The organism is Ensifer sp. ENS08 (genome assembly GCF_014852195.1).
GTDB classification, from domain to species: Bacteria; Pseudomonadota; Alphaproteobacteria; order Rhizobiales; family Rhizobiaceae; genus Ensifer; species Ensifer adhaerens.
The window spans coordinates 223041-335501 of record NZ_JACVBF010000006.1 but is presented as its reverse complement, the minus strand read 5'-3'; the positions used below and the strand labels follow the sequence as shown (position 1 = coordinate 335501).

113 protein-coding genes (2 of these 113 running past the window's edge) are annotated in these 112461 nt (G+C 63.3%); 58 read left to right on the top strand and 55 right to left on the bottom strand.

What is annotated here, in order from left to right; genetic code table 11:
• From IB272_RS16950 to IB272_RS16940, 3 genes are all read left to right on the top strand, one after another.
• Positions 1–1712 carry the 3' portion of a marine proteobacterial sortase target protein gene (locus tag IB272_RS16950; RefSeq protein WP_246810372.1) on the top strand. 616 nt of this gene lie to the left of the window's left edge, so 1712 of the gene's 2328 nt are visible here — the last part of the coding sequence; the start codon falls outside the window, past its left edge; its stop codon occupies positions 1710–1712.
• Complete coding sequence (locus tag IB272_RS16945) at positions 1684–2370, top strand: class GN sortase (protein WP_060581777.1); 687 nt, start codon at positions 1684–1686, stop codon at positions 2368–2370. Before IB272_RS16950 ends, IB272_RS16945 begins: the two co-directional genes overlap by 29 nt.
• Positions 2371–2454: 84 nt before the next feature.
• Positions 2455–3642 (top strand): PQQ-dependent sugar dehydrogenase, encoded by a 1188-nt coding sequence (locus tag IB272_RS16940; RefSeq protein WP_060518693.1) that lies wholly within the window; start codon positions 2455–2457, stop codon positions 3640–3642.
• 18 nt (positions 3643–3660) lie between these two features.
• Here the strand turns inward: IB272_RS16940 and IB272_RS16935 are convergent, their stop codons facing one another.
• Positions 3661–4092: a hypothetical protein gene (locus tag IB272_RS16935; protein WP_060518695.1), complete on the bottom strand. Its 432-nt coding sequence runs from the start codon at positions 4090–4092 to the stop codon at positions 3661–3663.
• 172 nt (positions 4093–4264) lie between these two features.
• On the opposite strand from IB272_RS16935, the gene IB272_RS16930 reads away from it, so the two are divergent.
• On the top strand, positions 4265–5161 hold the full coding sequence (locus tag IB272_RS16930) for a DMT family transporter (protein ID WP_060581776.1): 897 nt from the start codon (positions 4265–4267) through the stop codon (positions 5159–5161).
• A 198-nt stretch (positions 5162–5359) separates the two neighbouring features.
• Here the strand turns inward: IB272_RS16930 and IB272_RS16925 are convergent, their stop codons facing one another.
• On the bottom strand, positions 5360–5632 hold the full coding sequence (locus IB272_RS16925) for a hypothetical protein (RefSeq protein WP_127889314.1): 273 nt from the start codon (positions 5630–5632) through the stop codon (positions 5360–5362).
• A 207-nt stretch (positions 5633–5839) separates the two neighbouring features.
• On the opposite strand from IB272_RS16925, the gene IB272_RS16920 reads away from it, so the two are divergent.
• Complete coding sequence (locus IB272_RS16920) at positions 5840–6055, top strand: cold-shock protein (RefSeq protein WP_034788690.1); 216 nt, start codon at positions 5840–5842, stop codon at positions 6053–6055.
• A gap of 144 nt (positions 6056–6199) precedes the next feature.
• On the top strand, positions 6200–6646 hold the full coding sequence (locus IB272_RS16915) for a BA14K family protein (RefSeq protein WP_034788692.1): 447 nt from the start codon (positions 6200–6202) through the stop codon (positions 6644–6646).
• Positions 6647–6722: 76 nt separating this feature from the next.
• Here the strand turns inward: IB272_RS16915 and IB272_RS16910 are convergent, their stop codons facing one another.
• A complete protein-coding gene (locus tag IB272_RS16910) occupies positions 6723–7364 on the bottom strand; it encodes an MBL fold metallo-hydrolase (protein ID WP_060581775.1) in 642 nt (213 codons plus the stop codon).
• A 172-nt stretch (positions 7365–7536) separates the two neighbouring features.
• The gene (locus tag IB272_RS16905; RefSeq protein ID WP_192444574.1) at positions 7537–7704 is read right to left on the bottom strand and encodes a hypothetical protein; all 168 of its coding nucleotides are present in this window, start codon (positions 7702–7704) and stop codon (positions 7537–7539) included.
• A 149-nt stretch (positions 7705–7853) separates the two neighbouring features.
• Between IB272_RS16905 and IB272_RS16900 the strand changes: the two genes are divergently transcribed.
• Both IB272_RS16900 and IB272_RS16895 read left to right on the top strand, forming a co-directional pair.
• A complete protein-coding gene (locus IB272_RS16900) occupies positions 7854–8477 on the top strand; it encodes a DUF1236 domain-containing protein (RefSeq protein WP_060581773.1) in 624 nt (207 codons plus the stop codon).
• 321 nt (positions 8478–8798) lie between these two features.
• Entirely contained in the window at positions 8799–9065 is a 267-nt protein-coding gene (locus tag IB272_RS16895) for a hypothetical protein (RefSeq protein ID WP_034788698.1), read from the top strand.
• 79 nt (positions 9066–9144) lie between these two features.
• Here IB272_RS16895 and IB272_RS16890 read toward each other — a convergent pair whose 3' ends face one another.
• Positions 9145–10035 carry a branched-chain amino acid aminotransferase gene (locus IB272_RS16890; protein WP_034788707.1) on the bottom strand — a complete coding sequence of 297 codons (891 nt, stop codon included), beginning with the start codon at positions 10033–10035 and terminating at the stop codon, positions 9145–9147.
• A gap of 268 nt (positions 10036–10303) precedes the next feature.
• Between IB272_RS16890 and IB272_RS16885 the strand changes: the two genes are divergently transcribed.
• Genes IB272_RS16885 through IB272_RS16870 form a run of 4 tightly spaced genes read left to right on the top strand, consistent with a single transcriptional unit; the run spans position 10304 to position 13504 of the window.
• Entirely contained in the window at positions 10304–10783 is a 480-nt protein-coding gene (locus tag IB272_RS16885) for a MarR family transcriptional regulator (RefSeq protein WP_034788710.1), read from the top strand.
• A 45-nt stretch (positions 10784–10828) separates the two neighbouring features.
• Positions 10829–11530 (top strand): response regulator transcription factor, encoded by a 702-nt coding sequence (locus tag IB272_RS16880; RefSeq protein ID WP_043618070.1) that lies wholly within the window; start codon positions 10829–10831, stop codon positions 11528–11530.
• Positions 11531–11562: 32 nt separating this feature from the next.
• Complete coding sequence (locus IB272_RS16875; protein WP_034788716.1) at positions 11563–12945, top strand: ATP-binding protein; 1383 nt, start codon at positions 11563–11565, stop codon at positions 12943–12945.
• A 55-nt stretch (positions 12946–13000) separates the two neighbouring features.
• A complete protein-coding gene (locus IB272_RS16870; protein ID WP_060581772.1) occupies positions 13001–13504 on the top strand; it encodes a tetratricopeptide repeat protein in 504 nt (167 codons plus the stop codon).
• 5 nt (positions 13505–13509) lie between these two features.
• Here the strand turns inward: IB272_RS16870 and IB272_RS16865 are convergent, their stop codons facing one another.
• The 6 genes from IB272_RS16865 to IB272_RS16840 form a co-directional block, all read right to left on the bottom strand.
• Complete coding sequence (locus IB272_RS16865; RefSeq protein ID WP_034788722.1) at positions 13510–14073, bottom strand: protein-tyrosine phosphatase family protein; 564 nt, start codon at positions 14071–14073, stop codon at positions 13510–13512.
• A gap of 5 nt (positions 14074–14078) precedes the next feature.
• A complete protein-coding gene (locus IB272_RS16860; protein ID WP_034789031.1) occupies positions 14079–14420 on the bottom strand; it encodes a tRNA-binding protein in 342 nt (113 codons plus the stop codon).
• Between the two features lie 38 nt (positions 14421–14458).
• On the bottom strand, positions 14459–15418 hold the full coding sequence (locus IB272_RS16855) for a LysR family transcriptional regulator (RefSeq protein WP_060581770.1): 960 nt from the start codon (positions 15416–15418) through the stop codon (positions 14459–14461).
• A gap of 351 nt (positions 15419–15769) precedes the next feature.
• The gene (proC, locus tag IB272_RS16850; protein ID WP_060581766.1) at positions 15770–16588 is read right to left on the bottom strand and encodes a pyrroline-5-carboxylate reductase; all 819 of its coding nucleotides are present in this window, start codon (positions 16586–16588) and stop codon (positions 15770–15772) included.
• Positions 16589–16590: 2 nt separating this feature from the next.
• A complete protein-coding gene (locus IB272_RS16845) occupies positions 16591–17091 on the bottom strand; it encodes a YbjN domain-containing protein (RefSeq protein ID WP_034788736.1) in 501 nt (166 codons plus the stop codon).
• A 447-nt stretch (positions 17092–17538) separates the two neighbouring features.
• Positions 17539–17799 carry an accessory factor UbiK family protein gene (locus IB272_RS16840; protein ID WP_060581807.1) on the bottom strand — a complete coding sequence of 87 codons (261 nt, stop codon included), beginning with the start codon at positions 17797–17799 and terminating at the stop codon, positions 17539–17541.
• Between the two features lie 216 nt (positions 17800–18015).
• Here IB272_RS16840 and lgt point away from each other — a divergent pair, with 216 nt between their 5' ends.
• The 6 genes from lgt to IB272_RS16810 all read left to right on the top strand — a co-directional run bounded on the left by lgt (position 18016) and on the right by IB272_RS16810 (position 24185).
• Entirely contained in the window at positions 18016–18852 is an 837-nt protein-coding gene (lgt, locus tag IB272_RS16835) for a prolipoprotein diacylglyceryl transferase (protein ID WP_034788738.1), read from the top strand.
• 61 nt (positions 18853–18913) lie between these two features.
• The gene (locus IB272_RS16830) at positions 18914–20017 is read left to right on the top strand and encodes a class I SAM-dependent methyltransferase (RefSeq protein WP_034789036.1); all 1104 of its coding nucleotides are present in this window, start codon (positions 18914–18916) and stop codon (positions 20015–20017) included.
• Positions 20018–20168: 151 nt separating this feature from the next.
• Entirely contained in the window at positions 20169–20963 is a 795-nt protein-coding gene (gene pgeF / locus IB272_RS16825) for a peptidoglycan editing factor PgeF (protein ID WP_034788741.1), read from the top strand.
• Position 20964: 1 nt separating this feature from the next.
• Positions 20965–22116, top strand: coding sequence for a Xaa-Pro peptidase family protein (locus tag IB272_RS16820; protein ID WP_060581764.1), 1152 nt, complete (start codon positions 20965–20967; stop codon positions 22114–22116).
• An 89-nt stretch (positions 22117–22205) separates the two neighbouring features.
• A complete protein-coding gene (locus tag IB272_RS16815) occupies positions 22206–23045 on the top strand; it encodes a hypothetical protein (RefSeq protein WP_060581762.1) in 840 nt (279 codons plus the stop codon).
• Positions 23046–23252: 207 nt separating this feature from the next.
• Positions 23253–24185 (top strand): ribose-phosphate pyrophosphokinase, encoded by a 933-nt coding sequence (locus IB272_RS16810; protein WP_034788749.1) that lies wholly within the window; start codon positions 23253–23255, stop codon positions 24183–24185.
• Between the two features lie 72 nt (positions 24186–24257).
• On the opposite strand, the gene IB272_RS16805 is transcribed toward IB272_RS16810, so the two are convergent.
• The gene (locus tag IB272_RS16805; RefSeq protein ID WP_113136102.1) at positions 24258–25286 is read right to left on the bottom strand and encodes an aldo/keto reductase; all 1029 of its coding nucleotides are present in this window, start codon (positions 25284–25286) and stop codon (positions 24258–24260) included.
• A gap of 117 nt (positions 25287–25403) precedes the next feature.
• On the opposite strand from IB272_RS16805, the gene IB272_RS16800 reads away from it, so the two are divergent.
• Entirely contained in the window at positions 25404–26309 is a 906-nt protein-coding gene (locus IB272_RS16800) for a LysR family transcriptional regulator (protein ID WP_060581761.1), read from the top strand.
• Between the two features lie 9 nt (positions 26310–26318).
• Here the strand turns inward: IB272_RS16800 and IB272_RS16795 are convergent, their stop codons facing one another.
• The 3 genes from IB272_RS16795 to IB272_RS16785 form a co-directional block, all read right to left on the bottom strand.
• Positions 26319–26717, bottom strand: coding sequence for a DUF779 domain-containing protein (locus tag IB272_RS16795; RefSeq protein ID WP_060581759.1), 399 nt, complete (start codon positions 26715–26717; stop codon positions 26319–26321).
• Between the two features lie 157 nt (positions 26718–26874).
• Positions 26875–28383, bottom strand: coding sequence for an aldehyde dehydrogenase (gene adh, locus IB272_RS16790; protein WP_034788758.1), 1509 nt, complete (start codon positions 28381–28383; stop codon positions 26875–26877).
• A 356-nt stretch (positions 28384–28739) separates the two neighbouring features.
• Positions 28740–29696: a helix-turn-helix domain-containing protein gene (locus IB272_RS16785; RefSeq protein WP_034788760.1), complete on the bottom strand. Its 957-nt coding sequence runs from the start codon at positions 29694–29696 to the stop codon at positions 28740–28742.
• Positions 29697–29945: 249 nt separating this feature from the next.
• Here IB272_RS16785 and IB272_RS16780 point away from each other — a divergent pair, with 249 nt between their 5' ends.
• The 6 genes from IB272_RS16780 to IB272_RS16755 all read left to right on the top strand — a co-directional run bounded on the left by IB272_RS16780 (position 29946) and on the right by IB272_RS16755 (position 37223).
• Positions 29946–31127, top strand: a complete 1182-nt coding sequence (locus IB272_RS16780) for a benzoate/H(+) symporter BenE family transporter (protein WP_060581757.1) — start codon at positions 29946–29948, stop codon at positions 31125–31127.
• Positions 31128–31281: 154 nt separating this feature from the next.
• Positions 31282–31890, top strand: coding sequence for a 50S ribosomal protein L25/general stress protein Ctc (locus IB272_RS16775; protein WP_034788765.1), 609 nt, complete (start codon positions 31282–31284; stop codon positions 31888–31890).
• A gap of 259 nt (positions 31891–32149) precedes the next feature.
• A complete protein-coding gene (locus IB272_RS16770; protein WP_060581755.1) occupies positions 32150–34534 on the top strand; it encodes an EAL domain-containing protein in 2385 nt (794 codons plus the stop codon).
• A 116-nt stretch (positions 34535–34650) separates the two neighbouring features.
• A complete protein-coding gene (locus IB272_RS16765; protein WP_034788770.1) occupies positions 34651–35385 on the top strand; it encodes a transporter substrate-binding domain-containing protein in 735 nt (244 codons plus the stop codon).
• 67 nt (positions 35386–35452) lie between these two features.
• On the top strand, positions 35453–36172 hold the full coding sequence (gene pth / locus IB272_RS16760) for an aminoacyl-tRNA hydrolase (protein WP_034789041.1): 720 nt from the start codon (positions 35453–35455) through the stop codon (positions 36170–36172).
• A gap of 58 nt (positions 36173–36230) precedes the next feature.
• Entirely contained in the window at positions 36231–37223 is a 993-nt protein-coding gene (locus tag IB272_RS16755) for a hypothetical protein (RefSeq protein WP_060581753.1), read from the top strand.
• A gap of 35 nt (positions 37224–37258) precedes the next feature.
• Here IB272_RS16755 and IB272_RS16750 read toward each other — a convergent pair whose 3' ends face one another.
• A complete protein-coding gene (locus tag IB272_RS16750; protein ID WP_246810368.1) occupies positions 37259–37888 on the bottom strand; it encodes a TetR/AcrR family transcriptional regulator in 630 nt (209 codons plus the stop codon).
• 119 nt (positions 37889–38007) lie between these two features.
• On the opposite strand from IB272_RS16750, the gene IB272_RS16745 reads away from it, so the two are divergent.
• Together IB272_RS16745 and IB272_RS16740 are read left to right on the top strand one after the other, a co-directional pair.
• Entirely contained in the window at positions 38008–38568 is a 561-nt protein-coding gene (locus IB272_RS16745; RefSeq protein WP_246810367.1) for a hypothetical protein, read from the top strand.
• Positions 38552–38854, top strand: a complete 303-nt coding sequence (locus IB272_RS16740; protein WP_060581749.1) for a hypothetical protein — start codon at positions 38552–38554, stop codon at positions 38852–38854. The genes IB272_RS16745 and IB272_RS16740 overlap by 17 nt, the downstream gene beginning before the upstream one ends.
• A gap of 58 nt (positions 38855–38912) precedes the next feature.
• Here the strand turns inward: IB272_RS16740 and clpS are convergent, their stop codons facing one another.
• A complete protein-coding gene (gene clpS, locus IB272_RS16735) occupies positions 38913–39224 on the bottom strand; it encodes an ATP-dependent Clp protease adapter ClpS (RefSeq protein WP_034788786.1) in 312 nt (103 codons plus the stop codon).
• Positions 39225–39375: 151 nt separating this feature from the next.
• A complete protein-coding gene (locus IB272_RS16730) occupies positions 39376–39942 on the bottom strand; it encodes a hypothetical protein (RefSeq protein ID WP_060581748.1) in 567 nt (188 codons plus the stop codon).
• A 189-nt stretch (positions 39943–40131) separates the two neighbouring features.
• Here IB272_RS16730 and ychF point away from each other — a divergent pair, with 189 nt between their 5' ends.
• Positions 40132–41235, top strand: coding sequence for a redox-regulated ATPase YchF (gene ychF / locus IB272_RS16725; RefSeq protein ID WP_034788804.1), 1104 nt, complete (start codon positions 40132–40134; stop codon positions 41233–41235).
• A 59-nt stretch (positions 41236–41294) separates the two neighbouring features.
• Here the strand turns inward: ychF and IB272_RS16720 are convergent, their stop codons facing one another.
• Positions 41295–42401, bottom strand: coding sequence for a hypothetical protein (locus tag IB272_RS16720; protein ID WP_348646791.1), 1107 nt, complete (start codon positions 42399–42401; stop codon positions 41295–41297).
• A gap of 187 nt (positions 42402–42588) precedes the next feature.
• On the opposite strand from IB272_RS16720, the gene IB272_RS16715 reads away from it, so the two are divergent.
• The 3 genes from IB272_RS16715 to IB272_RS16705 all read left to right on the top strand — a co-directional run bounded on the left by IB272_RS16715 (position 42589) and on the right by IB272_RS16705 (position 43862).
• Complete coding sequence (locus IB272_RS16715) at positions 42589–43041, top strand: MaoC family dehydratase (RefSeq protein WP_060518721.1); 453 nt, start codon at positions 42589–42591, stop codon at positions 43039–43041.
• Positions 43041–43511 (top strand): MaoC family dehydratase, encoded by a 471-nt coding sequence (locus tag IB272_RS16710; RefSeq protein WP_113136094.1) that lies wholly within the window; start codon positions 43041–43043, stop codon positions 43509–43511. The genes IB272_RS16715 and IB272_RS16710 overlap by 1 nt, the downstream gene beginning before the upstream one ends.
• A 138-nt stretch (positions 43512–43649) precedes the next feature.
• On the top strand, positions 43650–43862 hold the full coding sequence (locus IB272_RS16705) for a hypothetical protein (RefSeq protein ID WP_060518722.1): 213 nt from the start codon (positions 43650–43652) through the stop codon (positions 43860–43862).
• 46 nt (positions 43863–43908) lie between these two features.
• Here IB272_RS16705 and IB272_RS16700 read toward each other — a convergent pair whose 3' ends face one another.
• Positions 43909–44454 (bottom strand): adenine phosphoribosyltransferase, encoded by a 546-nt coding sequence (locus tag IB272_RS16700; RefSeq protein ID WP_034788812.1) that lies wholly within the window; start codon positions 44452–44454, stop codon positions 43909–43911.
• A gap of 194 nt (positions 44455–44648) precedes the next feature.
• Here IB272_RS16700 and IB272_RS16695 point away from each other — a divergent pair, with 194 nt between their 5' ends.
• A complete protein-coding gene (locus IB272_RS16695) occupies positions 44649–44834 on the top strand; it encodes a DUF1059 domain-containing protein (protein ID WP_034788815.1) in 186 nt (61 codons plus the stop codon).
• 45 nt (positions 44835–44879) lie between these two features.
• On the opposite strand, the gene IB272_RS16690 is transcribed toward IB272_RS16695, so the two are convergent.
• The 3 genes from IB272_RS16690 to IB272_RS16680 are packed head-to-tail and all read right to left on the bottom strand — an operon-like array spanning position 44880 to position 47388.
• Positions 44880–46139, bottom strand: a complete 1260-nt coding sequence (locus tag IB272_RS16690; protein WP_060581746.1) for a CCA tRNA nucleotidyltransferase — start codon at positions 46137–46139, stop codon at positions 44880–44882.
• Positions 46136–46768, bottom strand: coding sequence for a CoA pyrophosphatase (locus tag IB272_RS16685; RefSeq protein WP_034788821.1), 633 nt, complete (start codon positions 46766–46768; stop codon positions 46136–46138). The genes IB272_RS16690 and IB272_RS16685 overlap by 4 nt, the downstream gene beginning before the upstream one ends.
• A complete protein-coding gene (locus tag IB272_RS16680) occupies positions 46765–47388 on the bottom strand; it encodes a DUF1285 domain-containing protein (RefSeq protein ID WP_034788824.1) in 624 nt (207 codons plus the stop codon). The genes IB272_RS16685 and IB272_RS16680 overlap by 4 nt, the downstream gene beginning before the upstream one ends.
• 273 nt (positions 47389–47661) lie before the next feature.
• On the opposite strand from IB272_RS16680, the gene IB272_RS16675 reads away from it, so the two are divergent.
• Genes IB272_RS16675 through IB272_RS16650 form a run of 6 tightly spaced genes read left to right on the top strand, consistent with a single transcriptional unit; the run spans position 47662 to position 55409 of the window.
• Positions 47662–48675: a MoxR family ATPase gene (locus IB272_RS16675; RefSeq protein ID WP_060581744.1), complete on the top strand. Its 1014-nt coding sequence runs from the start codon at positions 47662–47664 to the stop codon at positions 48673–48675.
• A gap of 3 nt (positions 48676–48678) precedes the next feature.
• Positions 48679–49599: a DUF58 domain-containing protein gene (locus tag IB272_RS16670; RefSeq protein ID WP_034788827.1), complete on the top strand. Its 921-nt coding sequence runs from the start codon at positions 48679–48681 to the stop codon at positions 49597–49599.
• On the top strand, positions 49596–52424 hold the full coding sequence (locus IB272_RS16665; protein WP_192444572.1) for a DUF4159 domain-containing protein: 2829 nt from the start codon (positions 49596–49598) through the stop codon (positions 52422–52424). The genes IB272_RS16670 and IB272_RS16665 overlap by 4 nt, the downstream gene beginning before the upstream one ends.
• A 10-nt stretch (positions 52425–52434) precedes the next feature.
• The gene (locus IB272_RS16660) at positions 52435–54504 is read left to right on the top strand and encodes a hypothetical protein (protein WP_089045009.1); all 2070 of its coding nucleotides are present in this window, start codon (positions 52435–52437) and stop codon (positions 54502–54504) included.
• Positions 54501–54980, top strand: coding sequence for a GNAT family N-acetyltransferase (locus IB272_RS16655; protein WP_162733068.1), 480 nt, complete (start codon positions 54501–54503; stop codon positions 54978–54980). Before IB272_RS16660 ends, IB272_RS16655 begins: the two co-directional genes overlap by 4 nt.
• A gap of 6 nt (positions 54981–54986) precedes the next feature.
• Positions 54987–55409, top strand: coding sequence for a GNAT family N-acetyltransferase (locus IB272_RS16650; RefSeq protein WP_060581739.1), 423 nt, complete (start codon positions 54987–54989; stop codon positions 55407–55409).
• A 9-nt stretch (positions 55410–55418) separates the two neighbouring features.
• On the opposite strand, the gene IB272_RS16645 is transcribed toward IB272_RS16650, so the two are convergent.
• Positions 55419–55964 carry an N-acetyltransferase gene (locus tag IB272_RS16645; RefSeq protein ID WP_192444570.1) on the bottom strand — a complete coding sequence of 182 codons (546 nt, stop codon included), beginning with the start codon at positions 55962–55964 and terminating at the stop codon, positions 55419–55421.
• A gap of 260 nt (positions 55965–56224) precedes the next feature.
• Here IB272_RS16645 and IB272_RS16640 point away from each other — a divergent pair, with 260 nt between their 5' ends.
• Complete coding sequence (locus tag IB272_RS16640; protein WP_060581738.1) at positions 56225–57202, top strand: glutathione S-transferase family protein; 978 nt, start codon at positions 56225–56227, stop codon at positions 57200–57202.
• A gap of 26 nt (positions 57203–57228) precedes the next feature.
• Here IB272_RS16640 and IB272_RS16635 read toward each other — a convergent pair whose 3' ends face one another.
• Positions 57229–57696: an NUDIX domain-containing protein gene (locus tag IB272_RS16635; RefSeq protein ID WP_060581736.1), complete on the bottom strand. Its 468-nt coding sequence runs from the start codon at positions 57694–57696 to the stop codon at positions 57229–57231.
• Positions 57697–57806: 110 nt separating this feature from the next.
• Here IB272_RS16635 and IB272_RS16630 point away from each other — a divergent pair, with 110 nt between their 5' ends.
• Both IB272_RS16630 and IB272_RS16625 read left to right on the top strand, forming a co-directional pair.
• The gene (locus tag IB272_RS16630; protein ID WP_034788848.1) at positions 57807–58709 is read left to right on the top strand and encodes a metallophosphoesterase; all 903 of its coding nucleotides are present in this window, start codon (positions 57807–57809) and stop codon (positions 58707–58709) included.
• A gap of 183 nt (positions 58710–58892) precedes the next feature.
• Positions 58893–59441: a tetratricopeptide repeat protein gene (locus tag IB272_RS16625; protein WP_082566327.1), complete on the top strand. Its 549-nt coding sequence runs from the start codon at positions 58893–58895 to the stop codon at positions 59439–59441.
• Positions 59442–59513: 72 nt separating this feature from the next.
• Here the strand turns inward: IB272_RS16625 and IB272_RS16620 are convergent, their stop codons facing one another.
• Positions 59514–60533, bottom strand: coding sequence for a DUF3313 domain-containing protein (locus IB272_RS16620; protein WP_113136097.1), 1020 nt, complete (start codon positions 60531–60533; stop codon positions 59514–59516).
• Between the two features lie 285 nt (positions 60534–60818).
• Between IB272_RS16620 and IB272_RS16615 the strand changes: the two genes are divergently transcribed.
• Together IB272_RS16615 and IB272_RS16610 are read left to right on the top strand one after the other, a co-directional pair.
• Positions 60819–61337, top strand: a complete 519-nt coding sequence (locus IB272_RS16615) for an RNA polymerase sigma factor (RefSeq protein ID WP_034788854.1) — start codon at positions 60819–60821, stop codon at positions 61335–61337.
• Between the two features lie 3 nt (positions 61338–61340).
• Complete coding sequence (locus tag IB272_RS16610; RefSeq protein WP_060581732.1) at positions 61341–62168, top strand: anti-sigma factor; 828 nt, start codon at positions 61341–61343, stop codon at positions 62166–62168.
• Between the two features lie 84 nt (positions 62169–62252).
• Here IB272_RS16610 and leuA read toward each other — a convergent pair whose 3' ends face one another.
• Both leuA and IB272_RS16600 read right to left on the bottom strand, forming a co-directional pair.
• Positions 62253–63962: a 2-isopropylmalate synthase gene (gene leuA / locus IB272_RS16605; protein WP_060518745.1), complete on the bottom strand. Its 1710-nt coding sequence runs from the start codon at positions 63960–63962 to the stop codon at positions 62253–62255.
• A 409-nt stretch (positions 63963–64371) separates the two neighbouring features.
• A complete protein-coding gene (locus IB272_RS16600; protein WP_034788862.1) occupies positions 64372–64956 on the bottom strand; it encodes an ATP-dependent Clp protease proteolytic subunit in 585 nt (194 codons plus the stop codon).
• A 239-nt stretch (positions 64957–65195) separates the two neighbouring features.
• On the opposite strand from IB272_RS16600, the gene IB272_RS16595 reads away from it, so the two are divergent.
• Positions 65196–65774 carry a HupE/UreJ family protein gene (locus IB272_RS16595; RefSeq protein WP_060518747.1) on the top strand — a complete coding sequence of 193 codons (579 nt, stop codon included), beginning with the start codon at positions 65196–65198 and terminating at the stop codon, positions 65772–65774.
• A gap of 12 nt (positions 65775–65786) precedes the next feature.
• Positions 65787–66308, top strand: coding sequence for a hypothetical protein (locus tag IB272_RS16590; protein ID WP_060581731.1), 522 nt, complete (start codon positions 65787–65789; stop codon positions 66306–66308).
• A 17-nt stretch (positions 66309–66325) separates the two neighbouring features.
• On the opposite strand, the gene queF is transcribed toward IB272_RS16590, so the two are convergent.
• The 3 genes from queF to IB272_RS16575 form a co-directional block, all read right to left on the bottom strand.
• A complete protein-coding gene (gene queF / locus IB272_RS16585; RefSeq protein WP_034788869.1) occupies positions 66326–66790 on the bottom strand; it encodes a preQ(1) synthase in 465 nt (154 codons plus the stop codon).
• Between the two features lie 144 nt (positions 66791–66934).
• Positions 66935–67861, bottom strand: coding sequence for a cation diffusion facilitator family transporter (locus IB272_RS16580; protein ID WP_060581729.1), 927 nt, complete (start codon positions 67859–67861; stop codon positions 66935–66937).
• A 117-nt stretch (positions 67862–67978) separates the two neighbouring features.
• Positions 67979–69553: an MFS transporter gene (locus tag IB272_RS16575; protein ID WP_060581728.1), complete on the bottom strand. Its 1575-nt coding sequence runs from the start codon at positions 69551–69553 to the stop codon at positions 67979–67981.
• Positions 69554–69732: 179 nt separating this feature from the next.
• On the opposite strand from IB272_RS16575, the gene IB272_RS16570 reads away from it, so the two are divergent.
• Positions 69733–70659, top strand: coding sequence for a LysR substrate-binding domain-containing protein (locus IB272_RS16570; protein ID WP_060581726.1), 927 nt, complete (start codon positions 69733–69735; stop codon positions 70657–70659).
• Between the two features lie 85 nt (positions 70660–70744).
• Here the strand turns inward: IB272_RS16570 and IB272_RS16565 are convergent, their stop codons facing one another.
• From IB272_RS16565 to IB272_RS16555, 3 genes are all read right to left on the bottom strand, one after another.
• Positions 70745–72934, bottom strand: a complete 2190-nt coding sequence (locus tag IB272_RS16565; RefSeq protein WP_060518756.1) for an anthranilate synthase — start codon at positions 72932–72934, stop codon at positions 70745–70747.
• Positions 72935–73045: 111 nt separating this feature from the next.
• Positions 73046–73090 (bottom strand): trpE operon leader peptide TrpLE, encoded by a 45-nt coding sequence (gene trpLE / locus IB272_RS16560; protein ID WP_178385070.1) that lies wholly within the window; start codon positions 73088–73090, stop codon positions 73046–73048.
• Between the two features lie 124 nt (positions 73091–73214).
• On the bottom strand, positions 73215–75317 hold the full coding sequence (locus IB272_RS16555; RefSeq protein ID WP_034788880.1) for a TonB-dependent hemoglobin/transferrin/lactoferrin family receptor: 2103 nt from the start codon (positions 75315–75317) through the stop codon (positions 73215–73217).
• Positions 75318–75613: 296 nt separating this feature from the next.
• Here IB272_RS16555 and IB272_RS16550 point away from each other — a divergent pair, with 296 nt between their 5' ends.
• Positions 75614–76522 (top strand): extensin family protein, encoded by a 909-nt coding sequence (locus IB272_RS16550; protein ID WP_060581724.1) that lies wholly within the window; start codon positions 75614–75616, stop codon positions 76520–76522.
• Positions 76523–76549: 27 nt separating this feature from the next.
• On the opposite strand, the gene IB272_RS16545 is transcribed toward IB272_RS16550, so the two are convergent.
• Positions 76550–77002 carry a thioesterase domain-containing protein gene (locus IB272_RS16545; protein WP_060581723.1) on the bottom strand — a complete coding sequence of 151 codons (453 nt, stop codon included), beginning with the start codon at positions 77000–77002 and terminating at the stop codon, positions 76550–76552.
• Positions 77003–77211: 209 nt separating this feature from the next.
• Here IB272_RS16545 and IB272_RS16540 point away from each other — a divergent pair, with 209 nt between their 5' ends.
• Positions 77212–77721, top strand: a complete 510-nt coding sequence (locus IB272_RS16540) for a DUF1993 domain-containing protein (RefSeq protein WP_060581721.1) — start codon at positions 77212–77214, stop codon at positions 77719–77721.
• Between the two features lie 85 nt (positions 77722–77806).
• Here IB272_RS16540 and IB272_RS16535 read toward each other — a convergent pair whose 3' ends face one another.
• The 8 genes from IB272_RS16535 to IB272_RS16500 all read right to left on the bottom strand — a co-directional run bounded on the left by IB272_RS16535 (position 77807) and on the right by IB272_RS16500 (position 87694).
• A complete protein-coding gene (locus IB272_RS16535) occupies positions 77807–79486 on the bottom strand; it encodes a formate--tetrahydrofolate ligase (RefSeq protein ID WP_034788903.1) in 1680 nt (559 codons plus the stop codon).
• 166 nt (positions 79487–79652) lie between these two features.
• Entirely contained in the window at positions 79653–80879 is a 1227-nt protein-coding gene (locus IB272_RS16530; protein ID WP_060581719.1) for a DUF2333 family protein, read from the bottom strand.
• A gap of 3 nt (positions 80880–80882) precedes the next feature.
• Complete coding sequence (locus tag IB272_RS16525) at positions 80883–82172, bottom strand: DUF6638 family protein (RefSeq protein ID WP_060581717.1); 1290 nt, start codon at positions 82170–82172, stop codon at positions 80883–80885.
• A 19-nt stretch (positions 82173–82191) separates the two neighbouring features.
• Entirely contained in the window at positions 82192–84108 is a 1917-nt protein-coding gene (locus IB272_RS16520) for an AAA family ATPase (protein WP_060581715.1), read from the bottom strand.
• A gap of 2 nt (positions 84109–84110) precedes the next feature.
• Positions 84111–85259: a hypothetical protein gene (locus IB272_RS16515; protein ID WP_060581714.1), complete on the bottom strand. Its 1149-nt coding sequence runs from the start codon at positions 85257–85259 to the stop codon at positions 84111–84113.
• Between the two features lie 58 nt (positions 85260–85317).
• Complete coding sequence (locus tag IB272_RS16510) at positions 85318–86406, bottom strand: hypothetical protein (RefSeq protein WP_060606673.1); 1089 nt, start codon at positions 86404–86406, stop codon at positions 85318–85320.
• Positions 86407–86627: 221 nt separating this feature from the next.
• Positions 86628–87029: a cytochrome c family protein gene (locus IB272_RS16505; RefSeq protein ID WP_082566328.1), complete on the bottom strand. Its 402-nt coding sequence runs from the start codon at positions 87027–87029 to the stop codon at positions 86628–86630.
• 77 nt (positions 87030–87106) lie between these two features.
• A complete protein-coding gene (locus tag IB272_RS16500) occupies positions 87107–87694 on the bottom strand; it encodes a thymidine kinase (protein ID WP_034788924.1) in 588 nt (195 codons plus the stop codon).
• A 249-nt stretch (positions 87695–87943) separates the two neighbouring features.
• Between IB272_RS16500 and IB272_RS16495 the strand changes: the two genes are divergently transcribed.
• The 6 genes from IB272_RS16495 (at position 87944) to IB272_RS16470 (ending at position 93403) form a co-directional block, all read left to right on the top strand.
• Positions 87944–88900 (top strand): choline ABC transporter substrate-binding protein, encoded by a 957-nt coding sequence (locus tag IB272_RS16495; RefSeq protein ID WP_034788927.1) that lies wholly within the window; start codon positions 87944–87946, stop codon positions 88898–88900.
• A gap of 82 nt (positions 88901–88982) precedes the next feature.
• The gene (choW, locus tag IB272_RS16490; protein WP_034788930.1) at positions 88983–89828 is read left to right on the top strand and encodes a choline ABC transporter permease subunit; all 846 of its coding nucleotides are present in this window, start codon (positions 88983–88985) and stop codon (positions 89826–89828) included.
• Complete coding sequence (choV, locus tag IB272_RS16485; RefSeq protein ID WP_034788932.1) at positions 89825–90874, top strand: choline ABC transporter ATP-binding protein; 1050 nt, start codon at positions 89825–89827, stop codon at positions 90872–90874. Before choW ends, choV begins: the two co-directional genes overlap by 4 nt.
• A 93-nt stretch (positions 90875–90967) precedes the next feature.
• The gene (locus IB272_RS16480) at positions 90968–91711 is read left to right on the top strand and encodes a HugZ family protein (protein ID WP_060518950.1); all 744 of its coding nucleotides are present in this window, start codon (positions 90968–90970) and stop codon (positions 91709–91711) included.
• Between the two features lie 119 nt (positions 91712–91830).
• Positions 91831–92175, top strand: coding sequence for a metalloregulator ArsR/SmtB family transcription factor (locus tag IB272_RS16475; RefSeq protein ID WP_034788940.1), 345 nt, complete (start codon positions 91831–91833; stop codon positions 92173–92175).
• Positions 92176–92365: 190 nt separating this feature from the next.
• Entirely contained in the window at positions 92366–93403 is a 1038-nt protein-coding gene (locus IB272_RS16470) for a Gfo/Idh/MocA family oxidoreductase (RefSeq protein ID WP_060581712.1), read from the top strand.
• A 44-nt stretch (positions 93404–93447) separates the two neighbouring features.
• Here IB272_RS16470 and IB272_RS16465 read toward each other — a convergent pair whose 3' ends face one another.
• Entirely contained in the window at positions 93448–94536 is a 1089-nt protein-coding gene (locus tag IB272_RS16465; protein ID WP_060581796.1) for a Gfo/Idh/MocA family oxidoreductase, read from the bottom strand.
• Positions 94537–94596: 60 nt separating this feature from the next.
• Positions 94597–96849: a glycoside hydrolase family 9 protein gene (locus tag IB272_RS16460; protein WP_060581711.1), complete on the bottom strand. Its 2253-nt coding sequence runs from the start codon at positions 96847–96849 to the stop codon at positions 94597–94599.
• Between the two features lie 264 nt (positions 96850–97113).
• Between IB272_RS16460 and IB272_RS16455 the strand changes: the two genes are divergently transcribed.
• Positions 97114–98439, top strand: a complete 1326-nt coding sequence (locus tag IB272_RS16455; protein WP_060581709.1) for an aspartate aminotransferase family protein — start codon at positions 97114–97116, stop codon at positions 98437–98439.
• A 133-nt stretch (positions 98440–98572) separates the two neighbouring features.
• Positions 98573–100270: an adenine deaminase gene (ade, locus tag IB272_RS16450; protein ID WP_192444568.1), complete on the top strand. Its 1698-nt coding sequence runs from the start codon at positions 98573–98575 to the stop codon at positions 100268–100270.
• Between the two features lie 13 nt (positions 100271–100283).
• Here the strand turns inward: ade and aac(6') are convergent, their stop codons facing one another.
• Entirely contained in the window at positions 100284–100748 is a 465-nt protein-coding gene (gene aac(6'), locus IB272_RS16445) for an aminoglycoside 6'-N-acetyltransferase (RefSeq protein WP_051659141.1), read from the bottom strand.
• A complete protein-coding gene (locus IB272_RS16440; RefSeq protein ID WP_060581706.1) occupies positions 100748–102379 on the bottom strand; it encodes an alpha-glucosidase family protein in 1632 nt (543 codons plus the stop codon). The genes aac(6') and IB272_RS16440 overlap by 1 nt, the downstream gene beginning before the upstream one ends.
• A gap of 174 nt (positions 102380–102553) precedes the next feature.
• Between IB272_RS16440 and IB272_RS16435 the strand changes: the two genes are divergently transcribed.
• Complete coding sequence (locus IB272_RS16435) at positions 102554–103471, top strand: sugar kinase (protein WP_060581704.1); 918 nt, start codon at positions 102554–102556, stop codon at positions 103469–103471.
• Positions 103472–103543: 72 nt separating this feature from the next.
• Here IB272_RS16435 and der read toward each other — a convergent pair whose 3' ends face one another.
• From der to IB272_RS16415, 4 genes are all read right to left on the bottom strand, one after another.
• Positions 103544–104974 (bottom strand): ribosome biogenesis GTPase Der, encoded by a 1431-nt coding sequence (gene der, locus IB272_RS16430; RefSeq protein ID WP_034788953.1) that lies wholly within the window; start codon positions 104972–104974, stop codon positions 103544–103546.
• A 329-nt stretch (positions 104975–105303) separates the two neighbouring features.
• Positions 105304–105972 carry a tetratricopeptide repeat protein gene (locus IB272_RS16425; RefSeq protein WP_034788954.1) on the bottom strand — a complete coding sequence of 223 codons (669 nt, stop codon included), beginning with the start codon at positions 105970–105972 and terminating at the stop codon, positions 105304–105306.
• A 275-nt stretch (positions 105973–106247) separates the two neighbouring features.
• On the bottom strand, positions 106248–106835 hold the full coding sequence (locus IB272_RS16420; protein WP_060581702.1) for an NnrU family protein: 588 nt from the start codon (positions 106833–106835) through the stop codon (positions 106248–106250).
• A 33-nt stretch (positions 106836–106868) separates the two neighbouring features.
• Positions 106869–107060 carry a hypothetical protein gene (locus IB272_RS16415; protein WP_060581700.1) on the bottom strand — a complete coding sequence of 64 codons (192 nt, stop codon included), beginning with the start codon at positions 107058–107060 and terminating at the stop codon, positions 106869–106871.
• Between IB272_RS16415 and IB272_RS16410 the strand changes: the two genes are divergently transcribed.
• Positions 107059–108066, top strand: coding sequence for a polysaccharide deacetylase (locus IB272_RS16410; RefSeq protein ID WP_083523777.1), 1008 nt, complete (start codon positions 107059–107061; stop codon positions 108064–108066). The genes IB272_RS16415 and IB272_RS16410 overlap by 2 nt on opposite strands.
• Before the next feature lie 21 nt (positions 108067–108087).
• On the opposite strand, the gene sbmA is transcribed toward IB272_RS16410, so the two are convergent.
• From sbmA to IB272_RS16390, 4 genes are all read right to left on the bottom strand, one after another.
• Positions 108088–109347, bottom strand: a complete 1260-nt coding sequence (gene sbmA / locus IB272_RS16405; protein ID WP_060581794.1) for a peptide antibiotic transporter SbmA — start codon at positions 109345–109347, stop codon at positions 108088–108090.
• Positions 109348–109501: 154 nt separating this feature from the next.
• The gene (locus IB272_RS16400) at positions 109502–110701 is read right to left on the bottom strand and encodes an MFS transporter (RefSeq protein WP_167550696.1); all 1200 of its coding nucleotides are present in this window, start codon (positions 110699–110701) and stop codon (positions 109502–109504) included.
• A 214-nt stretch (positions 110702–110915) separates the two neighbouring features.
• A complete protein-coding gene (gene map, locus IB272_RS16395; RefSeq protein ID WP_060581699.1) occupies positions 110916–111665 on the bottom strand; it encodes a type I methionyl aminopeptidase in 750 nt (249 codons plus the stop codon).
• A gap of 101 nt (positions 111666–111766) precedes the next feature.
• Positions 111767–112461, bottom strand: the 3' portion of a protein-coding gene (locus IB272_RS16390) for an LLM class flavin-dependent oxidoreductase (protein WP_060581697.1). 364 nt of this gene lie beyond the right edge of the window; only the last 695 of its 1059 coding nucleotides appear in the window; its start codon lies off the right edge, out of view; the stop codon is at positions 111767–111769.

Sequence of the window (112461 nt, the reverse complement as noted above, 5' to 3'; positions counted from 1 at the left end):
GCTACAACCCGCAGCCGATCGTTCAGACCGTCGATCTCGACAGCCGCACCGGCTATGCCGTCAGCGACCCGGTCCCCGACCGCGAGAAGATCGAAGCGCCGGTCCTCGACCCCAAAGAGAACGCCAGGATCAACCCCGTCACACTGACGGTGAACCTCAAGGCCGGCTTCCCGCTCGGCGAAGTGAAATCAGGCTACCACGACGTCGATATCGCCAATCTTGACGATCTCAGCCGCCGCGTGACTCTGAAGGGCGACAGCGTGCCTGCCGATCGCGACTTCGAGCTCACCTGGAAGGCGATCGAGGGCAAGAGCCCCTATGCCGGCCTGTTCCGCGAAACGGTCGGCGGCAAGACCTATCTGCTCTCGTTTGTCACCCCGCCGGCAGCAGCAAACGAGGCTGACGCCAAGCCGGTCAAGCGCGAGATCGTCTTCGTCATCGACAATTCCGGCTCCATGGCCGGCCCGTCGATGGAGCAAGCCAAGGAGAGCCTGGCGCTCGCGATCTCCAGGCTGAAGCCCGAGGACCGTTTCAACGTCATCCGCTTCGACGACACCATGTCGGTGCACTTTCCCGAGCTGGTCGAAGCGACACCGGACAAGCGGGAGGACGCAATCGCCTATGTGCGCGGCCTGACAGCCGATGGCGGCACCGAGATGCTGCCAGCGCTGGAAGCGGCCCTCCGCACGCAAGGACCGGTACAGCCCGGCGCGCTTCGCCAGGTGGTCTTCCTGACCGACGGCGCGATCGGCAACGAGACGCAGCTTTTCGAGGAGATCCAGAAGAACCGCGGCGAGGCTCGCGTCTTCACCGTCGGCATCGGCTCTGCTCCGAACAGCCACTTCATGACCAAGGCGGCCGAATATGGCCGCGGCACCTTCACGCTGATCGGCTCGGAGAGCGAGGTCGCCGCGCGCATGGGCGAGCTTTTCACCAAGCTCGAGAGCCCCGCAATGACCGATATCGCCGCGAGCTTCGAGGGCGCCTCGGCGAGCGACATCACCCCCAACCCGATGCCCGATCTTTATCGCGGCGAGCCCGTGGTGCTGACGGCCGAACTCGACGGCACCGCACCCGAAGGCAAGCTGCAGATCCTCGGCAAGGCCGGCGACCAGCCCTGGCGGGTGGAGATGGACATCGCCAAGGCCTCGACCGGCGAAGGCATCGCCAAGCTCTGGGCGCACCGCAAGATCGACGACCTCGAGGCGAGCGCGTCGACGATCGCCGACCCGGCGACCCTCGACAAGCGGATCGAGACCGTGGCACTTGCCCACCATCTGGTCTCCCGCGTGACCAGCCTCGTTGCCGTCGACGCGACGCCGTCGCGGCCCGCCAGCGAGAACCTGAGCGAAACGAAGCTGCCGCTCAATCTCCCCGCCGGCTGGGACTTCGGAAAGGTCTTCGGCGAAGCCCCTGTCGAGACTGTCCCCGGCAAAGTCGACGAACGTGACGCCGCGCTCGAAAGCCGAACCAAGCTTGCGATGGTCACGGCCGACCGCATGCTGGCCGCACCGACGGCGCGGGCGGCAGGTCTGCTCGCGGAAGCCAACAACCAGGTCGCCCTGCCGCAGACGGCAACGGAGGCCGACAAGCAGATCCTGATCGGCCTGATGCTGCTCGTCTTCGCTCTGCTTGCCGGCACGACCTTTGTCTACTGGCGGGCGCCGATCGCCGCCGTCGTGCTTGCCGGAGTGCGCCGCCGTGGCCGCTGACAAGGATCAGTCCGAGCCACGGCCGGGCTTTCTCGCCCGCCTCTCGGCGGTCGAAACGATCGTGCTCGCGATCATCTCGCTCATCGCCCTTGCCGGTCTGCTTCTGATCGGCAAGGGCTTCTACATGAAGGCCAAGGCCGAGGTCTCGCAGGTGCTTCTGAAGCGTACCTTCGAGGCGCAGCTGCACGGCAACCCGGATGGCAAGCCCTGGCCCTGGGCCGATTTTCAGACAGCCGCGGAAATCTCGGCGCCACGGATCAACCGCTCGGCGATCGTGCTCCAAGGCGCAAGCGGCGAAGCGCTGGCCTTCGGGCCCGCCTGGTTGACGACGACGCCGCTCCCCGGCGACGAAGGTACCTCGGTCATCGCCGCCCATCGCGACACGCATTTTCGCTGGCTGAAGGACGTCAACCCCGGCGACCTTCTGGTGCTGACCCGCAAGGACGGCCGCCGCTTCCTGTTTAGGGCCGGCGAAAGCCGGGTTGCCCGCTGGGACGAAAGCGGCATCAACGCGTCCGCCAGCGGCCACCATCTGGCGCTCGCCACCTGCTGGCCCTTCGACGCGATCGAGCAGGGACCGATGCGCTACATCGTCGATGCAGAACTCATCGGCGAACAGCGTCCGGTACCGCTGACGACGGGCTCGATCTCGAAATAAACCGCTTTTGATCGGATGTGACTTGAACCGCTCCGTCGATCGCCCCAGCTTGCCTGCTGAACGAGTCGGTGCGGGAGAAACGGAATGCGGCATACGGGCGCTGGAACATCGGGACGGGCGGGCAAACGGTCGCGTGCGGTCGGAATCCTGGCCGTGTCCGTTGCGCTGGCAACGTTTGCTCCTCCGAGCGCCGGGGCACAGGATGCCCGCGAGTTTCCCAGCGAGCACGGTACCGTGCGTGTCGAGACGCTCGCGACCGGGCTTGAACACCCCTGGTCCGTCGAGGCACTCCCCGATGGCGGCCTGATCGTCAGTGAGCGGCCGGGTCGGCTGCGGATCCTGCGCGACGGCAAGCTCTCGAAACCGCTGACGGGCGTGCCCGAGGTCGCCGAGCGTGGCCAGGGCGGCCTGCTCGACATCGCGCTCGATCCCCGTTTTGCAGAAACCCGGACGCTCTACTTGACGATGGCTGCCAACGGCAAAGGCGGCTACGGCACCGTCGTCGTACGGGCAAAACTCGCCGCCGACGGAACCGGGCTTATCGACGTCAAGGAGCTCTTCCGGATGAGCAAGTTTACCGGCAAGGGCCAGCATTTCGGCTCGCGCATCGCAATCGCTCCCGATGGCAGCCTTTTCTTCGGCATCGGCGATCGCGGCGAAGGCGACCGGGCGCAGGACCCGCGCGATCATGCCGGCGCCATCCTGCATATCAATGCCGACGGCAGCGTTCCCGGATCGAACCCTTATGGCGGCGGCACCGGCGGCCTGCCGGAGATCTGGTCGAAGGGCCACCGCAATCCTCAAGGGATCGCCTTCGATCCGAAGGACGGCACGCTTCTGACGGTCGAGCACGGCGCGCGCGGCGGCGACGAGATCAACAATCCGAAGCCCGGCCACAATTACGGCTGGCCCGTCATTACCTACGGCAAGGACTATTCCGGCGCCGAGATCGGCGAAGGCACGGCGAAAGAAGGCCTCGATCAGCCGCTCTTCTATTGGGATCCCTCGATCGCGCCTGGCGCGCTTGCCGTCTATCGCGGCGAGATGTTTCCCGAATGGGATGGCGATCTTCTGGTGGCGGCGCTGAAGTACCAGTTGCTCGCCCGGCTCGAACGCGACGACAGCGGCGCGATCGGCTCCGAGGAGCGGCTGTTCGACGGCGAATTCGGCCGCATCCGTGACGTCGTCGTGGCACCCGACGGCGCCTTGCTGATGGTGACGGACGAGGAAGACGGCGCCGTGCTCAGGGTCTCCAAGGCGGCGACGCAATAGCCGGCGCGCGCCGCATGTTCACGATAGCCGATCGCGAACCTCGCGCCGGAACATGAATTTCAGCCCGGACCAGACGGCATCGACCGCGCAAACCTTCACGTCGACAAGGCCGAGCGGCAGGAAGATTTCACGCAAAACGTCCTCGGTCAGTGTCGTCGGCCGCTTCGACGCCTTCTTTGGCCAGGAGACCCACAGCATGCCGTCCGGCTTCAATCTCGCAGCCAGCTTCGGCGCGAGCTCTTCCAAAACCGATCGCTCCGTTTCGAACACATGCGCATAGTCAATGTCGCGCGCGGCCACGGTGCCGATCTCGGTCTCGCTGGCCCGAAAGCCGGAAAAACCGCTGATCGCATCGAGCCCGGCTGGAACCCGAAGAAGCAGGGCCCGCTGCCCGTCTTTCAGCCCCAGCTTGGGCCCGAGCGGCGTGCCGGAATAGCCGGCATCGCTCATGGTCGCCGATCTCCGATGGGTGATAGGAGCTGAGCCCCCTCCTCGGCGCCCTCTCCCGGCACCGTGTCTCCGGCCGTTTCCATCGACAACAACTCCGCCCAACCGTGGCGACGATGAGCCTTGCCCGGCGAAAACGCAACTGCTAGACGCGCCTGTCCGAGGAGAGAACGACATGCCGCGCATTCAGGCCAATCTGCTGCTTTTGATTTCAGGCGCCATCTGGGGCGCCGGCTTCGTTGCACAGTCGACGGCGATGGATGCGATCAGCCCGCTGTGGTTCATCGCGCTTCGTTTTGCGATCGCGACACTGGTCGCCATGCCCTTGGCCATCATCGAAACGAAACGCGCGGCCGAACCGATCAAGCTGACGACCATGCGCAATTTCATCTTCATCGGCCTGGCGCTCTTTGCCGGCGCCGTGACGCAGCAATTCGGCCTGCTCGACACCAGCGTCACCAATTCCGGCTTCCTCACCGGTCTCTACGTCGTCTTCGTCCCGGTCTTGACGGTGATCTTCTTGCGCCGCAAGCCGCATTGGGTGATCTGGCCGGGGGCGTCGATGGCGCTGTTCGGCATTTTCCTCTTGAGCGGCGGCACGCTGTCGACGCTGACGGGTGGCGACTACCTGACCGTGGTCTGCGCTCTGTTCTGGGCGGTGCAACTGCTGCTCATCGGCCTGTTTGCCCCAAGCAGCGGCCGGCCGATGCTGCTGTCGATGACGCAATTCGCCGTCTGCGCCGTGCTCGGCTTCGCCCTCGCCGTCACGACCGAGCCGCTGAGCTTCGCTGCCATAGAGGGCGCGCTCTTCGAGATCCTCTATGCCGGCATCTTTTCGAGCGGCCTTGCCTTCATTCTTCAGGTCGTCGGGCAGCGCTACACCACGGCGCCGCAGGCTGCGATCTTCCTGTCGAGCGAAGCACTCTTTGCCGCCCTCTTCGGCGTTCTCCTGCTTGGCGAAGTCATCACCCCGATCGGTTATGCCGGCTGCGCCATCATCTTTGCCGCCATGCTGACGGTGGAGATCGTGCCTGAACTGACGAAGGGCCGCCGCGCCGCAGCACCTGCCTGAGGGCTCCTCAAGAAACTATAGGCACGCCACCGCCAAGACGCTGGACTGAGGCTTTACTTGCTGTTGTTCAGGCAATAGGCCCGTTGCTTCGCAACGAAGGCGTAGCTTTGCCCTGCGTTTTCGACCCGGCCCGAGAGCTCTAGATTTTCTGCAAGAAATCTACGTAAGAAACCGCCGACGTGAGAAGCCTCAAACATATCAGGGAGTTGCCGACGGCACGCATCCCAAGCGATTGGCCTGCTTTACGCGCCGCGCACGAGAAATCGGCGAAAACCACTCAATTTTGCAGCAATTGTTTTCAAAAAGCTGTGATTTCAACAGCTTGCGATATATTTTGCGCAGCGCCCCACAAAGCCGCAAATGACCGATTTTTGAGCAATGACAAGACGCAATACCAATCCCGAAAAGTTTTGCTTGCCAATTCAAAATAAACCCATCAATCTTACTTTCGTTCGGGCAATCTGCGAACATGGGAAGATCTTGAAATAAAAGCGGGCCGGAGACGCAAAAACTCCGGGCGGCCAGACCGATGGGAAGCAGTGATGCGGCCCTTCCAATGGCTGGCTGCGGTAACCAGGACCCTTTCCTCAAACGTCGAGAACTGCCTGCCAACGCCCATCCGGGCACATTGCAATGCTACCCGTCCGTCAAACGGGTGGAGAGAAAAGGACCTGACGCATGGCCGAAACTGGCACTGTAAAATTCTTCAACACCGACAAGGGCTTTGGTTTCATCAAGCCTGACAACGGTGGTGCAGATATCTTCGTACACATTTCCGCGGTCCAGGCTTCCGGCCTGACCGGTCTGACGGAAAACCAGAAGGTAAGCTTCGACACCGAACCGGATCGCCGCGGCAAAGGCCCGAAGGCGGTCAACCTGCAGATCGCCGGCTAACGCCGTTATCTGCTGACAGATTCCAGTTGAAGCCCGGCATTCTTGCCGGGTTTTTTTGTTCAGGCTCGGTTCAGTTTGGCCGCGTTAACCTTCCTCCATCATGAAGGCCGGGTTGATCCGGTCCATGCGAAGGATTGAAGCCAAATGAACAAGTTCATCAAAGCCGCCGTTCTCTCGATCGCCGCAGCCGCTATGGTCATCCCGACCTTTGGCGCCGCCGAGGCAGGCGGCAGGCATCACCACAACAATGACGATGCATGGGCAGCTGGTGCAGCAGGTCTCGTTGCCGGCGCTCTGATCGGCGGCGCGATCGCTTCGCAGCCGCGTTACAACGGCGGCTACAACGAGCGCGTCTACATCGATCCGGAACCGGAATACGACTATTACGAGCCGCGTCCGGCCTACCGCCCTCGCCCGGTCTACCAGGCACGCCCTGTCGTCGTCGACAGCTATGGTGGCGGTTACCGCTCGCTCGAGCCCTGGACCCCGTCCTGGTACCGCTACTGCGCGCAGCGTTACCGCTCGTTCAACCCGGATAGCGGCACCTTCCGCGGCTACGACGGTCGCAGCTACTTCTGCACCGCCGGCTAATCAGGTTCGGCGTAAGAATCGAAAAGCCCATGTCTTAATAGAGACATGGGCTTTTTTCGTGAGCGTTTGCGGTGGCTCAGAGCCCGCGCAGATAAGGATTGGTGCGGCGCTCCTCGCCGATCTGACCACCCGGGCCATGTCCGCAGATGAAGCCGACACTATCGCCGAGCGGCAGGATCTTGTCGCGGATCGAATCGAGCAATTGCTGGTGATTGCCGCCGGGCAGGTCGGTGCGGCCGATCGAGCCGTGGAAGAGCACGTCGCCGACATGGGCGAAGTTCTGCGCCCGGTTGAAATAGACGACGTGTCCCGGCGCATGGCCCGGGCAATGCAGGACTTCGAAGACATGGTCGCCGAAGGAGACCGTGTCGCCTTCTTCGAGCCAGCGATCGGGAATGACGTTCTGAACCTTCATCGCCAGACCGAAGCGCTCCGCCTGGCTTTCGAGCCTTTCGAGCAGCGGCAGGTCGTCCTTGTGCGGACCGATGATTTCGAGCCCGAGGGCGTCCTTCAGTTCCTTGGCGCCGCCGGCATGGTCGATATGGCCGTGGGTGATCCAGATCGCCTTCAGCGTGATGCCGTTTTCGCGGATGGTCTGCAGGATGAGATCAACGTCGCCGCCGGGATCGACGATCACGCCTTCCTTGGTCTCGCTGTCGAACAGCACGGTGCAGTTCTGCTCGAAATGGGTAACCGGGATGATGCCCGCCTGTAACATGCGCGTCTGCCTCTCTAGAGCATGTCGCGCAAAAGTGTGGGAGCGGTATTGCGATAACGACATGCGATAAATCCAGAACCTAAAGCGTAGGAAGCGAATCTGGAAGATCGCAACGCGCTCTAGGATCTCGTCATCTTCCTATAGCGGCAATTGGCGACGGTGACAGCGCCAATCAGCGAAGCGAGGCTATTTGCGGTGCAGACAGCTGCTGGGGTGCCGGCCACTGCACGGTGGTCATCAGCAGCGCCGAAATCGCGATCTCCGCGGCGACGACGATCCGAACGACCGGCTTGAGGCTGCGCGCGGCGACGTTGTTCTGATCCGGCTGATCATTCTGCATTTTGTCCCTCTCCCGTTGCCTGTTCTCCTGGCGTGTCCTGCCCTCGGCAACGGCTGGAGAATGTCACAGCGTCACATTTCGTGACGTTCCCGGGGGAACATCCGCGCGCTTGCTGGCGTTTGGCCCTCGTCAATATAAGGAGAAACACGATGGTGAAGCTTACCCGCCCCCTGTTGCGAGCCGCTGCGGCCGCGGGTTTGGTGTTGGCGATCGGTACGCCGTCCGCCTTTGCAGCCATGACCGCGACCACGGTGACGGACCTTAACATCCGCACAGGTCCGGGCCCTCAATATCCGACAGTCGGCCTTGCGACCCGCGGTAGCACCGCGGTTATCGACGGCTGCATCGAAGGCAGCAAGTGGTGCCGCATTGACGTCGGCGGCGTGCGCGGCTGGGTCTATTCCCAGTATCTGACGACGGATCTTGGCGGTTCTGCCGTCGTGGTCCAGGAGCGCCGGGCCGACCTGGCCATTCCTGCCGTCACCTATGAAGTGCAGCCCAATGACCCCGTGATCGTCAGCAGCGGCGACGAATTGATCGGCCCGGTCGAACAGATCGACCCGATCGTGCCGCCGGAGAATGTGCGGACCTACGTCACGTCCAACCCCGGCGAGACCGTCTATCTCGATGGTGAAGTCGTCGTCGGTGCCGAACTGCCGCAGACCGTGGCCGTTCAACGCGTTCCCGACTACAGCTACGACTATGTCAGCATCAACGGCCAGCCCGTTCTGGTCGAGCCGGCAACGCGACGCATCGTCTACGTCTATCGCTAACAATCGAGACCCCCGGCAATCATTCGGTTGCCGGGGGTTCCCGACGTGCCTGCATTACCCTCCCTCGCTCTCCCGACGGCACGAATCATGCGCGGCAAGGTCATTCCCTCCAGCCGCCCCTGCCGCCGGCTTCGTTTTCCCGCTTTGCCTGTAAGAGGTTGCCTCTGCCTAAAATCGAGCCATTTCAATTGGCTACGAAGCGGGCGCCGCAACGTCATTTCACTCAAATTGACAATAATCCGGAATAGGCTTCAACCTATTGATGCCGGCTCATCGGCTTTTAGTGGCGCGTCCACGACGAGCCACGACACGGAGGGATCAATGGAAGCATTAATGCCTATCATTACCCAATTGATCGCGGGGGCCGCCGGCGGGAACGCGGCCAGCGCAGTGTTGAAGCAGCAGGCATTCGGTGTCGTCGCACGGACCATCGTCGGCGCCATTGGAGGCCTTGGCGGCGGGTTCCTCATTCAGATGCTCGGCGGAGAAGCAGCCGCGACCGGTCTCGCCATGCAAGCCATCGGCGGCCTTGTCGGCGGCGGCGTACTGAGCGGAATCGTCGGGCAATTCTTGGGGAAGACCGCCTAACTCTGCGATCATATCCGTAGCAAGACAAAAGGCGGCCCGGGGGCCGCCTTTTCTGCTTTCGAGAGCATTCCGGATGCCGTTACTCGGCTGCCGCGGCAACCGGATAGACTTCCTTCATGTAGTCGTTCATCAGCGTTTCGCAGATCGTCGCCGGCGTGAAGCGGTAAGGACCGATTTCGGAAACCGGCGTCACTTCGGCGGCCGAGCCGGTGAGGAAGCATTCGCTGAAACCGGACAGTTCCTCCGGCATGATCGCCCGCTCGACCACTTCATAGCCGCGGCGCTTGGCAAGCTCGATCACCGTGCGACGGGTGATGCCGTCGAGGAAGCAATCCGGCACCGGCGTGTGGATGACGCCGTCCTTGACGAAGAAGATGTTGGCACCGGTCGCTTCGGCCACGCGGCCGCGGTAATCCAGCATCATCGCGTCCGCATAGCCCTTGGCCTCGGCCGCATGCTTGGAGATGGTGCAGATCATGTAGAGGCCGGCGGCCTTCGACTTCGAAGGTGCCGTCTGCGGATCCGGGCGGCGATATTCTGCGATATCGAGCCGGATGCCCTTGAGCTTTTCGGCCGGGTTGAAATAGCTGCCCCACTGCCAGATGGCGATGGCGACGTTGATGCGGTTGTTCTGCGCCGAAACGCCCATGCTCTCGCTGCCGCGCCAGGCGATCGGCCGCACATAGGCCTCGGAGAAGCCCTGACGCTTCAGAAGCTCGACGCTGGCTGCGTCCAGTTCTTCCACCGAATAAGGGATCTTGAAGCCGAGGATTTCGGCGGACTGATGCAGGCGCTGGTTGTGCTCGGTCAGCTTGAAGATGCGCCCGCCATAGGCGCGCTCGCCCTCAAAGACCGCGCTGGCATAGTGCAGGCCGTGGGTCAGCACGTGAATCTTGGCATCCTTCCACGCGACGAACTCGCCGTTGAACCAGATCTGTCCGTCCAACTGATCAAAAGGAACCGCTGCCATGGTGTCATCCTCCGGCGCATGCGCGCCATTCTTAGTTGATTATCGCCCTGCTTTCAGTCTATCGGCAAACTGATTGAGGGAAAATTCAATTTCGTGATTTTGGATTTGCGATCGGAACGGCACGGCATATCCTTTCAGATGTTGCCAACGCCAAATGTCTCGCTTACCGAGCATGGACGCTAATGCTATGGTAAAAATATGTCAACAAAGCTGACATATTTTTTCGAATGTTTCGCAAGTTGCAATCAGGCTGAAAGGAAATGACCGCGTGGCCGGCCAATCCAAAGAGAACACCCGGTATCTGAACGATGCCGCCGCCGATGACGATACGATCGATTTCGAGATCATCGAGCTGCTCTTCTTCGCCTATCGCGACTTCACCTCCGACCCGGATGCGATCCTGGAAAAGAGCGGCTTCGGACGGGCGCACCACCGCGTCGTCCACTTTGTCGACCGCGAGCCGGGCATGACGGTCGCCGACCTCCTGGACACGCTGAAGATTACCAAGCAGAGCCTTGCCCGGGTGCTGAAGCAACTGATCGACTCCGGGTATATTCGCCAGGAAACCGGCCCTGAAGACCGGCGCCAGCGGATGCTCTACACGACGGAAGAAGGCCAGGCACTGGCGCGTGCGCTTGCCGAGCCACAGTCCCGCCGCATAGCCGATGCATTGGCAAGAACCGGTCCGGGCGCGCGCGAAACGGTCAAGCGCTTTCTCGCCGGGATGAAGAACAACGCCGCAGACTGACGCCCGCCGTAGCGCGGGTCTGACCTGCAACTTGGGAAGCGTGGAATGACGACAAAAGCGACTGTCTCGGACGATGCGGCTCACCTTCTGGTCGTTGACGACGACCGGCGCATCCGCGATCTGCTCAACCGCTACCTGGTCGAACAGGGTTTTCGCGTGACGACCGCGTCCGATGCGGACGAAGCCCGCCGCAAGCTCGTCGGCCTCGACTTCGACCTTCTGATCGTCGACGTGATGATGCCCGGCGAAAGCGGCATTTCGCTCACCCAGAGCCTCAGGCAAATCAAGACCGTGCCGATTCTGATGTTGACGGCGCTGGCGGAATCCAACTCCCGCATCGAGGGTCTCGAGGCCGGCGCCGACGATTATCTGTCGAAGCCCTTCGACCCGCGCGAACTGGTGCTGCGCATCAACAACATCCTGCGCCGCAACCAGCCGGCCCAGGCCCCCAAGGTCGACCAGGTGATCTTCGGTCCCTACACCTTCTCGGTGGTGCGCAAGGAGCTGCGTCGTGGTGCCGATCACATCCGCCTGACGGACCGCGAGCAGGAGATCATGACACTCTTTTCGCAACGTGCCGGCGAAACGATCCCACGCCACGAGTTGATCGGCGACGATGCCGAGGTCGGCGAGCGCACGATCGATGTGCAGATCAACCGCCTGCGCCGCAAGATCGAGGACGACCCGTCCAACCCCGTCTGGCTGCAGACGGTGCGCGGCATCGGCTACCGGCTGAGCGTGGACTGAAATGGCAGCCCTTCCCATGAGCGCGGCAAACCATGGCAAGCTTTGACGGCATAGAGCACGGCGCGTCCGGGGCGAACGACAATGCCTGGAGGCGGTTCACCCGCTGGCTGCGCCGTCGCCTGCCCATGGGGCTTTACGCCCGCTCGCTGCTGATCGTCATCATTCCCATGGTGCTTCTGCAGTCGGTGGTCGCCTTCATCTTCATGGAGCGCCACTGGCAGCTGGTGACGCAGCGTCTGTCGGCCGCCGTCACCGGGGACATTGCCGCGATCGTCGATCTTATCGACACCTTCCCTGCCGACCGCGACATCTCCGAGATCATCCGCATCGCGCGCGATCAGCTCGATCTCAGCATCTCCGTGGACCCGCCCGGCGAACTGCCGCCGCCGCGCCCCAGCCCCTTCTTCGAAATCCTCGACCAGATCCTCGGCGAAGAGATTTCCAACCAGGTCCGCCGCCCCTTCTGGATCGATACGGTCGGCAACTCCAAGCTCGTCGAGATCCGCATCAAGCTCGATGACGGCCGCATCCTGCGCGTCTATGCCCGGCGCAACCAGGCCTATGCTTCCAACACCCACATCTTCCTCGTCTGGATGGTGGCGGCCTCGCTGGTGCTGCTGACGATCGCGGTGCTCTTCCTGCGCGGCCAGATCCGCCCGATCCTGGCCTTGACCAAGGCGGCCGAAAGCTTCGGCAAGGGCCAGAAGATCGACGACTTCGCGCCGCGCGGCGCCGATGAAATCCGCCGCGCCGGCCTCGCCTTCATCCAGATGCGCGAGCGCATCGAACGCCAGATCGAGCAGCGCACCGCGATGCTGACTGGCGTCAGCCACGATCTTCGAACCATCCTCACCCGCTTCAAACTGCAGCTGGCGCTTGCCGGCAACAACCCCGATCTCGAAGGCCTGAACCAGGACGTCGATGACATGCAGAACATGCTGGAGGGCTATCTGGCCTTCGCCCGCAGCGAGGCGGAGGAGGACGTCGGCCAGCTGAAACTCAGCGACCTGATGACCCGGCTCGCCGCTGAAGCCGAGCTGCTCGGCAAGACCCTGACCACATCCATCGAGGGGGAAGACGATATCCGCGTGCGGCCAAACGCCTTCACCCGTCTCGTCGCCAACATCGCCTCGAACGCCTACCGCTACGCCAACACTGTCAAGATCGATGCGCGCCACAGTGCCAAGTGGCTCACCATCACCGTCGACGATGACGGCCCAGGTATTCCCGAACGTTCGCGCGAGGATGTGTTCAAGCCGTTCTTCCGCCTCGACGAAGCCCGCAATCTCGACAGTTCCGGCACCGGCCTCGGGCTGGCGATCGCCCGCGATATCGCCCGCAGCCACGGGGGCAACGTCACGCTTGGCGACAGCCCGCTCGGCGGCCTCAGGGCAACGGTGCGCGTCCCGGCTTGACGTTCCCGCGCGGGCGGGCCACTTCTGGCCACGAATGGGCTAAGGGGAACGGGCCATGGTAGACGCCATCGATTGGGCTGACTGGGAGCGACGGCTGGCCGAACTCTGGGCAACCTTCGACCCGACAGATAGCGACGCCTTTATCGCCCGCATCGATACCCTTGCCGCCGAACTGCCGGCAGGACATGCCATCGGATTGTTCGAAAGAGCCTCGGCGCAGGATTCGACCGGCCATGAGATGAAGGCGGAGCCGCTCTACCGGCAGGCGCTGGAAAACGGTCTTCAGGGAATTCGCCGCCGACGGGCCACCATCCAGCTCGCCAGCACCCTGCGCAATCTCGGCCGCGCCAAAGAAGGTGTCGCCCTGCTTACCGCCGAGCGGGACAAGCCATCGGACGAACTCGACGATGCGGTCGTCGCCTTCCTGGCGCTCTGCCTCGTCGATACCGGCCAGGCGCAACAGGCGGCCGCACTCGCGCTCGGCAGCCTGTCACGGCACCTCCCCCGCTACAACCGCTCACTCAAGCGCTACGCCGAGATGCTGTTGCCGGAGAGTTGAGCCCGTCAGCGCTGGTAGATCGACGTCAGGCCGCGTCGTTCGTTGAAACGGTGCCAGGCGTCGATACGGCGCGGATGACGGGCGCGCATGACATCGAGCGGCGCGAGCAGCCGGCCGCCGCGGCCAAGGGCGGCATCGAGGATTTCGATGATGCGACGGTTCGGCCAGGGCTTGCGGGTGATCGCCAAGAGCGCCCGGAAGGCTTCGTCCTCTCGCCCCGCGCCGAGTTGATGCGCAATCAGACCATAGGCAAAGGCCGTCGAGCGGCTGACGCCGGCATGGCAATGCACGAGAATGCGGCTCTCAGCATGCTCGGCCGCCGGGCGCATCGCCTCGAAAACTTCGAGCACCAGATCCGGGAAATGCTGGGTGGCGGTCGGGTTTTCCTGGTCGCGCATGCGCACGACCCGGTGGCTGGCGTCCGCAATCACGGGCACGTTGGCATCCGGCAATTCGGGATCGAGCAGCGACAGCACATGACTTGCGCGCCAGTCGCGCGCGGCATCGGCGGCGCGCCAAAGGCAGGACACCTTGACGCGCTCGGGGATCACTTCGAAAGCAATGTTCATGGGGATCACATCAATTTCTTGCCGTTGGGGACCGGCCGTTCGGTGGCAGCCAGCACGATCGCACCGGCCTCGTCTGCAAAGCCCAGCGTCAGCACTTCAGAGCGCACAGGTCCGATCTGGCGCGGCGGAAAATTGACAACGCCCAGCACCTGCCGCCCGACGAGATCCTCCGGACGATAATGCACCGTGATTTGCGCTGATGACTTTTTTATGCCGATTTCCGGGCCGAAATCGATTTTCAGCTTGATGGCCGGCTTACGCGCTTCCGGAAACGGTTCGGCCTCGACGATGGTGCCCACGCGAATGTCCACGCGCTCGAAATCAGCAAATTCAATAGTTTCAGCCATCGTCATTCCCTATGTGAAATCTCATCCGAGGAGCTGGATTAAAGCATCGGGCGAGATTTCGGAAGCACGGCGGCCTCGGCGGGCTCCCCGCGAAATCTGGCCTCCTCCCATGGGCGACGCGCGAACTGCTCGGCAAGGAAATCGACGAAAACACGCACGCGTGGCGGCAAGAATCGCCGGTGCGGATAGACGACCGTGATCGGCTCTGCCTCGGCATAGTTGCTGCCGGTCAGAAGCGGCACGAGCAATCCCGCCTTGATATCTCCGCCCACGAGCAGTTCGGAAAGGCGCACGATGCCGATGCCTGCGAGCGCAAGCCGTCGGAGCGCTTCGGTGCTGTTGGCTTCGACGGAGCCACGAACACGGATCGCACGCCGGCCGTTGCCATCCTGAAATTCCCAAACGTTGAGACGGCCGCGGGCGGTGATGGCAAGGCAGACATGCCGCTGCAGGTCGTCAGGCGTTTGCGGCGCGCCGTGCCGCTCGAGATAGGCGGGTGCAGCGCAGATGACGCGACGGTTTGGTGCGAGCCGCCGCGTCACCAGCGTGCTGTCGCTTTGTTCCGCGACCCGCAGCGCAACATCAGCCTCACCGTTCATGAGGTCGACGACCGCGTCGCTGAAATCGAGTTCCAGGTCGATCTCCGGAAACCGTTCGATGAAATCAGGCAGCATGGGAACGATCAGGCGATGACCGAAGGCGCTGGGCAGGCTCACCCGCAGCCGCCCGCGCGGCACCGCCCCCGGTTGGATCGCGACCTCCGCATCTTCCATGTCGCCGAGGATGCGGCGGCTCGATTCCGCATAGGCGCTGCCTTCGCTCGTCAGGCTGATGCTGCGCGTCGATCGCTGCAGCAGGCGCACGCCAAGGCGCGCCTCCAGCCGGCCGACGATCTTGCTGACCGCCGATGGCGTCATGCGCAACCGCCGCGCCGCCGCCGAGAAATCTCCCTCCTCGACGACAGCGAGAAACACCGCCATGGCTTCGTGTCGATCCATCTATCTATTCCATTTCGTCACAGATAAACGGAATTTAACATGGATTATCGCCGCGAGCGACAGGCTGTAGCTTGGACCGGAACTCAGACAGCGAAGCTTGAGGAGTAACGGAAATGGGCAAGCAGCCCAGCAGCAGTCTGCCGATGAGTTATGAGCTGCATTCCTGGGCTCGGCGTCAACGCAGCATTGCGATCGGCGACCTCTGCCGCCGCGCGATCGGCACAATCTGGAGAAGTCTCGTCAATCGCCAGCCAAGCCGCGATCATGGGGCCTGCGCCGGCGCTTCCCCGGCGCGAAACCCTTAGGCCAGGCGCCATGCCGGCCCAACATGGGGCCAGCCGCATTCAATATTCAGCCTGCGAGTTCTTCCGCGCGCCTGCGCGCCGCAGCGATCGCCTTGTCAAACAGCGGCTGCATGCCGTCGTCGGCCATCAGCACGGACAGTGCCGCAGCCGTCGTGCCGCCGGGCGAGGTCACGTTCTGGCGCAGCCGCGCGGCTTCGTCCGGCGACTGGTGCAAAAGTTCGCCAGCCCCAGCGACGGTTTCCCGCGCGAGCCGCATGGCGAGGTCCGCCTCAAGGCCGGCCTTGCGGCCCGCCTCGGCCATGCATTCGACGAGGTAGAAGACATAGGCCGGACCGCTGCCCGAAACGGCGGTGACGGCATCGATCTCGGCTTCGGTGCGGACCCATTCGACCGGACCGCTGACCTTCAGGAGATCATGAACCTGAGCGCGCTGCTGATCGCTGACGCGGGCATTGGCAAAGGCGCCGGTGACACCGCGGCCGATCATGGCCGGGGTATTCGGCATGGCGCGCACGGTCGCCGCGGCACCAAGATGGGCTTCGATGAAGGAAAGCGTCTTGCCGGCAGCAACCGAAACGATGACGGTATCCGGGCCGACGAGAGATTTCAGCGGCGGCAAGACGGCGTCCATCACCTGCGGCTTGACCGCAAGGAAGATCACACCCGCCTGGACACCCAACGGTACCGAGGTCGCATGCGTCACGCCGTTGTCGGAGATCAGCTGCGCCATGGCCGGTGGCGGGCCGGGATCGACGACGAGAACGTTCGCGCCTTTAACGCCGCTCTTCAGCCAGCCCGAAAGCATGGCGCCGCCCATATTGCCGGCGCCGACGAGCACGATGGGACCGGAAGCGGCGTTCGTCATGATCAGGCTTCTCCAACCGTTTCGAACAGGACGGCATCGACGGCGCGCTGCGCGTCCATGCCGGACCAGACGACGAATTGAAACGCCTGATAATAGGATTCGCAAGCGTCGAGTGCGCTCGAAAGCAGAACTTCGACCTGCTGGTTGGTGGGCTCGGCGCCGCCGGCAAGCAGCAGCGACTGGCGGAAGATCACCACTTCCTCCTGGCGCCACAGATCGAAATGGCCCATCAGCACCTGCCCATTGATATGGGAGAGCAGACGGATGACTTCGTTGACCCGGCTTTCCGACACCTTGATGTCGAAGGCACAGGCCAGGTGCAGCGCCTCGAATTCCTCCATCCAGGAGAAGGAAACGTGGTAGTCCGCCCACTTGCCTTCGACCGTCATGGCGATTTCGTCTTCGCCGGATCGTTCGAACGACCAGTCGTTATTGGCAGCCACGAACTCGATCATATCGACCGGGTTGGATTGGCGCTCGACTTCCATTTCCAAAAGGCTCATGCATCACCCTGCATAGGTGTGGCACGGGCATGCGTCATCACGCTCACAAGACGCAACGCCGCAAACCCAACACCGATTACAAACACGTATGATTGCTGAACTCACATCCATCCTGGCTGACTTACCCTGCCCGGAGCTTACGTGGTTCGTTTCGAATCATCATTTAAAATCAGTGTATAATGGCGGAGTCAGGCTGCCAGCCCCTCGGCCCAAAAATAGCCGTGAACAATCGCGTCCACGTTGTCATGTGAATGAAGCGGTTGAGCTTAACTGACTCTGCCATAAGGGTTTTTTGGCAGTGTCCACAGGTGGAAAACTTTTCAGGTTTTATTAACCACCCATCATGCCGTTTCAGACCTATGCGGCTGAACCACAGCAAAACGCCCGCAGATGAGGTCCGCGGGCGAAGTAAAAACGCTGAAATGCCGTTATTTCAAGGGAATCGCGTTACTTGCTCGTATCGACGAGACGCGCTTCGAGTGCCTCAATACGGGCCAGAAGCGCATCGTTTTCCTCACGCGCCTTGATGGCCATTTCCTTGACCATTTCGAACTCTTCGCGCTTGACGACGTCGAGCGAATTCAGCGCCCGCTCCGCCTGCGCCCGGAAGGCCGTTTCAACCTCGCGGCGCACGCCTTGAGCGGCGCCGGCAGCATCGGTCATCAGCTTGGCAAAGTCATCCAGGATGCGGTTGGTGCCTGTGCTCATCGTCGCGATCTCCATATCAGCCATCGCCTCTAAAGGCGCGATGCGGTCCATGGGTTTCAGGTAGGGTCACCGGCCGCGCGATGCAAGAAAAATCACGCGCGCCATCACGGCTCCCTTCACGACCCCGTGTCCGGGGCGCGCATTGCCGCCCTTGACCGAGGTGAAATCGCTCGCCATGGTCCGCCGAAACAACCGGCCCGGCACGAGAACAATAAATTGGAAACATTAGCGACCCGCCTCGCCATCCTCCCCTTCCCCGAAATCGACCCCGTTATCGTCCAGATCGGCCCGCTGGCCATCCACTGGTACGGGCTCGCCTATGTGGCGGGCATTCTGCTCGGCTGGTTCTACGCCCGGCGCCTGGCGATGAACGCCTCGCTCTGGCGGGACGACAAGCCGGCCATCACGCTGCAGCAGCTCGACGACTTCCTGCTGTGGGCCGCCGGCGGCATCGTGCTCGGCGGCCGCATCGGCTACATTCTCTTCTACGATCTCGGCTCAGTGCTCGCCAATCCGATCCGCGCGCTGGAAATCTGGAACGGCGGCATGTCGTTCCACGGCGGCTTCCTCGGCACGACACTCGCCATGATCCTGTTTGCGCGCAAGAACAAGATCGCCATCTGGAGCCTGTTCGACATTGTCGCCGCCGTCGTCCCGATCGGCCTGTTCTTCGGTCGTATCGCCAACTTCATCAACGGCGAACTCTGGGGCCGCCTCTCGTCGATGCCCTGGGCGATCGTATTCCCGACCGGCGGTCCGTTCGCCCGCCACCCGAGCCAGCTCTACGAGGCCGCCCTTGAAGGTATCGTCCTGCTCTCCGTTCTCGCCTGGTTCATCTATCGTCGTCACGCGTTGAAATCCCCGGGGCTCGTCACCGGCATCTTCGTGCTCGGCTATGCCCTGAGCCGCATTTTCGTCGAATTCTTCCGCGAACCGGACGCGCAGATCGGCTATCTTGTCGGTGGCTGGCTGACCATGGGCATGCTTTTGTCGCTGCCAATGGCGCTCGCCGGCATCTGGGCCATTGCCCGGGCGCGGCGCGCAGCCACCTGAGAGCGGATGGGGCAAGGGCGCGCGGCTATTCCGGCCGCCGCCCCGCGAATTGGACGAAGGCATGACGACACCACTTGCGGACAAGATCAAGGCGCTGATCAAGACCCACGGGCCGATCAGCGTCACCGATTATTTCTCGCTTTGCCTGGCGGATCCGGAGCACGGCTACTACCGTGTGCACGAGCCCTTCGGCAAGGAAGGCGACTTCACCACGGCGCCGGAGATCAGCCAGCTCTTCGGCGAGATGATCGGCATCTTCCTCGTCCATGCCTGGCAGCAGCACGGCAAGCCTGAGGGCGCCGTGATTGCTGAAATCGGCCCCGGCCGCGGCACGATGATGGCCGACATGCTGCGCGTCGTGCGCCGCCTGGCACCTGATCTCTATGCTTCCGCCGGCGTGCATCTCGTCGAAACCAGCGAACGGCTGCGTAAGGTGCAGTCGGAAACGCTCGCCGCCCATGGCCACAAGGTCGAATGGCACACGAGCTTCGAGACCCTGCCGGAAGGCTTCCTGCTGCTTGCCGCCAACGAGCTTTTCGACGCCATTCCGATCCGGCAGTTCGTGCGCACGGCGCAAGGCTTCCGCGAGCGCATGGTCGGGCTTGATGCCACGGACGAACTGACCTTTGCCGCCGGCGTTGCCGGCATCGATCCCGAGCTTCTTCCGACGCCGGCGCAGGGTGTTGCCGAAGGCACGATCTTCGAGATTGCTCCCGCCCGCGACGCTGTCATGTCGGCCCTCTGCGAACGGTTGAAGATCAGCGGCGGCACCGCCGTGATCATCGACTATGGCCATATGGCTACCGGCTATGGCGATACGCTGCAGGCCGTGCGCGATCACGAATACGATCCGCCGCTCGCCAGCCCCGGCCGCGCCGATCTCACCAGCCACGTCGATTTCGAGCAACTCGCCCGCCGCGCCAAGACGGACGATGTGCAGATCAACGGTCTTGCCCACCAGGGCGATTTTTTGGTCGGCCTCGGTCTTCTGGAACGCGCCGCGGCCCTTGGCCGCGACAAGGATGCGCTGACGCAGGAAACCATCCGCCAGGACGTCGAGAGGCTTGCCGGCGCAGGCGCCGGAAAGATGGGCGAACTGTTCAAGGTCCTGGCCGTCAGCAGCCCGCCGGTGCCGCTCTCGCCGTTCCGCAAACCGAAGGCTTGAACCTCCACCCGACGGCACCCCTGCCGTTCGGGAATTGACAGCCCTGCCGTCGCGGGTCAACATCGCGCCGGCAAATCAAGAGCCAGTCGCCGGGCCGGAGCGCGCGCCCAAACCCATTGATTTTCCTGATAAAGCAAAGGCGAATATACCAATGCAGCATGACGCCGCGCTCTCTCCTGTGCAAAGCTCGCTTTTCAGCGAGAAGGCCGGACCGGCAATCGCCCATGGCTATTTCACCCGCACAGGCGGCGTTTCCGAAGGGATCTATCGCGGCCTCAATGTCGGGCTTGGCTCCAAGGACGAGCGTACCCATGTCAACGAGAACCGCGCCCGCGTCGCCCGCTGGTTCGGCGCCTCGCCAGAGCGCCTGGCGACCGTGCACCAGGTCCATTCCCCAGACGCCGTGGTGGTCGACGAAAGCTACGACGGCGCCCGCCCCGAGGCCGATGCGCTGGTGACGGCAACGCCGGGCATCGTGCTCGGCGTGCTCTCGGCCGATTGCGGCCCCATCCTCTTTGCCGATGCCGAAGCCAACGTCATCGGTGCCGCGCATGCCGGCTGGAAGGGCGCGCTCGGCGGCGTGCTCGAAAGCACCATCGACACGATGGTTTCGCTCGGCGCGCAGCGCGAGCGCATCGTCGCCTGCCTCGGCCCGTCGATCAGCCGTCGGAACTATGAGGTCGGCTCCGAGTTCGTAGAACGCTTCGTCGCGGCGAACGAAAGCTACGCCACTTTCTTCCGGCCTTCGGAGCGCGACGGCCATGCCATGTTCGACCTGCCAGGGCTGACGATCAAACGGCTGGTCGAAGCGGGCGTTGCCGCCGAGAATCTCGACATCTGCACCTATGCCGACGAGGAGCGTTTCTTCTCCTATCGGCGCACGACCCACAGGCAGGAACCGGACTACGGCCGACAGATTTCCGCCATTTGCATACGAGGGACCTGACATGGCGCTTCACTTTGCCCAGGAAGAATATGCAAGCCGTCTCGAGCGGCTGACGGAGAAGATGCGCGAGGAGAAGCTGGACGCGGTGCTGCTTTTCGCCCAGGAGAGCATGTACTGGCTGACCGGCTACGACACCTTCGGCTACTGCTTCTTCCAGACGCTGGTCGTCAAGAAGGACGGCTCGATGGTGCTTTTGACGCGCTCGGCCGACCTGCGCCAGGCCCGTCATACATCGAACATCGAGCGTATCGAGATCTGGGTCGACCGGGCCAATGCCGACCCGACCATGGATCTCAAGAACCTCTTGAGCGAACTCGACCTGCTCGGCTGCCGCATCGGCATCGAATACGACACCCACGGCATGACCGGCCGCGCCGCGCGGCTGATCGACCGGCAGCTACAGACCTTTGGCGAGCTGATCGACGCCTCGCATCTGGTCGGCCGCCTGCGCCTGATCAAGAGCGAGGCGGAAATCGCCCATGTCGAAAAGGCCGCAAGCCTTGCCGACGGCGCGCTCGATGCCGCCCTGCCCCTCATTCGTCCTGGCGGCAACGAGGCCGACATTCTGGCCGCGATGCAGGGAACGATCCTTGCCGGCGGCGGCGACTATCCGGCCAACGAGTTCATCATCGGCTCCGGCGCCGATGCGCTGCTCTGCCGCTACAAGTCCGGACGGCGCCTGCTGGACAGCCAGGACCAGCTTACGCTGGAATGGGCCGGCGTCAGTGCTCACTATCATGCGGCGATGATGCGCACCGTCGTCATCGGCGAGCCGACCAATCGCCATCGCGAACTCTACAGCGCCTGCCGCGAAACCATCCAGGCGATCGAGATGGTGCTTCGCCCCGGCAACACCTTCGGCACCGTCTTCGACGTGCACGCCAGGATCATGGACGAACGCGGTCTTGCCCGCCACCGTCTGAACGCCTGCGGCTATTCGCTCGGCGCCCGCTTCTCCCCCTCCTGGATGGAGCAGCAGATGTTCCACCTCGGCAATCCCCAGGAGATCGAGCCGAACATGTCGCTGTTCGTGCACATGATCATTATGGATTCCGACAGCGGCACCGCCATGACGCTTGGCCAGACCTACCTCACCACGACAGACACGCCGCGCGCGCTGTCGCGTTACGGCCTGGACTTCATTTCTGCTTAGGGAAATCCGCCTAGACTTGCGTTCGTAATGGCAGACGACAGGAGACGTTTCAGGAAACTGCCGCGAAGAAACGGACGGACGGTTTGAACATGCGAAAGCTCACCACGCCCATCGTAGCTCTTGGCCTCGCCATTGCGCTCGCCGCCTGCAACAGCACCGAGATGCTGACGCCACAGGTTGACGTCGGCGGGGGAACCTTCCGCTCGCCGCCAGTGACGCAATCCGACCTCGACGCCATGTCGACGCAGACGGCGATGGCGCCGGTGCAGCGCGAACCCGTCAGCCAGACCACCGCCTATTCGCCTCAGCCGGCTCCGTCGAACACACCGACGGCCTATGCCACCGGCGACGCGACCTACACCGATCCGGCCGGCACCTTCGAGGGACAGGCAAGCCGGCTTGCCGCCGGTTCCGAGCCCGTCCAGAACACGATCGAGAGCCGCCAGGCACCGGTGGAACAGGCGCCAATACAGCACACGCCCGTTCAGCAGGCGGCGGCCGTAGCCGAAGAAATCCAGAGCCAGCCAACCGTCGCCGCATTGCCGAAGGCAAGTGCTGCCGCGAGCGGCACGATCCGCTTCCTGCCGATCATCGGCGCACCGGTCCAGGCGGTGACACCGCTTTCCAAACAGCTCGGTGCCGACGCTCGCGCCCGCGGCCTGACGATCAAGGGCTCGGCCGACGCCAGCAGCGAGCATATCCTCAAAGGCTATTTCTCGGCGCTGAAGGACGGCGACAAGACGACGGTCGTTTATGTTTGGGACGTGCTCGACGGCAGCGGCAACCGCCTGCACCGCATCCAAGGACAGGATCAGGTTCCCGGCGGCGGCACGGATTTGTGGAGTGGCGTTCCGGATACAACCATGCAGGGAATTGCGACGAAAACCATCGACGCCTATCTCGAATGGCGGCAATCTCAAGCCGGTTGACACAAAGTTTTTAGGATATTGGCCTTCGCGGCGCAGCATTCCCCTTGCATTCAAGTTCAGTCTCGCTAAAAAGCGGCCGATCAGCTCTGAACGGCGGCCATCCGCAAAGAATGACCGCGATTGGAATGGCTCTCGGAATCTGCGCGGAAAACACCGCTGCCGGAAAAGTACCGGACGGTGACCGCGCCAGCTCAAGGCGGTCCGTCAATGAAGGTTTTCGCAGGTAATTCGAACCGGCTCCTGGCCGAAGCGATCTGCAACTATCTCAACCTGCCTCTCGGCAAAGCGACGGTACGCCGTTTCGCCGATCAGGAAATCTTCGTCGAGATCGGCGAAAACGTACGCGGCGAGGATGTCTTCATCATCCAGTCGACCTCGTTTCCCACCAACGATCACCTGATGGAACTGCTCATCATGATCGACGCGGTGCGCCGCTCCTCCGCTCGCCGGATCACCGCCGTGCTTCCCTATTTCGGCTATGCCCGCCAGGACCGCAAACCCGGTCCGCGCACGCCGATCTCCGCCAAGCTGGTCTCCAACCTGATCACCGAAGCCGGCGCCGACCGCGTGCTGACGCTCGATCTTCATGCCGGCCAGATCCAGGGCTTCTTCGATATCCCGACCGACAACCTCTATGCGATCCCGATCCTGGCGCGCGACGTCAAGGAAAACTACGACCTGAAGAACGTCATGGTCGTTTCGCCGGACGTCGGCGGCGTGGTACGCGCCCGTGCGCTTGCCAAGCGTCTCGACTGTCTGCTGGCGATCGTCGACAAGCGCCGCGACCGTCCGGGTGAATCCGAAGTCATGAACGTCATCGGCGACGTGAAGGGCAAGGACTGCCTGCTGATCGACGACATCGTCGATTCCGGCGGCACGCTCTGCAACGCGGCCGAGGCGCTTTTGAAGAACGGCGCGACCAGCGTCACCGCCTACATCACCCATGGCGTTCTCTCCGGCGGCGCGGTTGCCCGCGTTACCTCGTCGATGCTGAAGGAACTGGTCATCACCGACTCGATCCAGCCGACGACCGCCGTCCAGTCAGCCCACAACATCCGCGTCATCTCGACCGCGGGCCTGCTCGGCGAAGCCATCAGCCGCACGAGCCAAGAAGAGTCGGTATCGAGCCTCTTCGACTGAGGTCGTCCGGAACGCCCGAATTTCCAAATCGCCGGCGCCATACGCGCCGGCGTTTTTCGTTGCGGGACGCGGTTACTCCCCGAACGCCTGGGCCAGCGGCTGGTCGACGAGATTGTCGATGAACCAGTTGGGATAGACAGGCGCCGGCACGGTCTCGGCATCGAGCGCCGAGATCTCCGCCGCCGTCAGAGCGAGATCGGCGGCGCCAAGATTGTCCTTCAACTGGTGGGGCTTGGAAGCGCCGAGCAGCACACTGGTCACCGCCCTCTTCGAAAGCAGCCAGGCGATCGCCACCTGGGCGACGCTCGCCCGATGTTCGCCGGCGATGCCGCGCATGCGCTCCACCAGCTTGAAGCCCTGCTCCTTGTCGAAGGGCAAAATGTCGAAGCCGGAATAGCGGTTGTCCGGATCGCCGAGATTGTCGCGGGTGTACTTGCCCGAAAGGAAACCCGAGGCGAGTGGGCTCCACACCGTCAGCCCCAGCCCATAGCGCTGCATCATCGGAACGACGTCACGCTCGACGTCGCGGCCGAGCAGCGAATAGTGCATCTGGCCGTGGGTGAAGGGCGCCAGCCCGTTGGCCTTCTGGATTTCGAGGGCCGCTGCCACCTTCCAGGCCGACCAGTTGGAAAAGCCGATATAGCGTACCTTGCCGGAGCGCACGACCGCGTCGAGCGCTGCGAGCGTTTCCTCAAGCGGCGTATGCGGGTCTTCCTTGTGGACGATATAGGCGTCGATCCAGTCGGTTGCGAGCCGCTTCAGGCTCTCGTCAACCGACCAGAGAATGTGACGGCGCGACAGACCGGCCTGGTTGAGCGACGTGCCGGTGCGGAAACCGACCTTGGTGGCGATCACCACCTCGTCGCGACGGGACTTGAGCGCCGTACCCAGGATCCGCTCCGATTGGCCGGAGGCATAGGCGTCGGCCGTGTCGAAGAAATTGATGCCGGCATCGAGCGCCTGCCCGACGAGGGCGTCGGCAGCTTCGGCATCGGTCTTGTAGACCGCGCCGAGGCTGCGGTCGCCGGCAGTAAACGTCATCGCCCCGAAGGCGATGCGCGAAACCACCAGACCGGTATTTCCAAGCGTCGTATATTGCATGTCGATCTCCATCCTCTGAAAGACAGGTTGCAGTTGGACAGATCATGCCGAAGTGGATTGCTATGAAAAACCACCGCTCTCTTGATAGGCTTGGAAGAATTGCTTCATAATCGACGGATGGCGAACGACCCTTTCAACGGACTGAGAGAGTTTCTGGCGGTGGCAGAGGCAAAGAGCTTCACCGCAGCAGCGGCGACGCTCGGCGTCACGCCCAATGCCGTCAGCCAGACGATCAGGGCGCTCGAAGCCCGTCTCGGCCTCCAGCTTTTCGTGCGCACCACCCGGCGCGTTGCTCTGACCGAGGCGGGCCTCGCCTTCCTGAAGCGCGTACGTCCTGCCGCCACCGAGATCGCCGGCGCCTATGAGTTGCTCGGCGATTTTCGCGACCGGCCGATGGGCAATCTCCGGCTGACCGTGCCGCGCATGGCCATCCCACTGGTGCTGACGCCCCTCCTGCCGCGGTTTCGCCAGGCCTATCCGGACGTTTCCGTCGAAGTCTCCATCGACGATGCGGCCGTCGACATCACTGAACACGGCTTCGATGCCGGTATGCGCATCGGCGAAGCGGTCGAGCGCGATATGATTGCCGTCCGGCTGACGCCTGACATCACGTGGGCCGTGGTCGGTTCGCCCTCCTATTTTGTCAAGCACGGGCGGCCGTCGACACCCGAGGACGTGACGCGCCACGAAGCCGTCCGCTATCGTTATCCGGGATCCGGCACGATCTACCGCTGGGAGTTCGAGCGCGAGGGGCGCGACGTCTCGGTCGATGCTCCGGGCGCCCTCACCGTCAATGATTTTCAGATGCTCATGGAGATGGCGGAGGCCGGCACCGGGCTTGCCTATCTGCCGGATCTTTCGGTGCGCGACGCCGTTGCGAGCGGCCGCCTCGAACGGGTGCTCGAAGCCTATCTGCCGACGTCGCCAGGTCTTTTCATCTATTTCCCCGCCAAGGCCCAGACACAGCCAAAACTGCGGGCCTTTCTGGACCTGGCGGCAAAAGTCATGCGGGAGCGGACATAGTTCCGCAGCTCACCGTCCACGGAAAACCACGGCACAGGCCTCGCCGCCGCCAAAGAGCCGGGAGCGCGTCAGGAAACGTCTCTCCCGTCCGTTGTCGAGCGAAAACATGCCGCCCCTGCCCGGCACCACGTCGATGATCAGTTGCGTGTGTTTCCACACTTCGAACTGGCTGGCGCTGATATAGACAGGCACGCCGCCGATCTCGCCGAGCTTCACGTCATTGTCGCCGACGATGTAGTCATCGGCCGGATAACACATGGGCGACGAGCCGTCGCAGCAGCCACCGGACTGATGAAACAGGATATCGGGGTGATCCCGCCGGATTTCGGCGATGAAGCCGAGCGCCGCATCGGTTGCAAGCACGCGGGGTTCGCCGATTCCGCTGGATCCTATGAGTTCAGTGGACATTCGCGAGCCTCACTGTTCGAGAGCATTCTGCAAAAAGCCGGCTGAGGCGCGGGTGGAGAGCACGCCTCAGCCGTTGATCGAGCGAGAGGGAAAGGAGGAGAACGCCCTCCCTCCCGCTCCTGTCGCCTTCCCCAGGCGGCGGGGAAGGCAGATCCGATCAGAAGAAGCCGAGCGCCTTGGGGCTGTAGCTCACCAGCATGTTCTTGGTCTGCTGATAGTGATCGAGCATCATCTTGTGGGTCTCGCGACCGATGCCGGACTGCTTGTAGCCGCCGAAGGCCGCATGGGCCGGATAGGCGTGGTAGCAATTGGTCCACACGCGGCCCGCCTGGATCTCCCGGCCGAAGCGGTAGCACCGGTTGGCATCGCGGCTCCACACACCGGCCCCGAGGCCATAGAGCGTGTCGTTGGCGATCTCCAGCGCTTCGGCCTCGGTCTTGAAGGTGGTGACCGAAACGACAGGCCCGAAGATCTCCTCCTGGAACACGCGCATCTTGTTGTGCCCGCGGAAAACGGTCGGCTTGACGTAGAAGCCTTCCGACAGCTCGCCTTCGAGCACATTGCGGCCGCCGCCGGTCAGCACCTCGGCGCCTTCCTGTTTGCCGATATCGATGTAGGAGAGGATCTTTTCGAGCTGTTCGCTCGACGCCTGCGCGCCGATCATCGTGGCACTGTCGAGCGGATTGCCCTGGCGGATCGCCTCGACGCGTTTTACCGCCCGTTCCATGAAGCGGTCATAGATGCTCTCCTGCACCAGTGCGCGGCTCGGGCAGGTGCAGACCTCACCCTGGTTCAGCGCGAACATGGCAAAGCCTTCGAGCGCCTTGTCGAAGTAGTCGTCGTCTTCGGCGAGCACATCGGCGAAGAAGATGTTCGGCGACTTGCCGCCGAGCTCCAGCGTCACCGGAATAAGGTTCTGGCTGGCATATTGCATGATCAGCCGCCCGGTCGTCGTCTCGCCGGTAAAGGCGATCTTGGCGATGCGCGGGCTGGTGGCGAGCGGCTTGCCGGCTTCGAGACCGAAACCATTGACGATGTTGAGCACGCCGGCCGGAAGGAGATCGCCGATCAGCTCCGCCCAGACGAGGATCGACGCCGGTGTCTGCTCGGCCGGTTTCAGCACGACGCAGTTGCCGGCCGCAAGTGCCGGCGCCAGCTTCCAGGCGGCCATCAGGATCGGGAAGTTCCAGGGGATGATCTGACCGACGACGCCGAGCGGTTCATGGAAGTGGTAGGCAACCGTGTCGTGGTCGATCTCGCCGATCGAACCTTCCTGGGCGCGGATGCAGGCGGCGAAGTAGCGGAAATGGTCGATGGCAAGCGGAATGTCGGCGGCCATGGTCTCGCGGATCGGCTTGCCGTTGTCGAAGGTCTCGGCCCGCGCCAGCAGTTCGAGATTGTCCTCCATCCGGCCGGCGATCTTCATCAGGATGTTGGAACGCTCGGCGGCCGAGGTGCGGCCCCATTTCTCGCGGACGGCATGGGCAGCATCGAGCGCCAGCTCGATATCGGCGGCATCCGAGCGCGCCACCTGGCAAAGCACACCGCCGGTCACCGGCGTCGTATTGTCGAAGTAGCGGCCGGCCACCGGCTCGCGCCATTCCCCGCCGATGAAGTTGCCGTATTTCTGTTTGAACGGGCTTTCGACGATCTTCTGATGCAGCATGGTCATTCCTCCCTGAGACCCAGCAATGGAGCTGTGAGGAGGAGCGTGGAGTGGTTCGGTTGTCTTCGATAGTGAGGCGTGATCGCCCGCGACGCGATCTGTTTCAGAATTGAGACAGCCAGGCGCCAGCTACTGTGCTGCAACGCAGCAAACGGGAACGGACACGATCGGAAGCTGCACCTCATCCCCCTGCCGGGACCTTCTCCCCGCGAGCGGGGAGAAGGGGTAAGCGGCAGCCCCCATGTCCCAATCAACGTAGTCACCCAAGCACGAAGACCGCCGTAAGGCACGTCCCCTCTCCCCGTATGCGGCGGGGAGAGGGCTATGGTGAGGGGCAGATCGAGAATGTTGTGCGGTCAGTTGACCTGAAGCCGCTTCATCTTGCGGTAAAGCGTGGCGCGGCTGATGCCGAGCAGATCGGCCGCCATGGAGACATTGCCGTTGGCGCGCGAGAGCACCCGTCGGAGCGCAGCACGCTCCGCATCGGGAAGCTCGCCGGCATCACCCGACGTATCTTCCCGCAGAAGGTCAGAGGCCGGAACTCCGGCGGCAATGCGTTTGTCGTCGAGATCCAGCCATTGCCGGGCTGCACGCGTTGCACCAAGCACGAGGTCGTCGCGGTCGACGGCGAGAAGCGCCGGCCCGGCGCGATCGACCGGGACCAGCACGATGCGCGCGCTGGCAAAGGCGCGACGGAAAAGGCCTGCCTCGATGCGCGCAGCCGCGTCGCGCACCGCCTGCGACAAGAGCGACATGGTCATTTCGGAGGCGTCCGAGCGGCAGGTGGAGATATCGATGGCCGCGGCCAACCGGCCGAGATGGTCGCGGATCGGCGCCGTGGTGCAACTGAGGCCGATATTGCTGCTGAGGAAATGCTGGTCGCGCTGGATGACGACGGCGCGCTCGTCGGCGATCGCCGTGCCGATGCCGTTGGTGCCGACGCTTGCCTCGCTCCAGACCGTACCCGACCAGAGCCCGACATCGCGAAAATCGGCATCGTCGCCGACGGCGCCGCGGCGTTCCAGCGCCACGCCCTTGTCGTCGGTCAAAAGCAGGCAGCAGCCGGCCCGGCCGACGGTGGCGAACAGCCGGTCGAGTTCACCGCCCGCTTCCAGGATCAGCTCGGCCGACCTCTGCCGGGCAAGCTCGAACTCCATGCCGGACAGTCTGAGCGGCTGACGCCCCTCCTCAGGTGCCAGCCCATGCAGCGTCATGCACCGGCGCCACGAAGCGGCGATCGGCGAACTGGCAGCCGCCGACGGCTGGTGCGCAACCTTGTAGACATAGTCCGAATGTTCCCTGACGGCAGCCATCGGCTTCCTCCCTGAAAGCGTCGTCCGGCGAAATGTCGACACGGCCGATCTCCCAAGCGAGCCGCATCCACGGGGGCCACTATAGCCGTCGTTTTCCGCGAAGGTCCAGCCAGACGAAGGTTCGAGAGCCGGCGCCCGTCAACGAGTTTGATCGGTGGATCACGCCGCCGATATCGACAGAGCGCCCGAATGTGCTACGCGAAAGGATCAAATTGCCGCGACTCAACCTCACAACAGCCGGTTGCCGCCATGCTTCGTGACTTTTCGCTCCAGAGCCTGTTCATGGGCCTGCTGATCGCCTTCGTCGGCTTCGCCAGTTCCTTTGCCGTCGTGCTGCACGGGCTGACCGGCGTCGGCGCCAGCGAAGCGCAGGCTGCCTCCGGGCTGATGGCGCTGTCGATCTCGATGGGCCTCTGCGCCATCGTCATCAGCGCGGTGACGCGGCTGCCGGTCAGCATTGCCTGGTCGACGCCGGGCGCCGCCTTGCTTGCGAGCGCCGGCATCGTCGAAGGTGGCTTTAATGCCGCTGTCGGCGCCTTTCTCGTCTGCGGCCTGCTCGTCGTCGTCGCCGGCCTCTGGAAACCGCTCGGCCGCCTGGTCTCTTCCATTCCGGCGCCGCTTGCCAATGCGATGCTGGCCGGCGTGCTGCTCAGCCTCTGCTTTGCCCCTGTCAAGGCGATCGCCTTCAATCCGCTTTTCGGCCTGCCGATTCTCATCGCCTGGGCACTCGTCGGCAGCATCAACAAGCTCTATGCAGTGCCCGCCGCGCTGATCGCCTTCGTGCTGGTCATCACCTTCGGCGTCGAAATCCCGGCCGGCGCCTTTTCCGCCCTCTCCTCGGCGCTGGTACCGACCGTGGAATTCGTGATGCCGCAGTTCAACGTCGCGGCCATGATCAGCATCGCCCTGCCGCTCTTCATCGTCACCATGGCCTCGCAGAACATTCCCGGCGTCGCCGTGCTGAAGGTCAACGACTATCACCCGGAGCCGGGACCGCTGTTTGCGACGACCGGCGTCTTTTCGATGTTGAGCGCCCCCTTCGGCGGCCATGCGGTCAATCTGGCTGCAATCACGGCTGCCATGTGCGCCGGCGGCGATTCCCATCCGGATCGCAACCGGCGCTACTGGTCGGCGATCAATGCCGGTGCCTTCTACATTCTCTTCGGCCTGCTTGCCGGCGTCGTCACCACCTTCGTCAGCCTTGCGCCGTCGATCCTGATCGAAGCTGTGGCGGGCCTTGCCCTCGTCGGTGCCTTCGCCGGCTCCGCCATGGCCGCCTTTACGGACCCGAAGACCCGCGAGGCGGCCGCAATCACCTTCCTGGTGACCGCGTCCGGCGTCAGCTTCGGCGGTGTTTCTGGCGCCTTCTGGGGGCTGATTGCCGGCGGTGCCATGCTGGCGCTCGCACGTTTCACCGGTAAAAAGAGCTGAAACCGCGGCAAAGCTTGCATTTGCGGGGGATCTCGTCTATGGAGCGCCCGTCCGCGTAGACACCCTTGGAGGCAACGCGGATGAAGTCCTTGCGGCTTCAGTTCTTCCGCATGGCGGTCGAACTCTCCAGCATTAGACACAGAAAGGTCTATCCATGAGCCACGCATCCTACGAGCTCAAGGCCGAGACGCGCGAACGGGTTGGTAAGGGGTCCTCCCGTGAACTTCGTCGCAACGGTCTTATCCCGGCTGTCATCTACGGTGACAAGCAGGCCCCCCTTTCCATCGCGCTCTCCACCAAGGAAGTGACGATGAAGATCCACGCCGGCGGTTTCATGACCACCGTCGCAACCATCGACGTCAACGGCGAAAAGATCCGCGTCCTGCCGAAGGACTACCAGCTGGATCCGGTCCGTGACTTCACGATGCATGTCGACTTCCTGCGCGTCTCCAAGGACAGCCAGGTTACCGTTGCAGTTCCGGTTCACTTCGAAAACGAAGAGAAGTCCCCGGGCCTCAAGGCTGGCGGCGTTCTCAACATCGTTCGTCACGACGTCGAACTCAACGTTTCGGCAAACGACATTCCGGAATTCCTGACCGTTGACCTCTCCGGTCTCAAGGTCGGCGACGCCATCCACATCTCCAACATCAAGCTGCCGAAGGGCGCGACCCCGGTTATCACCGATCGCGACTTCACCATTGCAACGATCGTTGCACCGGCCGGTGGCGTGAAGGAAGAAGCCGAAGGCGAAGCAGAAGCCTGATTGGCCTCTGGGCGACCGGCGAAAGCCGGTCCCGCCGCACTTCATCGAAAGCCCGTCCCATTCGTTTGGGGCGGGCTTTTTGCATTGGCGGCTGCCCGCCGGCACCCGGCCGCATCGATGCCGCGCCCCACGAATTATCATGAAGCGATTTCAGCAACATTTAAGATTTTGATGATGTTCTTCTGACGGGGAAAATGGGCTTGTCTGAAGAGAATCCTGATATGAGATGGGTGGCAGCTGCTTCTGAGGCGTGCATGCGATGATGCACTCCGTGGAGAACCGGTTTATTGCGATTGTCTGCGGCGCGATGCTCGTCTTCATTGCCCCGCTGCTTGCACTCTTTCTCAGCATCTCCAGCGATCGCATTGCACGCGAGCGCCTGCACAACATCGAACTGTTGATGGCCGCGAGCGCCGAGGCGCTCGGCAAGCCCATCTGGGACTTTGACAGTGACGCCATCAAGCACATCGCCCGTTCGCTGATAAACGGCACCGACATCCTCTCCGTCACCATCCGCGACCAATCCGGATCGATCCTCGCGCAGATGCCGCTGGGCGGCGTGTTGCCGAGCACCAAGGACCGGGTCCTCATCCTGCCCATTTCCTACCAGTCGGTCGATGGCATGAAAGAGGTCGGACGCATCGAAGTCAGGGTCCCGACGCCGGGTCTGCTGTCGCAATTCAGTAAGGACGAACTGGCGATTCTCGCCATCCTGCTTTTTGCGGTCGCGATCGTCTTTGCCGCTGCGCTCGTCGGCAATCGCTTTACGGTGATGCGCCCGCTGATGCGCCTGACCGCCGCGATCGAGGCTACGCGCCGGCTCGGGTCTCGCCACCGCGTCGACTGGACCTCCGACGATGAAATGGGCGCACTCGCCGCCAACTTCAACGAGATGCAGGACCGCCTCGAGCGCGAAGAGACCGAGCTGAAAAACGCCCATGAGCGCGTCACCGACATCTACAACCTGACGCCGGCGATGCTGTTTTCGCTGGATGTCGACGGGCGCCTGCTCGCCGTCAGCGACTATTGGCTGCTGGCCACCGGCTACAGCCGCGACGACGTCGTCGGGCGCGACTTCATCGATTTCGTCGATCCGCACTGGCACGAAACCTATCGCAGCCACGCCAAGACGATCGCCGTTGCCGATCACGCCATCCGCGAAGTGACCGTTCCCTTCCGCAAGGCGGATGGCGAAGCGATGACCGTGCTGATCCAGGAGACGAAGGCAACCGGCGAGAGCAGCCTGTCGCTCTCGGTCATGACCGACGTGACCGCGCTGAAGCAGGCGGAAAGCCGCAACCACACCCAGGCGATCACCGATCACCTGACCGGTCTGTTGAACCGCCAGGGCTTCGAGGCCGCGCTCGACGAGGCGATCACCGAGGCCGATCAATGCGGCATGCAGCTCGGCTGCCTGTTCATCGACCTCGACCGCTTCAAGTGGATCAACGACAATTTCGGCCATGCCGCCGGCGACGAAGTGCTGCGCCAGACGGTCGAGCTCATACAGGCCGCCCTGCCGCCCGGCGACATCATGGCCCGGCTCGGTGGCGACGAATTCGCCATCCTGCTTTCCGATCCGAACGCCGGGAACCTTGCGGCCGATATCGGCGAGCGCATCGTCACGGCGCTGCACGAACCGATGGCGATCGCCGGCAACGAGCTTTTCGTCAGCGCCAGCGTCGGCATCGCCGTCTACCCGACTCATGCCGAAAACGCCTCCGACCTGCTGCTGAAGGCGGACATGGCGATGTATGCGCGCAAGCACGACGGCAAGAATGGCCTGCAGGTGTTCGACGCCGGCATGCTCGACGCCTCGCGCGAGCGCCACGAGATCGAGCAGTGCATCGAAGCCGGCCTGAAGGACGATCACTTCGAAGCCTGGCTGCAACCGATCGTCAGCCTCGCCGACGGGCAGATCGCCGGCTTCGAGGCGCTGATGCGCCTCAACCACCCGGAAAAGGGCCTGATGGCGCCCGGCAAGATCATCGGCATCGCCGAAGAAACCGGCATGATCGCCCGCATCGGCGACCAGATCCTTGAAAAGGCGATCCGCCATCTGGCAGCGATCTCCGAGCTCGACGGCACCCAGAACACCTATCTCGCTGTCAACTTCTCACCGCTGCAGTTCGAACTGACACTGCCGCACAAGCTCGCGGCCCTGCTTCTGAAGCATCATATCTCGCCGAGCCGGATCGTCGTCGAGATCACCGAAGCGGTGCTGATGCTCGACAATCCGGAAGTTCACTCGGTGCTGAAGCAGCTCAACGAATTCGGCTGCCGCATCGCGCTCGACGATTTCGGCACCGGCTATTCGTCGCTGAGCTATCTCAACCGTTTCCCGGTCGATATCGTCAAGGTCGACCAGTCCTTCACCCGGTCGCTGAGCTCCGGCACCGCCGATATCCGCCGCAAGAGCCGCATGCTGATCAAGGGCATCCGCACGATCTCGCACCAGATGGGCTGCACCGTCGTTGCCGAAGGCATCGAGACGAAGGAACAGTGGCAGCTGCTGCGCAAGCTCGGCGTCGATTGCGGCCAGGGCTATCTCTTCAGCCGGCCGATGCCGGTCGACCGGATGCTGGCCATGCTCGAAAGCGACTCCGAGGCAAAAGCGGCTTCCGCACCCAGCATGCGGGCATGAGTTCACCCACCTGGTTCCCTGGGGCGCGGGAGAGCTTTGGGGCCTAAGGTCGAGCACAGGCCGGGGATAGAAAGAAGGATCCGTCGCAAGGCGGACGCAGAAGAGGAGGAAAAGATGTGAAGGCGCTGATCGCAGCATTATTCCTTGGTCTTGCAACGACGGCCGAGGCTCAGACGATCAAGTTCGTCACCGAGGAGTATCCGCCTTACAACTTTTCGACCGGGGCCGGCCCGAGCGGTGCGGCCGTCGACCAGGTCAAGCTCATCATGGAGCGCCTGAAGCTGCCCTATACGATCGAGGTTCTACCCTGGGCGCGGGCTTTCATGCTGGCCGAGACCGATCCCGCCTATTGTGTTTTCACCACCGGCCACGACGCCGAGCGCGACCGAAACTTCCAGTGGGTCGAGCCGCTGCTGATCGACCACATGGTCATGGTCCGGCAGGCCGGATCCGCCATCGCGCCGGCATCGCTGGAGGACGCGCACCAATATACCGTGGGCACGCAGCGCGAGGATTTTTCGGCGTCCTATCTCAAGGAGCACCGCTTCCCCAAGATCGACTATGCGGCCAATCTCGACTCCAGCCTGAAAAAGCTGCTCGCCGGCCGGGTCGATCTTTTGATGACGTCCGAAAAGACCTTCGAAAGCATGCGCAGCGAAGGCAAACCGGTGGAGGCCGCGCTGGTGCTGGAAGGCAAGCTTTACGGCATCGCCTGCCATCGCGACTTTCCCCGCGATATCGTCGCCGCCATGCAATACGAACTCGACCGGCTGATCGGCAACGGCACCCAGGATGTGATCTTCAAGCAATATGGGCTCAAGCCCAATGCCAGCCTGCAGGCGGAGAAATAGGCGTTGACTTCCGGGGGGTGCGGTGTTTTTGGATGGCATCACCCCGAAATCATGAATGCGCAGCACCATGTTGATCATCGTAGGGCTTGGCAATCCAGGTTCGAAATACGCCGCCAACCGGCACAATATCGGCTTTATGGCGGTTGACGTCATTCACCGCCGGCACAGCTTTTCCTCCTGGTCGAAGAAGTTCAAGGCCGAGATCGCCGAGGGCGACATCGGCGGCGAGCGCGTCCTGTTGATGAAACCGCAGACCTACATGAACCTGTCCGGCGAAGCGGTCGGCGAGGCCATGCGCTTCTACAAGCTGCAGCCGAAGGACATCACCGTCATCTATGATGAACTCGACCTGCCGTCCGCCAAGGCGCGCATCAAGGTTGGCGGCGGCCATGGCGGGCATAACGGCATCAAGTCGATCGACGCCCATTGCGGCAAGGACTATCGCCGCATGCGGCTTGGCATCGGCCATCCCGGCGTCAAGGATCTGGTGCATGCCCATGTGCTCGGCGATTTCGCCAAGGCCGACCAGGCCTGGCTGGTGCCCCTGCTCGACGCCATCGCCGACAATGCCGACATGCTGGTGCGCGGCGAGGATTCCCAGCTTCTGAACAAGATCGCGCTCGCGACCGGCGGTAAGCCGGAGGCGGAAAAGGCTGAAGGCCCGAAGAAGCAGGGCGCGCAATCACATATCCGCCAGGCGCGCAATTCCGCCCAGCCGAAGAAGCTTCCGGCAACCGGCCCAATGGCCGACATGCTGAAGAAGATGTTCGGCTCGAAGAACGACTAGCTTCCCCAATCCGGAACGCGCCCTAGCTTGTGCAGTCGAAACGGGTCAGATCGACCCGATGGCACAAGCCTGGAGTACGCCCGTGACCGACCCGGTGATTGACTGGCTTCTCGCATCGGATCCCGCAATTCGCTGGCAGGTGATGCGCGACCTGCTGGACGCCCCAGAGTCTCTATGGAAAGCCGAACGGGCCAAGGTGGAGACCGAAGGCTGGGGCGCCAGGCTTCTCTCGCATCAGGATGACGATGGGCAATGGGCGGCAGGCGCCTTCATTCCCGCCGGTTTCGACGCGCACGAGTGGACCGAGCACGGCCAGCCCTGGACGGCAACGTGCTTTTCGCTGTCGCAGCTGCGGGAGTTCGGTCTCGACCCTTCGTCCGATCGGGCCCGACGAACCGTCGACCTGATCGGCGCCAATTCGCGCTGGGACGAAGGCGGCCAGCCCTATTGGCAAGGCGAAGTCGAGGAGTGCATCAACGGCCGCACCGTTGCCGACGGCGCCTATTTCGGCGTCGACGTTTCGCGGATCGTCGACAGGCTCGTCGGCGAGGCCCAGGCCGATGGCGGCTGGAACTGCGAACGGGCAAACGGTTCGCTCCGGTCCTCCTTTGCCACCACCATCAACGTGCTCGAAGGCTTGCTTGCGTTCGAAAGGTCGACCAGTGGCACGCCACAGTCCAAGGTGGCGCGCCGGGCCGGCGAGGACTATCTGCTCAAGCGCCATCTCTTCCGCCGCCTGAGCACGGGCGAAGCCGCCGACAAGCGCTTCCTGTGCCTCTGCCACCCGAGCCGCTGGCGATACGACATCCTGCGAGCGCTCGATTACTTTCGCGCCGCGACGCTCCTTTGCGGTGCGGCACCTGATCCACGGCTCAGCGAAGCGATCGGCCATCTGCGTTCGAGGCGACTCGAAAACGGCGCATGGCCACTCGACTGGCGCCCCGCCGGACGCGTGTGGTTCGACGTCGATGACGGGGTCGATGCCCCTTCGCGGTGGGTGACGCTCAAGGCGATGCGCGTGCTCAAATGGTGGGACGCCCACTTGCGGTGAAGGCGGCGCGCCTGAGCGCAGTCCGCATCCATCACTCACCCGGGCCTATGGGCCGCCAGAAAGATCCGCACCGCCTCCGACGCATGGGCTCGGAGCACCTCCGGCGTCGGAATGGCGCTGTCTCCGAGCAGCATGGCGTCATTTACCGGCCCGCCCATGACCAGCCAGTTGAAGAACCCGCCGGCGACCTCGGCGTCCTTCACCCGAATGTCGCCCTTCTCGCCATAGCGCCTGAAGGCGACCGCCAGCCGCCGGATCGAGCGCATCGGCCCGCGCTCGTACAGCGCTTCGCCAAGCTGCGGAAACCGCTCCACCTCGGCGATGACGAGACGGCGAACCTGCATCAGCCGCGGCGTCATCACGATCGTCAGCAACTGCGTGGCATAGTCGAGCAGGAAGTCCTCGATCCGCTCGTCGCCATCGGGATCGGCCACCTGCTCCTGGAATTCGTCGCCTGCTCCCCCCGTCATGCTGCGCACGACTTCGAGAAACAGCGCCTCCTTGTTCTGGAAATGGGAATAAACCGTCTGCTTCGACACCTCCGCCGTCGCGGCGATCTCGTCCATGTTGGTGCCGAGAAAGCCGTGCTTGAGAAAGAGATCACTGGCTGCAGCCACGATCAGTTTGCGGGTGCGCTCCATGCGCGTCTTTGCGCCATTGCTCAAACCTGCCCTCCCCCTGCCGTATCTCACCAAATCACTTGGCTTACAGAATAGGCCAGTCGGATTGACAAATCAAACTGGACGGTCCAGTCTAGTTCGCGAAGTCGGATCAGGAGATGGCCATGGCCAAACCACAGGAAAGACATCGCATTGCCGCCTGCCGCTGCGGGTTAGTTGCCTTTGAAGCCGCCGGCGAGCCGATCGTCGGCGCCGCCTGCTACTGCACCAGTTGCCGCACCGCCGGCGAGCGTTTCGAGGCCTTGCCGGAGGCGTCGCCGGTCATGGAAGCCGACGGCTCGACGCGGTTTGCGCTCTATCGCAAGGACCGGATCCGCTGCGTCAGGGGCAGCGACCTTCTGCGCGAACACCGGCTGACGCCGGAAGCGCCGACGCGCCGGGTCATCGCCAGCTGCTGCAACTCGGCCATATTCCTGGAATTCAAGGGCGGTCACTGGCTGAGCGTCTACAATCAGCGTTTTGCCCCGGACGAACAGCCGCCGCTCGAAATGCGCACGATGACGAAGGATCGCAAGGCCGGCGTCGAGTTTGCCGACACGCTGCCGAGCTACAAGACACATTCGGGCCGCTTCATGTGGCGGCTTTTGACCGCCTGGGCGGCGATGGGATTCAAGGCGCCGAAGATCGACTATGTGAAAGGCGAGGCCAATGGCATCCCAGGCTGAGAAGATCGAGATCGAAAACATCGTCTCGCCCGGCCACAAGTACCGCGTCGACCGGGTGAAATACGAGGCGATGCGTGAAGCCCTGCTCGCGGTGCTGCCGCCCTCAGCACCGGGCCTGAGCGTGGCGGACGCGAAGGAGCAGCTGCTGCCGTTGCTGCCGCAGGACCTTTTCCCCGGCGGAGCGAAGGCGGGCTGGTGGCTAAAGGCTGTACAGCTCGATCTCGAAGCCAAGGGCACGATCGAGCGCGAAGCGAGCAAGCCGCTTCGCCTGCACAGGAAGCCATGAGGCAGGCCGATGGCCGCGGGGCAGTTCTCCGGCCGCCACTCACTATTCATGAGGCCTGCTAGTCCTCTGGCTCGGTGGTGAAAAGCAGCGGGAAACCCGCTTCCTTGGCGAGATCGGTTGCTTCCTTGGCCTTGGTTTCGGCGATGTCGCGGGCGCAGACGACCACCACGCAGCTCCCCATCTTGTGGGCCGTCATCATCACCCGGTAGCCCGCCTCCTCGCTCATATGGAACACGGCCTTGAGCACGCCGACGACGAACTCGCGCGGCGTGTAATCGTCGTTGAGCAGCATGACCCTGTAAAGCTTCGGCCGATCGAGCTTCGGCTTCACCCTCACTTTGACTTTTCTGGCAACCTCGTTGTCACTCATCGGAACCACCCCGTTGATGACAGATTGGCCGGCACCACCGCGGGGCAGAACCGCCTCGGCGCACCGTCAGACGCACCGGCGCCGAAGGCGCACTATCCTACGGGCGCAGGTGCCGATCAAGCAAAAGCAAGCGCACGGACGCAGGCGGAGATCAGCGCCTCCCCCAATGGCCGACGAACATCGCTGCTGCTTCGTCATAGGAGCGGGCTTTTTCCAGCGCCGCCCTTGCCTCTTGCTTGCGCGCCAGCAGCGCATGGAAGAAGCAATGCACGAAAAGCGGGGCGTCCGCCCCCTCCGGCGAACCGTCAGGCGCAACGTAGAGGGCCGCCCCTCCCTTTTTGACAAAGGCATCGCCATAGCGCTTGCTACCGGTCTCGCAGCAGGTGCTGAGCACGATCTTGCCGTCAAGCCTGGCATGTTCGGCGATAACGGCGGGCGGCAGGCTGCCCTCGATGAGCATCGAGGTGTCGATTTCCTCGATGTATTCGCCAAAGACGAAGCCGTTCCCGTCGCCGTGGCCGGAAATGATCAGGTGCTGGTGAACGAGCTCGCCGCCAGCGAGCAAGGTCAGGAAATCGCCTGGTGTCCCCGGCAGATGCAGCGTGACGACGGCGCCCATGCTTTCGAGCGTCGCGCGGATCAACAGCGCCTCGAGTGTGTCGCCAATATCGACGACGGCAACCGGCACGCGCGGAAACAAGAACTTCTGGTCGATCAATGCGGGGCTCCTCAATTTCTTGGCCGCCGAACAGGGCCGGCGGAAATCCGAGCGCATATGCGGCCCGAAGAGCACGCGTTCAACGGCCTCGACCCCTTATTTACCGTGAACAGGGCCTGCGCCCTTGACCGGGGAGCGCCCTTCCCGCATAGCCACGCCAACGGAATTTTAAGATACGGACGAGACCCCATGGGCTTCAAATGCGGTATTGTCGGACTGCCGAACGTCGGCAAGTCCACGCTCTTCAACGCACTCACCAAGACGGCAGCGGCGCAAGCGGCCAACTATCCCTTCTGCACCATCGAGCCGAACACCGGCGAAGTGGCGGTGCCGGATCCGCGCATGCGCAAGCTGGCCGACATCGCGAAGTCGAAGGAAATCATCCCGACGCGCATCTCCTTCGTCGATATCGCCGGCCTGGTGCGCGGCGCATCGAAGGGCGAAGGCCTCGGCAACCAGTTCCTCGCCAACATCCGCGAAGTGGACGCCGTGGTTCACGTGCTGCGCTGCTTCGAGGATGACGACATCACCCACGTCGAAGGCCGCATCAATCCGGTCGCCGATGCCGAGACGATCGAGACCGAGCTGATGCTCGCCGACCTCGACAGCCTCGAGCGCCGCACCGAGCAGACCCGCAAGCGCGCCGGCGGCAAGGACAAGGATTCGATGGCACAGCTTCCGATCATGGAAGCCTCGCTGAAGCTTCTGCAGGACGGCAAGCCGGTCCGCACGCTGCTTTCGACGCTCGATGCCGAAGAACTGCGCATCCTGCAGGGGCTCAACCTCCTGACCGCCCATCCGGTTCTCTATGTCTGCAACGTCGCGGAAAGCGATGCCGTCGACGGCAACGAACACACGCGCGCGGTGGCCGAAATGGCCAAGGCGCAAGGGGCGGAAAGCGTCGTGATCTCCGCTGCCATCGAGTCGGAAGTGGCGCAACTGCCGGAAGAAGAAGCCAAGGAGTTCCTGAGCGCGCTCGGTCTCGAAGAAGCCGGTCTCGACCGACTGATCCGTGCCGGCTACAAGCTGCTCGACCTCATCACCTATTTCACCGTCGGCCCCAAGGAAACGCGCGCCTGGACAATCCAGCGCGGCACCAAGGCTCCGCAGGCCGCCGGCGTCATCCACACGGACTTCGAGCGCGGCTTCATCCGCGCCAACACCATTGCCTTTGAAGACTACATCGCACTTGGCGGCGAAGTGGGCGCCAAGGAAGCCGGCAAGGCCCGCGACGAAGGCAAGGAATACGTCGTCCAGGACGGCGACGTCATCCACTTCCGCTTCAACACGTAAGACCTGTCGGTCTGATCCCGCACTCAAGGCGCGGGATCGGAGCGCATCAGAACTTGATACTACGGCGCGGCATGCAACCGCGCCGTTATCGTTTCCGGCAAGAGGTCGATGACCATGCGGCGCAGCCGCTGCCAGAAAATGCCGATGAACAAGACCGTTACCCCGACGACCGCAAGGGCGATGAAGACGTAACTGTCGAGCGATGCATTGGTCTTGCTCAGCACGGTCCAGATCGCGCCGCCCAGCGACAACAGCCCCGATGTGACGAAGGCGCGGCGGTTGATGACGAGCCCGACCAGCATGAACACGGCGACGATCACAATGGCGGAAGCGGCCTGATTGAAGCTCGCCTGTCCGTCCCACCACGTTGCACCGCCATTGACCAGGAACACCAGTCCCATCAGCGAGTAAAGCAGAGCCGGCGCGGCTGCGAGATGCAGCCAGAAGGCGATGTCCGAACGGGTGGTGAGCCGCTGCGGGTCCGAAACGTCGTAGCGCATGGCGATCGCGAAGACAACCAGTGCCCCGACGAGCAGGGTCAATGGAAGCAGCAGGACGTAATCGGGGTTGGCCACGTCGATACCGAGGGCCCTCTCGAATGCGAGCAGGACCGCCACCACGCAGGTGAGCGCGATCGACAGCACCAGACCGGCCAGCGCAAGCGGAACGCGATAGCGCCAGTAGAACAGCGCCAGCGGGATCGGGAAGGTAGCAACGTAGACCAGGGTGAAGGTAAGCGGGTGCCAACTGTCCTCATGATCGTCCACCAGCCACATCGACGTCATTGCGACCCAATGGACGAGCGCGAGCGTCAGCACCACCGAAGGCAGCGCCAGACGCTGGCGCCGCACGAGAATTTCCGCAAGCACGAGAATGACCGGCAGCGTTGCAAGCGGACCGGTCAGGCCCCACAGGCCGATGAGCACGACCACGATGCCGATGGTGATCAGGATGTCGTGAAAGCCTCTGATGAAGCGCGGCTGTTCGCTGTCTTCCGCCGCCCGCGCATCGAGCGCGGCGTCGGCCCTGTCGGCCGCGGCATCCGATGCCGCCGGTCCGAAACGGAAGCCGCGATCAGCCAGATAGACTTCGAGATCGCGCACCTGATGCGCGGATATGATGCCTTTTTCGGCTGCGCCCGCGAGCGCTCTGTTCAGTTCGGTCACGCGCTTTCCTCAATCAAGACACGAGCGGATGGGACGGATTATCAGCTGGTTGCATGGACAAGAGCCAAGCGCAACCGCGAAACGCCGCGGGGACCCGCGATGTTGCGCATCTCCGCGCAAATCGATTCCGCTTCCGGAAATTATGCAGTAGGTAATGCGGCAACAAATCAGACGGGACAAGGCAAGCATGCTCTACTTCGAGGATTTTTCCGAAGGCCGGCGGTTCGACTACAAGCCGGTCGAGATGAAGCCACCGGAGATGATCGCGTTTGCCCAGGAATTCGATCAGCAGCCGATGCACCTCGACGAGGAAGCGGGAAAACGCAGCATTCTTGGTGGTCTCGCCGCCTCCGGCTGGCACACCAGCGCCATCGGCATGCGCATGATGCTCGATGCCTTCATGGGAAATTCCACGTCCCAGGGCTCGCCCGGCATCGATTTCATGGATTGGAGGAAGCCGGTCATTGCCGGCGACGTGCTCTCGGGCTTCAGCCTCGTGCTGGAGGCGCGCCGTTCGAAGTCGAAACCCGATCTCGGCATCGTCAAATTCCGAAACGAAATCAATAACCAGGCCGGTGAACCCGTGGCGGTTTCCGAATGCTCGGTTCTCTTTCGCTGCCGCGACAAGGGCAAAGCCTGATGATGACGATGGAAGAATTCTACGCGGCCAAGAGCCGGACCGTGATCGGCAGCCTGACCTTTACGGCCGAGGACATCATCCGGTTTGCCACCGACTTCGACCCCCAACCCTTCCATCTCGATGCGGAAGCGGCGCGGCATTCGCTGTTTGGCGGCCTTTGTGCCTCGGGCTGGCATACCTGCGCCGGGTGGATGCAGTGCTTCGTCAAGTTCTGGCGAAACGAGCAACGCCGGCTTACCGCCGAAGGCCTGAAGGCGCCGAACCTCGGCCCCTCGCCCGGATTTCGTGACCTGAAATGGCTGAAGCCCGTCTATGCCGACGACACGGTCACCTACTTCGTCACGTTTCTTGAAAGCCGGTCGCTTGCTTCAAAGCCCGGCTGGCGGGTCAACACGATCCTGTGCGAAGGCGAAAACCAGCACGGCGAAGCGGTGATCCGTTTCGAGAGCAAGGTCATCGAGTTCGTCTGACCGGACGAAACCGGCCAAACACCATCATTTCTTAAAATCGCCTTTCGCCGGGTGTACACTCTCGGGATAAAGGTTGCGCGCCCTTGGCCGCGCTCAAGCGGCTTGCGGGCAGCGACCATTGCTAGCGGAGGAGCGGCTATGGAAAAAACCCACGCCCGCGAACTGGCGGACGAATATCTGCGTCTTGGCGGTCACCGTCGCGTCGTCATCGATGATAACGAAACATCGGTCAGAAGCTGGGAAGACGAGCCGCCGGAAGCCGAAAAATTCTGGCTCACCGAAGTGGAGACATTGTCGCCGGCAGCCCAGCGCGAAGTGCAATTGATGCTGCGGACGATCAACCGCATGTAGGCCAAAGGAAGGGCGCGGTTCTCCGCACCCATCCCGCAACGACCGATCAGTGGCCCTCGAACTCGATCAGCGTGCGGACATTGACGCCGAGCGCTTCGAGTTTCTTGCGCCCGCCGAGTTCAGGCAGGTCGATGACGAAACAGGCGGCGACGATCTCGGCGCCCATCTGCTTCAGGAGCTTGGTGGCCGCTTCCGCCGTACCGCCGGTCGCGATCAAGTCGTCGACCAGGATCACCTTTTCGCCTGGCTGGATCGCATCCTTGTGCATCTCCATCTCGTCGACGCCATACTCCAGGCTGTAGGCGATACGTACGGTGTCGTGCGGCAGCTTGCCCTTCTTGCGGATCGGCACGAAGCCCGACGAGAGCTGATGCGCGATCGCACCACCGAGGATGAAGCCACGCGCCTCGATGCCGGCGATCTTGTCGATCTTGGTGCCGGCATAGGGATGCACCAGTTCGTCGATCGCGCGGCGAAAGGCGCGCGGATTGCCGAGCAACGTGGTGATATCGCGAAACATCACGCCCGGCTTCGGATAGTCAGGAATGTTCCGGATGGCGGCAATCAGTTCCGATTGAACGGTGGAGGTCATGGGCAAAAGGGCCTTTGCGTCTCTTGTTACCGCAAACCCATAACACCATCGGCCCGCTTGTCTATAACGGTTTCTTGTCGCGCGTTCGGCGGGAACAATTGGCCGTGCCGGGGGTTGATGCTACTCTGACCGTGCGGTCGCCCGACCGGCGCGCCGCGCTCTCGCATCAAACTTACACAGGGAAGGAAGCAACCATGCGCCTGTTTGAATGCGGTTCCCTCGTCCCGGGTTGCGAATGGCACACCCGCGCCGACAACGATGCCGAAATCGTGCGCCGCGTCGTCGACCACATGCGTGAAACGCATGGCGAGACCGTCATCCGCGAAAATATGATCGACAACATCAAGGCCCGGATCACCGACGAGTCCAAGGCGGCCTAGCCGTCCGGCCAAGGCGGCTTAAGCCGTCCGGCCAAGGCGGCCTGATCAGGACGGCTGCACCATGGCTTCGAGCCGGGCGACGAGGTTTGCCCGGTCGAGATTGAAGTTGCGCTCGATCCAGACATTTTCGAGTTCGCCGAGGATTTCCCCCACACGCGGGCCGGCCGGCACGCCGGCCTTCAGCACGTCACCGCCATTCAGCGGGAAGCTTGGCCGCTTGAAGGCCTCGGCCCGCGCCAGGAGCCGCCGCAGCGAAGCGGTCTCGGACAAAAACGCCGGGTCGCCTTCCGACTTGCGCCGCGCTGTTGAGAGCGCCAGTCGCAGTCTTACGACGATCCCTTCCACGCCATGACGATAGAGCAGCCGATCGAATGCCGTGTCGACGGTCGTCGCCGGGACCGCAGGCGCCTTCGCCCAGCGGCTGAAATAGGCAGCCTCCGCCTTCGAGACACGCAGACGCTCTGCCATCGCCTCCAGACGCTCCTCATCCGGCGGCACGATCGCGGAAAGGCGCAGAAGCGGGTCCGGCTTCCAGCCGAAGGCCCGCTCGGCGGCAACGAGTTCCGGGATTGCGTCGATGCCCCATTTCTCGGTTTCCGGCAGGATTTCGGTGAGCACGCCGGCCTGGCGCATCCAGAGCAGCGCGCGGCCGGGATCATCGGCCGAAAGCAGCTTCTTCGTTTCCGCCCAGACCCGCTCGGCCGAAAGCGTTGCAAGCTTCGAGCGCGCACGGGCACAGGCACGCAAACCGTCGGCATCCGGCCGGCCGCGGCCGTAATGGGCGAAGAAGCGGAAGAAGCGCAGGATGCGCAGATAGTCCTCGGCGACACGCTCGCTGGCATCGCCGATGAAGCGCAGCGTCCGCGTTTCGATGTCGGCGAGCCCCCCGACATCGTCGAAGACCTCGCCGCGGTCGTTGGCGTAGAGTGCGTTGATGGTGAAGTCCCGCCGCTCGGCATCGGCCTTCCAGTCGGTGCCGAAGGCCACTTCCGCACGGCGGCCATCGGTCGCAACGTCACGGCGAAGCGTCGTGACCTCATAGGGCGTGCCGTCGATGACGAGTGTCACCGTGCCATGGTCGATGCCGGTCGGCACCACCTTGATGCCGGCTGCCTTCGCCCGCTCGGCGACTTCGTCGGGGCGCCAGGTGGTCGCCATGTCGATATCGCCGGCCGGCAAGCCCATCAAGCTGTTGCGCACTGCGCCGCCGACGACCCGGACTTCGCCGCCGTCGACATTGAGCACATCGAAAACGCGACGCAGAGACGGCGTCGAGAACCAGCCTTCGCCAGCAACCGAGGTCATGCATAAAGCCTTTCATAGAGCATGCGCAGAATTCCGGCGGTGATACCCCAGATGTTGCGGCCGCCATAGGGCATCCGGTAGAAATGCCGTTCCTCGCCCTGCCAGTGGCCACTGCCGCGATCGTGATTGCCGGGGTTCATCAGGAACGACAGCGGCACCTCGAAGACGCTTTCGACCTCTTCCGGGTTGGGCACGAGCTCGAAACCCGGCTTGACCACCGCCAGCACCGGGGTGATGCGGAAACCGGACATGGCCATGTAATGCGGAAGCCGGCCGATGGTTTCGACGAAGCGCGGATCGAGCCCGATCTCTTCCTGCGCCTCGCGCAACGCCGCCACTTCGACCGACCGGTCTTCGGGGTCCACGGCACCGCCCGGAAAGGCGACCTGGCCGGAATGCTTGCGCAGGCTGGTGGTGCGCTGCGTCAAGATAACCGTAGCATCGTCGCCATCATCAACAACAGGCACCAGGACCGCGGCATCCTTCAGCTTCAGCGTCTCCAGATAGGGCACGATGCCCGGATTGAGCAGGAAGTCGCCGTGCTCGCGCCAGGAGGTCTCGATCGGCCCACCCATCTGGGTCAGCGCCCGACGACGAAACTCGTCGGCTGAGAAGGGATGTGCATTCATCGGGAAAGCGCTTCCAGCTCGGCTGCCGGCATGATCGGGAAGACCGCACCGCCCGAGCGCACGCAGAACATCTCGGTGCCGTCGATCGCAACCGTCTCGCCGAGCTCGACGATGTCATACATGACCGGCCGCGACACCAGGGCTTCCAGCCGCCCTCGCACATGCAGGTAAGGCTTCAGCTCGCGGTTCTCGCCATGGATGACGAAGCGCAGCGGATGCTCCGGCCCGGCTTCGACCACGTCGCCGACATTGGTGCGGAAGGTCAGGACCTGCCCCTCCTCCCCCTCGGTCACGCTCATCTCGACGGCGACAAAGGGCGCATCGACGATGCGGATGCCGACCTTTTCCACAGGCGTGACGAGATAGGTGCGCCCATCCTCGTCCTTGCGCAAAACGGTGGAAAACAGCCGCACCAAGGGCTGCCGGCCAATCGGCGTGCCCAGATAGAACCAGGTTCCGTCGGCGCGGATCTCCATGTCGATGTCACCGCAAAACGGCGGATTCCAGCGGTCCACCGGTGGCAGGCCGCGCGCTTTTTCGCCAGTCTGCCCGGCGGCACGCGCAATCAGGGCCGCCAGTCCGGCCGCATCGCCGGTTTGCTGAATTTCGGCTTCTGCCATTGTTCCGTCCCGTTTGACCTCGATTTTGCATCGAGACCTTTGATATCTCACGAGATAGTGCGTCGGCGCCGACTTGTCAGCCGTCCGGCAGGGTCTAAATTGGATTTTGGCGACTGAAATCCAGGCTACCGCATGATTCCTTGAATCGGGATCGATCTAAGGACAGGCGTCATGCGGCGGCTCAATATTACAGCGAGCCTGGCGCGCTCTATAAGGACGCGCGGCGCTGTAGGGGCGATTCGGTTTAACAACGGGCGACCGGGGAGTATGACCATGAGTGTGATGAAGGGCGCGGCTGACGCGATCGACGAGAAGGCGATTGTCGCTGCGGTCGAAAGTGCGCTGGGCGAAATCGCCCGGGTGCGTGCGGAAGTCGGCAAAGTCATCTTCGGCCAGGAAAGCGTCGTCGAGCAGACCCTGCTCGCGGTGCTCTCCGGCGGTCACGCGCTGCTCGTCGGCGTTCCCGGCCTTGCCAAGACGAAGCTCGTCGCCACGCTCGGCACCGTGCTGGGGCTCGATTCCAGCCGCGTACAGTTCACGCCCGACCTGATGCCGTCGGATATTCTCGGTTCCGAAGTGATGGACCAGGACGGGGCCGGCCATCGCTCGTTCCGCTTCATTCCCGGCCCCATCTTCACGCAGTTGCTGATGGCCGACGAAATCAACCGCGCCTCGCCGCGCACCCAATCGGCACTGTTGCAGGCCATGCAGGAGTACCACATCACGGTTGCCGGCGCCCGCAAGGACCTGCCGGCGCCCTTCCATGTGCTCGCGACCCAGAACCCCCTGGAGCAGGAAGGCACCTATCCCCTGCCCGAGGCGCAGCTCGACCGCTTCCTGATGCAGGTCGACGTCGGCTATCCGGACCTAACGGCCGAGCGGCAGATCCTGCTCGAAACCACAGGTGTCGGCGAAGCGACCGCCCATCCGGTCATCGATGCCGCGCGGCTGCTGCAGATCCAGAGCCTCATCCGCCAGATGCCGGTCGGTGAGAAGGTGGTCGACGCGATCCTTTCGCTGGTGCGCTCCGCTCGCCCCGGCAACGGCAATGCCGCGACCGACAAGAACGTCGCCTGGGGGCCAGGCCCGCGCGCCGGCCAGGCGCTGATGCTCTGCGCCCGTGCCCGCGCGCTCTACGACGGTCGTCTGGCGCCTTCGATCGACGATATCCTGGCGCTGGCCGAACCGGTGCTTCAGCACCGCATGGCGCTGACCTTCGCCGCCCGCGCCGAAGGCATGACCGTGCGCGACGTCGTCGCCGATCTGGTGAAGCAGGCCAGAGGCTGACGCATGGCCACCGTCGGGCACATAGTCTCGCGTACTCCCGCCAGTGAAGTGCTTTCACGAGCGCAGCAGCGCGCCATGCTCGTACCCGATTGCCTGGTCGAGGCGCGACGGATCGCCAACACCGTAATTTCCGGCTGGCATGGCCGGCGCAAGCGCGGCATCGGCGAGAATTTCTGGCAGTTCCGGCCCTATTCGGACGGCGAGAGCATGTCGCGCATCGACTGGCGGCGTTCTGCCCGTGACGACCATACCTACGTGCGCGACCGCGAATGGGAAGCCGCCCACACCATCTGGCTGTGGGCCGATCTTTCGCCGTCGATGATGTACAAGTCGAAGCTCGGCACCGTGTCCAAGGAGAGCCGTGCGCTGGTACTGATGCTGGCGCTCGCCGAAATCCTCGCGCGCTCGGGCGAGCGCATCGGCTGCCCGGGCATCATGGAGCCGGTCTCGGCGCGCAACGCCGCCGAACGGCTGGCGACCGCCATCATGCTGAGCCCACTTGCCGAGGGCCTGCCGGAAACCGGAATGATCCGCAGCGCCAGCGACCTCGTGCTGATCGGCGATTTTCTCGATCCTGCCGAAAAGATCATGGACCGCCTCGGCCCGCTGGCCAGACGCGGCCTGCGCGGCCATGTGGTCGAGATCGCCGACCCGGCCGAAGAAGTGTTTCCCTATTCCGGCCGGACCGAATTCACCGACCCGGAGACCGGCGAGAAGCTGACCGCCGGCCGCGCCGAAGTGCTGCGTGAAGACTATCAGCGCGCCTATATTGGCCGCCGCGACACGCTGGGCGTGACGCTGCGCCATCTCGGCTGGACCTTCACCCCGCACAAGACCGACCGGCCCGCCTCCGAGGCGCTCGTCGCCGTGCACACCTATCTCTCCGGCATGCCGGGACGCGCTACCCACGGAGGCCAGCTATGAGCGGCCTCGCCTTCCTCTTCACCAATCCGGCCATCCTTGCCGCCCTGGTTGCCCTGCCGGTCATCTGGTGGCTGCTGCGGATGACGCCGCCAAGGCCGTCGGCCGAAGTCTTCCCGCCGCTGCGCATCCTCGCGTCGGTGATGAAGCGTGAGGAGACCCCGGCGCAAAGCCCGTGGTGGCTGACGCTGTTGCGCATGCTGATGGCCGCCGCCCTCATCCTTGCGATCGCCGATCCGGTGATCAACCCGCGGCAGAACACGCTTTCGTCAGCCGGTCCGCTTGCCCTCGTCATCGACAACAGCTGGGCGACGGTCTCCGACTGGAACCAGCGGGTCGAAGCCGCCGCTGCGCTGATCGACGACGCGGAAGCCAAGGAGCTTCCCGTTTCGATCGTCTTTACCACCGACCGCCAGCACGACGCGACGCCCGCTTCCGCCGCCGCGGCGCGCGACCGCCTGGCCGCCGCCCAGCCGCAACCGCTGCCGGCCGACCGAGAGCGGGCACTCGCTGCCATGAAGGCCGCGCTTGCCGGCTCTCCGCCCGGCACCCTCGCCTTCCTCAGCGACGGCATCGAAGCGTCGAATGGCGGGACGATGCAGCAGATCGCAGAGCTCGGCGCTACGAATGTCCGCCGGGTCGAGGGCAATGCGGAAAGCGCCATCGCGCTGACGGCAGCGACCAACGAAACCGACGGAATGCGGGTTACCGCCTCGCGCCTGCCGCTCGGCGAGCCACGCGCCTATTACGTGCTTGCCCGTGACATTCGCGGCACGGCGATCGCCGAGGGCGAGCTTCGCTTCGCGACGGGCGCCACGACGGCGGATGCCTTGCTGAAGGCGCCCTTCGAGCTGCGCAACGACTTCGCACGTCTGACGATCGAGGGCCAGGCGACGGCCGGCGGCCTGCACTTGCTCGACGACGGCAACCGCCGCCGCCGGGTCGCGCTGCTCAGCGGCGAGGTTCATCAGTCGCAGCCGCTGCTTTCGCCGCTCTACTACATCAAGCGCGCGCTCGAGCCGCATGCCGACCTGATCGAACCCCGCGAAGAGGCGGTCGGCAAGGCAATCGCCGAGCTTCTGGCGCAAAATCCGTCGATCCTCGTCATGGCCGACGTCGGCCGTCTGCCGGACGAAAGCTACCCGCTGGTCACGCGCTGGCTGGAAAATGGCGGCATGCTGGTGCGCTTCGCCGGCCCGAGGCTCGCCAGCGCGCCCGCCGACGACCCGCTCGTACCGGTCGTGCTCCGGCAGGGCGAGCGTACGCTCGACGGCGCGCTTTCCTGGTCGGAACCGCAGCCGCTTGCCGATTATCCGTCCTCGAGCCCCTTTGCCGGACTGGAACGCCCGCGTGACGTCCTGGTAAAGCGCCAGGTGCTGGCGCAACCGACACCCGATCTCACGGAGCGGACCTGGGCCAACCTCGCCGACGGCACACCGCTGGTGACGACCGCCGAGCGCGGCCGCGGCCGCATCGTGCTCTTCCACGTGAGCGCCGATCCGAACTGGTCGAACCTGCCGATCTCCGGCTCGTTCGTCGACATGCTGCGCCGCTCCATCCAGCTGTCGCGCGCCGGCGGCGTTGCCGGCGATCAGCCAAGCAAGGCGCAGACGTTGCCCCCCTATCGCCTGGTGAGCGCCCGCGGCGAACTGACCGGCGACACCGGCAGCGCTCGACCGCTCGAAATCGCACCCGGCATCGCGCCCACCGTTTCCGCCGACACGCCCCCCGGCCTCTACGGCTCGGAGGAAGGTTTCGTCGCCAACAATCTGCTGCCTGACGGCGGCAAGCTCACCCCGATTGCAGGCAATCTCGTCGGAGCGCGGGCCGAAGGACTGGAGGGCGCCCGGCCCTTCTCGATCCGACCCTACCTCTTCGGGCTGGCGCTGGCGCTCTTCGTCCTCGATACGCTGATCGTTCTCTACATGGCCGGCGGTCTTACCGGGCTGCGCCGGCGCGCAGGCCGCGGCGCCGCGGCCGCGGCACTGGTCGCAACCCTTGGCCTTGCGACGCTCGGCCTTGTAGCCGCTCTCGCCCCGGCGATCGCACATGCGCAGGACAGCCAGCCGAGCGACGAGCAGACGCTGCAGCGGCTGGACACGACCCATCTCGCCTACGTCATCACCGGCGAGCAGGAGGTCGACCGCCTCTCCGAACAGGGCCTCATCGGCCTCAGCAACTATCTGACCTACCGGACGGCGCTCGAACCAGGAGCGCCCGTCGGCGTCGACCTCGAACAGGACGAACTGGCCTTCTATCCGATCATCTACTGGCCGGTTTCGGCCACCGCCCCGATGCCGAGCAGCCGGGTCATGAGCCGGATCGACGCCTATATGCGCAACGGCGGCACCGTGCTCTTCGACACGCGCGACCAGTTTTCCTCGCTGACACCGTCGGACGCCGGCGACAGTCCCAACGTGCAGCGCCTGCAGGCGATGCTGAGCGGGCTCGACATTCCGCCGCTGGAGCCGGTGCCCTCCGACCACGTGCTGACGAAGGCCTTCTATCTGCTTCCGAACTTCCCCGGGCGTTATGCGGAAAGCCAGCTCTGGGTCGAGGCCGCCCCCAATGACGACGAAGACCGCAGCAATCGCCCCGTGCGCGGCGGCGACGGCGTCACGCCGATCATGATCACCGGCAACGATTTTGCCGGTGCCTGGGCCGTTGACGTCAACGGCGCGCCGCTCTTGCCGACAGTGCCGCCGGATGAGATGCAGCGCGAATATGCCTACCGCGCCGGCGTCAACATCATGATGTATATGCTGACGGGCAACTACAAGGCCGATCAGGTTCACGTGCCGGACCTTCTGCAAAGGCTTGGACAGTGAGGGCCGATCGATGACCTATGGCTTTGCCCCGCTGATCCCGTGGATCTACTTCGTCCCGCTGCTCGCAATCGCGGCGCTGTTCATCGCCTTTGGCCTCTGGCAGAAGGTGCGCGGCGCCTGGCTGCGCCTGGCCGCACTCGCAGCGCTCGGACTGGCGATCGCCAACCCCTCCATTTTCGTGGAGTTGCGCGATCCGCTCTCGACCATCGTCGCCGTCGTCGTCGACCGCAGCCAGAGCCAGCAGAACGGCGACCGCACCGCGCAGACCGATCGCGCCGTCGAGGGCCTGAAGGAACGGCTGGCGGCCATACCGCTGATCGAGCCGCGCATCATCGAGGCAAACACCGATCCGGCAGATGTCTCGCCGTCGACCAATCTCTTTGGCGCGCTTGCCTCCTCGCTGTCTGACGTTCCCCCGGCGCGCATCGGCGGCGCCATTTTCGTCACCGATGGCCAGATCCACGATGTGCCCGATGTCGCTCGCGCGCTCGGTTTCGACGCGCCCGTGCACGGGCTGATCACCGGCAAGCCCGATGAATTCGACCGGCGTGTCGAACTGATCAACCCGCCGCGCTTTGGCATCGTCGGCGAGGAACAGAAGCTCTCGTTCCGGGTGGTCGACGACGGGGCGGCACCCGGCGGCAGCGCCGAAGTCACGATCCGCCTCAACGGCAACGAGATCGCCCGCGAGCGGGCCGAGCCCGGCACGGACGTGCCGTTCGCCTTCAACGTTCCGCGCGGCGGCAACAACGTGCTCGAATTCGCCGTCGACGCCGTTCCCGGCGAAGTAACGACGGCCAACAACCGCGCGGTCCACGTGCTCGACGGCATTCGCGAGAACCTGCGCGTGCTCTTGGTCTCCGGCGAGCCGCATGCCGGCGAACGCGCCTGGCGCAACCTCTTGAAATCCGATGCGGCCGTCGATCTCGTACATTTCACCATTCTGCGTCCGCAGGAAAAGCAGGACGGCACGCCGATCAACGAGCTATCGCTGATCGCCTTCCCGACGCGCGAACTCTTCGTCGACAAGATCAACGAGTTCGATCTGATCATCCTCGACCGCTACCAGCACCGCGGTCTGTTGCCGATCCTCTACTACGACAACATCGCGCAATATGTGGAGAACGGCGGCGCGCTGCTAATCGCGGCAGGTCCCGAACATGCCGGCGACGATTCGATTGCAGCGACACCGCTTGAGGCAGTGCTGCCGGCCGCGCCGACGGGCGTCATGAACGAAAAGGCCTTCTTCCCGCGCCTGTCGGAGGAAGGAAAGAAGCATCCGGTGACCCGCGGTCTGGAAGGCTCCGACAGCGAGCCGCCGCATTGGGGCCGCTGGTTCCGCACCGTCGACGTCAACCGACCGCAGGGCCATACGGTCATGGAAGCGGCCGACGGCAAACCGCTGCTGGTGCTCAACCGTGTCGGCAAGGGCCGCGTCGCCATGCTGCTCTCCGATCAGGGCTGGCTCTGGGCTCGCGGCTTCGAAGGCGGCGGACCCCACGTGTCGCTCTATCGCCGCACCGCCCATTGGCTGATGCAGGAGCCCTCGCTCGAAGAAGAGGCGCTGACGGCACGCGCGCGCGGCCGGACGCTCGAAATCACCCGCCAGACGATTGATGGCGATCCGGGTCCGGTGACGCTGGTCGCTCCCTCCGGCGGGAAGCAGGACGTCAAGCTGACCGAACGCCAGCCGGGCCTCTACTCGGCCGAAGTCGCCACCACGGAAACCGGGCTCTTCGAGATGTCGAACGGCGACCTCACGGCTCTTGCCCATGTCGGCGACCCGAACGCTCCGGAATTCAAGGCCGCGATCTCGACCGAGGACAAGCTGCGTCCCTGGGCGGAAAAGACCAAGGGCATCGTGCGGCGCCTCGCAAGTGCCGATGGACCGCTCGACCTGCCCACGGTTCTGCCGGTCAGGGGCTCGATCCGAGCGGCAGACGACCAGCGGCTCTCGATCCGCATGACCGACGAAACCGTGCTGAAGGGCGTCAATTCAGTGCCGCTGTTTACCGGCTTCCTTGGTCTTGCGGCGCTGCTGCTGCTGATTTCCGCCACCTGGTATCGCGAGGGACGATGAGCGACAGCACCATGGTCGTCAGCGACCTTCGCGACGCACCGCATTTCTTCGATGCCGTGGCCGACCGCGTCTGGCGCGCCTGGTGGGAACCGCATGGCTTTCCGCTGGAACACATTACCGGCCTGCTTCATGCGAGCCTTGCCGACGATGCCGAGCCGCTGTGTCTGGTGGCGCATGCCGGCGACCGTTTCGTCGGCACCGCCTCGGTCATCGCCTCCGATCTTGAGGAGCGACCGGATCTCACGCCGTGGGTTGCTGCCGTCTGGGTCGATCCGCCGTTCCGCGGGGCAGGTATCGGCGGCGACATCGTGCTGAAGGCAGCGCAGGCGGCGCTCGATACCGGCGCCGAAGCCGTGCATCTTTGCGCCCTCTCGGGCAAGCGCGCCTTCTACGAGCGTCTCGGCTGGCAGCTCGACGAGACGGATGTCGGCGAAGACCGCCTGGATGTCTTCAGCATGCGCCGTGTCGAAAGGTAAAGGCCGATGTTCGTCGTCACCGACGCCCCACCGCCAGAGGCGATCGAAGCAATCGGCAACGGTCTTGCCGCCTTCAACGCCGCCGACGTCGGCCCGTCGGAGCGACGCCCCCTCGCCGTCCTTGTCGGCGGCCTCGAGGCACAGGGAGCCCGCGGCGGCCTGAACGGCTACACGGGCTGGGGCTGGCTATTCGTGCAATGGCTGTGGTTACCGGAAGATCTTCGCGGACAGGGGCTTGCCGGCAAGTTGCTCCAGGCGGCCGAGGACGAAGCGCGCAATCGCGGCTGCCACAGCGCCTGGATCGACACCTTCAACCCGCAGGCCCTGCGCGCCTACGAGCGTCAGGGCTATGCGGCCTTCGGTGAACTGCCGGATTTCCCTGTTGGCCGAACCCGGGTGTTTCTGAAGAAATCGCTCGTCGCGCGATAAGGTCCGGGATCAGACGGCCAGCGGCAACGCAATCGGCTCCGCCTGCATCAGCCTATCATCCCGCCAGGCGATAACGCCGGCAAGTCCGGCATGCACACCCTCTGCCATCGGCACCACGAGCACCCGCGCCGGGTCGACCGGCCCAGGGAACTCGAGTGCCGCGTAACGCACCTTCTCGAAGCCGAGCGGCTGGTAATAGGGCGGATCGCCGACAAGGATCACCGCGTGTGAGCCCTTGCGCCGCGCCGCCTCGACCGCGATGCGCACCAGTTCCCGGCCGATGCCCTGGTTCTTGTGCGACGGCCTGACGGCGAGCGGTCCGAGCAGGTGGCCCTTGATCGAGCCCGCCATGACCGGCGTCATCCGGACCGATGCGATCGTCTCGCCATTGTCGGCGCAGATGAAGGACAGCGACCGGTCATGCAGCCCCTGCTCGCGGATGCGCGCGGCCGCCCGGGCAAACCGGCCGGGGCCGAAAGCTTCTTCGTTGATGATTTCGATGGCTGCGTCATGGGACGCGTCTTCGGTCAGATAGACGAGATCGTGCTTTTTCATGAGATCGAGAAACCAGGCATGCGAACAGACATAGGGATGGCTTCGCCCGATGAGGGCGTTGGCAGCATCAGCGTCGTCGCAGGTTTCCCGAGAACATCATCTGTGCGGATTCTTCCAGACACGAAAAAAGTTGTGAAATCGCCGATAGCAGAAATTTGCCCTCTGTCAAAGCCTAAAACGCACTGTTCCGATTTCGCCACCTATCGAATGTCGCTGGAAGCGCTATCTATTGACGCAACGATCACGAAGGAGTTTGTCCGATGGGCAGGTTGGTAGATGGCGTCTGGCAGGACGTCTGGTACGACACGGTGGCAACGAACGGCCACTTCAAGCGCAGCGCTTCGCAGTTCCGCAACTGGGTGACGGCGGACGGGTCGGCCGGCCCGAGCGGCGACGCCGGCTTCAAGGCCGAGGCCGATCGCTATCACCTCTATGTTTCGCTCGCCTGCCCATGGGCCCATCGTACACTGATCTTCCGCAAGCTGAAAAAGCTCGAGGACCTGATCTCCGTTTCCGTGGTCGATCCGCTGATGCTCACCCAGGGCTGGGAATTCAAGGACGGCGGCATCGGCACCGGCGATCATCTCTTCGGCTCGAAGGCGCTGTGGCAGGTCTATACCCGCGCCGATGCCAACTATTCCGGCCGCGTGACCGTGCCCGTCCTCTGGGACAAGAAGCAGAACACCATCGTTTCGAATGAATCCTCCGAGATCATCCGGATGTTCAACTCCGCCTTCGATGGCCTGACCGGCTCGACGCTCGATTTCTATCCGGAAGAGCTGCGCGGCGAGATCGATGCGATGAACACCGACGTCTACAATGACGTCAACAACGGCGTCTACAAGGCAGGCTTTGCCACCACGCAATCCGCCTACGAGGAAAGTGTGACGGCACTCTTTGCGCGGCTGGACAACCTGGAAGAGCGCCTCGGCTCGCACCGTTACCTCACCGGCAGCCGCCTCACCGAGGCCGACTGGCGGCTATTCACGACGCTGGTGCGCTTCGATCCTGTCTATGTCGGCCATTTCAAGTGCAACATCCGCCGGATCGCCGACTATCCGAACCTCCAAGGGTATCTGCGGGAACTCTATCAGGTGCCGGGCGTGGCCGAGACGGTCGACATGCGCCACATCAAGGAGCACTACTACCGCAGCCACACGACCATCAACCCGACGGGCGTCGTGCCGGTAGGTCCGGTGCTCGACCTCACCGCCCCGCACGCCCGCGAGGCGCTGTAACACTGCACTGAAAGGGCAATCGATCGCTACCAGTAGCGATCGATTGCGACGTCGCCGGCAAGTTCCGCAAGCCGGCGGCGTGTCGCCGGCGTGGTGTCGTCAGGCAGCGCGTCCAGTGCGAAGAAGCCACTTTCGGAAATCTCGAGATCGGGCGTTTTCGGCGCGCTCTGGCTGACACCGTCACAGCGGTAGAAGACGACGTGGTCGCGGCGGCTCGTGCGCCTGTTGTAGTAGACCTGGATGAGCACCGGCGGCGCCGAAACTTCGAGGTTCCCCTCCTCGCGCAACTCCCGCAGCAAGCCGTCGATCGAGGCCTCGTCGCGGTCGAGCCCCCCGCCCGGCAGGTGCCAGCCCGGCAGGTAGGAGTGGCGGACGAGGAAAACGCGGCCCTCGCCATCGAAACAGGCCGCCCGCACACCCATCGTCATGCCGCGCGCAACAGCGTAGTAGCCATGCGCAAGCCACATCAGCAGCCGGAGATACCAGCGCCGCATCTCCGGTGGCCGATCCTGTTCCAGGCGTTTTTTCCTTCCTCGTCCCGGCCACACGCGATTCATCGGGCGACCTGATTCCCCTCGGCCGGAATATGCGCTAGACGGGGTCGATGTTCAAACTCGCCCATATTTCCGACGTCCACCTCGGGCCCTTGCCCGAGCTATCCCTCAGGGAACTCGCTTCCAAGCGCATCACCGGTTTCGTCAACTGGCACCGCAACCGCAGCCGCCATCTCTTCACCGGTACGCTCGACACCCTGCTGGCCGACATCGAGAAGAAGGATCCGGACCATCTGGCGATGACGGGCGATCTCGTCAATCTCGCCTCCTCGCTCGAGATCAAGGCGGTGACAGAATGGCTGGAGGATGCGGGCAAGCCGGAAAACATCTCCGTCGTTCCGGGCAACCACGACGCCTATGTTCCGGGCGCCTACGAGAAGACCACCCGTGCCTGGTATCCCTATATGCGCGGCGACGATGCGCCGGCGCATTGGCATGACCGGCACCGCTGCTTTCCCTACATGCGCGTGCGCGGCCCGGTGGCGCTGATCGGCTGCTCGACCGCCGTTGCGACCCCGCCCTTTGCCGCCAGCGGCTATTTCGGCCAACGCCAGGCCCGCGCCACCGTCAATCTGCTGCGCCAGGCCGGCGAGGCTGGCCTCTTCCGCATCGTCATGATCCACCATCCGCCGATCCGCGGCGCGACCTCGATGCACAAGCGCATGATCGGCATTCGCCGCTTTGCTGCGACGATCTCCTCCGGCGGCGCCGAACTCGTGATCCACGGCCACACGCACCTCAACACTGTCTATTGGCTGAAGGGCCAGCATGCCCCTGTCCCGGTTGTCGGCATCGCCTCGGCCTCGCAAGGTCCTGGCGGCCACAAGCCGCCGGCAGCCTACAACCTGTTCACCGTCGCCGGTGAAGCCGGAAACTGGCACCTGACGCGCGAGCGCTACGCCCTGAACGACGATGCCACCACGGTGTCGCTCGCCGAAACCACACGCTTCTAGCCGAACGCAGCCTCCCTCCGCAGAAAATTCATCGCCCGGCGAATAAACCCCGGCCCTGCTGCGTCATACTCCGGTCCGCCGCCGCATGGCAGCGCGCCCGCCTCTGCGCGAATGCAGGACACGCAGTCGTTTGAAACAGCGCGAGGCTTTCGCGGTCATGCGCCAGCAATGGGAGATGGCATGATGAACCACAAGAACCTCGTTTTCGCCCTGTTTGCCGCCGGGGCAACCAGCTTCATGGCGCATGCGGTGATGGCCGCCGGCGAGGATACGAGCGAACCGCCGAAGAAAACCAAGACGACCAGCGAATGCACCGACGGCAAGGTATGGGACGCCAAGAAAAAGGCCTGCGTTGACGCCAAGAAGAGCGACCTTGGCGACGATATCCTGTTCCAGGCTGCCCGCGAACTCGCCTATGCCGGCCAGTATGAAAATTCGATCAGGGTGCTCGGCGCCGTCAAGGACCAGCAGAGCGCCCGGGTGCTCAACTACCTCGGCTATGCCAACCGCAAGGCCGGGCGCATGGAACTCGGCATGCAGTACTACAAACGCGCGCTCCAGGCCGACGAGAACTACATCCTCGCCCGCTCCTACATGGGCCAGGCGCTGATCGAACAGGGCCGCGTCGAGGAAGCGCGTGTGCAACTCGTCGAGATCCGCGACCGCGGCGGCGAAAACACCTGGGCTTACCGCGCCTTGCTGCAGTCGCTCGGCGGCGTCCGCCAGTACTGACCGGGCGGTAACATGGACGGGCGGCGCCAGGCGCCGCCTCGATCCGACGTGCCACAGACACGGACTGGGACGCTAGGTTTTCTTCGACCCGCTTGCCGCCGGCCCGTTCTTTTTGGGCTCGCTTGCCTTGGCTGCATTTCCCTTCGCCCCGCCTGCTGAGGGACCGCCTCCCGTCGTGCCGTCAGCAATCGACTTTGCCTCGTTCTTCTTCTCCGACCATTCCGGCGGCAGGCCGAGCGCGCCGCCAGCGATGCCGCCGAGACCGGATCCCTTGCCGAACACGGCGCAATCCGGATCGGTGGGTTTGCCGGTGACGGCATAGGCGACGCTGTTCTTGACGTTCTTCATCGACGGCAGCTCAAAATCGGACTTCATCGGGTCACCCGATTTTTCGAGCAGCGCACTGAAGTCGCTTGAGAAGTCGCCTGCAAGCTCGAAGGCGTCGGCAGCCGTCGAGGCGCGGGACCCGTTGGTGAGGATGTTGGCGCCACGCGCCCATGCCAGCCCGGCGATCTGCTTGCCCATCGGGTCGAATGCCTCCGCCTCGACCGCGAGACTTCCAAGGCCGATGGGAATGCGCGGAACCGGGATCGGAGCGACGGCCGAGGTGACAGTCGACACGCCGGCGACGACTGCATTGGTCGATTTGACCTTGCTGATCACGGAGCGCACCGCCATGTCGGCGGGCTTGGAGATCGGCACGACGTCGAATTGCTCGCTCAGGGCTTCGCAGAGCGACCGGTCGATCGCCGTGGCCACCAGCTTCTTTTGCGGATCCCCGAGCTTGTCGAGATCCGCGGTGGCGGCAAAGGTCGTCGGGATCACATGCACCGTCTTGACGTTCTTGGTGGCAGCAGAATCCACCCGGTACTTCGTCTTGGTCACCATCCCGTCGCTGGCAACGAAATCCTTGTAGGAGGATAGAGACCCCGTTTCCATGACCTGGGCGCTCTGGCAGGCGGCGAGCCCCGCAAACAAAGGCACCAGCGCAGCCGTGCGAATGACGGCCGCACCTCCCCGAATGCGGCGTCCGCCACAATGTCTCCCGACAAACCTGACAATACTCATGCCATTGCGATGCTGTGCGTTCATTGGCGTGTCCCCGACGTCGACCTGCAGTTGTGCATGAGGTCCGGCCAGATTCGGGCCGAACTTTGACGCGATCTCCGGCCACCATTGCAGTTAACGGTAACGAAGCGCGTGATTAACGGCCGCGGGCAAGCGAAAGCTTTTTGGGAAAAGGCGCCATGAAGCAGCAGAATTTGCTTTCCGTTCCGGGACTTCCCTTGCAGACTAAGGAGCAAATGTTTCATATCATCCGCTCGTGCGCAGCACGGCGAATAAATGCATGATCCGGCACGTTTCATTGGAAGAGAAATGCGTCCAGCGGCAGAAACGAAGGACTTCAGACGCGACTTGGTCAGCCTGCTGCCCAAATTGCGCCGTTTCGCGATGACGCTGACGCGCAATGCCAATGACGCCGACGACCTCGTCCAGGAAGCCTGCGAGCGCGCGATCACCCGCAGCCACCTCTGGAACGGAGAGGGCCGGCTGGAAAGCTGGGTCTACGCGATGACGCGCAATCTCTGGGTCGACGAAATCCGCAAGCGCAAGGTTCGCACCGGCAGCGGCACCGTCGATGCGCTCGGACATGACGAACTCAGCATCGAGCCGTCGGCCGAAAAAGCCGTCTACGCCAATCAGTTGCAGAAGATGATCCTGTCGATGCCCGAGGGGCTGGCGAGCGTATTCCTGCTGGTCAATGTCGAAGGCCACAGCTATCGCGAGACCGCCGATATCCTGGGCATTCCGATCGGCACCGTCATGAGCAGACTGTCGACCGCGCGCCTCAGGCTCGCGGCGATGATCTCAGAGAATACCGAAAGGAGGGCCTGACCGTTGCAACAGACAAGGGGTCAAGCGCTCGAAGTGCGCCTTTCTGCCTATATCGACGGCGAGATCGGCGAAGCTGAACGAACCGAACTCGACGCGATTCTCGCCCGCGACGAGGACGCCAAGGCGTTGTTCGAGAGGCTGAAGGCCGGCAGCAGTTTCGGCGATACCGCCTTCGAAGATTTCCTGCACGATCCCGTGCCGCTCGCTCTTGTCCGGCAAATCAAGCAGGGTCCGGGGGTCAATCCGAAGACCGAGCGGATTGCGGCAACGACGACCACTGTCCGGCACGCGCGGGTCTGGCCGCGCATGCTTGCCGCATCGGTGGCCCTGCTGCTGCTCGGCGGCGGCGCCGGCTTCATCGTCGGGACGGCGAACACCGGGAGCGAGCCGACCAAGCTCGCCGCGGCGCGTGGCTGGCTCGACGACATCGCCGACTATCACCGCATCTATTCGCGGCAGAAGGAGCATCTGGTCGAGGTCCCGGCGACAGAGGGACCGAAGATCGAGACCTGGCTTGCCGCAAGCGTCGGCGTTCCCTTCAAGGTCCCGCAGCTTTCCGGCAAGGGCCTGACCTTCGAGGGCGCCCGGCTGCTCGTCGCCAACGGCAAGCCCGTGGCGCAGCTCGTCTACCGAAGCACCGAAGGCGAAATCTTCGCGATCTGTTTCCTCAAGAACACCACCGGCCCGCAGGCGGAGCAGTTCGACGAGAGCATCCGCGACGATCTCGGCATGGTCTCCTGGCAGCGAGGCGGCGCCTCTTTCGTGCTCGTCGGCCCGTCTTCCCATGTCGGCATCCAGGACATCGCCGAAGCCGTCGCCGCGACGATCTGAGATCGACGGCATTCCCCTACCCCTGAAACGAAAAGGCCGCGCCGGGTTTCCCCGACGCGGCTTCATTCGTCACGCTAAAGCGTATCAGCCGCGCTTCATCTCGAGTACGCGGTTTGCCGCCGAAACGATCGCTTCGAGCGAGGCGGCAACGATGTTGGTGTTGATACCGGCGCCGAACAGCTTGCCACCCGGGTGCTCCATCTCGACATAGGCGATCGCGGCTGCGTTCGAGCCGTGCTGCAGCGAGTGCTCGGAGTAATCCGCAACCGAGAGGTCGATGCCGAGATAGATCGACAGCGCATTGATGAAGCCGTCGATCGGGCCGGTGCCCTTGCCTTCGATGCGCTTGACCTCGCCATTGTCGGTGATCTCGGCCGCCACCACGCGCACGCCCTTGTGCTCGCCCACCGGATAAGTGTGATGGTCGACGAACTTGATGCGCGCGCCCGGCTGCTCGACGTAGCGCTCGATGAAGCGCTCGTAGATGCGCTTGGACGGCAGCTCCTTGCCTTCCTCGTCGGTGATGCGCTGGATGTCCTCGCGGAACTCGACCTGGAGGTTGCGCGGCAGGTTGATGCCGTAGTCTTCCTGCAGGATGTAGGCGATGCCGCCCTTGCCCGACTGCGAGTTGATGCGGATGATCGCCTCGTAGGAGCGGCCGACGTCACGCGGATCGATCGGCAGGTACGGCACTTCCCAGAGCGGCTTGTTGGCGGTCTTGATCGCCTTCATGCCCTTGTTGATCGCATCCTGGTGCGAGCCGGAGAAGGCCGTGTAGACCAGTTCGCCGACATAAGGATGGCGCTCGGGAATGACCATCTGGTTGGAGTATTCGTAGACTTCCTTGATCCGCTCGATATCGGAGCAGTCGAGCTGCGGATCGACGCCCTGCGTGAACATGTTCAGCGCCAGCGTCACGACATCGACGTTGCCGGTGCGCTCGCCATTGCCGAACAGCGTGCCTTCGACGCGGTCGGCGCCAGCCATCAGGCCCAATTCGGTAGCGGCGATGCCGGTGCCGCGGTCGTTGTGCGGGTGCAGCGAGATGATCAGGCTTTCGCGGTTGTCGAGGTTGCGGCACATCCATTCGATCTGGTCGGCATAGATGTTCGGCGTCGCCATCTCGACGGTCGAGGGCAGGTTCAGGATCAGCTTGTTGTCTGGCGTCGGCTTGACGATCTCGGTGACCGCGTTGCAGATCTCCAAGGCCACTTCGAGCTCGGTGCCGGTAAAGCTTTCCGGCGAATACTCGAAGCGGTAGCCGCCGCCGGCCTTGGCCGCCATGTCGGTGATCATCTTGGCGGCGTCGGTCGCAATCTGCTTGATGCCGCGCACGTCCTTGGCAAACACCACACGGCGCTGCAGTTCACTCGTCGAATTGTAGAAATGCACGATCGGTTGGTGCGCGCCTTCCAGCGCTTCGAAGGTGCGGGTGATCAACTCGGGCCGGCACTGCACCAGCACCTGCAGCGACACATCCTTGGCGACATTGCCTTCCTCGATGCACCAGCGGGCAAAATCGAAATCGGTCTGCGAGGCCGAGGGGAAGCCGATTTCGATTTCCTTGAAGCCCATGTCGAGCAGCAGCTGGAACATGCGGGCCTTGCGATCGTGCCCCATCGGGTCGACCAGCGACTGGTTGCCGTCACGCAGGTCGACCGAGCACCAGATCGGTGCCTTGGTGATCGTCTTCGACGGCCAGGTGCGGTCGGTGAGCGCGATCTGCGGATAGGCCTGGTACTTCACCGCCGCTTCCGGCATGCCAATCTTAACGGGATGGGATTTCTGGATCATTGCAGCTTCTCTTCATCACTGGACGTCCTGGCCGCCTTGCCATACCCGATCGGGGATCGGATTGCGATGGCTAATGCCGCGCCGAACGCGCCTTTATCCTAAAACACTTGATGGGGTCGAGGAGCATCCGCCGGCGTGGCTTTTCGGCCGCCGGGCGCTCCTCAGCGAACCCGGCAACCGCGAGTAAGGCCGAGAAGAAGAAGCGAGGCGAAGGCGCGCGACGGCGCACGATTGGTATCGTGTCCGGCGGGGATCGAGGCGATCCGATATGCGTCAGCCTTGGTCATGCTCAAAGCCTATACACGGCTTGCCAGAGTGGAGCAAGCCACGCGATGGCGAGGATCACCGCAAAAGAAAAGGGCACCAGCGAAATGCCGATGCCCTCCAAATCCTTGACTTGCTTGCGAACTCAGATGTCCGCAGCAGACGAGATGATCCGCGAAACGAGGCCGTAGGACTTCGCTTCCTCAGCGGAAAGCCAGTAATCGCGGTCCGTGTCCTTGGCGATCTTCTCGACCGGCTGGCCGGTTGCGTCGGCGAAGATCTTGTTCAGGCGATCGTTCATCTTGATGATTTCGCGTGCCTGGATCTCGATGTCCGACGCCATGCCGCGGGTGCCGCCCGACGGTTGGTGAAGCAGGAAGCGGGTGTTCGGCAGGCAAATGCGACGCTCCTTGGGAGCGCCGACAAAGATCAGCGCGCCGGCGGAAGCGACCCAGCCGGTGCCGATGGTCCAGACCTTCGGCTTCACGAACTTGATCATGTCGTGGATGCTGTCGCCCGATTCGACATGGCCGCCCGGCGAATTGACGAAGATGCGGATGTCTTCGTCGCTGGCGGCGGCAAGCGCCACGAGCTGCGAGCAGACCTTCTGCGCCAGTTCCTGATTGATCGACCCGTAGATGAAAATCGAACGCGACTTGAAAAGGTTCGCCTCCGTTTCCTTGCCGAGCGGCAATTCGGTCTTCTTGTCGTCCTCGTCGTCGTTCATCATCCGTTTTTCTCCGGCATCTCATGAAGTCTTCAGTCAAAGTCAGATAATGCGACTCGACGCCGAAGACAATGCAACAAACCGAAGCGGCGACAAAGCAGCAAGGTCGACTATGCTTATGGTAAAAACACCTACCGCCAAATGCCGTATAGACAGGGGGACGGAGGCCAATAAGATCGGTCGCGTCAAACACTCAAGAGTGGGGCCAGCCTCCCAGGTCCCGCCCATCCATGGGGACACGCATGAACAGACGCATCCTGATCGCCACTGCCGCGCTGATAGCCTCCGCCGCACCCGCCTTCGCCCATCTCAATCCGGCAGAGCACGGCTCGTTTGCCGCCGGCTTCTCGCATCCGCTGTTCGGACTTGACCATATCCTCGTCATGGTCGCCGTCGGCCTCTGGGCGGCGCAGATCGGCGGCCGGGCGCTCGTTGTCGTGCCGGCGGCCTTCGTCGCGATGATGGCAGCGGGCTTCGCGCTGGCGGTTGCCGGTGTCGGCCTGCCCTTCGTCGAGCCGGCGATCCTCGCCTCGGTGGTGGCGCTCGGCCTGCTTGTTGCCATGGCGGTGCGGCTCGACACGGCGGCATCCGCTGCGATCGTTGGCGTCTTCGCCCTCTTCCACGGCCATGCCCATGGCGGCGAACTCGGCAGCGCCGGGGCGCTTGCCTTCTCGGTCGGCTTCATCCTCGCCACCGCCGCGCTGCACGTGGCCGGCATCGGCCTCGGCATCGCCCTTCAGCGCCTCTCCGGCGGCGGCCTGCTTGCCCGCCTCCTCGGCGGTCTCACGGCTCTGGCCGGCGCTGCCTTGATCTTCGGCTGAAATCAAACGGGCATGCAGCACGGACGAATTATCTTTCTGAACGGCACGTCGAGTGCCGGAAAGTCAACGCTGGCAAAGGCGCTCCGGGAAATCCTCCCGGAGCCCTTTTGTTACTATGCCTCCGACCAGCTTGCCGACGCCGGATTTCGGGTCCCTAGGCGCGGCATGCATCCTGGAATGCGCGGCGAGCGTGCGAGGTTCTTCGACGGATTTCATCGCTCGATCGCAGCCTTCGCCGAGGCCGGCAACGACCTGATCGTCGAGCACATCGTCGAGGAGAAAAGCTGGTCCGACGATATCAGAAGGCAAACCGCGCATCTGGACACCTTCTGGGTCGGAGTGCACGCGCCGATCGAAGACCTGGAGCGTCGCGAGCGCGAGCGCGGCGACCGCACGATCGGCGAAGCCCGCTTTCACCTGAAGACGCACGATTACTGCGCCTACGACCTAGAAGTGGACACGCGCGACCCGACCGATCAGATCGCCGCGCGCATCGTTGACGCCTGGCTCAAACGCCAGTCACTCAGACCGTAGCGGGGGGATCTCCCGCTTTAGCCGCGACCGCGATAGGTCGGCACGCCCTGGTCGGGCAGCCACAGGCCCTCGGGCGGCTTGCCGGTCTGCCAGAAGACGTCGATCGGGATGCCGCCGCGCGGATACCAATAGGCGCCGATGCGAAGCCAGCGTGGCTGAAGCAACGACACCAGCCGTTGGGCGATCTCGATGGTGCAATCTTCGTGGAATGCGCCGTGGTTACGGAAGGAATGCAGGAACAGCTTCAGCGACTTCGATTCCACCAGCCATTCGTCCGGCACATAATCGATGACGATATGGGCGAAATCCGGCTGGCCGGTCATCGGGCAGAGCGAGGTGAATTCCGGCGCGGTGAAGCGCACCAGATAGTCCTTGCCCTTGTTGCCGCTCGGGACCCGCTCCAGCACCGCGTCTTCCGGGCTCTGTGGTAGATCGACCTTTGCGCCTAGTTGCGAAAGGCCGGATACGTCAGTCTTGCTCATTTGCCTGTTGCTCCATGAGAACATCCGCGCGTGGGTGCGGTCGACTGGCCTTTGCCCTCGTCGGCCCGCTCCGTTTGCGGCGCTTAAATCAGAACTGCCTCAAGAAGGAAACCTCGTCACGGTTGAAGTGCCGTCGACCTTGAATCAGTGGCGCCCGACCGTCGTCTTGACGCGCACACCATGCGCCTTCTCACCTTCGGGCTCCACATGGATCGCGATCTTGGCACCGGGATGCACGTCCCGGATCGCATCCTCGATCCGGTCGCAGATGTCATGCGCCTCGCCGACCGGCATCAACTCCGGCACGACCATATGGAAATCGACGAAGATCGCCGGACCGGCCTGACGGGTCTTCAGATCGTGCACGCCGAGCGAACCCGCGGCGTTGGCGGCGATCGCCTGTTTGATCGCTTCTTCTTCCTCACCCGAGACGGCCCGGTCCATCAGCCCGTCGATCGAGCGCGAGATCACCATCCAGCCCTGGTAAAGAATGTTGCAGGCGACAATGACGGCCAGCAGCGGATCAAGGATCGCGTAGCCGGTGGAGATCGCAAGCACGAGGCCGACGAGAACGCCGATCGAGGTGACGACGTCCGACAGGATGTGGTGGCCGTCGGCGCTGAGTGCCGGCGAGCGGTGCTTGCGGCCGGCGGTGATCAGCACATAGGCCCAGATGGCGTTGATGACGCCGGCGACGAAGTTGATCGCCAGGCCCAGAGCCGGTGCTTCCATCAACACTGGCGCCATCATTGCCGGCACCGCCTCCCAGACGATGAGCAGTGCCGCAACGACGATCAGAACGCCTTCGATAACGGCCGAGAAATACTCCGCCTTGTGGTGACCGAAGGGGTGGCCGGCGTCGGCCGGCTTGGAAGCATAGCCGATCATCAGATAGGCGATGACCGCCGCGATCACGTTGACGGTCGACTCCAGCCCGTCGGAGAGAAGCGCGATCGAGCCTGTCAGCCACCAGGCAAGCAGCTTCAGGCCGAGCACAGCGAGCGAGAGCGGTATGCCCCAGAAAGCAAGGCGGAGCACGGTGCGGTTTTCGGTTCCAGTCGTCATTGTCATTCCTCGTGCAGATGCAAACGAGTTGCAAACGCAAGCCCATTCAAACGCAAAACCGCCCGCGCGAATTTTCGCGCAGGCGGTCGATGGACAAGCATATGCTGGATTAAGCGGCGCTTGTCAAAGATTGGATCGGCCGGTTCCGGTTTCTCCGCAGGCAATCGCCTCGAAAGGCAGAGCACCGGCTTCGATCTCCGCATCACCGGCGGCCTTATCGCCCCTGCCGATGAAGAAGAATACCACGGCCGCAGTTGCGACAGTGATGCCGGTCAAAACCAGAAGCAGGACGCTGAACGCGTCGCCATAGGCCTGCAGCAGCGCGGCGTGCGATGTCTCAGGGGCAAGCTGCATCGCCGCGGGCAGATTGCCGGTGACGATGCGCTGCGCCATGGGAGCCGCAGTGGCGCCGGCTTCCGATCCGAGGTTCCAGGCCGTAAGCGCGGAGAGGATGGCGGTCACGATCGCCAGCGCAATGCCCTCCCCGGCCACGCGCGTGGTGCTGAAGATGCCCGTCGCCATCCCGGCGCGCTCCTTCGGCACGACACTGACCGCAAGCCCGTCCATCAGCCCCCAAGGCAAGCTGATGCCGAGACCGATCATCATCAGTGGTGCAAGCAGCGTGGCCGGCCCGGACCCCGCCGGAAACAGACTGAGCCAGAGGAGCCCGGCCGCCGATATCAGCAAGCCCACACCGCAGATAACCGCCGGCGTGAACCAGCGCGTCAGAAGGCCCGCCGCGATCGGCAGGATCAGAAGCGGCGCGGACATGGCGATCATCATCTGCCCGCCCGCGACGGCGCTCATGCCTTCGATACCGATGAAGCGGACCGGAAGCAGGATGAGCAGCACCACGAAGCCGTAGGCGGGGGCTGCCGCCAGCAATTGCACGCCGACAAAACGCGGATATCGAAACAGCGTCAGATCCAGCATCGGCCGCGCGACCGAACGCTCGATCCGCCAGAAGGCCAGGAAGAAGAACACCGATGCCGCGAGCATCGCGAGCACGAGCGGATGGCTCCAGCCGTTTTCCGGACCCTGCAGAATGCCGAAGGTGAGTGCGGTGAGCGCCGCCGTGAAACTTGCCGCTCCCTTCCAGTCGAGGCCAGCAGCGTCCGGATCGCGTGTTTCCCGCAGGAAGACCGCACCGAGTGCCAGAGACAGGCCGGCGAGCGCCACGACCAGGACGAAGATCGCCGGCCAGCCGAAGGCCTCGACCATCAGGCCGGAGGCGATCGGCCCAAAGGCAAGGCCGACACCGAAGCTGGCGCCGACCAGGCTGAAGGCCCGGAGCCGCTCGTTCTCGTCGAACTCCTGTGCGAGCGAAGCCATGCCGCCGGAAAAGGCGGCGGCTGCCCCAATACCCTGAAGCGCTCTCAGGGCATCGAACCATAGGATATCCCGAGCGAAGGCGAGCCCGGCCGAAAACAGCACGAAGGCCGCCAGACCACCCAGGAACACGCGTTTGCGACCGAAACTGTCGGCAAGCGCACCGGCCGCCATCAGCGAACTGCCGAAGGTCAGCATGAAGGCGTTGGTGACCCAGTTGAGGGCAACTGGATCGGCGCCGAGGCTGCGACTGATCGACGGCAGCGCCACCGCCGGTCCGGTGAAGGTGAGCGGCATTGCCGCCGCGGCGCAACAGACCGCAAGAAGGACGAGCCGGCGCCCGCGTGGTTCTTGAATTTCGGTTCTCATTCCCCGTTCCATCCGTTCGAGCAAAGGGGATACCCGCGCAGGCCCGGTAGGACCTTGCGTCTTGAGGTCGACACTTGCCGGGTATCGATTGACGAATGCAGGATAGTTTCGACATAATTCGATGAGAACGGCATCAATGCTCCGATCATACCGGAACAAAACGCTCGAATGGAGGTAGCATGGATCGCTTGAGCGGCTTGACCGCCTTCGTCCGCACCGCCGACCTCGGCAGTTTCGTCGCGGCCGGTCGCGTGCTCGGCCTGTCCGCTTCCGCGGTCGGAAAGGCTGTTACCACTCTCGAACGAGAACTCGGCGTCCGCCTGCTGCAGCGCTCGACCCGTAGTATCCGCTTGACCGAGGAGGGACGCCTCTTTCACGAGCGCTGCCGCCGCATCCTCGATGATCTCGACGACGCCGAGGCGTCATTGGCGGACGCCGTGGCGACGCCGCGCGGTCGGCTGCGCGTCAGCGTGCCGATCGTCAGCTACCACCTGCTGTTGCCGGTGCTGCCGGCGTTCGTACGGCGTTATCCCGAAATCGAACTCGACCTCGACTTCAACGACCGCATCGTCGACCTGATCGACGAGGAAGTGGATGTCGCGATCCGCAGCGGCGTGCTGCCGGATTCACGACTGATGACGCGCGCGCTCAGGCCGTTCCAGCTTCTGCTCTGCGCTGCTCCGTCATACCTTCGAGAGCATGGCAGGCCCGAATGCCCCCGCGACCTCGAAGGACACCATGCGGTTCGCTTCCGCTTTCCCAACAGCCGCAAGCTGCAGGAATGGCCGATCACGCTGCCGCCTGAGGGAAAGGAGCCGCGCCTCAAGACCGTGCTGAACTGCAACAACATGGAAGCGCTCGGCGGCGCCGTGCTTAGCGGCCTCGGCATCGGCTGCCTGCCGGACTTTCTCGCCCGCCACCATCTTCGCGACGGCAGACTGCACACAGTGCTCGACGCCCATCTCGACGCGCCCGGACAGTTCCACCTGCTGTGGCCGTCGAACCGTCACCTCTCCCCCAAGGTCCGCGTCTTCGTCGATTTTCTGAGCGAGCGACTGTTTGCCGATCGCTGCGAGAATGTGCCGGCCATTCAGGCGGCACAGTAGGAACAGAAAGTGCCGCCTCCACGGTGGAAGCGGCACCTTGTCTTCGTCAACAGCTCCATCCCGGAATAGGGGATTGCCGGGCTAATCAGGCGGCCTTGATCTTGGCGCGCTTGGCGAGGTGCGCCACGACGTTCTCGATCATCCGCATGCCCGCGTCGCCGCCGAGCGTCATGATCGATTCCGGATGGAACTGCACCGCCGCCACCGGCTCCTTCGTGTGCTCGATGCCCATAATCGTGCCATCTTCGCTTTCGGCGGTGATCATGAACTCCGCAGGCAGGCTCGCCGGATCGGCAAAGATCGAATGGTAACGACCGACGGTCACTTCCTTGCCGAGGCCGGAGAAGACGATGCCCGGCTCCAGCACGCGGATGCGCGACGGCTTGCCGTGCATCGGGATCGCGAGTTGGCGGAGATCCCCGCCGTAGGCTTCGGCAAGCGCCTGCAGCCCGAGGCAGACACCGAAGATCGGCAGGTCGCGCGCCCGCGCCTTCTTGATCGTCGCCTTGCAGTCGAAATCCTTGGGATTGCCAGGTCCGGGCGAAAGCACGACGAGATCCGGCTTCACCCGATCGAAGATCTCTTCGGCCACCGGCGAGCGCACCGTCGTAACGGTCGCCCCCGTCTGGCGGAAATAGTTCGCAAGCGTATGGACGAAGCTGTCCTCGTGATCGACCAAGAGGATGTTGACGCCGGCGCCAACAGCGGCAACGTCGCGACCGGCCTTGCCGGCATTGGCGGATCTCGCATCGCGAATGGCAGCGATCATGGCGGAGGCCTTCAGTTCGGTTTCGGCTTCTTCTTCTTCCGGATTTGAATCGTAGAGCAGCGTCGCCCCTGCCCTCACCTCGGCGATACCGTCCTTGATGCGGATCGTGCGCAGCGTCAGGCCCGTGTTCATGTCGCCATTGAAGCCGACCATGCCGATCGCGCCACCATACCATGCGCGCGGGCTCTTCTCATGGCTTTCGATGAAGCGCATGGCCCAGAGCTTCGGCGCACCCGTGACGGTCACCGCCCAGGCGTGGCTGAGGAAGCCGTCGAAGGCATCCATATCATCGCGCAGGCGTCCCTCAATATGGTCGACCGTATGGATCAGGCGCGAATACATCTCGATCTGGCGGCGGCCGATGACCTTGACCGAGCCCGGCACGCAGACCCGGCTCTTGTCGTTGCGGTCGACGTCCGAGCACATGGTGAGTTCGGATTCGTCCTTCTTGGAGTTCAACAGCTTCAGGATCTGCTCGCTGTCGGCGATCGGATCGTCGCCGCGCTTGATCGTGCCCGAGATCGGGCAGGTCTCGATGCGGCGGCCGGAAACACGCACGAACATTTCCGGCGATGCCCCGACGAGATATTCCTGGTTGCCGAGATTGATGAAGAAGGAATAGGGCGACGGATTGATCGCCTTCAGCCGGTTGGAAATCTCCGACGGCTTGCTCTCGCAGCGCTCGAAGAATTTCTGGCCGGGCACCACTTCGAAAAGGTCGCCGCGGCGGAAGCTCTCCTTCGCCTTGACGACGAGTTCGGCATATTCGCCCGGGTGATGGTCGCCATGCGGCGGAATGCTGTCGACGGTCTTAAAGGGTTCGCTGGCGATCTCTTCCGCCTTGCCTTCGGTGGTCTTGCCGTCCTTGGCGAAATCGTAGCGGTCGATCCAGGCCTTGGCGGCATAGTGGTCGACGACGAGGATTTCATCCGGCAGGAACAGCACCATGTCGCGCTGGTCGTCGGGACGCTTCAGCTTCAGGTCGATCGCATCGAACTGGAAGGCGAGATCGTAGCCGAAGGCACCGTAGAGCCCGAGGCTCGCATCCTCGGCCGAATGGAAAAGATTGGTGACGGCGCGCAGCACGCTGAACACCGTCGGCATCTTCGAGCGCTCTTCTTCCGTGAAGACGCGATCCGGCGCGTTGATCGTCAGGTCGAGGCGTCGGCTGGTCGAAGCGCCGAGCGTGATGTCGGCGACGGTCTTCAGATGCTCGGCGATGATCGCAAGCAGCACTTCGCCGCGGCCGTTATAGGCTTCAATCCAGAGCGAGCGGCCGAAGGACGAGATCCCGAGCGGCGGATCGACGACAGCCGTGTCCCAACGAGTGTAGCGGCCGGGATATTCGTAGTTGGAGGAGAACACTGCGCCGCGGCGTTCGTCGAGCTTGTCCACATAGCTCGCGATCGCCTGGCCATAGGACGCTTCCCGCCGCCGGCGCGTCACCGTAATGCCGCCCTTGGTGGTGTAGCTCTCCGAGCCGTCCTCGAGAATTACCGTTGCCATTCGCCTCGCTCCGTAAAAGCCCGGTCCTTGAGCGGCCTGGATACAAAAAAGCCGCCTCGAAATCTCCGGGCGGCTTCATCTCTCAATCACGCATGACTGGTCAAGGCCGCTTCAGCGAGCCCACCACCAGATCGAAATGTTGCGTGCGTTTTCCATGGGCGAAAGTGTTAGCTTGGGTTGCGGACTTGCGCAAGCGGGAAAGCGGCGCGCATCGTCACGGTTGCGCCAAAAAAAGAGGCGGCCCCGAAGAGCCGCCCCGACTGGAATTGGTCTGATCCTATCAGAACTTCGCCTTCGCCGTCACCAGGAAGGTGCGGCCGCGGCCGGTATCGATCGTGCTTCCGGCAATGGTGCTCGACGACGGCGTATAGGTCTTGTCGAACAGGTTCGTGACCTGGGCCGTGACTTCAAAGCCGTTTTCGAACTTGTAGTTGGCGAAGAGATCGACGAGACCGTAGCCCGGAACGTTCGGCGGCGTACGATTGATTTCGCCGACAAACGCGTTCGAAACGGCGTAGAGGCGCGTACCGACCGTCAGGCGCTGGTCTTCGAGGAAGCGGGCGCCAAGCGTTGCGCTGACAATGTTTTCAGGCAGGTAGCTCTGCACGCCGAAACCATTGATCTGCGACGGCAGATCGCTCTCGGTGTAGGTGTAGGCAAGGTCGCCGAAGACGTATCCGGCGTCATACGCCGCCTGCAACTCGAAACCCTGGACCGTCGAGATCCCGGGATTGTTGACGAAGAAGATCTGACGACCGCCGTTGAGCATCGCTGCGGTGATGTAGTTGTCGACGCGGTTATGGAAGTAGTTGGCCTTGACCCGCAGGCTGTCGCTGGGATCGAGCAGCCCGTCGAAGGCGAAGTTCGCACCGATTTCCCAGCCCTTGGAGGTTTCCGGCTCAAGAAACGGATTGGGGAAGAACGACTGGCCCGACGGTCCCGGATGTGTGCCGCCGGCGAAGGTCTCGTTGACCGTCGGCGAACGCGAGGTTTCCGCGTATGTAACGTATGGCTGGAACCATTCCGTCGGGTTGAGCGCGACCGTGATGCTCGGGTTGAGGCGACCTTCGGACTTATCGACGGTGTAAGGGCCGGCCGGCAGACCGATCGGGTTGCCGGCAACGACAGCGCCGGAGCCATCGAGGCTGAAGTGATCCCATCTCAGGCCTGCCGTCAGATCCAGCATGCCATAGGTGAAGGTCGTATTGCTGAAGACGCCGGTGGTGGCATTGGTGCCGCTGCCGTTGACGCCGGCCCCCGGCCGGGCCGTGCTGTTGATGACATCGTAGTCGTCGCGGAAATACTCGACGCCGTAGTTCGCCTTGACGGCAACATCGCCAAGGTCGAACAGCGAGGTGTTCGAGATGTCAAAGCCCTTACCCGTGTCGGTGATGCGCCGACCGGCCGCCGTGCCGCCACCGCGAATGTCGGTGTCGTACTTCATCTTTAGCCGGTTCCAGTAGGCGTTCGCACGGAAATCGATGAGTTCGTTGTCCGGCGTGTAGGAATAGCTTGCAGAAACCGTCTGGTTCTTCACGTTCTGGAAGTAGGAGTTCGCGAAGAAGTCGTTGTCATAGGTGAGGCCGGTGAGCTTGAAGGTGTGATCCTTGTCCGGCGTCACTTCGAACTTCAACAGGCCGGACAGAAGGTCTTCCTCGGTGAAGGGTACCTCGACCCCGTTGCCGTTGTCATAGTTGCCGGGATCAGCCTTGCTGATGCCGCCGAGCACGGAGAAGACGTCATTGAAACGGTAGGCGCCGATCAGTGATTCCGACCAGCCGGCACCGTTTGTGCCGTACGTAGCCGAAGCAATGCCGCCGTAGTTCTTGCCGTCCTGGATCAGGTCTTCGACATCATAGGTCCGGAAGTTGACCGAACCGGCCAGTGCACCGCCGCCAACCCCGGTCACGGCGCCGCGGGTCACATCGATTTCGGAAAGGAATGCCGGGTCGAAATAGGCAAAACCCTGGGCTTCGTGGCCGGTGAAGCGGAAGTTCTGGCGCACGCCGTCGATCATCATGTTGACGCGGCCGGAACCCTCGAAACCGCGGATGTTGACCGCGACGCCCGGGTTTTGCGGGTTGTTCGCGGTCGAGGTGCCGGGAACGCTGCGCAACAGGTCGTCAGTCTCCTGCCCCGATTGCAGATCGATCTGGTCCGTCGTGACGACGCTGACGGGGCCGGGCTTGGCATAGGGGTCAGCGGTGCGCCCGCCCTTGGCAACGATCGGCGAGAGGTAAGTTTCGCCCTTCTTTGTCTCCTCGGCCTTCTCTTCCGACTTAGCCTGGGTTGTTGCGCTTTGCGCGAATGCGACGGTAGCGACTGAAATTGCAAGAGTTGTCGTGCAAGCCAAAAGAGCCAGGCGACGATGCCGGGTGAGCATGGACCAATCCTTTGATTTTCGGAGGCCGGGCTTGCTGTTGAGCGGCAAACTCAAGGGGCTGGCTGGGCGGTAGATTCTAGAGCGGCGCGACATGTCGTCGCCTCATTTAAGCCGCATAAAAAACATGAGTGTTCTTGTCAACATACAAAGGCAGTCCCCACAATTTATGGGGTCGCGCCAATTCGAGGCGTTGCTAAACTGCAACGCTTTTGCCGAGGGCCGGATGAAACCAGATCCGGTTCCGTGCGTTCCCTCCCTTCCAGGCCCCGCTGCGGGGGCAATGCGAAAGGACCCGGATGCGTCGCTCTTTTCCCTTGATCCTGCTGTCACTCCTGATCCTCACCGGCGCCAGCCTGCCGAAATCCGGACCGATCCCGCTAAAAAAACCGCCGAGCGAGGCGGGAGAGAAAGAGGCTGCTCCCACACCCGAAGAGAAACCGGCGACGCCTACGGACGGTGGCAAGGCCGATCAGCCAGAGGTGCCGACTGGCGACGAACAGCCCGTGCCGCAGCCAAAGCCCAAGGACGGGAGTGAAGGAGCGGCGAAGGATCAAAAGCCGGCCACAGGCGAAAAGGACCAGCCCGCCGACGACAAGAAAGAGGAAAAGCCGGCACCGATCGTCTATCCGCCGGTCGAAGCGGAGGACGCCGCCGACTATGCAAAGTGTGTCGCCGACCTGAAGGCGATCGGAGCGACGTTTGTCGAAGCCAAACGCATCGACGACGGCAAGGGCTGCGGCATCGACAAGCCACTGGAGGTCACGAGCATCCTGCCCGCCGTCACACTCGCGCCTAAGGGGCTTATGCGGTGCGAAACGGCGCTGGCGCTTGCACGCTGGACCAAGGAGACCGCCCAGCCGGCCGCCGAAGTCGCCTTCGACAAGACCATCAAGATCAAGGCGCTGAACCAGGCATCGACCTATATCTGCCGCCTGCGCAACAATGCGACGACGGGCAAAATCTCCGAGCACGCCCACGGCAACGCCGTCGACATCGCGTCCTTCACGTTAAGCAACGGCGCGACGATCGCCATCCAGCCGCGCGACGAGGATGGCACCATGGACGGTGCCTTCCAGCGCGCGGTCACTGCGTCCGCCTGCCTCTACTTCAAGACTGTGCTCGACCCCGGCAGCGACGCCGCCCACGAAACCCACCTGCATCTCGACGTCATCGAGCGCCGCAACGACTACCGCTACTGCCGCTAGGAATGAGCCTCCTTGCGCTGGCGCTCGTCAGGCGTTGTCGTAGCCAAGGGCGACAAACTCGCCCTCGAAGCGACCGGCCAAGGTGTCGCCGTCGAGGAGGTCGGCAACGACCACGGCGCGCGCCCTGCCCCGACGTTCGAGCAATCGCAGAAAGCCCGGCCATTGCCCGGCATCCGCCAGCGACGAGCGCGCGGCGAAAGCGCCGGCGACCGGCTTCAGATAATCCATCCGGTTGCTCTGGATCACCAGGCGCGCCGCAACGCCGCTTTTGCGCATGCGCACATGCAGCAGCGACCAGGCCGACAGGATCGCGAGCGCCGAGGCGCTGCCGCCGAACACCGTGTCACGGTGGTTGATGTTGGGTGCAAGCGGCGCCGAGAGCAGCACATGATCGTCGCTCACCGCATCCACGCGGACCTGCATCGCCGCTGACAGCGGGATGTGGTTATGAAGATAGGACTGGAGTTCCTCTGGCGTCATCGTGGCATCCCTGATGCGTTCCTGCGCGGATCAGTGCACGAGACCACATGTCCTGACCAGAGCAAGGCGCCTGCGTCCTGTCGTCTCCCGCAGGCCCCTCGTAGCCCAAAAGATACCGGGCTGCGCGCCTTGCAGGAGCCCGCCCCGGCTCCCAAATACGGCGCGAGGAAAATCCACCCGCTTTGCGCCTAATCTCAAGGAAATCTGTCATGGCATTGACGATGTACCAGCTCTCCATTCCCGCACTCGTTCGCGGCCTTGGTGTCCTCACCAAGCTGCTCGACAAGGCAGAGGCTTTCGCTGAGGAAAAGGGCATCCCCACGGATGATCTCGTCCACGCCCGGCTGGCGCCCGATATGCTGACGCTTGCCGGCCAGGTGCAGCGTGTCAGCGACACCAGCAAGGGCCTGGTCGGCCGGCTGACGTCGATCGAAGTGCCCCGGTTCCCGGACGAGGAAAAGACGTTTGACGAACTGCGCCAGCGCATCGCCAAGTCCGTCGCCTTCCTTGAAACGGTGCGCCCTGTCGATCTCGAAGACAGCGACAGTCGCGAAGTCGTGCTGAATTTCCCGAACCTGAAGGTGACGCTCACGGGTGAGGAATACCTGCAAAAATTCGTGCTGCCGAACTTCTACTTCCACCTGACGACCGCCTACGACATCCTGCGCCACAAGGGCGTGCCGCTCGGCAAGGCAGACTTCCTCAGCCTCACCGCCTGATTTCCGCCTCGGGAGACCCCGGACACAAGAATGCCGCGCATCCATCCGGATGTGCGGCATTGTTTTTCAGGCAGGCAGGAAGCGCCTAGAACAGCCCTTCGATGTAGCCCTGATCATTGAGGAAGATCTTTTCCGACGAAGGCACCTTCGGCAGGCCGGGCATCGTCATGATCTCGCCGGTGATCACCACGATGAAGCCGGCGCCGGCGGCCAGCCGCACTTCGCGGATCGGCACAGCATGGCCTGTCGGCGCACCGCGCAGGTTCGGATCGGTCGAGAAGGAATACTGCGTCTTTGCCATGCAGATCGGCAGATGGCCGTAACCCTGATCTTCCCAGCTGCGCAGCTGGTCGCGCACCGACTTGTCGGCAATCACCTCGCTCGCATGGTAGATGTCCTTGGCGATCGTCTCGATCTTGTGGAAGAGCGACATGTCGTCGGGGTAAAGCGGCGAGAACTGCGAGTGTCCGCCCTCGGCAAGTGCCGCCACCTTCATCGCCAGCTCCTCGATGCCGGCGGAGCCCTCGGCCCAATGGCGGCAGAGCACCGCTTCGGCGCCAAGCGTCGCCACATAATCCTTGATAGCCTGCACTTCGGCCTCGGTATCGGAGGTGAAGTGGTTGATCGCGACGATGACGGGTACGCCGAACTTCTTGACGTTCTGCACATGCCGGCCAAGGTTGGCGCAGCCCTTGCGCAGCGCTTCCAGATTTTCCTTCCCGAGGTCGTCCTTCTTGACGCCGCCGTTCATCTTGATCGCGCGGACGGTCGCGACCAGCACCGCGGCATCCGGCTTCAGCCCGGCCTTGCGGCACTTGATGTCGAAGAATTTTTCCGCGCCGAGATCGGCGCCGAAGCCGGCTTCGGTCACCACATAGTCGGCAAGCTTCAGTGCCGTCGTCGTCGCAATCACCGAGTTGCAGCCATGGGCGATATTGGCAAAGGGGCCGCCGTGGACGAAGGCGGGGTTGTTTTCGAGGGTCTGCACCAGGTTCGGCTGAATAGCATCCTTGAGCAGCACCGCCATCGCCCCATCGGCCTTGATGTCGCGCGCAAAGACCGGGCTCTTGTCACGGCGGTAGCCGATGATGATGTTGCCAAGCCGCTGCTCGAGATCCCTAAGATCCGCCGAAAGGCAGAGGATCGCCATAACTTCGGAGGCGACGGTGATGTCGAAGCCGGTCTCGCGTGGATAACCGTTGGCGATCCCGCCGAGCGAGCCGACGATGTTGCGCAGTGCGCGGTCGTTCATGTCCATCACCCGCCGCCACGAAATACGACGGACGTCGATGTTCTGCTCGTTGCCCCAGTAGATGTGGTTGTCCAGCAGTGCTGCGAGCAGATTGTGCGCCGAGGTGATCGCGTGGAAATCGCCGGTGAAGTGGAGGTTCATGTCCTCCATCGGCACAACCTGCGCATAACCGCCGCCGGCAGCACCGCCCTTGACGCCGAAGCAGGGCCCGAGGGACGCCTCGCGGATGCAGATGATCGCCTTCTTGCCGATGCGGTTCAGCCCATCGCCGAGGCCCACGGTCGTTGTCGTCTTGCCTTCGCCTGCCGGCGTCGGGTTGATCGCCGTCACCAGGATCAGATGGCCGTTCTTCTTCCCGCGCTGGCGGGCGATGAAATCGGCGCTGATCTTCGCCTTGTCATGGCCGTAGGGCAACAGGTCCTCCGGCGGTATGCCGAGTGCGGCCCCGATCTCCAGGATCGGCTTTTTCTTCGCCGCGCGCGCAATCTCGATATCGGACTTGACCTCCGCCATGACAGTCCCCTCCCCAGGGTCTCGTTTTTACCCGCGCCTTTCAAGGCGCAGTTCATGATACCGGAGCGGGATGAGGAAACGCGTCTGCGGTTTTCGACCCGCGTCCCGCTTGAACTCAAGTAATCGGCAGCGCCCGGATACTCGGGCGCCACCTTACCGTTCGGTCTTAGCGCGCGAGGATGTCGCGCATCTCGACGATGTTGGAGCGGACGCGCAGCGTATAGAAGCCCATCGTCGCCAGATGCGTCGGCATGATCCAGCCGGCTTCCTCGCCATTGGAGATGATCCATGGCTGGATGCGGAGTGCTGCCCGCAGTTGCTTGATCGTTTCCGTCCAGATCGGCAACAGGCCGCGCTGGGCGACGACGTTGTCGAAGTCGGCACCGGCAGCCGAAAGGATGCCGTAGTAGCCGTAGAGCTGGCCATAGGCGAACCAGAAGCGGTCATCCGCACGCGTGTCGAACCAGCCGCCATTGTGGTTTTCCGAGCGCTCGCGCAGGATCGCCGAGGTGTTGCCGAGGTCGTTGGCGACACGGTCGAGGAACTCGACGAGGTTATCGGAGCGGCCGTCGAAAATCGCCTCACACTTGCTGAGCGAGGTGTTGAAGGACCTCAGATCCTTCATCGCCGCGCGATAGAAGCTCGGCGTCGGAGTTTTCGGACCGAACGGGTTGATCCCGAAATACCAGGTCTCTTCATCGAACTGCATGTTGCCGCGCGCGCTCTGCAGGGCGTTGTTGATGCCCGAGGTGCCGCGCATGCGACCGAGCGAATCGACGAGTTCCACGGAAGTACGGCGGATCGCCTGGTTGACCCCGCGCTGGAACGACGCCTTGTTGTCGAGCCAGGGCGTGTCGTCCCAGTCGAGCCCGAAGAGGCCGACCTTGTAGAGCAGCATCGACGAGATCCAGGCATTCTCGTTCACATTGAAATCGATGAGGTCGGCGGTGACATCGACGATCGCCGACGTCTGGCACACGGTGCCGGCCGGCAGTTGAACGGCCGCGAGCGCCTCCGGCGTCGATTCCATCGGCTGCGTTGCGACACCCGCAAGGTTGTTGGCAGTGCCGCCGGTCGTCGATTGTCCCGTCGACGTCGCACCGGGGCCGCCCATCGGCGAGCCGGCGGGCACCTTGCGCTCTGCCAGCTTGTACTGGTCGATGTAGTCTTCGTTGAAGTTCGTCCAGGCCTGGGTCTGCCAGATGAAGTAGCCGTAGAACAGGACCAGACCGATGAGGATGAGGCCGATCGGCCCCTTGAGCAGCCAGCTGCGCTGCCGGTACCAGTTGCCCGCCGCCACGAAGGGCCAAAGCAGCCAGGCAACGACGAGCCCGATGCCGCGCCCGATCGCGGTGAAGACACGCTGGAAAAACGCAACGATCGGATCGAACATGTCCTATTCCTCTCTGAGCCCATAGAGCTTGTGGCGGAAGGCCGCCTTGTCTTTCAGATATGTGCCGGTCAGCGTCGCCACAACATACTCCTTGAAGGTTTCGCTATAACGCTCGTAGGCGTCGTAGAAACCTTGCTTGTCGAAGACGAAGCGCGAGACGAAATCGCGGGGCACGAGCTGGGATATCAACCGGTTGACCAGCCACTGGTCCGGATGGGTGGGTGCTGCGCGCACCAACATGAAGCGATTTGCCGGCGCCACGTCCTGCATCCTGATCGTGCCGGTGGCAGCGACCGTGCGGATCATCTCCTGCAGGAACGGATAGGCGCCGTCTTTCGCGACCGCGGCGGCATATCGGTGCATCCAGGTCTGCAGCCAGATCCGGTCGGCATTGGCAAGATCGGCCGTCGGGTCGCTCTCGTTGATCAGCCCGCGCACCACCATGTCTGCGCGGTGCTGATAGAGCCCGGAATCCTCGACCCAGGAGGCCTGCGGCAGTTGCAGCCGCTTGGTCGAGGCGAGGAAATCGTAGATCCGGGCGTGATCGTTTATGGCGATATAGCTCACCTGCCAGGGCCGCGAGCGGCGGAAGCCTGGCACCGAGGGGTCGCAGATGACTGTCGTCGTCTTGTCGTCGAGAAAGACATAGACGCCGCCGAAATGATTGGCCCAGAAGGCTTCGTGATGGAAGACGAGCTGATCCGGCACCAGTGCGTTCTGGCGGATATCGCCGGTCTGCTTGGCAAGCTCGACCATGCGCGTCAGCATCTCGTCGTCGGCCCAGGCCGTCGGCACCTTCTTCAAGCGGTCGACCAGACCACGCAGTTCGGCCGCCTTGCCGAGCATGTCCTCGGCCGAAAGCACCCGGAACCGCACCTCGTTGATCGACAAGAGATCGTCGATGTCGTTTACGACCGAGACCGAATCCTCGATCTCGCCATAGAGCGCATCCTTGATGGTAATCGCGTTGATCGCACGGCTGTTGGCGTTGAAGAACTCGTGCATCAGCGCGGCCGTGTTGGAAAAGCTCGTATGCACGACCGGCAGCTCCGCCTGCTCCGGCGTCATGATGATGAAGCGGCGGTTGACCCGGTTCGGATCGAGGTAGTCCCGATCCCCCAGTTCCTCGGCGATCTCGGGCGAAAAGCCGGTCATGTCGATGCTGAACTGGGTCAGCGCCGTTGGTCGCAGGCCAAACCCTTCGAGCGCCTTGTTGTAGCGCGCGATCAGATGCGGCTCGGAGATATCGAGCAGCCGTCCATAGATGAGTTCCGCTTCAAGCAGGCGTTTCATCGGTCAGTTTTTCCTAGCATCACCCCTGCCACCGGCCGTCGCGTTTCATCGCCTCGATCTCGCGGACCGCCTTTTCGCGCTGGCGCTCGCGGCGGATGATGTCGGTGACGGCGGCATCGTCCGACTTGTCGGTGTAGCGGAATTCGCTGTCGGCGTAGCGGTTGATCTCCTGCAACACCATGTCGATGGTGATCGGACCCCGCAGTGCCTCGATCATCGCTTTCTTCTCGTCATAGCCCTTGTGCATGAAGGAGCCGGCGTCCTTGAACCAGTCATCCGGCAGTTCCACGTCCATTGCTCTCAGCTTGATCGCGTCGGTGATGTTCTTGATCGCCCGACCGGTAAAGCGCGGCTCGGCCTCCTTGATCATGTGCAGATAGGCGCCGACATCGGCAAGCGAGGCGATCGCGCCCTTCTCCTTCTCGTAACGCTCCCAGACAGCGACGAGGCCATCTTCCTTCGGCCGCGCGTGCTCAGCATAGGACTGAGCAACCGCGCGTTTGATCTCCTGCCCCTCGAAAAGCTGGTGCTCGCCAAGCGGGATCTTGTGGTTCTTGCCGACGAGCAGCGCGAAGATGTCGATGTAGTCGTCTTCGGTCTGCGGCCCATCGACCAGCCAGCGGGCGCCAGCGCGCTGGCGCAGCGCGTCGTCGACATTCTCCGGGTAGTTGGAGAACATGCCGAAGGTGCAGTTGCCGCGCACCACGGTAGAGGCGCCGGCAAAGCTCTCCATCAACACCGCCGTCACCTCGTGCTGGCCGGCAGAGGCTCGATCGTCGGAGCGCTTCGCCGCCACCTGGTCGATATCGTCGATCGTGCCGAAACCGATCGCCCGCGGATTGATGACGTTGTTGACGAACTCCTTGCAGTTCTGCCCGGACTTGCCCTGATAGGAGGAGATCTGGTCGACGCCGAAGTTCTCGTAGTGGAAGGCGTAGCCGGCGATCTCGCAATAATCGTTGAGCATGCCGGCCAGCATCTGGATCAGGATCGTCTTGCCGGTGCCCGGCATGCCGTCGCCGATGAAGGTGAAGAGGAAGCCGCCGAGCTCGACGAACGGGTTCATCTGCCGGTCGAAGTCGTAGGCCATCAGCATCTTGGCAAGCTTCAGCGCCTGATACTTGGCGATGTGGTTGCCGATGATCTCCTCGGGCTTCTTGAAGGTCATGACCAGTGGCTTGCGCTTCTGGCCGGGTGCGACGTCCAAACCGTTCAGCGTAAAATCGTCCTGGTCGAGCCGGATATGCACGGTTTCGAAGCTCTGCAGCCCGGTAAAGCGCGCCTTGCGGGCAATCAGCCCTTCGATCGCCACCCGCGAGAAGGCCCGCGCCCGGGCGGTCAGCGCCAGATCATCGGGGGCCCCGGCAAGACCACGATCGAGCGCCGAAATCAGGCTCTTCAGCGCGTCCTGCGGCGTGTCGAACAGGAAGTCGGGCTCGACAGCATCGTCGACCGGCTCGCCCTCGCCCGCCAAGGTCGCGCCGAGATAGGCAGCGAGTGTGAAGGCCGCGACGTAAGCCGAAGCCGACAGCAGCGCCTTGAACTGGTTCGCCTCCTCTCCGCCAAGCGGCGAGGTGGCGTTCTTCGCCTGCAGCTGTTCGAGGCTCGTCTGGCGGGCAAAGACATCGGCGACGGCCAGCGCCACCTGGATGCCGCGCCGCGTCCGGTAGAGCACGGCGTGCTGGGCCGGAGAGAACATCGGGTCGCCCTGGCGCACCGCCTGGATCGTCTTCGTCAGCTCCACCTCACGCGTGCGCCGCTGGCCGCCAGTCGAAACTGTCGACACGAAGCGCCGGCCGGTGCCGGCAAGCGACGTTCCGGCGGCGGCATCTTCCCGCTCCAGGATAATGAGCTTCGTCACCAACCCTTGCGCCACCGCCTGGTGCTTGGCGATATCGTCCTCGTGCAGCGTCGTCAGGCCTGTATTGAGTGTCATCGTCAAACCTCGCTCACGACCTGATTGCCCGAAATGACGTGGACCTTGTAGTCGCCGAACACCTGTTCCGCCTCGCCGGCGGCATAGAGCGCCTGATAGGCGTCGTGCGGCACCAGCGCGTGCTTCTCGTAGGAAGAAACCCCCATGCGCGTCGCTTCCAGATTTGCGGTGTCGATGTGGAATTCTTCCTGCGCCGGGGTCGACGACCAGAAGCCGCGCTTGGCCGGCCGCTCCGATTTCGAGAAGACCTCCTGCACCGTCCAGGTCAGGAGCCAGGCATTTTCGGTTTTCCGCACCTTCGAAAGGATGTCGTTGATGCGCGCATTATTCTCAGTGATCCCGGACGAGTAGAACGGCCCGAGCACGATGCGGCGCAACTGCTTGGGATGCAGCTCGTCAAAATCCTTGTCGAGATTGGTGGCGATCGTCACCGGTGTCAGCGAATAGCTGCTGTTCTTGGACGCAAAATCGTCAAAGCGGCTGGCAAGCTCCGGATTGAGCAGGCCGCCAACCGGCAGAGGAATTTCCACCTGCGGGTTGAGCTTGCCATCAGCGGTCACCAGCATGTCGACGATCTTTTCCGAGGAATCCTCGATCGTCGCCATGTAGACCATCGGCAGAGTATTGGCCCCGTCGAAGGCGCCCCAGCTCACGATGTAATAGGGCCGCATCGTCTTGGAATTGACGGCGACACGGATGGTCTCCGGCAGGATGAAGGGCGAAAAGATCTCGCCCTTGCCGATCTGCTCCAGATAGAGCCGCTCGGCCATGCGCGTCTGCAGCGCTTCCGGAAACGCCTTCTGGCGCAGGATGAAGTCGACCATCTCGTCGCGCAGCGCATCGGCCGATGGAATATCGGCCAGGCGCTTCGTCGCCGTCTGGCGATCGTTCTCCAGTTCCAGCACGTTCTGAAAGACCGGAAAGCCGCTTTCGGCGCGCGAAATCCGGAACTGGTCGACGAAGCCGATCCGGTTCTCCCAGCAGTCGATCGAGGCCTTCAGCCGGCCAAGATAGGGAACGATCACTTCGCCGACGACGGTGTTGCGATAGAGCGGCGAGTTGCGGTCGCCGAGAAAGAGCTCAAGCCCGGCGAGTGCCGCGTGGATCGACGCGAAATACTGTGCGACAGCGGATGAAGCCGCGACCTTCATGCAAATCCCCGTGGCGCGTGCCGAAAGGCAAACTCGGTTCGGATCATGCGCCGCCCGTTCACTGCTTCACGTAATTGGCAGTGTTGTGCTTGTCCATGACAGCCTGGAAGCGGCGGGCAAAGGCATCGTCTGCCAGCTTCTTGCGGCGCTGGATATCCTGCGTTGAAAGCATGTTCTTTTCATGCATTTCCAGGAGATCGCCGATGTGGCGTTGCGCTGCGGCACCGATGCCGGCCATCGTCTCCTCGGCGGCCGTATCGACCTGGCTGCCGAGCGTGTTGATCTTGTGCGCGACGTCCTGCTGGGCAGCGGTCTTCAGCGAATCTTCCAGCGCCTTGTAGAGCACGATGCGCTGCTCGGTATCGATCGTCAGCTTGTTGATCAGCGTGTTCTGCGCGGCGATCTGGTTGTTGAGTGAATCGACGAAGGTCTGGAACATCGAGGTATAGCGCTCGAGCGTCTGGCTCTCGGCCAGCAGTTCCTGTTCCTTGGCCTGCTTCTCGTTATATTCGGTCGCAAGCGCGGAGCGCTCGCCTTCGAGCTCGGTGCGCACCTTCTGCTCGGTCGAGGCGGCGATGCGGTTTTCGATGTCGAGCAGCAGCGGGTTCAGTTCCTCGATGCGCTTCTGCACCGCTTCGAGGTTCGCCATCGTGCCCTTGCGGCGCTCGATCACCTGGATCAGGCTCTGCTCCGAAGTCTTGTAGCGCTGGTCTAGGATCGACTTCTGTTCCTTGAGGATGCCGACGATCATGTCGGACTTGGAAAGCAGTTCCTGCAGGTTGCCGGCAAGCGACATGTTGCGCACGCGGTCGGTGCGCATGCGCTGCATCTTCTGCTTGGAGAAGATGCCGATGAACTTCTCGTAGCCCGTATAGTTCTTCATGCTCTCGAATTCGGAGCCGAAGACATTGGTCGCGTCTTCGAGGCCGATGATCAGGTCGGCGATGTTGGCTTCCATCACCTTTTGCTGGTTGATCACGTCCTGGATGCGGGCATTCTCGATGTCGAAGTTGACGTCGCCAAGCTTGGTTTCGGCCTTGGCGAACTGTTCGAGCACGACACCTGATTGTTCGAGCTTGCCGCGCATCTGCTCGACCACGCCCTTCGTCTTTTCGATCTCCGCGTCAAAATTCTGAAGAGTCGCCATGTCCTGCCCCTCGGTCCACCGCGGCGATATCCGCCAGCCCGGCTGAATTATTCAGCCTTCGATTGCAGTTATATAAAGGGTGTTTACCGAAAGAGAACAAGCCTTTCCCGGCAGCTTTTTGATCAGCCACCACAGCGAAGTGCTTGAGATATCGACGGCATTGCCGCGCGTAGGTCCAGGAAAGATGGGAAACGGCTTTCCGTCCGGGGTTTGCGTCGTCCCTATTTGGCAGCCGGCGACGCCTTCAAATAGGCAATCACGTCGGCGATGTCCTGCGGCTTCTTCAGACCGGCAAAAGCCATCTTGGTGGCACCGACCATTGCCTTGGGGCTCAGCAGGTATTCGCTCAACGTCGCTTCGTCCCAGACGCGACCCTCAGCGCCAAAGGCCTTCATTGCATCGGAGTAGTTGTAGTCGGCGACGGATGCGGCCGGGCGTCCGACGACACCCATGAGGCTTGGGCCGACGCGGTTTGTCGGCTCGCTTGCCGTGTGACAGGCCGCGCATTTGCGAAAGACGGCAGCGCCAGCCGTAGCGTCGCCGCCGGCATGGGCGACCGTTGCGCCAAGACAGAGCGTGCCAAGACAGAGCGTGATGGAAAGGCTGGTGACGAGACGCAACATCGAAGACCCCTGGCGTGCGATAGAGGCGAAGAATGGCATCGCGCGCGTGGCGGTTTCAAGCCGCCACGACGCCGCACTCACTCGCAGCGCATCAGGTCGTCCCAATGGCGCCGGCAATAGGAGACATATTTCTCGTTGCCGCCAACCTCGACCTGGGCGCCCTCGCGTGCGACCTTGCCCTCACCGTCCAGGCGCACGACCATCGTCGCCTTGCGGCCGCAATGGCAGATGGTGCGCACTTCGCGCAGCTCGTCGGCAATCGCCAGCAGCGCCATCGAGCCCGGAAACAGCTTGCCCTGGAAATCCGTACGCAGACCATAGGCCATGACCGGAATGCCGATGCGGTCGGCGACGCGGGCGAGCTGCCAGACCTGCCCCTCATTGAGGAACTGCGCCTCGTCGACGAAGATGCAGGCGATCTCGCCTTCGCCATCCGAGTGCAACCGATCGATCAGCCCATAGAGATCGTCGTCGCCGTGAAAGGGAATGGCGTCCGCACCAAGACCAATGCGGGAGGAAATGCGGCCGACGCCGCCCCGGTCGTCATGGGCGGCGATCAGCATCACCACGCGCATGCCGCGCTCCTGGTAGTTGTAGGAGGCTTGCAGGAGCATCGTGCTCTTGCCCGCATTCATCGTCGCATAGCTGAAATAGAGTTTGGCCATAGTCACCGCGTCCGGTTTTTCCGTTTTTTGGGTAATGACGAGGCTTGGCCGGGAAGGCCAGAGCCCGTTTGCAGCACCCACAGTTTTTCGGCGGACTAGACTATTTCGTGGACATTGCGACATCGAGCGTCGCATCGTGCACCCCGCCAGCATATTGACGCAATACACTTCCTCCGACATCAAAGCGCTTGAATTCGCTATCCAATGGTGTTTGGCTAAAACAATAATCGAGGCAGGGGAACGACAACGATGAAAAAACGACTCTCTCTCAAACTGATACTGGCAGGCGCCGTTTCGGTCGTCGCCATCACCGCTCAGCAGGCTGCAGCTGCCGAGCCGGAAAGCTGTGGCACCGTCCGTTTCTCCGACGTCGGATGGACGGATATCACCGCGACCACTGCCACCGTTTCCACCGTTCTAAAGGGCCTCGGCTACCAGACCGACATCAAGGTTCTCTCGGTTCCGGTCACCTACACCTCGCTCAAGAACAAGGACATCGACGTCTTCCTCGGCAACTGGATGCCGACCCAGGAAAACGATGTTCGTCCCTTCCTCGACGACAAGTCGGTCGAATCCTTCGGGCCGAACCTGGTCGGTGCCAAGTACACGCTGGCGACCAACGCCAAGGGCGCCGAGCTCGGCATCAAGGACTTCAAGGATATCGCCACCAAGAAGACCGAACTCGACGGCAAGATCTACGGCATCGAGCCGGGTAATGACGGCAACCGCCTGATCATCGACATGGTCGACAAGGATACCTTCGGCCTCAAGGGCTTCGAAGTGGTCGAATCCTCCGAGCAGGGCATGCTGGCGCAGGTCGCCCGTGCCGAAAAGGACGGCGCGCCGGTCGTCTTCCTCGGCTGGGAACCGCATCCGATGAACGCCAACTTCAAGCTGACCTACCTTTCGGGTGGCGATGACATCTTCGGCGCCAATTTCGGCGGCGCGGAAGTCTTCACCAATGTGCGTGCCGGCTACACCACCGAGTGCCCCAACGTCGGCAAGCTTTTGACCAACCTCAAGTTCTCGCTCCAGATGGAAAACGAGATCATGGGCAAGATCCTGAACGACGGCCAGGAGCCGGACAAGGCGGCCGAGGAATGGCTGAAGGCCAACCCGACTGCCGTCGACCCGTGGCTCGCCGGCGTGACCGCCAAGGATGGCGGCGACGGCTTGGCCGCAGTCAAGGCCGCGCTCGGCCTCTGATCGGCATCAAGGCGGGGAATGACCCCGCCTTTTTTCACCGCGTCATGCGCTCCTTTTTGACCTGACGAGACGGATTACCTTCGTGGAATATCTGACCGATAACCGCATCCCCATCGGCGGCTGGGCCAAGGCATTCGTCGACTGGCTGACGACGAATTTCGATTTCTTCTTCGACCAGCTCGCCCGCTTCCTTCAGGCCGTCGCCGACTCGCTGCTCTGGGTGCTTTATGCCCCGCACCCGCTGATCGTCGTCGCCGTCATCACCGGGCTCGCCTGGTGGTTCCGCCGTTCGATCGGCATAACGCTGTTCACCGGCCTGGGCCTGCTCCTGATTATCAACCAGGGCTACTGGAAGGAAACGACGGAAACCCTGGCGCTTGTGCTCGCTGCCACCGCCGTGAGCATGGCCGTCGGCGTGCCGCTCGGCATCGCAGCCGCCCGTCGCCCATGGGTCTACGCCGTCATGCGGCCGATCCTTGACCTCATGCAGACGATCCCGACCTTCGTCTATCTGATCCCGGCGCTGATCCTCTTCGGCCTCGGCATGGTTCCGGGTCTAATCGCGACCGTGATCTTCGCCATTCCCGCACCGATCCGGCTGACGCGCCTCGGCATCATCTCGACGCCGCCGTCGCTGGTGGAAGCCGCACAGGCCTTCGGCGCGACGCCCGGCCAGGTATTGCGCAAGGTGGAGCTGCCCTTTGCCATGCCGCAGATCATGGCTGGCCTCACCCAGACCATCATGCTGTCGCTGTCGATGGTGGTCATCGCCGCGCTCGTCGGCGCCAGCGGCCTCGGCGTTCCGGTCGTGAGAGCCTTGAACACGGTCAACATCGCCAAGGGCTTCGAAGCTGGCCTTTGCATCGTCATCCTGGCGATCATTCTCGACCGCCTTTTCCGCTCGTCCGACGAAGGAGAAGGCGCATGACCAACGCCGTCGTTTTCAAGAATGTCGACATCATCTTCGGCAACAACCCTCAAGTCGCGCTGCAGATGGTCGACCAGGGCAAGACCCGCGACGAGATCGGCGCCGAAACCGGCCTCGTGCTCGGCGTCGCCGGCGCCTCGCTCGAAATCACCGAGGGCGAGATCCTCGTGCTGATGGGGCTTTCGGGCTCCGGCAAGTCGACGCTGCTTCGCGCGGTCAACGGCCTTGCCCCGGTCGTGCGGGGCGACGTCGAGGTGAAGACAGCAAATGGTGCGCTCAATCCCTATCGAACCAATCCGAAGTCGCTGCGCGACTTCCGCATGCACACGGTCTCGATGGTGTTTCAGCAGTTCGCGCTTCTGCCCTGGCGCACCGTCGCCGACAATGTCGGCTTCGGGCTTGAGCTTGCCGGCATGCCGGACGCCGAACGCAAGGCGCGCGTCGGCGAACAGCTCGAACTCGTCAATCTCTCGAAATGGGCGGGTCGCAAGGTCAACGAGCTTTCAGGCGGCATGCAGCAGCGCGTCGGGCTTGCCCGCGCCTTTGCGACCGGTGCACCGATCCTGTTGATGGACGAGCCGTTCTCGGCCCTCGACCCCTTGATCCGCACCCGCCTGCAGGACGAGTTGCTGGAGTTCCAGCGGCGGCTGAAGAAGACCATCATCTTCGTCAGCCACGATCTCGACGAGGCCTTCCGCATCGGCAACCGCATCGCCATCATGGAGGGCGGGCGCATCATCCAGTGCGGCACGCCGCAAGATATCGTCAAGAACCCGGCCAACCAGTATGTCGCCGATTTCGTCCAGCACATGAACCCGATCACCATGCTGACGGCGAAAGACGTGATGCAGACCGGCGTCCAGCGCGGAGTGACTGTTGCCGGCGTGACCGCGACGGCCAAGCCCACGACACCGCTCGTCGACATCCTCGACGCCATGTCCCGCCAGCCGGGCAGCATCGGGGTCGTCGACAACGGTTCCGTGGTCGGTACGATCGACGCCCAGGATATCGTCCAGGGACTGACGCGCCACCGCAACAAAAGTTGACGAAGCCGCTCAACAAGCCAATAAAAGCCCGGAGCGTCGTTCCGGGCTTTTTTCGTCCCGGCAACGACCGCATGGCAGGAAAAGGGAAAGACCATGAGCGACAAGCCGAACGTTCTGCGCGACACCGATAACGAAGCCCGCACGCTGGCCCGCACGCTTCTGCGGGGCGCGCGCAGCGCATCGCTTGCGGCGATCGAGCCGGAGAGCGGCGGCTTCCCCTTCGTCAGCCGCGTGCTCGTCGGCATGGATGTCGACGGGGTGCCTGTCATCCTGATCTCGAAACTGTCGACACACACGCAGGCGCTGCTGGCCGACGCCAGGGCCTCGCTCCTGACCGGCGAGCCTGGCAAGGGCGACCCCCTCGCCCATCCTCGCCTGACCGTGCAATGCACCGCCGAACAGGTTGCGCGCGACAGCGAAGCACATATCCGCATCCGCGAGCGATTCGTCCGCCGCCACCCCAAGTCGAAACTCTACGTCGATTTTCCCGATTTCGGCTTCTTCCGGCTGTCGCCGCTGCGTGCCAGTCTCAACGGCGGCTTCGGCCGCGCCTATGTTTTGACCGCCGAAGACCTTCTGATCGACACGCCTGCCATCGCCTCGCTCGCCGCGATGGAGGCGAACGCGATCGATCACATGAATACGGATCATTCTGACGCAGTTCAGCGCTATGCGGTGAAGCTCTGCAAGGCACCGGAAGGCAACTGGAAAGTCGTGGGTATCGACGCCGCGGGGCTCGATCTTGCAGATGGCGATCAGCTAAAACGCCTTGAGTTCCCGACACCTATCGAAGATAGTTCCAATTTACGGGCAATTTTGCGTGAACTTAACGGTTAATCGCTGGAGAGCTACCCCCATTTCTTGCAGTAGGTGGTTGCCCTTTTATGCATCACGACTAATTATCTTGCTTCGTCAACCATAACTACGTGTGATGTAATTTTCGCATGGAGCACGCAATGCAGCCACTTTCGCCTGAAAAACACGATGAAGCCGAGGTAGCAGCCGGTTTCCTCTCGGCCATGGCAAATCCTAAGCGCCTCCTCATCCTCGATTCCCTCGTGAAGGAAGAGATGGCAGTCGGCGCATTGGCCAACAAGGTTGGGCTGAGCCAGTCGGCTCTCTCCCAGCATCTTTCTAAGCTCCGTGCTCAGAATCTCGTCAGCACCCGTCGCGATGCGCAGACGATTTACTATTCGAGCTCATCCGACGCGGTCATGCGGATTCTAGGCACGCTCAATCAAATCTACGGTGACGACCAGAGCGCCACTGCAGAAAAGACTCCGGTCCGTAAATCGGCCTGATATTCGGTCCGCATCTGCGGACCCGTTCGAACAGCCCCACACGAGAAATCGCGCGGGGCTTATTCTTTGGCGGATAGTCTTCCCAGTTTGCACGCGAAAGGTGCCGGCGCTTGCTGGCATTTACCGAGCCTTGAGACTTCCGGGGCACGATGCGCCGCGACAGAATCAGCCGGAAAGCGGACATCGGGATATGCGTGACAAGGTCCGCTGGGGCATCGCCGGAACCGGCACGATCGCAAACAGTCTTGCCTCGGACTTCCGCTTCGCAACCCATGCGAGCCTCGTCGCCGTCTCGTCCCGCAGCGCGCAGAAGGCCGAGAGCTTCGCTGGGCGTTTCGGCGGCATCCGCGGCTATCAGGGCATCGAGGCACTGGCGGCCTCTCCCGATATCGACGCGATCTACGTCGCCTCACCCAATGCTGAGCACCTTCAACAGGCCACCCTCGCCTTGGCCACCGGCAAAGCCGTGCTCGTCGAAAAGCCGCTGACGACGTCGTCGTCCGACGCGCGCACGCTTGCAAACGCCGCTGCCGCCGGCAGCACCTTCGCCATGGAAGCGTTGTGGACCTGTTTCCTTCCGGCGATTTCCAGGGGTCGCGAACTGCTCACGGCCGGAACGCTCGGCGCGATCCGCCATGTCCGGGCGGACCTCGCCTACGAGAAACCGTTCGATGCCGGCAGCCGGTTCTTCGATCCGGTGCTCGGCGGCGGGTCGATGCTCGACCTCGGCATTTATCCGATCGCCCTTTGCCTCAATCTGTTCGGGCACCCCGGGTCCGTCGATGGCACATGGAAGCGCGCGCCGACCGGCGTCGACAGTTCAGCCAAGATCAAGCTGGCCTATGACGGCTTTGACGCTGAACTGGGCTGCGGCTTCGATCGGAACGGGCACAATCGCTTCGTTATCGAGGGCGAGCGCGGCACGCTGGTCATCGACACACCGTTTCTGAAGGCAAGCCGCCTCTTCGTTTCCACCGGCGGCGCGGCGCGCAAGCTACTGGCTTTCAACGGAAAAACGGCCTACCGGCTGGCCCGGCATATCCCCCTGCCCGGCCTTACCCGCCACGATCATCACTTCCCGGGGAGCGGCCTGCAATTCGAGATCGAGGCGGCAAGCGCGGCGATTATCGATGGCCGCAGCGAACATCCGTTGATGCCGCTATCGGCCAGCATAAAGGCCCTGGAAATCATCGAGACGGTCCGCTCAAGGACACCTGAGGTAGGCTAGTTCTACCTCGAAACGGAACGCAAAACGTGGCCGACGCTGCGCCTCTAGAGGTCGAGCGGACGGTAGTCCCGCCAGCCGCCGTTGAGCGCCAACACCACCTCCGTCAGATGTCGCGCCGTCGCGCCGGAGAAAAACGGTGTTTCGCCGCCTTTGAGCGCGTGCGCCTGCACTGCAATGCCGCGCACGAAATCGATCTGCGACGGAAAGGCCGGAAGCGCACTTGCCGATGGCGCCGTCGGATAGCGCATCTTGGTTCCGGGATAGAGCCGAAGCGGAAGCTTGCGACCGAGTTTCCACTCCAGCCAGTCGAGCCCGCGATGCAGGAGCGGCCGCTTCGCCCCGAAGATCTCCAGATGGATCGGCGAGCGATCGTCCCAGAGATCGCGAACGGCGATCATGCCCTTTTCGCCGATGATCGTCAGCGAGCGGTCGCGCGGCGCCGCCAGGCCGCAGGTGACCCGCGCCGTCAGGCCGGAGCGGAACGTCAGGCAACCCACGGAAAAATCGGGCCCGAGCGCCAGCGTCTCGGTTCCCGGCCCCTTGTCCGGAAAGGTCAGCGCCGAGACGGCACTGACTTCGGCGACCGGGCCGAAGAGCGAGACAAGCCAGCTTGCTGCATAACCCGCATGTTCGAGCGTGCAGCCGACCTCGAACTCATGCACGCCCGGCCAGCGGGCGCCCGAGCGGCTGCGCCAGGCGCGCCAGTTGGCCTTGAACACCGGGCCATCTTCCATCTCGGCATAGACAAGCCGCGGCGTGCCAATGGCACCGTCCGCAAGCAGACGGGCGCAGAGCGCCTGCGCGTCGCTGAGCCCATTGGCCGGTGCACCGGCCAGAACAAGCCCCTTGGCCCTTGCCAGGTCGACGAGTTCGCTCGCCTGCTCCACCGTCATCGCCAGGGGCTTTTCGCAATAGACGTGCTTTCCGGCCGAAAGCGCCCGGCAATTTACGGTATAGTGGCTCTCCGGCGTCGTCAGATTGACGACGATCGACACCGCGGGATCGGCAAGCACGGCGTCGAGCGAGGCATAGGGCGAAACCTTCCAGTAGCGTGCGAACGCGTCGAGGCGCTCGGCATCGCGGTCCCAGACGCCGGTGAGCCGCAGCTCCGGATGGTTGGCAAGCGTCGTCATGTAATAGTCGGCGACGAAGCCGGTTCCGACAAAGGCAATCCCGGTCACGCTTTCAGTCTCCTATCGCGCGTCGGCCAGGAACGACGCGACGTAAACGAGCGGCGCATTCCAGTTGATGGCGATTTCGTTGGACCCATAGGCTTCGATATCGTCGACATAGCAGGTTTGCGGCGCGCAACCGCGCAGCCGCTCCCTGGCGATGTCGTCGACAAAGGTCGAGTTCGGACCGCCGGCAAGCGAACCGACGGGCGGATTTGGCAGCTGCGGATCGCGCTGACGGGCATACCAGCGGCTGTGCTGGTTCTGCGGCGAGCGGCTGCCATAGCCGGTTATGTAGGAAAGCCCCATCGCATTGCGCCCGAGGATGTAGTCCATGCCCTCGCGCGCGCCGTCGAGAAAGACACTGTCGCCGGAGAGATCATAGGCGGCCGACAGCACGACGATGTTCTGCAGCATCAACTGGTTCGATCCCCAGTCGTAGCGGCGCTCGTTCGGCCGGTAGACGATACCGAATGGCTCCGCCTGTTGCAGCGACAGCAGGTGCTGAGCGCTCGTGAGCACCGAATTGCGGATCGTTTCCTGATCGACCGCCGGCAGCGCCCTGCCATAAAGGGCGAGTTGCAGCCGCGCGAAGCCGGCAACGTCGCGCCAGTTGAAAGCGCCGCCGGGCGAAAACACATCCGCCTCCCAGAGCGGCGAGGCCCGCAGGGTCTTGAGATATTCGCCGTTGCCGGTCGTCAGATAAAGCTCGGTCGCCGCCCAGAAAAGCTCGTCGGAAATGCTGTCGTCGTCGTAGTCGCCGCCGCCGCCGAACCCATCGGACTTGGGGGCAAGGAGCGCCGGATTGGCATTCGCCGCCACCCACGCCTTGCGCGCCGCCGAAAGCAGCCGCGCAGAAAATGTCGGGTTATGCTCGGCAAAGAGCCTCGCGCCCTGGGCAGCCACCGCCGCAACATCGAGCGTCGCCGCGGTCGAGGGGCGGTAAAGCGCGCGCGGCTGCGGGTCGTCGCCCGGCAGCATCGGTGCGGCGGTCCAGGCCGTATCGTGGATCTTGTGGTGCACCATGCCGGCGAGCGGTTCTCCATCCGGGACCATCATCCGCAGCAGGAACTCCAGCTCCCAGCGCGCCTCGTCGAGAATATCCGGAAGGCCATTGCCGTTTTCCGGAATGCGCGACAGCCCGTCGCGCATCACCGCCGATTTGGGCGCAAACGTCAGGCCGCGTTCGTAGGCGGCGAGCAGTTGCGCAGCAGCCAGCGCTCCGGTCACCGCATATTTGCCGTGGTCGCCCGCATCATACCAGCCGCCGGTCACGTCCAGTTGGTAGGAACAGGACCAGCCGCCGTAGAGCGCCTCGGCCTGCGCGCCGCCAAGGCACGGAACCGTCTTGTCGCCCTGGTTCGGCGCGACGCCGACATGGCCGGCCGATCGGGCATAGGCCTTGCCGGCGATCGCCCCCTTAATCTCGATCCCGCTTCTTTGCGGGTAGAACCAGGATAGCGCATCGACCCGCAACCGCGTGTAGAGATCCTCGCCGATCGAAAAGCGGTCGCTTGCCCAGTCGCCGGACACCAGTCGATAGCCGTCGCCCGGCGTCTTGAACGCCGAGAAGTCCGCAACCTGCGTCTCGACCCCGGCCGTCGGATCGAAACCGTGGGGCTGCGTCTTGCCCTTGCCGACGATCCTGTCCGCAGAATCCAACAGTCGAAAATCGATGGGTTGTTTCGCATCGGCGACGAAGGTCGCCCGCTTCGGGCCATCCGTCAGGTAGCCGAGCTGGTTGACGCGAATGGCCGGCCCTTCGGCCGCCCGCCGCGCCGCCGGCGAGGAAGCCCCGGTCGCCACCAGCGAGACGTCGTCGAGGCAGACACGGCCGCTCTCGCCGCTGCCAAGCGGAAAAACGAGCTGCGCTTCGTCCGGCTCCTGCCCCGCGAACTCCGCCGAAAAAAGGCTGCCCTCCGGCGTGCCTTCCATCGTGAATTCGTCCACCATGGTCCAGGGATCGGCGGCGCGCTGCACCCTTGCCTGGACGCTGCGCGCCGGCTCGGCGATCACCCTCATCGACAAACGGTAGATGCGACCGGGCTCGAGCTTCAAGCCATTGGTGCCGATGAGTTGGCTCCAGGCTTCACCGCCCCGTGCAGCCTCGACGCAAAGCCGGCCGTTCTCGCGCGCGAACGCCAGCCCGTCGCTCGCCCAGAACGTGTCCTGTCTTTTGTCAAAGTGGCCGTCAGCAATCAGTTCGGCGCCCCTTGCCAGGCCCGGCAGGAAGAGCGCGGCAATCGCCGCGTGTGCTATCCCGAACCTCGACACGTTTCCAACTCCGAACTCGCCGGCCACTCAAAAGGCGCCACGGAGCCGACAAGCCATGGCAGCAGAGCGTTGCCGCAAACAAGTTAAGCTTGAGAAAAGATCCGGCGGCGCGGCGAAATTTCGCTGTCGCCAAGATCCGTCGCGACCTGTCTGGCGGACCGGTGCGAGGCTTGACGCGCCTCGGCGCCCTGATAGTTTGACCAAAGGGTAAAAATTTGGGCGGCAGCACCGCCCGGACGACAAGAGAGACCGAGGAGAACTGGAATGTCGAACCGCCTTAACACGCCGAACGACCTGCGTGCTTTCTGGATGCCGTTCACTGCGAACCGGCAGTTCAAGAAGGAACCGCGCCTCTTCGTCGGCGCCAAGGACATGCACTACACGACCCATGACGGCCGCACGGTACTGGACGGCACGGCGGGTCTGTGGTGCGTCAACGCCGGCCATTGTCGCCCGAAGATCACCGAGGCGATCCGTGAGCAGGCGGGCGAGCTCGACTATGCGCCGGCCTTCCAGCTCGGCCACCCCAAGGCCTTCGAACTGGCAAACCGCCTGGTCGACATCGCGCCCGAGGGCATGAACCACGTTCTCTACACCAACTCTGGCTCGGAATCGGTAGAAACCGCGCTGAAGGTGGCACTCGCCTATCACCGCGCCAAGGGCGACGGCTCGCGCTTCCGCCTGATTGGTCGCGAGCGCGGCTATCACGGCGTCAACTTCGGCGGCATTTCGGTCGGCGGCATCGTCTCCAACCGCAAGATGTTCGGCACGCTTCTGACCGGCGTCGACCATATGCCGCACACCCACTTGCCGGCCCAGAATGGCTTCACCCGCGGCGAGCCGGAGCATGGCGGCGATATCGCGACCGAACTCGAGCGGATCGTTACGCTGCATGACGCCTCCACCATCGCAGCCGTCATCGTCGAACCGGTGGCCGGCTCCACCGGCGTGCTGATCCCGCCGAAGGGCTACCTGCAGAAACTGCGCGAGATCTGCACCAAGCACGGCATCCTGCTGATTTTCGATGAAGTCATCACCGGTTTCGGCCGCCTCGGCACGCCGTTTGCCGCGCAGTATTTCGACGTGAAGCCGGATATCATTACGACCGCAAAGGGGCTCACCAACGGCGTCATCCCGATGGGTGCGGTCTTCGTCACCTCCGAGATCCATGATGCCTTCATGAATGGCCCGGAGCACATGATAGAGTTCTTCCACGGCTACACCTATTCGGGCAACCCGATCGCCTCGGCCGCCGCCCTCGGCACGCTCGATACCTACAAGGAAGAGGGCCTCTTGACCCGCGCCGCCGAGTTGGCACCCTATTGGGAAGAGGGCCTGCACTCGCTGAAGGACTGCCCGCATGTCATCGACATCCGCAATCTCGGCCTGATCGGCGCGATCGAGCTGCAGCCGATCGCCGGCGAGCCGACGAAGCGCGCTTTCTCCGCCTTCCTCAAGGCCTATGAGAGCGGCCTCTTGATCCGCACAACCGGCGACATCATTGCGCTGTCACCGCCGCTGATCATCAGCAAGGCAGAAATCGACGAGCTGTTCGGCAAGCTGCGCGCCGTTCTCAACAGCAATATCTAAGCAGGCCTCGTCGAGACCGTCAGAACCCTTTCCCCGGCAACGGGGGAAGGGTTACTCTTATCCGCAACAATGAAACCAAGCGTCGTCCCGCCGAGAGAGCATCCGGGGCGCGTATAAGAAATGGAGTTGCCTCATGTCCGAAGCGCTGGAACGCTATATCGATCAGGGCGTTGGACGCGAGCCGGCTGACATCGTCTTGAAGGGCGGGCAGTTCTTCGATCTCGTCACTGGCGAACTGGTCGCCTCCGACATCGCGATCTCCGGCGACCGCATCGTCGGCACCTTCGGCAGCTACGAGGGGCGCGAGGAAATCGACATCACGGGCCGCATCGTCGTGCCCGGATTCATCGACACCCATCTGCACATCGAATCCTCGCTGGTCACGCCGCACGAGTTCGACCGCTGCGTCCTGCCGCTCGGCATCACCACCGTCGTCTGCGATCCGCACGAGATCGCCAACGTGCTCGGCACCGAGGGCATCGAGTATTTCCTGGATTCGGCACTCGAAACGATCATGGACATCCGCGTCCAGCTCTCCTCCTGCGTGCCGGCGACGCATCTGGAAACGTCGGGCGCCGACCTGCCGATCGAACGTCTCCTGCCCTTCCGCCACCATCCGAAAGTCATTGGCCTTGCCGAGTTCATGAACTTTCCGGGTGTTGTGCACAAGGACCCGGTCTGCCTGGCCAAGCTCGATGCCTTCCAGGGCGCCCATATCGACGGCCACGCACCGCTGCTTTCAGGCAAGGACCTGAACGGCTATCTCGCAGCCGGTATCCGCACCGATCATGAATGCACCAGCGCTGAAGAAGCCATGGAGAAGATCCGCAAGGGCATGCACATCCTCGTGCGAGAGGGCTCGGTCTCCAAGGACCTGCATGCGCTGATGCCCATCATCACCGAGCGGCTGTCGCCGCACCTGGCGCTCTGCACCGACGACCGCAACCCGCTCGACATCGCCGAGCAGGGCCACCTCGATCATATGATCCGCACGGCGATATCCGCCGGCGTCGAGCCGCTGGCGATCTACCGCGCCGCCTCGATTTCGGCCGCCCGCGCCTTCGGACTGCGCGACCGGGGCCTGGTCGCGCCCGGCTGGCGCGCCGATCTCGTGGTCATCGACAACCTGGAAAACTGCAAGGCCGAAACGGTGTTCTCCGGTGGCCGACGCGTCACCGACGCGCTCTTTGCCACCCGCAAGCCGGTCGCCCCCGTCGGGCTCGACAGCGTCAAGGCCGGCCAAGTCCATGCCAGCGCCTTCGGCATTCCGGTCGCAGACGGCGACACCTCGGTCATCGGCGTTCTGCCCGGCAAGATCATCACCGAGCACCGCCGCTACCGCCTGCCGGCGGTCGGCAACCAGACCGGCGTCGATCTCGGCCGCGACATCATCAAGGTCGCCGTCATCGAACGCCACGGCGTCAACGGCAACCATGCCAATGGCTTCGTGCAGGGGTTCGGGCTGAAGAAAGGCGCGATCGCCTCGACCGTCGGCCATGACAGCCACAACATCTGCATCGTCGGCGTCAACGACGAGGACATGGCGATCGCCGCCAACCGGCTCGGCGAGATCAAGGGCGGTTTCGTCGTCGTCGAGGACGGCCAGGTGACCGGCGAGATCGCGCTTCCGGTCGCAGGCCTGATGAGCCTCGAGCCCTATGAGAGCGTGCGCGATACGCTGCACGACCTGCGCCACGCCGCCTTCGCGCTCGGCGCAACGCTGGAGGAGCCGTTCCTGCAGCTCGCCTTCCTGCCGCTGCCGGTCATCCCGCATCTGAAGATCTCGGATCGCGGGCTGGTCGATGTCGACAAGTTCATGCTGATCGGGTGATTGGCGGCGGCACTCAGTTGTCGGCCACGGCGGGCGCCAGTTCCTTGCGGAAATAGACGACGCGCTCCGTCTCCTCAAAGCCAAGCGCCATGTGCAGGCTTTGGCTCCTCAGATTGTCGGTCGCCGTGTCGGAGGCGAGTTCCTGGCAGCCCCGGCTTGTCGCCCAGCGTTCGACCGCGGTGATCAGGGCGCGCGCCACGCCGCGACGGCGGTAGGCGGGCAAGACGTAAATGCCTTCGAGGAAGCCGACGGGCGAGGTCTCGCAGCCGTTAACGTAATCGTGGCGGATCGACGCTTCAGCGAAACCGGCAGCGACGCCGGCTTCGTCCTCGCAAAGGAACGAAGCGTAGCGGTCGCCCTCCGCGAGACTGGATTCGACTTCGGCGCGATGATCCGCCGCCGGTGTATCCGGCCAGAGCGCCAGACGCATCTCGACCCAGCGGCCGATGGTTTCGCCATCCATCAACAATACGCGCATCAGAACTTCCCTGAGAAGGCCGACAGTCCGGCAACCCTGATGCTACCGGCTTCAAGCCGTGCCGGATATCCGGGCAATTCCAGGGGCTCAACCGCCGACGGCGCCAGAAACTCCAGCGGTTCCCGGGTGAGATTGAAGACGAAGAGCAGCCGGTCGCCGTCTTTCTCGCGAACAAAGGCCAGGAGATCGCTGTTCGTGTCGAGGAACCGCATCGTGCCATCGCTGAGCGCAGGCTGCGATCGGCGGAAGGCGAGCGTCGCGCGATAGTGATCGAGCACCGTGTCCCCGGTCTGCTGGGCGTCGACCGAAAGCCGCCGATGGTCCTCGGGCACCGGCAGCCACGGCTTGCCGGCGGTAAAGCCGGCATTGGCCGCCGCGTGCTCCCAAACCATCGGTGTGCGGCATCCGTCGCGGCCCTTATAGGAGGGCCAGAAACGGATGCCATATGGATCGCGCAGATCCTCGAAAGCAAGCTCCGCCTCCGGCAGCCCCAGTTCCTCGCCCTGATAAAGGCAGATCGAGCCGCGCAGGCTGGAAAGCAGTGTGATCGCCAGCCGCGCCACCCTCTCCCGCTCCGCTTCATTGCGGGCAAAGCGGCTGACATGGCGCGTCACGTCGTGGTTGGAAAAGGCCCAGCAGACCCAGCCATCGGTCACCGCCTCCTGGAAGTTTTCGACACAGCGGCGGATATGGGTCGCGGTAAAGTCCGGCCCCAGGAGGTCAAAGGTATAGCACATGTTGAGCTTGTCGCCGCCGCTGGTATAGGCGGCCACGGTCTTCAGCGAGCGGGCGCCGTCGCCCACCTCGCCGACGGTCATGCGGCCTTCGTAGCGATCAAGCAATGCCCGGAACCGCGCGAGGAAGGCGATGTTTTCCGGCTGGCTCTTGTCGTGGAGATGGTCCTGCATGCCGTAGGGGTTCACGTCGGGCGCATCGTTGCTGGTGGCATCCGGATCCGGCACGAGCGGCGGGTTGTCCCGCAGGAGCTTGTCGTGGAAGTAGAAGTTCACCGTATCGAGACGGAAGCCGTCGACGCCTCGCTCGAGCCAGAAGCGGGCAGCATCGAGCACTGCGTCCTGAACTTCGGGATTGTGGAAGTTGAGGTCCGGCTGCGAGCCTAAGAAGTTGTGCATGTAATACTGCTTGCGCACACCGTCCCATTCCCAGGCCGGTCCGCCGAAGATCGACAGCCAGTTGTTGGGCGCCGTGCCGTCCGGCTTAGGATCGGCCCAGACATACCAGTCCCCCTTCCCGTTTGTTCGGCTGGAGCGGCTCTCGACAAACCAGGGATGGCGATCGGCGGTGTGGGAGATCACCTGGTCGATGATCACTTTCAGGCCAAGACGATAGGCCTCGCCAAGCATCTCGTCGAAATCGGCGAGTGTTCCGAACATCGGATCGACGTCGCAGTAATCCGAAACGTCGTAGCCCATGTCGGCCTGCGGCGAGGTGAAGAACGGCGACAGCCAGATCGCATCGACGCCGAGCGAGGCGATGTGCGGCAGCCTGCGGGTGACACCCTTGAGATCGCCGATGCCGTCGTCGTCGGTATCCTGGAACGAGCGCGGATAGACCTGATAGATCACCGCACCGCGCCACCAATCGTCACCCGATACCTGCCGAGACGCCATGTAAGCCCCCTGAAGACGGTCTGTCGCGCAAAGGTGTAGCGTTGCCCGGCGCCGGAGTAAACGCCATTCACCGCCACGCGCGGATCGCCACCAAACAGCCGGAAACTATCTCTTGCCGAGAACGATCGAGACCCTTATCCCGTCTCAGACGAAATCTTGTGAGGAGGAAAGTCGTTGGCCGGAAAGATGCTTGCGATCGGAGAGTGCATGGTCGAGCTCATGCAGGCGGAAGGCGGGCTCTTGCGCAAAGGCTATGCCGGCGACACGTTCAACGCCGCCTATTATGCGCGGCTCTTCATGCCTGCTGATTGGACCGTCGCCTATTGCTCCGCCGTCGGCACCGACACGGTTTCCGACGAGATGCTGGCCTTCATGGCGGAAAAAGCGATCGACACCTCGGCCGTCCGTCGCATCGAGAACCGCTCGGCAGGCCTCTATATGATCCATCTGAAGGACGGCGAGCGCAGCTTCTCCTACTGGCGCTCGCACTCGGCTGCCAAGCTGCTTGCCGACGACGCCGAGCACCTCAGACGCGCAATCGAAGCCTCCGACCTCATCCTCTTCTCCGGCATCACGCTGGCGATCCTTGCGCCCGATGCCGTAGAAACGCTGCTGTCGGAACTGCGCCGCGCCAAGGCTGCCGGCAAGACGGTGGTCTTCGACCCGAACATTCGCCCGCGTCTCTGGGACGATGCCGAGCGCATGCGCCGCACGCTGACCGACGGTGCCCGCGCCGCGACCCTGGTGATGCCGAGCTTCGACGACGAGATGACCCATTTCGGCGATGCATCGATCGACGCGACGATTGCCCGTTACAAGAGCCTGGGCGCCACCAACCTTGTCGTCAAGGATGGCGAGAAGGGTGTGACGCTCGCCTTCGGCGATGCCCCGGTTGAGCATGTGCCGGCGACCCCGGTCGAGCGCGTCGTCGATACGACCAGTGCCGGCGACAGCTTCAACGGCGCCTTCGTCTCCCGCCTGGTGGCGGGCGACAAGCCAGCCCAGGCCGCCGCCTTTGCGGCAAGCGTCGCTGCCGGTGTCATCGGCCATCACGGCGCGCTCGTGGCGCGGGAGAAGCTGCCTGCCGCGTGAGCGGCGGGGTCACTTTTCAGGAACTTTAGGAAGGATGCAGACGGAAAGCCTGTTTGGTTTTCCGCTCCCTCTTTAGCGACGCTTCTTCGCCTTGGACTCGTACGGGTTGTCGCCCGAACGGAAGTGCATGCGGATCGGCACGCCCGGCAGATCGAAATCGTTACGCAGACCGTTGATCAGGTAGCGCACGTAGGACTCCGGCAGCGCGTCCGGCCGCGTGCAGGAGATCATGAAGCCCGGCGGGCGCGCCTTCACCTGGGTCATGTACTTAAGCTTGAGCCGGCGACCGGAAACGGCCGGTGGCGGATGCTGAACCGTCTGCGATTCCAGCCAGCGGTTGAGCCGTGCGGTGGAGATGCGGCGGTTCCAGGTCTTGTCCGTCTCGATGATCGCCTGCATCAGCCGGTCGAGGCCGTAGCCGGTGTGACCGGAAATCGGCACGGCACGGATGCCGCGGGCCTGCGGCAGCAGCCGCTCGGTCTTTTCGCGAAGATCGGCAAGCACCGCCTGCCAATCCTCGACCAGGTCCCACTTGTTGAAGGCGAGAACGGCCGCCCGGCCTTCGCGCAGCACGAGGTCGACGATCTGCAGATCCTGCTTCTCGAAGGGAATGGTTGCATCAAAGACGATGACCACCGTTTCGGCAAAGCGGATGGCGCGCAGTGCGTCTGCGACCGAAAGCTTCTCGAGCTTCTCCTGAACCTTGGCCTTGCGGCGCATGCCGGCAGTGTCGAACATCTTGATGGTGCGACCGCGCCAGTCCCATTCGACCGAGATGGAATCGCGGGTGATGCCGGCTTCCGGACCCGTCAGCAGCCGGTCTTCGCCGAGGAAGCGGTTGATCAGGGTCGACTTGCCGGCGTTCGGCCGGCCGACGATCGCCACCCGCAGCGGCTTGGTCTCGTCATAGGCGGTCTCCACCTCTTCGTCTTCACCGTCGTCCTTGAACGTGGGGCGCAGATCGATATCGGTTTCGGCCACGTCGTCTTCCGGCGGGTAGGCCCGGTCTTCGCCGATCGCAGCGACGATCGCGTCGCGCAGATCGAGCATGCCCTGGCCGTGTTCGGCCGAGATCGGGCACGGCTCGCCAAGGCCGAGCGTGAAGGCATCGTAGAAGCCGCCGTCGGAGCCGCGCGCCTCGGACTTGTTGGCGACCAGCACCACCGGCTTGCCGCGGCGGCGCAGCATTTCGGCAAGCGTCTCGTCTGCCGGCGTCAGTCCGCCCTTGGCGTCAACCAGGAACAGCGAAAGATCGGCTTCGTCGATCGCGGCCTCGGTCTGCGCCCACATGCGCCCCTGCAGCGTGTCGGGTCCCGATTGCTCGAGACCGGCCGTGTCGATGATGCGGAAGCGCAGATCGATCAACTTGGCGTCCCCCGGGCGACGGTCGCGGGTGACACCCGGCGTATCGTCGACGAGCGCCAGCTTCTTGCCGACCAAACGGTTGAACAAGGTGGACTTGCCGACATTGGGACGCCCGACGATGGCGACGGTGAAGCTCATGGATCTATCCGTTTCCGCTTGGAGCGCTGCTGCCAACAAGGCGGCTGCGCTCATAAATTCGTTTTCTGCCGCATCGGGCAGCGACAGTTCCAGCAGGAACTGTTCCGATTGTACTCGGCAATCCCGAACGCAAAACCGCTTAAGCACTTTTGCTGAAACTGCTTGCTTTGCCTCTCGCAGTTCCGGACGCAAAACCGCTGAGCACTTTTGCTGAAACTGCTTTAAACGCTTTAGCGCACAATCCCAAGGTCGAGACCGACATTGGCATCATGCGCTGATTCGAAAGGGTCTTTCACCCTGTGCCCTTCCGGTGTGGATGGGCTGTCGTCTTAGGCCTTGCCGCTCGCGGCGATCACGTCGAGCAGCATCTGGGCGCGACCGGTGACGTTGCGCGGGCTCTGCGCATCGTCGACGATCTGCTGGAACCAGGTCTTCGCCTTGGCGTAGTCGCCGGACTTGTAGGCAGCGAGACCAAGGGCTTCACGCGCCGAGTGGCGCATGTTGTTCTGCGGCGTCGCAAGCTGCTCGACCTCGGCCGAAACCTGGTCGTAACCGCCGGTATCGACGAGCAGGTAGGCTGCACGCAGACGCGCTGCCTCCTGGATAGCTGCCGGGACGCTGCTGTCCTTGCCGATAGCGGAGAAGGCCTTGGCAGCCGCCTCTGTCTCGCCCTTCTGCGCCTGCAGCGTGGCAGCGCGCAGACGCGCCAGCACCGGATAGGCGCCGTAGCCGTCCTTCTCCAGCGTGTTCAAGGCGGCGAGCGCCTCGTCCGTCTTGTTTTCCTTGGCGAGGTTGAGCGCCTGCAGGAACGCATCGCCCGACTTCGAGGAGGCGCCATCCTGCCAGTAGTCGAAGCCGACCTTGCCGATGGTGCCGAGTACGATGAGCACCGCGATGGCCACGATGACGCCGCCGAAGCGGGCCCAGATGCTCTTCATCTGGTCGGAACGCAGTTCCTCATTGACCTCGCGGATAAAGCTGTCGTCTTGGTTCGCCATCTATTGCCCCGGCCTTGCCTGCACACTGGCCCGTCGCCCCAACGGTCACATGACCATCGGCGAAACGGACACTCTCAAACTGTTCGAGCATGCACGAGGGGTCCTTGCCGCACCCGCCGCACTCTCATGGATTTTGCGCCTTCTACCCGATTTTGCGGCGCTTGTAAGGGGGCCGACGCGATTTAGAGCGCCTATGGCCGACACGAGCCCGACTCCGTCGCTCTAAATTTTCTGTTACTGCAATTCCGGACGCAAAACCGCGGTGCACTTTTGCATCAGCCCATGACGACCGGTGCAACGCCGATCAACCATTCGTGCAGCTTCCAGACGAAGAGCACGTAGGCGACAAGCCCGATGATGATGGCGAGCACATCGTTGGAGGCCGATTTGAACACCGGCAGTACGCGTTCGCCTGCCCGCTCGCGGCGTTTCAGCGAGATACGCAGGATCACCGCCCAGGCGAGAAACGAGCCGAACAGCAGGACGGAGGACGTCTCGCCGTTGGCGAGCAGATGCGCAAGTGCCCAGACCTTGATCGAAAGCACCTGAGGATGCTTGACCGCAACCGCGATGCGCCCGGCCGGGAGGAAGCCGGCAGCAAGGAAGATGAAGGCAAAAAGCATCAGAAGCAGTGCGATGTGGCGCATGAATACGGGCGGATCGTAGAGCATGCCCGTTTCGCTGCGGGCCTGGCCGAAGCCATAGATGATCAGACTGAGGCCGATGAGGCTGAGGATTGCATAGATCCCCATCCAGGTGCCCTTGCCGCGGCGCTCGATGACGCCGGCGCGGAAACCGGGCGCGACGACGCGGATGAGATGCAGGCCGAGAAAAAGAATGATGCCGAGAACGAGTATCGCCATGGGGCCACCGCTTTGTTCGAGTATCGGGCAAGCTCAGCGCCGCGCGTCGGAAAAGACGGGAGCTGGCCGCTGAAGCGTGTTGATTTCCAGTGTATTCGGTTCCCGGACCGATTCCGCCCAGGTTGCTATGGAGTAGCCTTGATAGCGCGTTTTTTCCAGACCGATCAAAGGATTGCCGCATTTTCGAACCATTTGCGACAAAACCAAAACAGTGCAGTTGATCATGATCCGTATTCCGCTTGCCCTCTCGCTCGCCCTTCTTCCCGCTCTTGCCAGGGCCGAGCCGGCGTCGCCGGCCACCGCGCCCGCCGGTGACAGGCAGTTGGTGATCGTCTCGTTCGACGGCGCGCATGACAACGCGCTATGGGAAAAAAGCCTGGCGATGGCCAAGCGCACCGGTGCGCATTTCACCTATTTCCTCTCCTGCACCTTTCTGATGACCCGGGCGGACGGCAAGACGCTCTACAAGCCGCCGGGCCAGAAGGCAGGCCGCTCGAATGTCGGCTTCGCGCAGAGCCGTGAAGAGATCGCGGCCCGCGTCGGCCACATCTGGCAGGCCCATCTCGACGGCCACGACATCGCCAGCCACGCCTGCGGCCACTTCGACGGCAAGGGCTGGAGCAAAGCCGACTGGCAAAGCGAGTTTTCGACCTTCAACGCGGCGCTCAAGGACGCCTGGAAGAAGGCGGACAAGCCCGAGGCCGAGCCGGCCGGCTGGGCCGAATTCGCCGCAACCGGGATCAAGGGATTCCGCGCCCCCTATCTGTCGCTGAGCGACGGCCTGCTGCCGGCACTCAAGGCGAACAACTTCACCTATGACGCAAGCCTGGTGACCAAGGGTCCGGGCTGGCCGACGACAAAGGATGGCCTGCCGCGTTTCGGACTGCCGCTGATCCCCGAAGGGCCGTCGCAGCGCCCTGTCATCGGCATGGACTACAATCTCTTCGTCCGCCACTCCATGGGTGTGGAGAACAAGAAGGACAGCGCCCGCTTCGAGGAGCGCACCTACGAGGCCTACAGGAAAGCCTTCGACCGGGAATATGCGGGCGACCGCATCCCGCTGCAGCTCGGCTTCCATTTCGTCGAAATGAACGGCGGCGCCTACTGGCGCGCGCTCGATCGGCTGTTGGGCGAAGTCTGCGGCAAGCCCGACGTCGCCTGCGTCAGCTACGCCCAGGCGCTGCCGCTGATCGAGCAGGCAAAAAAGAAGGCGGGTCGAACCGCCTTCTGATTGCTATGCGTTCGGCCAAGCTCAGGCCAGTTCCTCTTCACCACCGACCTCGATGAACTTCTGATCGATATGCGGCAGCGGCTCTTCGTCGATCGTCGCCTCGAACGCGCGCAGGCGCTTGTAGATCGACAGGAGCTCGACGATCGTCGGCCAGGAAGAAACCAGATACTGGAACGACGAGGTGACCTGGCCGAAGGCGCCGGAGATTTGGTTCAGCGCGCCAAGCGTGATCTTACCGGCAATAATCGACGGCGCCAGAATCAGCAGCGAAAAGATGTTGTTGATCTGCAGGTAGAAGATGCGGGCGATGTTGAAATAGAGATAGTGGAAGTACAGCCGGAAATAGTTGCGGCGCACGTTCTCGAAAAGGTCGGCAACGGTCGGCGGCTGGGCGCGATCGGCGTGATCTTCGCCATAGACCAGTTCCTTGCGGTAGGCCGCCTCGACGCGCTGGTTGCGGAACTCAAGCCCCGGCAATTTGATGCCGACGACAGCCAGGAACACGGTGCCGAACAGCGACCAGAGCACCGCGGCGGTGACCAGCGGATAGGGAATGGCGCCAACGATCGGCAGTTCGGTGACGTTTGCGGACAGCCGGATCAACACCGGCGTAAACGCGATCAGCGTCATCACGCTGTCAATCAGGCTGACGCCGAGACCTTCCACGGTCGTGGAAAAGCGCATCGTGTCTTCCTGCACACGCTGCGAGGCACCTTCGATATGGCGCAGCTTGCCCCAATGGGCCATGTAGTACTCGTTCATCGCGGTGCGCCACCGGAAGATATAGTGGCTAACGAAGAAGCGCGTCATGACGGCCACGGCCACGGCGACGAGCGCGATCGCGAGGAAGGTGGCGATTTCGCCGTAGAACTCCTCCGCGGTGACGACCTTTGACTTGGAAACCGCCGCCTGGATCAGGTCCCAGAACGGCCCATACCAGTTGTTGATCGCGACGCTGACCTGCACCTGAAAATAGGTGACGAACAGAATGAGGGCGGATCCGAGGATCGACCAATTCTGCCAGCGATGCGGTGAGTAGACGTACCAGAACGCCGCAAATAACCCCGTGACCAGCGCGAAATAGATGTAGAACCAGAGGAAGGCCGGAGACCAGAAGGCGGAAATGCCGACGATCGGCGGCGCGTCGGACGGCAAAGGCGGCATGCCGAAGACTGCGCCCAGTTGCTCGCCTTCCCCATACCAGAAGGCGATGGCAACCAGCGACCAGACGACAAAGGAAATGAAGAAGAGCTTCGGCTTCGGAAAGAAGGATAGGAACAAGTGCGGCACTCTCGTTTCGGTGGAGACGAACAACTCGCCTCCCGAAGCGCCGAAACTAGGGCAAAGCGCCGTCGTCAACAATCGGGTAATGTAAACGTTACTGTTATTTCATCCAGGCGAGCGCCGGTGCCGGAGGGTCTTTTTTCGCCGCTGCTCAGGCCCTCAATGCCTGTGAAATCCGCTTCAGCTCGACGACGATGACCCCACCGCACAGGAAAAGAACGGCAGCTGCGATCAAGGTTGGTGCGGCGAAGCTGCCGGTGCGCTCCGCAAGCCAGCCGGCGACCAGCGGACCGACGATTTGCCCAATACCGAAAGCAGCCGTCATCAACGCAAGCGCCTTGCGCGGGCTCTCGGGCGCCAGCTTCCGGCCGATCTGCAGGCCATAGGCAGTGATCATCATGAAGGTTGCGCCGAGCATCAGGCCGCCGGCAAGCGGCGCATAGGGCAAAGGCAGGCTGACCGTCAGCACCAGCCCGACCGCCTCGACCAGAAGGCCGATCGCGTAGACACCGGCAAGACCGAAGCGCGGCACGGCAAAGCGCCAGAGATAGACGGAGAGCGCTGCGGCAAGCCCCGTTAGCAGCCAGGCGAGAAATTCGATGCTGTGGCCGCCGCTCGGATCGCGCGCCATGGTGACGAGGAACGTGGCGGTGATCACATAGCCGAAGCCGAAGAGCGCATAGGTGAACGTCACTACGGTCAGCGGCCGCGTCCAGCGCAGCGGCCTTTCGCGCACCGGACCAGAACCGGACGACGGAACGCCGGGAAGAAGTGCGGCAACCACGATCGTCCCGACCAATCCGACCAGCGCGCCGGTAAACCAGTCGCCCATGGAGGTCGTCAGGCCGGCGTGACCCGCGATCGGGTTCGCCCAGACGCAAAGCGATGAAAACGCGATGCCGAGGCCGACGCCGCCAAAGTGGACGGCCGGCACGTGTTCCGAGCGCGCAAGCACGCCATGGCCGAGCACGATGCCGGAGATGAAGATCATCGCAAAGGCGCTGGCAAGGCCGGCGAGGAAACGGATCAGCGCCAGCACGACGACGGAGGACGAGAGGCCCATGGCCGCCAGCAGAGCCGTCGTGGCGACGAGCGACAGCAGACCGATCCGCCGCTCGTGCCCATGGGCCCAGCCATAGGCCGCAAGAATGGCGCCGGCGAGATAGCCGACGAAATTGGCCGAGGCGATGAGCCCGGCATCACCCGGCGACAGGCCGAGATCCACCATCATCGCCGGCAGGATCGGCGTATAGGAGAAGCGTCCGAAGCCCATGGCGACGGCCATGGCGATGGCACCGGCGGTTGCCGTGGCGGAGATGTTGGTCTGCAGCGGTCGGTCGAGCGTGGTCATATCATTTTATTGCGCCGCAACACGACGCACGACAAACGACAATAATTGAAGGATCTATTGAAGAAATCGAACGATCGCCGATTTCAATGGCTTAGACCAATCACCGGAAAGGTGAGATGCACCACATCACGGCGGCAGATCATGCATCGCGGCGATGGAGCAAAAAATCGTCTGGAGGACGACGGAGGCTGCAGGCCGCCGCCGTATCCCTGGGTCAGCCCGGTAGTGTCACCACCAGCGGCCCACCGCGGGTGACGACAACTGTGTGCTCATACTGCACCGTCGGTGCGCGCGGGTCGCTGTAGAGCGTCCAGTCGTCGTTGCCGCCCTCGGCCCATTGGGCGCCCATCGACAGGAAGGGTTCGACGGTGAAGACCATGCCGTCGGTCATCCGGCGACGTTCGCGCGGATCCGGCCAGGTGGCGATCTCGGTCGGCTCCTCGTGCAGCGAGCGGCCGATGCCGTGGCTGGCGAGATTGGTGACAAGCGAATAGCGGTTCTTGCGCGCGAAGTCGCCGATCGCATTGCCGATGGCAGCCAGCGGCTGGTCGGGGCGCACCTGCTTGAGGCCGACCCACATGGCCCGCTTGCCATCGCGGCAAAGCCGGTCGATCGCGGCGGTGACCGGCGGTACCGGGAACGAGGCGCCGGTATCGGCAAAGATGCCGTCCTTTTCAGCCGAGACATCGATGTTGACGAGATCGCCCGCCTTGATCACCCGACCGCCGGGAATGCCGTGGGCGATCTCCTCATTGACGCTGATGCAAGTGGCACCAGGGAAATTGTAGCAAAGCTCCGGCGCCGAGCGCGCGCCGGCCTCTTCCAGTACCTTGCGGCCGATCGCATCGAGTTCCGCAGTGGTAATGCCGGGCTCGAGCGCCTCGCCCATCGTCTGCAGGGCATTGGCGCAGATGCGGCCGATTTCCTTCAGCCGCAGCAGATCTTCTTCGTTGTTGAGGGTCATCCGTATCTCGCTTTCGCGCTCACATGTAGCGTGTCGCAACGCGTTATGCCAGCGTCGAGCGGGACGACCGGAGCCTGGCCCCAGCCCCGGTCGTCGAATGGTCAGACGGACGCCGCCGTTGCTGCCTTTTCCTCGGCCAACGCGTGGCGCACGAGCGGCGCCACCTTGGTGCCGTAGAGTTCGATGCCGCGCATGATCTGGTCGTGCGGCATCGGCCCGATCGCCATCTGCAACAGGAAGCGATCGTTACGGAACAGCTTCCAGTTCTCGACGATCTTCTCGGCCACCGTTTCCGGATCACCGAGGAAGAGGTTGCCGTCGGGGCTGCGCGCCTGGTCGAAATGCGCCCGGTTGGTTGGTCCCCAGCCGCGCTCGCGGCCGATGCGGTTCATCACTTCCGCCTGCGGCCCGTAGAACTGGTCGGCGGCAAGATCGGTCGTATCGGCGATGAAGCCGTGCACGTTGATGCTGGTTTTCAGCTTTGCCGGATCCTGACCGGCGCGGCGCGCGGCCTCGCGGTAGAGGTCGAATAGCGGCGCAAACCGGCGCGGCTCGCCGCCGATGATCGCAAGCGCCACCGGCAGGCCGAGCGCGCCGGCGCGCGCTACCGATTGCGGCGTGCCGCCAACGGCGATCCAGAGCGGCAGCACCTCCTGCAGCGGCCGCGGATAGACGCCGCGATCATGGATCGCCGGCCGCATCTCGCCGGCCCACGAGACCTTTTCGCTTTCGCGCAGCGCCATCAGGAGGTCGAGCTTTTCGGCAAAGAGCTGGTCGTAGTCATCGAGCGACTGGC

Bases quoted from the DNA above. Each gene is read 5' to 3' on its own strand.
- IB272_RS16620 (WP_113136097.1), bottom strand. From the start codon at position 60,533: ATGAACGCACAGCATCGCAATGGCATGAGTATTGTCAGGTTTGTCGGG.
- IB272_RS16800 (WP_060581761.1), top strand. From the start codon at position 25,404: ATGGCGAACGACCCTTTCAACGGACTGAGAGAGTTTCTGGCGGTGGCA.
- IB272_RS16795 (WP_060581759.1), bottom strand. From the start codon at position 26,717: ATGTCCACTGAACTCATAGGATCCAGCGGAATCGGCGAACCCCGCGTG.
- IB272_RS16660 (WP_089045009.1), top strand. From the start codon at position 52,435: ATGACCTATGGCTTTGCCCCGCTGATCCCGTGGATCTACTTCGTCCCG.
- IB272_RS16590 (WP_060581731.1), top strand. From the start codon at position 65,787: ATGCAGCACGGACGAATTATCTTTCTGAACGGCACGTCGAGTGCCGGA.
- IB272_RS16900 (WP_060581773.1), top strand. From the start codon at position 7,854: ATGGTGAAGCTTACCCGCCCCCTGTTGCGAGCCGCTGCGGCCGCGGGT.
- IB272_RS16860 (WP_034789031.1), bottom strand. From the start codon at position 14,420: ATGGCTGAAACTATTGAATTTGCTGATTTCGAGCGCGTGGACATTCGC.
- IB272_RS16870 (WP_060581772.1), top strand. From the start codon at position 13,001: ATGGTAGACGCCATCGATTGGGCTGACTGGGAGCGACGGCTGGCCGAA.
- ade (WP_192444568.1), top strand. From the start codon at position 98,573: ATGTCCGAAGCGCTGGAACGCTATATCGATCAGGGCGTTGGACGCGAG.
- IB272_RS16705 (WP_060518722.1), top strand. From the start codon at position 43,650: ATGGAAAAAACCCACGCCCGCGAACTGGCGGACGAATATCTGCGTCTT.
- IB272_RS16465 (WP_060581796.1), bottom strand. From the start codon at position 94,536: ATGACGACGCTTGCCAACCATCCGGAGCTGCGGCTCACCGGCGTCTGG.
- IB272_RS16805 (WP_113136102.1), bottom strand. From the start codon at position 25,286: ATGCAATATACGACGCTTGGAAATACCGGTCTGGTGGTTTCGCGCATC.
- IB272_RS16615 (WP_034788854.1), top strand. From the start codon at position 60,819: ATGCGTCCAGCGGCAGAAACGAAGGACTTCAGACGCGACTTGGTCAGC.
- IB272_RS16840 (WP_060581807.1), bottom strand. From the start codon at position 17,799: ATGAGCACAGGCACCAACCGCATCCTGGATGACTTTGCCAAGCTGATG.
- IB272_RS16880 (WP_043618070.1), top strand. From the start codon at position 10,829: ATGACGACAAAAGCGACTGTCTCGGACGATGCGGCTCACCTTCTGGTC.
- IB272_RS16770 (WP_060581755.1), top strand. From the start codon at position 32,150: ATGATGCACTCCGTGGAGAACCGGTTTATTGCGATTGTCTGCGGCGCG.
- IB272_RS16775 (WP_034788765.1), top strand. From the start codon at position 31,282: ATGAGCCACGCATCCTACGAGCTCAAGGCCGAGACGCGCGAACGGGTT.
- IB272_RS16630 (WP_034788848.1), top strand. From the start codon at position 57,807: ATGTTCAAACTCGCCCATATTTCCGACGTCCACCTCGGGCCCTTGCCC.
- IB272_RS16925 (WP_127889314.1), bottom strand. From the start codon at position 5,632: ATGTTCGCAGATTGCCCGAACGAAAGTAAGATTGATGGGTTTATTTTG.
- IB272_RS16420 (WP_060581702.1), bottom strand. From the start codon at position 106,835: ATGGCGATACTCGTTCTCGGCATCATTCTTTTTCTCGGCCTGCATCTC.
- proC (WP_060581766.1), bottom strand. From the start codon at position 16,588: ATGACGAACGCCGCTTCCGGTCCCATCGTGCTCGTCGGCGCCGGCAAT.
- IB272_RS16875 (WP_034788716.1), top strand. From the start codon at position 11,563: ATGGCAAGCTTTGACGGCATAGAGCACGGCGCGTCCGGGGCGAACGAC.
- IB272_RS16910 (WP_060581775.1), bottom strand. From the start codon at position 7,364: ATGTTACAGGCGGGCATCATCCCGGTTACCCATTTCGAGCAGAACTGC.
- IB272_RS16645 (WP_192444570.1), bottom strand. From the start codon at position 55,964: ATGAAAAAGCACGATCTCGTCTATCTGACCGAAGACGCGTCCCATGAC.
- der (WP_034788953.1), bottom strand. From the start codon at position 104,974: ATGAGCTTCACCGTCGCCATCGTCGGGCGTCCCAATGTCGGCAAGTCC.
- IB272_RS16905 (WP_192444574.1), bottom strand. From the start codon at position 7,704: ATGCAGAATGATCAGCCGGATCAGAACAACGTCGCCGCGCGCAGCCTC.
- IB272_RS16680 (WP_034788824.1), bottom strand. From the start codon at position 47,388: ATGGCAGAAGCCGAAATTCAGCAAACCGGCGATGCGGCCGGACTGGCG.
- IB272_RS16495 (WP_034788927.1), top strand. From the start codon at position 87,944: ATGAAAAAACGACTCTCTCTCAAACTGATACTGGCAGGCGCCGTTTCG.
- queF (WP_034788869.1), bottom strand. From the start codon at position 66,790: ATGAGCAAGACTGACGTATCCGGCCTTTCGCAACTAGGCGCAAAGGTC.
- IB272_RS16415 (WP_060581700.1), bottom strand. From the start codon at position 107,060: ATGATCAACTGCACTGTTTTGGTTTTGTCGCAAATGGTTCGAAAATGC.
- IB272_RS16550 (WP_060581724.1), top strand. From the start codon at position 75,614: ATGCGTCGCTCTTTTCCCTTGATCCTGCTGTCACTCCTGATCCTCACC.
- IB272_RS16865 (WP_034788722.1), bottom strand. From the start codon at position 14,073: ATGAACATTGCTTTCGAAGTGATCCCCGAGCGCGTCAAGGTGTCCTGC.
- IB272_RS16475 (WP_034788940.1), top strand. From the start codon at position 91,831: ATGCAGCCACTTTCGCCTGAAAAACACGATGAAGCCGAGGTAGCAGCC.
- IB272_RS16745 (WP_246810367.1), top strand. From the start codon at position 38,008: ATGGCCAAACCACAGGAAAGACATCGCATTGCCGCCTGCCGCTGCGGG.
- IB272_RS16510 (WP_060606673.1), bottom strand. From the start codon at position 86,406: ATGGCGACTCTTCAGAATTTTGACGCGGAGATCGAAAAGACGAAGGGC.
- IB272_RS16710 (WP_113136094.1), top strand. From the start codon at position 43,041: ATGATGACGATGGAAGAATTCTACGCGGCCAAGAGCCGGACCGTGATC.
- IB272_RS16675 (WP_060581744.1), top strand. From the start codon at position 47,662: ATGAGTGTGATGAAGGGCGCGGCTGACGCGATCGACGAGAAGGCGATT.
- IB272_RS16695 (WP_034788815.1), top strand. From the start codon at position 44,649: ATGCGCCTGTTTGAATGCGGTTCCCTCGTCCCGGGTTGCGAATGGCAC.
- IB272_RS16855 (WP_060581770.1), bottom strand. From the start codon at position 15,418: ATGGATCGACACGAAGCCATGGCGGTGTTTCTCGCTGTCGTCGAGGAG.
- IB272_RS16715 (WP_060518721.1), top strand. From the start codon at position 42,589: ATGCTCTACTTCGAGGATTTTTCCGAAGGCCGGCGGTTCGACTACAAG.
- IB272_RS16700 (WP_034788812.1), bottom strand. From the start codon at position 44,454: ATGACCTCCACCGTTCAATCGGAACTGATTGCCGCCATCCGGAACATT.
- leuA (WP_060518745.1), bottom strand. From the start codon at position 63,962: ATGATCCAGAAATCCCATCCCGTTAAGATTGGCATGCCGGAAGCGGCG.
- IB272_RS16545 (WP_060581723.1), bottom strand. From the start codon at position 77,002: ATGACGCCAGAGGAACTCCAGTCCTATCTTCATAACCACATCCCGCTG.
- IB272_RS16685 (WP_034788821.1), bottom strand. From the start codon at position 46,768: ATGAATGCACATCCCTTCTCAGCCGACGAGTTTCGTCGTCGGGCGCTG.
- IB272_RS16650 (WP_060581739.1), top strand. From the start codon at position 54,987: ATGTTCGTCGTCACCGACGCCCCACCGCCAGAGGCGATCGAAGCAATC.
- IB272_RS16595 (WP_060518747.1), top strand. From the start codon at position 65,196: ATGAACAGACGCATCCTGATCGCCACTGCCGCGCTGATAGCCTCCGCC.
- IB272_RS16580 (WP_060581729.1), bottom strand. From the start codon at position 67,861: ATGACAATGACGACTGGAACCGAAAACCGCACCGTGCTCCGCCTTGCT.
- IB272_RS16655 (WP_162733068.1), top strand. From the start codon at position 54,501: ATGAGCGACAGCACCATGGTCGTCAGCGACCTTCGCGACGCACCGCAT.
- IB272_RS16480 (WP_060518950.1), top strand. From the start codon at position 90,968: ATGAGCGACAAGCCGAACGTTCTGCGCGACACCGATAACGAAGCCCGC.
- IB272_RS16530 (WP_060581719.1), bottom strand. From the start codon at position 80,879: ATGTTCGATCCGATCGTTGCGTTTTTCCAGCGTGTCTTCACCGCGATC.
- IB272_RS16525 (WP_060581717.1), bottom strand. From the start codon at position 82,172: ATGAAACGCCTGCTTGAAGCGGAACTCATCTATGGACGGCTGCTCGAT.
- IB272_RS16455 (WP_060581709.1), top strand. From the start codon at position 97,114: ATGTCGAACCGCCTTAACACGCCGAACGACCTGCGTGCTTTCTGGATG.
- pgeF (WP_034788741.1), top strand. From the start codon at position 20,169: ATGCAGCATGACGCCGCGCTCTCTCCTGTGCAAAGCTCGCTTTTCAGC.
- IB272_RS16920 (WP_034788690.1), top strand. From the start codon at position 5,840: ATGGCCGAAACTGGCACTGTAAAATTCTTCAACACCGACAAGGGCTTT.
- IB272_RS16520 (WP_060581715.1), bottom strand. From the start codon at position 84,108: ATGACACTCAATACAGGCCTGACGACGCTGCACGAGGACGATATCGCC.
- IB272_RS16820 (WP_060581764.1), top strand. From the start codon at position 20,965: ATGGCGCTTCACTTTGCCCAGGAAGAATATGCAAGCCGTCTCGAGCGG.
- IB272_RS16845 (WP_034788736.1), bottom strand. From the start codon at position 17,091: ATGAGCCTTTTGGAAATGGAAGTCGAGCGCCAATCCAACCCGGTCGAT.
- IB272_RS16600 (WP_034788862.1), bottom strand. From the start codon at position 64,956: ATGATGAACGACGACGAGGACGACAAGAAGACCGAATTGCCGCTCGGC.
- IB272_RS16935 (WP_060518695.1), bottom strand. From the start codon at position 4,092: ATGAGCGATGCCGGCTATTCCGGCACGCCGCTCGGGCCCAAGCTGGGG.
- IB272_RS16665 (WP_192444572.1), top strand. From the start codon at position 49,596: ATGAGCGGCCTCGCCTTCCTCTTCACCAATCCGGCCATCCTTGCCGCC.
- pth (WP_034789041.1), top strand. From the start codon at position 35,453: ATGTTGATCATCGTAGGGCTTGGCAATCCAGGTTCGAAATACGCCGCC.
- IB272_RS16640 (WP_060581738.1), top strand. From the start codon at position 56,225: ATGGGCAGGTTGGTAGATGGCGTCTGGCAGGACGTCTGGTACGACACG.
- IB272_RS16785 (WP_034788760.1), bottom strand. From the start codon at position 29,696: ATGGCTGCCGTCAGGGAACATTCGGACTATGTCTACAAGGTTGCGCAC.
- clpS (WP_034788786.1), bottom strand. From the start codon at position 39,224: ATGAGTGACAACGAGGTTGCCAGAAAAGTCAAAGTGAGGGTGAAGCCG.
- ychF (WP_034788804.1), top strand. From the start codon at position 40,132: ATGGGCTTCAAATGCGGTATTGTCGGACTGCCGAACGTCGGCAAGTCC.
- IB272_RS16425 (WP_034788954.1), bottom strand. From the start codon at position 105,972: ATGGCGAACCAAGACGACAGCTTTATCCGCGAGGTCAATGAGGAACTG.
- IB272_RS16410 (WP_083523777.1), top strand. From the start codon at position 107,059: ATGATCCGTATTCCGCTTGCCCTCTCGCTCGCCCTTCTTCCCGCTCTT.
- IB272_RS16890 (WP_034788707.1), bottom strand. From the start codon at position 10,035: ATGGCAGCGGTTCCTTTTGATCAGTTGGACGGACAGATCTGGTTCAAC.
- IB272_RS16670 (WP_034788827.1), top strand. From the start codon at position 48,679: ATGGCCACCGTCGGGCACATAGTCTCGCGTACTCCCGCCAGTGAAGTG.
- IB272_RS16895 (WP_034788698.1), top strand. From the start codon at position 8,799: ATGGAAGCATTAATGCCTATCATTACCCAATTGATCGCGGGGGCCGCC.
- IB272_RS16535 (WP_034788903.1), bottom strand. From the start codon at position 79,486: ATGGCGGAGGTCAAGTCCGATATCGAGATTGCGCGCGCGGCGAAGAAA.
- IB272_RS16400 (WP_167550696.1), bottom strand. From the start codon at position 110,701: ATGACCACGCTCGACCGACCGCTGCAGACCAACATCTCCGCCACGGCA.
- IB272_RS16500 (WP_034788924.1), bottom strand. From the start codon at position 87,694: ATGGCCAAACTCTATTTCAGCTATGCGACGATGAATGCGGGCAAGAGC.
- IB272_RS16930 (WP_060581776.1), top strand. From the start codon at position 4,265: ATGCCGCGCATTCAGGCCAATCTGCTGCTTTTGATTTCAGGCGCCATC.
- adh (WP_034788758.1), bottom strand. From the start codon at position 28,383: ATGCTGCATCAGAAGATCGTCGAAAGCCCGTTCAAACAGAAATACGGC.
- IB272_RS16555 (WP_034788880.1), bottom strand. From the start codon at position 75,317: ATGCTCACCCGGCATCGTCGCCTGGCTCTTTTGGCTTGCACGACAACT.
- IB272_RS16575 (WP_060581728.1), bottom strand. From the start codon at position 69,553: ATGAGAACCGAAATTCAAGAACCACGCGGGCGCCGGCTCGTCCTTCTT.
- IB272_RS16815 (WP_060581762.1), top strand. From the start codon at position 22,206: ATGCGAAAGCTCACCACGCCCATCGTAGCTCTTGGCCTCGCCATTGCG.
- IB272_RS16755 (WP_060581753.1), top strand. From the start codon at position 36,231: ATGGCACAAGCCTGGAGTACGCCCGTGACCGACCCGGTGATTGACTGG.
- IB272_RS16690 (WP_060581746.1), bottom strand. From the start codon at position 46,139: ATGACCTCGGTTGCTGGCGAAGGCTGGTTCTCGACGCCGTCTCTGCGT.
- IB272_RS16940 (WP_060518693.1), top strand. From the start codon at position 2,455: ATGCGGCATACGGGCGCTGGAACATCGGGACGGGCGGGCAAACGGTCG.
- IB272_RS16565 (WP_060518756.1), bottom strand. From the start codon at position 72,934: ATGGCAACGGTAATTCTCGAGGACGGCTCGGAGAGCTACACCACCAAG.
- IB272_RS16470 (WP_060581712.1), top strand. From the start codon at position 92,366: ATGCGTGACAAGGTCCGCTGGGGCATCGCCGGAACCGGCACGATCGCA.
- IB272_RS16635 (WP_060581736.1), bottom strand. From the start codon at position 57,696: ATGCGGCGCTGGTATCTCCGGCTGCTGATGTGGCTTGCGCATGGCTAC.
- IB272_RS16625 (WP_082566327.1), top strand. From the start codon at position 58,893: ATGAACCACAAGAACCTCGTTTTCGCCCTGTTTGCCGCCGGGGCAACC.
- map (WP_060581699.1), bottom strand. From the start codon at position 111,665: ATGACCCTCAACAACGAAGAAGATCTGCTGCGGCTGAAGGAAATCGGC.
- IB272_RS16440 (WP_060581706.1), bottom strand. From the start codon at position 102,379: ATGGCGTCTCGGCAGGTATCGGGTGACGATTGGTGGCGCGGTGCGGTG.
- choV (WP_034788932.1), top strand. From the start codon at position 89,825: ATGACCAACGCCGTCGTTTTCAAGAATGTCGACATCATCTTCGGCAAC.
- IB272_RS16540 (WP_060581721.1), top strand. From the start codon at position 77,212: ATGGCATTGACGATGTACCAGCTCTCCATTCCCGCACTCGTTCGCGGC.
- IB272_RS16780 (WP_060581757.1), top strand. From the start codon at position 29,946: ATGCTTCGTGACTTTTCGCTCCAGAGCCTGTTCATGGGCCTGCTGATC.
- IB272_RS16570 (WP_060581726.1), top strand. From the start codon at position 69,733: ATGGATCGCTTGAGCGGCTTGACCGCCTTCGTCCGCACCGCCGACCTC.
- IB272_RS16515 (WP_060581714.1), bottom strand. From the start codon at position 85,259: ATGAAGGTCGCGGCTTCATCCGCTGTCGCACAGTATTTCGCGTCGATC.
- IB272_RS16915 (WP_034788692.1), top strand. From the start codon at position 6,200: ATGAACAAGTTCATCAAAGCCGCCGTTCTCTCGATCGCCGCAGCCGCT.
- IB272_RS16740 (WP_060581749.1), top strand. From the start codon at position 38,552: ATGGCATCCCAGGCTGAGAAGATCGAGATCGAAAACATCGTCTCGCCC.
- IB272_RS16830 (WP_034789036.1), top strand. From the start codon at position 18,914: ATGACGACACCACTTGCGGACAAGATCAAGGCGCTGATCAAGACCCAC.
- IB272_RS16505 (WP_082566328.1), bottom strand. From the start codon at position 87,029: ATGTTGCGTCTCGTCACCAGCCTTTCCATCACGCTCTGTCTTGGCACG.
- IB272_RS16810 (WP_034788749.1), top strand. From the start codon at position 23,253: ATGAAGGTTTTCGCAGGTAATTCGAACCGGCTCCTGGCCGAAGCGATC.